This window comes from Cellulomonas pakistanensis, from assembly GCF_016862755.1.
Taxonomy (GTDB): domain Bacteria; phylum Actinomycetota; class Actinomycetes; order Actinomycetales; family Cellulomonadaceae; genus Cellulomonas; species Cellulomonas pakistanensis.
Window position 1 is genome coordinate 108,133 of sequence record NZ_BONO01000002.1, and the last position, 113,145, is coordinate 221,277.

The window sequence follows — 113,145 nt, forward strand, 5'->3', positions numbered from 1 at the left end:
GGCGGGCTGTTCGTCGCGGTCCTGCTGCGGTTCTCCACGATCGTCTCGGGCGGGCCGACGGCCGAGATGGTCGACTCGGTGGCGCACAAGCTGGCCTACGTCACCGACGGGCCGGCCGGCTGGGTCGACCTGCTGCTGCGCGCCGTGCTCTGCAACTTCTGCATCAACGTGGCGATGCTGCTCGTCTACAACGGGCTGATCAAGGACGACCTGACCAAGTGCCTGGTCATGATCACGTCGGTGTTCATCTTCGCGTTCCTCGGGCTGGAGCACTCGGTGGCGAACACGGTGCTGTTCTCGATCGTCGGCCTGCGCGAGGGGCTGGACCTCGCGGCGGCCGCCGGGAACGTCGCCATCGCCCTGGTCGGGAACTTCCTCGGCGGCGGGCTGCTGATCGGCCTGTACTACGCCTACGTCAACGACGACAAGCAGTGGCTGCGGCAGCAGGGCCGCGGCACGAGCACGCCGGACGACCCGCGGTAGGGCGCGCGGGCGCGGTCAGCCCGGGTAGGTCGCGCCGCCGGGCACGCCGAACAGCTCCTCGAGCGTCGTGACGCCCCGGCGCTCCATCTCCGCCACCAGCTCGGTCCCGACCCAGCGCAGGTGCCAGCCCTCGGGCGCGTACCCGGTGACGCCCCGGTTCTCGGCCGTGTACCGGACCACGAACCCGAACTCGCCGGCCCGGGCGGCGAGCCACCGGCCCTCGTCGGTCTCGGCGTAGCAGTCCTGGAAGTCGCACTCCGGCCGGGTGCTGCTGCCGAGGTCGACCGCCAACCCGGTCTGGTGCTCGCTGTGGCCGGGGCGCGCGCTCACCTCGTCCGCGCGCGCCTGGCCGACCCGAGCGGCCCAGTCCGCGTGCACGCCCTGCTGGTACGCGTGCGACCGGTACGCGCTGTGGATCGGGAAGGTCACGCCGTCGGCGGCCGCGGCGGTGAGCAGCTGCGCCAGCGGCTCGGCCACGGCCGGGCGCACCTGGTAGCCCTGCACGACGACCAGGTCGCCCGGCGCCCAGTCCGCCGGGGTGAGCGGCCGGACCTTGTTCACGACGACCCAGGGGCTCGCCGGGTCGTCGGTCGGGTGCAGCGTCAGGTCGAGACCGACCCGGGCGGGCGGCGCGAGCGTGCCCGGCGTCGCGGGGACGTCGACGGGCGGCACGGAGGGGGTCGTCCGCCCGGGGGCGGCGATCCCGGTCGGCGCCGGGGCCGGGACGGGGTCGAGCCGCGCCCCGCCGGCGGACGACGGTCCGGACGCCGACTCGCGGGCCGTCGGCTCGGGCGCCTCGGCGCGCGCGGCCGGCGCGGGGCGCTCCGGCGCGGCCTCGGGCGCGGGACCGCCGGGGGCGTCCTGCAGGGCGACCGCCGCGAGCAGGCCGCCGAGGACCGCGACGGACGCGACCTGGGCGACCCGGGACGCGCGGCGCGGGCGGCGGTGCGCGGCCCGGTGGTCCGCGGCCCCGGGTCCCGGGTCGGCCGCGTGCCCCCGGTCGCCGTGCGCGGGCGAGACGTCGGCGGGCACGGGCCGCGGGTCCGCGGGAGCGGACGACGACGCGCTGCCCCGGTGCGCGCCGGGGCGCGGGGCACGGGGTTGCTGCGGGCGCGTCGTCACGGTTCTGCTCCTGGTCGGGGGTGCGGGCCGAGCCTAGTCTCCGCCGGATCGGCGCCCGCCGACACCCCGGCCGCACGCCCGGTCGAGGTGCGCGCGTCGTGGGCGCCCACCCGGAGGTCGCGGGCGAGCGCGTCGAGGGCGTCGGACCGGCGCCGCCGGTCGAGCGCCAGGCCCCCGTCCGGGGTGCGTCGCGCCGCCCCGGACAGCACGAGCGCCTCGACCGCCTCGGGGACGCCGTCCTCGGCACCGCGGCGTTCGAGCTCCGCGCCGGTGAGGGGCCGGCCGAGCATCGCGGCGAGCAGCCGGGCCCTGGGCAGCGGGTCGGCCTCGCGCAGCGGGTCCGTGGCGACGCCGGGCACGGCGTCCGGTCGGGGCTGGGTCGGCACGGGTACTCCCCCGGGGTGCGTCCGCGGTCCGGGCCGCCGCGGCTCGTCCGTCCAGGGTCGGCCGCAGGCGGGTCGCTGGGTGCCGCGGTGAGTGGGCGCGGCGCGGCCGCTGAGTGCCGGCCGCGGGCCGCTGCGTGGCCCCGCCGGCGTCGGTGCGTGCGCCACCCGACGCCGCTGGGTGGTGACCCGCCGCCTCGGGCCCGCGCGCCGCACCCCGGCACGGACCCGGACCCGGGCAGCGCCCCGCCCGAGGCGTCCCCCGCCCCGCACGGCGCGAGCCGTCATCCCGCGGCGCGCAGCACCTCGCCGAGCCGGTGGGTGCGCCGCCGCGCGTGCTCGGCCAGCAGCACGACCGCGGCGGCCGCCAGCCCCGCCACGACGGGTGCCGGCACCGCGGCCCACGCGATCGACCCGGTCCCGGCGCCCGGGGCGCCGCCCAGCCCGAGCGGGCCCAGGACGACCGGCGTCACCGCGCACCCGAGCGCGGCCCCCGCCGCGGTGGCGAGCAGCGCCGCGGGGGCGAGCTCGCCGGCGGCGACCCGGCGCGCCTCGCGGTCCGTCAGGCCCACGGTGCGCAGGGTGTCGAGCGCCCGGCCCCGGCCCGGGCCGCCGGCGGCCGCCGCGACGAGCACGGCGAGCACCACGAACGCCAGCAGCAGCGCGACCGACCCGGCGGCGGCCCCGACCAGCGCCCGGGGCAGGACGTCGGACCGCAGCTCCGCCAGCACGGCGGCGCGGGTGGTCACCTCGGCCAGGCCGGGCGGCGGGGCGCCGTCGACCGCGGCACCGGCGCCCGGGCCGACGAGCCACACCGTCGTCGGCGCGGCGGCCTCCGCACCGCCGAGCTCCGCCGCGTCGACCACGACGACCGGGCGCGCGTCGCCCTGCCCGCCGGACGGCGGCGGCACGGCGACCCCGGCGAGGGCGCGCACCGTGCGGTCCGCGCCGTCCCAGCGCAGCTCGACCTCGCCCGCCGGGGCGTCCGGCTGCGCGGGCACCGCCACGCCCGGCGGCAGCGCCCGCGCCAGCGCGGCGAGCTCCGCGGGGTCCCCGGCCACCAGGTCGACCCGCACCGCCCCGTCCGTGGTGCGGCCCGGCACGTCCCGCACCACCCGCGCGGCCACGGCCGCCGTCACCCCCGGCGCGTCGGCCCACGACCGCGCGGCGGCGCCGAGGGCCGGGTCGGGCTCGCCGGTGACGCGCGCGTCGCCGCCCACGGCCACCCACGAGGCCGTCTCCTGCCCGTCGCGGACCGCCGCCGCGGACGACGCGGCCACGACGACGAGCGCGGCTGCGGTGGCGACGGCCAGCAGCGGCAGCGGGGCCAGCCCGTCCGACCGGGCGCGCGCGACGGCCAGCACCGGCACCGCCCGGCGCGACCGCTCCGCCAGCGGGCCGAGCCGCCGCACCAGCGCGGGCAGGAGCCGCGCGGCGAGCACCGCGCCGACCCCGGCGAGCAGCGCGGGGGCGGCGGCGCCGAGCAGGTCCGGGGCGGCCGCCGCGTCCGCGAGGCCCGCGCGCGCCCCGGCCGCCGCCGCGGCACCCCCGCCCGCCTCGCCGGCGGCACCCCCGCCACCCACGCCCGCCGCGCCCGCACCCCCGCCTGCGCGCAGCGCGACCACCGCGCCCGCGGCCAGCGCCACCAGCGCCACCTCCGCGGCCACCCGCCGGGCCCCGACGTCCCGCAGGCCGCCGCGCACCCCCGCCGCGCCCCGCGCCCGCGCCCCGCCCGGGTCCACCGCGCCGCGGGCGCGCCGCACGGCGGCGAGGGGCAGGGCGAGCACCGCGACGCCGGCCACCGCCAGCACGGCCGCGACCGGCACCGGCCCGGGCACGACGGCGCCCGCGAGCAGCAGGCCCGCCACCACGCCCGCCCCGACCACCAGCACGGCCTCGGTGCCGAGCTCGGCCGCCAGCGCCGGCAGCGTTGCGCCGCGGGTGCGCCGGGCGGCGAGCTCGCCGGTGCGGCGCTGCGCGAGCAGGCCCGCGGTGAGGACGAGGAGCAGCGCGCCCACGGCCACGCCGCCGACGGCGAGCGCCGTGGCCGCCGCACGCGCGGACGCCAGCTCGGCCACCGCGCCGCGGAGCACCCCGACGGCGCCGGAGTGCAGCGAGCCGCCCTGGGCACCCCAGCCGATCGTGCCGGGCGACGCCTGCAGCCGCGGCAGCTCGGCGAGCACCCGCCCGGCGTCCGCCGCGCCGAACCCCGCGGGGGCGAACGGGACCCGGACCGTGCGGCGGACGTCTCGCGGTCCCACGGCCTCGACCGCCGCCGCGAGCGACGCGTCCGAGAGCAGCGCGGCCGCGAGGGTGCTGGTGGCCGGCCCGACGCGGGACACCCGGGGCTCGAGGAGGTCGGGCGCGTCGTGCCAGGCGGACGCGCCCGGGTCGAGCGGCCGGAACACGCCGGACACCATGGCCTCCACCGGCGAGCCGTCCGCGGCGGCCAGGTGCAGCGCGTCGCCGGTCGACGCGCCGACCGCCCGCGCGACCGGCTCGGAGAGCGCGACCTGCACGGGCGCGACCGGACCGGGCTCGGCGGGCAGCAGCACGAGGTCGCCCGCGTCGCCGTCGAGGTCGGGCGCCGGCGGGAACTGCGGCTCGCCGCCCGACACCCACGCCACCGCGCCCTCCGCGGGCGTCCACACCAGCCGCAGGTCCGTCTCGCCGCGCGGCGCGCCCGCCGCCGCGCCCACGGCGAGCGCGAGCGGCGACGTCGCGGTCGAGACGACCGGCGGGCGCAGCACCGCCCCGAGCCGTGCGTCCAGTCCCGTCGCCACGTCCGCCGCCGCGTCCCGGGACACCTCGGCCACGCCGTCGTAGCCCCGGCCGGTCTCGGTGAACGCGGTCGTGGTCGTGAGGACGAGGTCGCCGGCGGCGCCGGCGCGCGCGACCGCCGTGCGCACCGCGTCGTCCGACACCCGGGCCACCGCGCGCGGCACGACGGCGGCGAGCGCCACCACCAGGGCGACGAGGACCGCGACCAGCGCCAGCGGTCCCGCCTGGGCCGCGGACCGCCGCGGCAGCGTCGCGAGGTCGACGCCCGCGCGCCGCCGCCCCGCGCGCGTGCGGTGCCGCCCGGTCACGTGGCGTCCCCGAGCCGCAGGTGCGCGGCGGACGCGCGGCGCACGAGGGCGGCCGTCGCCGGGAGCACCACCGCGGCTGACCCGGCGAGCAGCAGCGCGGCGATCGTGCCGGCCGCGGGCCACGACCACACCGGGAGCGCCTCCGGGACCGGCCGCCCGCCGGTCGCCGAGATGGTGAGCGCCGGGGCGAGCGCCCGCGCGACCACCGCCCCGGCGGCGGTCCCCGCGGCGACCGCGAGGAGGTCGACCACGACGTGCTGCACGACGTACGTGCCGGCCACCGCCCGGGGGGACGCGCCGACGGCCAGCAGCCGGGCGACCTCGGGACCACGGTCCTCCGCGGTCTCCGCCGCGTGCAGCGCGGTGCCCACGAGGGCGAGCGCCACGGCGGCGACGACGAGCAGCCCGAGCGCGGCGAGCACCCCGACCCGGAGCGGGCCGGCCGCCAGGTCCCCGGCGACCGCGGCCCGGGACGTCACCTGCGCGCCGGCGTCCCGGAGAGCGTCCACGTCGGCGTCCGCCGGCAGCCACCACGCGTCGACGAGCGGCGCCGTCTCCGCCTCGGCGATCGCGGCGCGCGACAGCGCGCGCAGGTCCGCCAGCACGGCGGGCCGGTCGGCGGCCCCGGGCAGGTAGGGGGCGACGGCCGCGACCGCGGCGGGCAGCGACGCGCCGCCCACCGCGACCTCGAGAGGGTCGCCGACCCGGAGCCCCGCACCGGCGGCGAGGTCCTCCGTGACGACGACCGGCAGCGGGGCGGTCGGCGCGAACGACGTCAGCACCGCGACGGTCGGCAGGTAGGACGCCCGCGACACGTCGACCTCGCCGGTCGCGCTGACCCCGTCCGGCCCGACCTCGACCTCGGGCCGGGACAGCGACTGGTTCTCGGCCGTCGCCGCCGTCGGCCGCGCGGACCACGGGCCCGCACCGGCCGCGTCGCCCGCACCGGGCGGCGGGTCCCACGCCACCCGCACCGCGACGTCGGCGACCCCGCCGACGCCCTCGTCGAGCACCACGTCGGTGTGCACCCGCAGGACGACCGCCAGCACGCGCGCGCCGCCGTCGGGCGCGACGAACCCGCCGGGCGTCGCCAGGTCGACCACCCGCTCGGCGCCGTCGAGGGGGACCCGGTCCCCCAGTGCCCGGACCCGCACACCGTGGCCGTCGTCGACCACGAGCGCGGGCGTGACCGACATCGGGTGCTCGCTGCCCGTCGTGCCGGAGAGCCGGACCGCGAGGTCGCCGCCCTCCGCGCGGACCGGCAGCGCCGCGACCAGCTCGCCGTCCGCCGGCGGGAGCCCGGCGGTGAGCCCCGCCCACGTGGTCCCGTCCGGCAGCCGCCCGGTCAGCTCGGCGGCGCCCGTGTCGACCGCGAGCAGGCGAGGCTGCGCCTCGTCGGGCCCCGACGCCACCAGGGTGCCGAACCCCGTGCCGCGGTCGGTCACCGGCAGCGCCGCCCCGCGCGCCGCGTCCCGCACCAGGACGCCCTGCGCGGTCGGCGAGCCGGGGACGTCCGACGCGACCACCGCCGCCGGCACGAGGGCCTCGGCCTGCTCCGCCTGCGACCGGGACCAGGTGGCGGCCCAGCCGGCGCCGAACGTCGCTCCCGCCGCCGCGAGGACGAGCAGCAGCAGCGCCACCGCGGCCCGGGGCCGCCGCGCGGCGTCGAGCGCGGCGAGCGGCAGCACGAACCGGCGGGACCGCCGCGCGCCCCGCTCCGCCGCCCCGCCCAGCAGCGGGACGACGCGCAGGACGAGGACCGACGCCGCGACCAGGGCGAGCACCGGGGCGAGCACGCGCACCGCGTCCGCGGGGGCGTCGGAGCGGAGCCGGAGCGCCGCGAGCACGGCGACGGCCACGAGCAGCAGGTCGCCGCCGGAGCGCGCGAGCCGGGACGGACCCGTGGCGCGCCGCGCGCCCGGTCGGCGGGCGGCCGGGGCCACGAGCGCCAGGACCAGCCCGACCGCCCCCACCCCGACGGTGGCGACCAGGGACCCCGGCACGCCCTCGGGCGGCGCGATCCCGGCGCCCGCCACGAGCGGGACCGCCGCCAGGGCGCGGTAGGCGGCCAGCGCGAGCGGCACGGCCAGCACCCCGGCGACGCCGACCACCGCGGCGGCCTCGGCGCCCGCGAGGCCCAGCAGCTGCCGGCGGCCCGCCCCGCGGTCGAGCAGCAGCGCCCGCTCCGGGCCGCGGCGCGCCGCGAGCAGCCGGCCCGCGAGCAGCAGGGCGGCCGCGGCCAGCGCGACGCCGACGAGCCCCGCGGTCAGCACCGCCGCCCCGGCGACGGCGTGCTGCGTCGCGGTCGCGCGGGCGGTGGCGGGGAACGACGTGCGCACGACCGTGCGGTCGGCGCGCTCGCCCAGGGCGTCCGCCAGGGCGGGCCGCAGCCGGGCCACCCCCTCGGCCGCCTCGCGCAGCGCCGCCACGGACGCGCCGGCCGGGTCCGGCCGGAGCGCCACGGTGACGACGCCGACCCCGGTCCCCGCGGACGCCAGCGCGCCCGGGGCGACGACCAGCGGGCCGTACGCCGGCGACTGCTGGCGCCCGGACGTCCCCGGGCGGGCGTGGCCGGGGTCGACGCCCGCCCCGCCGAGCAGGTCGCGCGCCCACACCGGGGTGCCGGCGTCCCCGCGGTGCAGCGGCTGGAACACCCCGACGACGCGCACCGCGGTGCGGTCCGCGGCGGCGGGGGCGTCCGGCGACGGCGCCAGGTCCAGCGCGTCCCCGGGCGCCAGCCCGAGCGCGGCCGCCGTGGCCGCGGGCAGCGCGACGTCGACCGGGCCCGAGCCGCCGGCCGCCGCCGCGTCCGGCCACGCACCCTCCACCAGGCGCGCCGCGCCGGCGAGGTCCGCCGCGTCGGTCAGGTACGCGTAGCCGGGGTCCTCGGACCCGTCCTCGGGCAGCGCGAGGAGCGGCGACTCCGTCCACGTCGACACGGTGGCCGGCAGCGGCGCGAGCGCGTCCGCCGCCACCGCGGTCACCTCGGGCACCAGGGCGCCGGCGTCCGCGGCGACCGCCCCGGCCGGCGGCACGACCCGCGCGACCACCTGCGTCCCGCCCGTGCCCGCCGCGGCGAGCGCCGCGTCCAGGGCGTCGCGGCGGCCGGCGGTGAGCAGCAGTCCGCACGTGGCCAGCACGGTGAGCGCGACCAGGGCCGTCGCCGTCACCGCCGCGAGCAGCGGGGCCTGCGCCCGGGCGCGGTGCAGCGCCAGCGCGGGCACCTCCCGCGCCCAGGCCGCGGTCATGCGGGCAGCACGCGGCCGTCGACCAGGCGCACCGCCCGGTCCGCCAGGCCGATCATGACGGGGTCGTGCGTCGACACGACCGCCGCCATGCCCTCGGCCTCCACGACCGCCCGGATCAGGGCCATCACGGCGAGCCCGGTCTCGGTGTCGAGCTGGCCGGTGGGCTCGTCGGCGATGAGCAGCCGCGGCGACCCGGCCAGCGCCCGGGCGATCGCGACCCGCTGCTGCTGCCCGCCCGAGAGCTCGTCCGGGCGCAGCGCGGCGTGCCCGTCCAGCCCGACCAGCCGGAGCAGCAGCGCGACGCGGCGCTCGCGGTCCGCGACGGGCAGGGCGCGCAGCCGCAGCGGGACCGCGACGTTCTCCGCGGCGCTCAGCACGGGCACCAGGCCGAAGGTCTGGAACACGAACGCGACGACGTCCCGGCGCAGCCGGACCTGGCCCGCGGCGTCCAGGGTGGCGACGTCGGTGCCGTCGACGTGCACCGACCCCGCGTCCGGGCGGTCGAGGCCGCCGACGACGTTGAGCAGGGTCGTCTTGCCGGAGCCCGACCGGCCGACCAGGGCGACCAGCTCCCCCGGCGCGACGTCCAGGTCGACGCCGCGCAGCGCGTGCACGGCGGCCCGGCCGGAGCCGTAGGTCCGGTGCACGCCGCGGACGCGCACGAGCGGGGCGCCGGCGTCGGGCGCCGCCGTCCCCGCACCTTCCCCCGCCGTCGCCGGGACGCCGGCCACGCCGGTCACGCCGGTCACGCCGCACCGTGCCGGCGCCGCCGCGGCGCCTGCGCGTCGCCCGACCCGTCCGGCCGCACCGAGACGTGGTCGGCCTCGAGCGCGAGGCGCACCCGCCGGGTCAGGTCGAGGGCCTCGCGGTACTCCCGCGGCACCTGCACCCGACCGGCGCGGTCCATCACGGCGTACTCCTCGGCGACCACGCCCCCCTCGCCGCCCGCGTCCGCGCGGCGGAGCACCTCGCTGCTGGTCCGCCCGTCCCGGATCGCCACCGTGCGCTCCACCTGCCCGCTCACCGTCGGGTCGTGCGTCACGACCACGACCGTGGTGCCCGCGTCCCGCTGCGCCGCACGCAGCGCGTCGAACACCTGCTGCCCCGTGGCCGTGTCGAGCTCGCCCGTGGGCTCGTCGGCGAGCAGCAGCCGCGGGCCGTTCGCGAGCGCCACCGCGATCGCGACCCGCTGCTGCTCGCCGCCGGACAGCTCACCCGGTCGCCGGCCGCCCGCGTCGGCGAGGCCCACGAGGTCGAGCAGCTCGCCGACCCGGCCGGCGCGCCGCCGCCGGGGCACGCCCGCGAGGGTGAGCGGCAGCGCGACGTTCTGCCGGGCCGTCAGGTACGGCACCAGGTTGCGCGCCGTCTGCTGCCGGACGGTCCCCACGACCGTCCGCCGGTACGCGACGCGGTCGCGCGCGCTCAGCGCGCCCAGGTCCCAGCGGCCCACGCGGACCCGGCCGGCGCTCGGCGCGTCGGCGGCCGACAGGATGCGCAGCAGCGTCGACTTGCCCGACCCGGAGGCACCGACGACGGCGACCATCTCGCCCGCGTGCACCAGCAGGTCCAGGCCCTGCAGCGCCTGCACCTCGACACCCCCCGACCGGAAGATGCGCACCACGGCGTCGCAGACCACGAGGGCCTGCTCGCCGAACTCCTCGGGCGCGGCGAGCCGCTCGCCGAGCTCCTCCACGATGCTGCGCTGCACGGGGCCCCTCCGGTGGACGACGCGCGGACTCTACCCCGCGCGTCGCCGCAGGTCAGCACCCCGGGCGGGACGTCACCCGCGCGAGGCCCGCGGACGGCGCGACGCCGCCCCGGGAGCGCGGTGCTCCCGGGGCGGCGTCGTCGGTGCGGGTCAGCCCTGCTGCGGCGCCTGCCGCACCTCCTGGGCCGAGTCCTGCGCCTGGGACTTCAGGTCGCTCGCGGCCTGGGTGCCCTGCTCCTTGACGGCGCCCGCGGCCTCGGTCGCGCGCTCCTTCACGGAGTCGAGCGCCTGCTGGGCCGGCTCGCGGAGCTCGTCGGCCACCTGGCTCGCGGCCTCCTTGACCTGGGGCGCCAGCTGCTGCGCCTGGTCCTTGACCGCCTGGGCCGCCTGCTGCTCCTTCTGCGACGACGGGAGCAGCGACGCCGCCAGCCAGCCGACGCCGAAGGCGATGAGGCCCGCGGCGAGCGGGTTCCCCTCGGTCTTGCGGGCGACCGTCGACGGCGCGCCCTGCACGCCCTCGGCGAGACCGTGCGCGGCGGACCGCGCCGAGTCGGCCGCGGAGTGCGCCGAGCCCGAGACGCTGCCCGACGCGCTGCCGGCCGCCCCGCTCACGTTCTCGCGGGCGTCGTGCACGGTGCCCATGACCCGGTCGCGGACCGAGCCGACCTTGCTGCGCACCTTCTCCGCCTGGCGGTGCGCCACCTGGCGCGGGTCGAGCGCGTCGCCCACCGCGTCCACGTCGGCGCTCAGGTCGGCGCGGGTCGCCTCGATCCGGGCGCGGATCTCGTCCGGGTTCTCACTCATGGTTCGCCTCCTCGTCACCCTTCAGGGCGTTCGGGATCTTCTTGACCGTCTCCGCCGTGCGCGGCGCGCCCTTCACCCGCTGCAGCTCCGAGCGCCCGCGCAGCGCGAGCACCGCCGCGATGACGCCCCAGATCACCGCCACGACCAGCGCCGACCACGAGTGGCCGAGCGGGTGCGACAGCGCCCACCACAGCGCGATGGAGAGGAACAGCAGCACGAAGTGGCCCGCGACGCCCGCGCCCGCGAGCATCCCGCTGCCGCGCCCGGCCCGCTTGGCCGACTGCGTCAGCTCGGCCTTGGCCAGCTCGACCTCCTGACGCACCAGCGCCGAGAGGTCCTGCGTGACGTTGCCGATCAGGTCGCCGAGCGACGGGCGCTCGCCACCCTCCCCGGCCGGTGCCGTCCCCGCCGGCGCCGACCCGGGTGCGGTGCCCAGGGGCGCACCGCCCTGCGTGCCGCCTGTCCCCGCCCCGCCCGGACCCGCGCCGGGGGCCGCGGCGACGGTCGGGTCCCCCGGCCCGGTCACGGCTGGTCCTCGCGGCGGAGCCCGGCCAGCGGGTCGCCGCCCGCGGTGCCCGGGTCGTCCGTCGACAGGTGGCCCGGCGTCGGCGTCACGGGGGCGTCGCCGCCCGCCGCGGCCCACGCCTGCTCCTCGGAGCCGAGACCGCCCTCGTCGGCCGGACCCGGCTCGCGGTGCTGGCCGCCGCCGAACTCGGCGTCGACGTCGGTCACCTCGGCCGTGCCGCCGGCGACCACGCCCGGGCCCGTCGCGGCGAGCGCCGGCGACAGGTCCTGCGTCGTGGCGGCCGGGGACCCGCCCGCGGAGCCCGCCGTGGGCGTGGACAGGCCGGTCGTGGAACCGGGCAGCGAGCTGCCGGCGGACCCGGTGCCCGTGCCGGCGAGGCCCGCCGACGAGCCGCTCGACGGCGGCGCGTCCTTCAGGCCCCGCGTCAGGCGTCCGGCGAGGACGCCGGCGCCGGCCGCGATCGCCAGGAACACGCCGGGGCGGCGCCGCGCGAAGTCGGTGACCTCGCTCAGCACGTCGCCCGGCTCCCGGTTCTCCAGCCAGGACGCCACCGAGCCGGTGCGGCCGGCCACCTGGCGCACCAGGTCCGTCGCCAGGCCGCCCTGCTCCGAGCCGTCGGCCATCCGGCCGAGCTCGTCGCCGAGCGACCGGAGGCTGGATGCCGCCCTCGCCTGCTGGTCCGACGCCTGGCTCTTCAGCCCGGTGCGCGCCTCGCCCAGGAGGTCCCGGGCCTGGCCCTTCGCCTCGGAGACGACGTCCGCCGCCTGGCCCTTGGCCTCGTGCAGCACCCCCTGGCCGCTGTCCGCGGCCGCGTGCGCCAGTCCGGACGCCTGCTCCTTCGCGGTGCCCACCGCTGCGGCTGCGCCGCTGTCGTTCGTGCTCATCGCGTCCTCCTCACTCGCTCTTGAAGGTGTCCTTCAGCTTTCCTGCGGCCTTCTCCACGGGGTTCGGCTTCGCCGTCGTCCCGTACAGCCGCGGATCGGGCTGCGTGGGCGGCGGCATCGGCACGCCCGCCGGGGGCTCGGCGACGTAGGTGAACTCGCCGAGGCCGTCCGGGGTCGGGCCCGAGGCCCAGGAGCCCTTGTCGGCGTCCGTGCCGTTCGAGAAGTTGATGTACTGGTACGACACCTCGCGGTGCTCCTGCCCGATCGGGAAGTTGCTCGGGGTCGGGATGCCCTCGAAGCCCTCCTCCTGCAGCTCGCGGGCGGCGGCGATCCACTGGTTCTGGTGCATCGTGTCGCGCGCCAGCAGGAAGGCGAGCATGTCCCGGACGCCGCTGTCGTCGGTCATGTGGTAGAGCCGGGCCACCTGGACGCGGCCCTGCATCTCGGCGTTCGCGTTCGCCTGGAAGTCGGCCAGCAGGTTCCCGCTCGCGGTGATGTAGCCCGCGCTCCACGGGTTGCCGTTGCTGTCGACCGGGCGGGCGCCCGCGCCGGCGACGATGGCGTGCTGGACGTCCGTGCCGCCGACGACCGCGGCGATCGTCGGGTCGTTCTGCACGGCCTCCTCGGTGATGCCGATGGGGGCCTTCTCGAGCAGCTGGGCGATCATCGTCGCCAGCATCTCGACGTGGCCGAACTCCTCGGCGCCGATGCCGTAGAGCAGGTCGCGGTACTTGCCGGGCAGGTGCGTGTTCCAGGACTGGAACCCGTACTGCATCGCGACGGTGATCTCGCCGTACTGCCCGCCCAGGACCTCCTGGAGCTTGCGGGCGTAGACGGCGTCCGGCTTGTCGGGTGTGGCCTTGAACTGCAGCTCTTGACGGTGGAAGAACATCGCGACCTCCGTGCCCCGGGTACCCGGGGCGGTGTCATGTGCGTGCACGGAGCCACGGTCGCGGGGGGCGGCGCCGGGCGGCACCACGCCGGACCGGGCGCGGCACCGGCGCGCTGCTGCACCGGCACGGACGGCGACGGGCGGCTAGCCCCTCGCGTTGCCACGACGCTAGGACCGTCCGGGTGATCGCGCCTCCCGAACGAGCGGTTGCGCGCACGTGCGCCCCGGCATATGTCCGCGCCGGTCAGGCCGTCGGGCGGGCCTCGTGCCCGGGGCGCCCGTGGGTCCGGTTGCGCTCCTTCAGCTGCGACTCGTAGACGTGCTTGCGCCCGCCCACGAGGCGGTCCCGGGTGCTCCGCTCGGCGTCGGCGAACGCGCGGTAGTAGCCGTCGTCGAAGTCCTCGACGACCTGGAACGTCCACCGGCCCTCCAGCACGTTCCGGCCGACGATCGCCGCACGCAGCTCGTCCGCGACGTCGGGGTGCCCGGCCTCGGCCAGCCGGTCGAGCGCGTCCGCGAGCTCGGCGTCGGCGCGGCCGATCAGCCGGTGGAACGCGTAGAGCATGCCGCGGGCGTGCTCCACGACCTCGAAGGCCGCCGTGACGCCGCCGACGGCCTCGACCACGGCGTCGGGGACGCCCGCGGGGGGCAGGTGGGCGGCGTCGGGGCGGTCGGCGGAGCCGTCGGCGGGCCGGTGCGCAGGGGTGTCCTGGGTCATGCCGCCATCGTGCGGCGGGAGGGACGGGCCCGCCCGGCGAGCGGCGCGGCGCTGCCCGCGACCGCGGTGACCGTCCGGGCCGCGGCACCCGGACGTTGTGCCGTCCTCGGGACGGGCAGGCGACGCCGCGCCACCGGGCCGCGCCCGCGCTCGGGGCGGACGCCGGCCCCGCCCGCTAGCGTGCCGTGCCATGACCAAGCGCACCGGCGTCTCGACCGCCTCCGGCTGGCTCGCCGTCGTGGCCCTCGCCGGCGCCGTCGTGCTGCTGGTGCCGGGCTGGTTCGGCCGCCCGCCGGGAGCGTGGCTGCTGCCGCTCGCCGCGGCGGTGGCGCTCGCGACCGGGTGGCTCCTCGACCCCGGCGCCACCCGCGCGACGCTGGTGGACGGCGCGCTCGCCACGCTGGGCCTCGCGGCGCTCCTGGCGGGGGCCGGGCTGCTGGTCGCGTCGCTCGTGCGGCTGGTCGTCCTGGGCGACGTCGGGGCGCTGGGGTTCGGGCTCGGCGGCGCCGCGGTCGGCGCCCTGCTGGGCTCGGGGCTGCTCGCGACCCGCATGGACGGCCCGCCGATCTGACGCCGGCGGGCGGGTGTCAGACCCCGGGTCGAACATGTGTTCGATGACTGCGCCCGTCCGATTCCGCCCCGCCGACCCGGCGGACGACGCCCCCGTCGCCGGGATCCTGCACGCCGACCTCGACGCGTTCTACGCCGCGGTGGAGCAGCGCGACGACCGGCGGCTGCGCGGGCGCCCGGTCGCGGTCGGCGGCGGCGTGGTGCTGGCGGCGTCCTACGAGGCGAAGCGGCGCGGCGTGCGCACGGCCATGAGCGCGCGGCAGGCCCGGTCGCTGTGCCCGGGCCTGGTGGTGGTGCGGCCGCGGTTCGAGGCGTACTCGGCCGCGAGCCGCGCGGTGTTCGCGATCTTCGCCGACACCACGCCGTCCGTGCAGGGCATCTCGATCGACGAGGCGTTCCTCGACGTCCGCGGGCTGCGCCGGATCGACGCGCCGCCGGTGGCCCTCGGGGCGCGGCTGCGGGACCGGGTGCGCGACGAGGTGGGGCTGCCGATCACCGTCGGTGTCGCGCGCACGCCGTTCCTCGCCAAGGTCGCCAGCCGGGTCGCGAAGCCCGACGGCCTGATGCTGGTCGAGCCCGACCGCGAGGACGCGTTCCTGCACCCGCTGCCGCTCGAGGTGCTCTGGGGCGTCGGCGCGGTCACGGCGGAGAAGCTGCACGCGTTCGGGCTCGCGACCGCGGGCGACGTGGCGGCGCTCCCCCGGTCCGTCCTGGAGCACGCGCTCGGCCCGGCGATGGGCCGGCACCTGCACGCGGTGGTGCACGGCCGGACGCCCGACCGCGTGGAGACGGGCCGGCGCCGCGGGTCGGTCGGCGCGCAGCGGGCGCTCGGGCGGGGGCCGCACGACCCGGCGCAGGTCCGGGCGGCGCTGCTCGGCCTGGTGGACCGCGTGTGCCGCCGGATGCGGGCGGGGCACCGCCTCGCGCGCACGGTCGTCCTGCGGCTGCGGTTCGCCGACTACACGAAGGCGACCCGCTCGCGGTCGTTCCCGTTCGCGACGGCGTCGGGCGCGCAGCTCGGGGCCGCGGCGGTCGCCCTGCTCGACGAGGCGACGCCGCTGCTGCGCGAGCGCGGGATCACGCTCGTCGGGGTCGCGCTCACCGGCCTGGAGCCGGACGACCACTGGCAGCCGGAGCTCGACCTGACCGGCCCGTCCACCGCCGGGCTGGACGCCGCGGTCGACGCGGTGGCGGACCGGTTCGGGTCCGGGGCGCTGGTGCGCGGCGCGCTGCTGCGGCACGGGGCGGGGCTCGAGGTGCCCACGCTGCCCGACCCGCCGGAGGACGACCCGTGACGGGGCCGCGCGCCGAGCGGGCGCGCGCGGCGCGCGGCCCGTGCGCGCCCGGGCGCACACGCCGATCGCGCTCGGGTGTCGGCCCCGCGGTGACGCGCGTACCGTCGACGGGACAGCGGTGCCCGGCGTGGAGCGACCCGCTCCGGGGTGCCGGACGGACCCAGCGGGGGCGGCGTCCCATGACCCAGACCACCGACCCGGAGCGCGCGCTCGCGCTCGGCACCCGCACCCGTGCGGGCGCCTACCGGCTCGACCTCACCACGCAGCAGTGGTGGTGGTCGGACGAGGTCTACGCGATCCACGGGTTCGCGCCCCACGAGGTCGTGCCGACGACCGAGCTCCTGCTCGCGCACAAGCACCCCGAGGACCGGGGGCGGTCGGTCGCCGCGCTCGACGAGGCCAGCCGGACGGGGGCGCCGTTCTCGAGCGTGCACCGGATCGTCGACGCCCGGGGCCGCGAGCGGGTGGTCGCGGTCGTCGGCGAGGGCCAGGGGCACACGGCCCTCGGGACGCCGACCGAGCTGGTCGGGTACTTCGTGGACGTCACCGACGTCGTGGACGACCGGGCGCAGGCCGCGGCCACCGTGTCGATCGCCGCCGCCGCCGAGAGCCGGTCGGTCATCGACCAGGCCGTGGGGGTCGTGGCGTTCGTGGAGGAGGTCGACCCCGCCGCGGCGTTCCTCGTGCTGCGCGCCGCGTCGAACGACGCCAACGTGCCGATCCGCGTGCTCGCCCGGGCGATCGTCGGCGCGTTGCCGACGCTGCGGCACGACCCCGCCCGGGTGACCCACTTCCTCGAGGGGCTGCTCTCGCCCGCGCACCGGCAGGGCGCCGCGGGCGCCTGACGCCCGGCCGCTCCCCCGCGCCCGCTCGACGGGACGACGCGTTCGGCCCGGCCCCGCTCGCCCCCGCTCGGCCCGGCCCCGCTCGCCCCCGCTCGCCCCCACTCGCCCCCGCTCGGCCCGGCCCCGCTCAGCCCGGCCCCGCTCGCCCCCGCTCGGCCCGGCGCCGCTCGACCCGGCCCCGCTCGGCCCGGCCCCGCTCGGCCCGGCGCCGCTCGTCGCCCGCTCGCCCCGGCCCGCTCTCTCCGGCCCGCTCGACCGGGCCCGCTCGGCCCGGCGCCGCTCGACCCGGCCCCGCTCGCCGCCCGCTCGACCCGGCCCCGCTCGCCCCGGCCCGCTCTCTCCGGCCCGCCCGACCGGGCCCTCTCGACCGGCTGCCTGCGCGCACCGCGGCTACGGTCGGCGCAGGGGAGCGCCACCGCGGTGCGCCCGGACGAGGAGGACCGTGCCACCGGCAGCCGCCCCGACGACCGCGCGCCGCGCCGCCGCGCTCGTCCGTGCCGCGCACGCCCCGCCGGCGTTCGCGGTCACCGCGTTCGCCGGCGCGTACGCCGCCGGGGCCGCGGGGGCCGACGCCGCCCGGGCGGTCCTCGTCGCCGCGGCCGTGCTCGCCGGGCAGCTGTCGGTCGGCTGGTCGAACGACTGGATCGACGCGCACCGCGACCTCGCGGTCGGCCGGGCGGACAAGCCGGTCGTGACGGGCGCCGTCACGGTCGCGCTGCTGCGCCGGTCCGCCCTGATCGCGCTCGTCGCCTGCGCGGCCCTGTCGCTCGCCCTCGGCCCGGCCGCCGCGCTGCTGCACCTCGCCCTGGTCGGCGCCGCCTGGGCCTACAACGCGCGTCTGAAGTCGACGGTGTGGTCGTGGCTGCCCTACGCGGTGGCGTTCGGCGGGCTGCCCTCGGTCGCGACGCTCGGCGTGCCCGGCGGCACCGCCCTCGCGCCGTGGTGGGTCGCCGCGGGCGGGGCGCTGCTCGGGGTCGGCGCGCACCTGGCGAACGTCCTGCCCGACCTGGAGGACGACGCCGCGACCGGCGTGCGCGGCCTGCCGCACCGGCTCGGGCGCCGGCGCACCGCCCTCGGGGCCGCGGCGGTGCTGCTGGTCGCGGTCGTCGTGGTGGTGCTCGGCCCGCCCGGGGCGCCCGGCGCCGTGCAGCTCGCCGGGCTCGGGGTGGCGACCGCCCTGGCGGTGTCGGCGGCCGCCGTCGCGCAGGCCCGGCCCGCGAGCCGGTGGCCGTTCGGCGCGGCGATGGCCGTGGCGGCGGTGGCGGTCGTCCTGCTGGTCGTCTCGGGGTGAGGCCCGCGGGCGGGCGCCCGCCCCTCCCGGTCGCGGCCGCGAGGGGCGCACGGCAGCATCGGCACATGTCCCGCATCGCGGCCGTCGCCCCCGTGCTCCCCGAGCACGCCTACCCGCAGGCCGAGATCACCGCGGAGGTGGCGGGGCTGGTCACCCGGGACCCGCGGCGCCGCGGCCTGCTCGAGAAGGTCCAGGCGTCCAGCGGCATCGACACCCGGCACACCGTGCTGCCGCTGGAGAAGTACGCCGGGCTGTCCTCGTTCACCGAGACCAACGACATCTACCTGCGCGAGGGCCTGGAGCTGGCCGCCCGCGCCGCGACCGACGCGCTGACCGCCGCCGGCCTGCGCCCCGCCGACGTCGACCACCTGTTCTTCACCACCGTGACCGGGGTGTCCGCGCCGTCGCTGGACGCGCTGCTGGTCGGGCGGCTCGGGCTGCGCGAGGACGTCCGCCGGGTCCCGAGCTTCGGGCTCGGCTGCGCGGGCGGCGCCGCGGGCCTGGCCCGGGTCGACGACCACCTCGCCGGCCACCCCGACGAGGTCGCCCTGCTGGTGTCCGTCGAGCTGTGCTCGCTGACGCTGCAGCACGACGACGACTCGACGGCCAACCTCGTCGCGAGCGGGCTGTTCGGCGACGGCGCCGCCGCGGCCGTGCTCGTGGGCGATCGGCGCGCCGCCGCGCTCGGGATCGACGGGCCCCGCGTCGTCGGCACCCGCAGCGCGCTGTACCCCGGCACGGAGAACGACCTCGGCTGGCAGGTCGGCGGCTCGGGGTTCCGGATCGTGCTGTCGGGCGGCATGGCGCAGACGGTCGCCGGGCACGCGGCCGCGGACGTCGCGGCGCTGCTGGCCCCGCTCGGCGCGCGCGCGGCGGACGTCGCGCACTGGGTCGTGCACCCGGGTGGCCCGAAGATCCTGGACGCCGTCGAGGACGCCCTCGCGCTGGGCCCCGAGGCGCTGGCCGGCAGCCGCGCGACGCTCGCGCGCACCGGCAACCTGTCCTCGGCCGCGGTGCTGCACGTGCTGGCCGACGTGCTGGCCGGGCCGCCGCCCGACCCCGGCGCGCTCGGGGCGGTGCTCGCCTTCGGGCCGGGCGTCGGGGCCGAGCTGGTCGCGCTGCGCTGGCCGGGCGCGGACGGGGACGACGTGCGGGACGTGCCGGGTGGGCCGGACGTGCCGGGTGGGTCGATCGAGGAGGAGGCGTCGTGAGCTCGCTGCTGTGGTTCGACGTGCTGGTGGCGCTGACCGCGCTGGAGCGGCTGGCGGAGCTGGTGGTGTCGCAGCGGAACGCGCGCTGGTCGTTCGCGCGCGGCGGGATCGAGTCCGGCCGCGGGCACTTCCCGCCGATGGTCGCCCTGCACACCGGGCTGCTGCTCGCGTGCGTGCTCGAGGCGCACCTCGCCGACCGGCCGTTCCTGCCCTGGCTGGGCTGGCCGGCGCTCGTGCTGGTGCTCGCCAGCCAGGCGCTGCGCTGGTGGTGCATCGCCACGCTCGGCCCGCGGTGGAACACGCGCGTCATCGTCGTCCCCGGGCTGCCGCTCGTGGACCGCGGCCCGTACCGGTGGATCCCGCACCCCAACTACGTCGCGGTGGTCGTCGAGGGCATCGCGCTGCCGCTCGTGCACACCGCGTGGGTGGCGGCGCTGGCGTTCACGGTGCTCAACGCCGTGCTGCTGGCGGGGTTCCGGATCCCGGCCGAGGAGCGGGCGCTGCGGGCCGCGGTGGCGGCCGGCGCGTCCCCGGCCGCGCCGGCGCCGGGCCGGTGAGCAGGCCGGTGGACGCCGGGCCGGTGAGCAGGGCGGCGACCGTCCCGGCGGGCGACCGCTCGTGACCGGTCACGACGTCGACGTGCTCGTGGTCGGCGGCGGGCCGGTCGGGCTCGCGGCCGCGCTCGAGGCGCGCCGGTCCGGGCTGTCCGCGCTCGTGGTCGAGCCGCGCGGCACCCCGGTCGACAAGGCGTGCGGCGAGGGCCTCATGCCGCGGGCCGTCGACCTGCTGCGCCGCTGGGACGCCGACCCGGCCGGCCGGCCGCTCGCGGGCATCGCGTACGTCCGGGACGGCCTGCGGGCGGAGCACCGCTTCGCGGGGTCGCCCGGGCGCGGGGTGCGCCGCACGGTGCTGCACGCCGCGCTCGCGGACCGGGCGGAGGCGGCCGGGGTCGAGCGGGTCGCCGAGCGGGTGACGGCGCTGTCCCAGGACGCCGGCGGGGTGACGGCGGCCGGCGTGCGGGCACGGTGGCTGCTCGGCTGCGACGGGCTGCACTCCACCGTCCGGCGGCTGGCGGGTCTGGAGGCGGCGGGACGGGCCGGATCCGGGGGCGCCGGGCGTGGTCGGCGCGGGGCCCGGCGGTTCGGCGTCCGGCGGCACTACCGCGTCGCCCCGTGGACCGACCTGGTCGAGGTGCACTGGGGCCGGCACGCCGAGGCGTACGTGACCCCGGTGGCCCCCGACCTCGTCGGCGTCGCCCTGCTGGGGCCGGCGCCGATCGACGTCGACGCCGAGCTCGCGGCGATGCCCGCGCTGGCCGCCCGCCTGGCGGGCGCGGAGGTCGAGGCCGCCGACCGCGGCGCCGGGCCGCTGCGGCAGCGGTCCCGGGCGCGCACCGCCGGCCGCGTGCGGCTCGTCGGCGACGCGTCCGGGTACGTCGACGCGCTGACCGGCGAGGGCCTGCGGCTCGGCTTCGCGCAGGCCGTCGCCTCCGTCGCGCACCTGGACGACCCGGCCGGGTACGAGCGCGCCTGGGCGGCGGCGACCCGGGACTACCGGCTGCTGACCAGCACGCTGGTGGCGGTGGCGACGTCCCCGCTGCGCGGCGCGCTGGTGCCCGCGGCGGTGCGGCTGCCGCCGGTGTTCGCGGGCGCGGTGGAGCGGCTCGCGCGCTGACCGGGCGCCCCGGTGGCCGGCCCCGGCCGCTACGCCCGGGTCCCGGCCTTGCGGTCGTGCTTGTGCGCGTAGAGGTCCCGGTCGGCCCGCGCCAGCAGGCTGCGCGCGGTGTCCCCCGGGCCGAGCACCGCCACGCCGCCGCCGCACGGCAGCGGGCCCCAGGCGCAGGCCGGGCCGGCCCAGCGCCGCGCGTCCTGCTCGTCGTGCCCGGGCAGCACCGCGACGAACTCGTCGCCGCCGAGCCGCCCGAGGAACGCCGCCCGGTCCAGCTCCGCGCGCCAGGAGTCGACGAGCTCGGCCATCAGCTCGTCGGCGCCGAGGTGGCCGTGCGCGTCGTTGACCCGCCGGAAGTCGTCGATGTCGAGGGCGACGACGGCGAGCGGCGTGCCGGTCCGCCGGGCCCGGCGCAGCGCCCCGTCGAGCCGCTCGTAGAACGGCCCGCGGGTCAGCGCCCCGGTCAGGTGGTCCGTGCTGCCGGCGCGGCGCAGGTCCCGGCCCTGCCGGCCGAGCAGGGCGCACGACAGCACGCAGAGGATCGTCATGCTGACGACGTTCGTCGGGTGCACCGGAGCGGGCGCGAGCCAGGCGGCGACGGCGATCGTCCCGGCCGCGACCCCGACCACGACGCCGGCGCGGCGCGGCTGGAGCGCGTACGCGCCGAACTGCCCGGCGAGCGTCAGCCCGAGGGCGAGCACCACCACGCCCTGCGTCGCGTGGCAGCTCGCCATCACGCCGCCCGTCACGAGGGTCCCCGTCACCAGGACGCCCTGGGTGCTGCGCGGGTGCGCGGGCAGGATCAGGGCCAGCACCGCCAGCACCGCGTAGGCGGCCGCGGCGAGCGCCCACCGCTCGGTCGGGGTGTCCGGGTCGGACGGTGTCAGACCGGCGACCGCGGTGAGCACCGACACGACGAGGCAGGCCACGGCGAGCTGCGGGCGCAGCTCCCCGTGCGACGACTCCCCCGGCGGTGGCATGGGGTGAATCGTGCCGCGCGCCGGGGGCGCGCGTGGCCCGGTCAGGGGGTGAATCCGGTGCGGCGCGCGCGCCGAGTGGGCACCGGACACGTCGAGCGGGCATCCCCTGGTTGCCCGCTCGACGTGTCCGGTGCCCGTTCGCGGTCCGCCGCGCGCCGCAGCTGGTGCGGGGTTCCCCGGCCCGGACGCCCCGCACCTGCCGCACGCTCGACGCGGCGCAGGCCGCGCCGGCCGCGGTCGGCTAGCGTCGCGCAGGTGACCGCCGCCCCCGCCGACCCGCGCAGGCCCGCCCTCCGGACCGCCACCGCCGACGACGGCACCGCCCTGCGCTGGCAGGAGCAGGGCGCCGGTGCGCCGGTGCTCCTGCTGCAGGGCCAGGCGACGCCGATGGCCGGCTGGGACCCCGTCGCCGCGGTCCTCGCGACCGCGTACCGGGTGCTCCGCACCGAGCAGCGCGGCACCGGCGGGACCGAGCCCGGGCCGGGCGGCCGCCCGCCGGAGGGCCTGAGCACCCGCGACCTCGCGCGCGACGCCCGCGCGGTGCTGGACGCCGCGGGCGTCGACCGGGCGCACGTCGTCGGGCACTCCATGGGCGGCAAGGTCGCGCAGTGGCTGGCGGTCGACGCGCCGGACCGGGTGGCGTCGCTCGTGCTGCTGGCGACCAGCGCGGGCGCCGGCGACGGGGTGCCCCGCGACGCCGACGCGCACCGGCTGCTGCTCGGCGGCGACCCGGCCGAGCGGGTCCGGCTGTTCTTCGGCGACGCGTGGGCCGCGGCGCACCGCGACGACGTGCGGACGTTCTTCGCCCTCGACGCGGACCGCCCGACCTTGCGGGCGCTGTACCGCGCCAGCACGGAGCACGACGCGCTCGCGGACCTCCACCGGGTCGGCGCCCCGACGCTCGTCGTGCACGGGACGGAGGACCGGCTGGCGCGGCTCGCCTCGGCCGAGCGGCTCGCCGCCGAGATCCCGGGCGCGGAGCTCGTCGCGGTCGCGGGGGCCGGGCACGGGCTGCACCTCGACAGCGCCGAGGCCGCGGCCGCCGTCCGGGCGTTCCTGCGCCGGCACGCAACGGGCTGACGCCGGGCTCCGGCGCCGGCGGCCGGGCCGGTCCCCCGGATCCGACGCCCGGGTCTGGCGCTCGCGCGCCGCGCGGGGCTTCACTGGTGCCCCGGCGAGCCGCACCTGGAGGGGCCATGACCACGACGGACCTGCACGACCTGCGCGGGGCGCACCTCGTCGACGCCGACCTGCACGGCGCCCGGTTCGTCCGCGCCGACCTGTCCGGCGTGGTGATGCGCGGGGTCGAGATCGACGGCGCCGACATCGACGCGCCCTGGCTGCTGGAGGGCGGGTCGCTGCTCGTGAACGGGGTCGACGTGACGCCGTACGTCGACGCCGAGCTGGACCGCCGGTTCCCCGGGCGCGCCGAGCGCCGGGCCGCCGACCCGGAGGGACTGCGCCGCGCCTGGGCCGCGGTCCAGGCGACGTGGGACGCGACGCTGGAGCGCGTGGCCGCGCTGCCACCGGGGACCGTCGACGTCCGGGTCGACGGCGAGTGGTCGTTCGCGCAGACCGTGCGGCACCTGGTGATGGCGACGGACACGTGGCTGCGCGGCGCGGTGCTCGGGGTCGAGCACCCGTACCACCCGATCGGCCAGCCCAACGCCGAGTACGCGTCCGACGGGCACGACCCGTCGGTGTTCTCCGAGCCCGACCCGTCCTGGGAGACGGTGCTGGCGGTCCGGGCGGAACGGGTCGCCATGGTCCGGGACTACCTGGCCGCCGTCACGCCGGAGGAGCTCACCGGGACGCGGCCGAACCCGTGGGCGCCGCAGCACGAGGAGACCGTGCTGGCCTGCCTGCACACCATCCTCGAGGAGGAGTGGGAGCACCACCGCTACGCCGTCCGCGACCTCGACGCGCTCCAGGCCTCCCGCTGAGCGGACGACCCGGCCCGGCGCGCTCCGGCGTGTCGGGACGGATCCTCCGCTCGACCGTCTCACCCCGGGCGGCGCGCCACCACCAGCCGGAACGCGTTCCGGAACCGGTACGACCCGTCGGGTCGGCGGAACGGCGCCGCCGCCGCGACGACCACCGGCCCGCGCCCGGCGAGGCCCGCGGCGTCCTCGCCGAGCAGCAGACCCCGGACCAGCGCGTCGTCGTCGGCGGCCGTCCACGGAACCTCGACCAGCGCCACGTGCTCGACGGCCAGGCCCGCGCCGGCGAGCAGCGCCCGCACCGGTCCCTCCGACCGCAGCGGGCTCTCCGGGTCGACCTCCTCGCCGTCGTCGGCCGCCAGCGCCGCCTCGACCGCGTCGAGCGCGCAGCGGTCGCGCTCCGCCCAGCCGCACACCGCGAGCACCCCGCCCGGCACCAGCACGCGGGCGGCCTCCGCGGCCGCCGCCGCCGGGTCGTCCGCGAGGTGCAGCACGTTCACCGCCGCCACGACGTCCAGCGCCCCGTCCGGCCACGGGAGGTCCTCGGCGTCCGCGACCCGCACGTCCGCCCCGGGCGCCGCGGCCAGCGACCGGGCGACCATGCCCGGCGCGAGGTCGGCGCCCGCGACCACGGCGCCCCGCGCGGCGGCGTCCGCCAGCAGCTCCCCCGTGCCGCAGCCGACGTCGAGCAGCCGGGTGCCCGGGCCGACGCCCGCCGCGTCCAGCAGCGCCGCGCGGGCCGGCGCGGCGAACCCGCCCCAGGCCGCGGCCCAGTCGCCGGCGAGCGCGGTCCAGGGGTCGTCGTCGGTCGGGTGCGCGTCGTCCACGCCCCCAGTGTCGCCCGCCGGCCGGGCCGGGCCCGCGCCGCGCGGCTGCCCCCGCGCGCGTGCGCGACGCCCCGGACCGGCTCCGCCCGTCCTCGCGCGTGCCCGGCCCTCGGGCCCGCTCCCCTCAGTCCGCCCAGACCCGCAGGTGGTCGAACCGCGCCGTCGCCCGCGGCGCGACCCCGTCCCACCCGTGCGCGACGAGCCCGACCCGCAGGTCCGTCCCGGGCGGGAACGTCCACACGCCCCCGGCCACCCAGGTCGTGCCGTCGGTGCTCGTGAGCGCGCGCACCTCGTGCTCCCCCGCGTCGTCGGTGCGGTGCACGAGCCGGAGCCAGGTGGTGTCCGCGGGCGGCCCGACGATCGTGCCGCCGTACGACAGCCGCCCGGCGTACGGCGTCTCGTAGCCGAACTCGGTCTGCCGGGTGTTCCAGATCGCCACGTGCGACAGCCGCGCGAACAGGTCGTCGCCCGCGTACGCCACGAGCCCGGCCTGCTGGAAGTTCCGCACGTCGTCGGTGCCGAGGTCGACCTGCACGACGGTCTCCGCCGTCCAGTCGCCGTCGGGGACGTCGCGCAGCAGCAGCCCGGCGTCGTTCCCGGTGCCGGTGAGGTCGGCCTGCTCGACCGGCCACACGAGCGCGCCGCCCTCGGCGGTGACCTCCGGCTCCCGCACGGCCGTCCACCCCTCGCCGAGCCCGGCGTCGAACGTGGCCTCGTCCACGAGCTCGCCGGTCCGCGGCAGCGGCTCGGCGTCGGTGACCGGCTGGGCCAGCGGCAGCACGCTGAGGTCGTCCACGTGCACGCCCGCGGTGCGCGCCACGGCGCCGGCGGTGCCGGGCCGCAGCCGCTGCGGCAGGTCCAGCGTGACCTCCGCGAGCGGGTCGCCGAGCCGCGCCTGGCTGACCTCCGCCCGCGCGGCGCGGCCCTCGACCTCGAGCACCACCGCGTGCCAGGTCGACCAGTCCACGCCGGCCGGCAGCGGCGCGGTGGCCCGGGCGCCGCCGGAGCGGAGCACGAGCTCGCCGGCCGTGGTGTCGACCATCGCGCTCACCCCGGAGCCGGGCCGCGCCGAGCCCCGCCCCGCCGGGCCGGCCGCCTGGGCGGAGGCGGCCTGGTCGCGTCCCCGCCCGAGCGCGAACCCGGCGACGACGCCGCCCGCCGCGCCGGGGTTCAGCCGGACGTCGGCCTCCACCCGCACCGGGCCGGGCAGGCGGCTGCTGGTGAGCAGCGCGCCCTCGCCCACGGCCGTCACGTACCCGCCACCCTGCGGGTCGCCGTCCGCCGCGCGCCACGCGTCGCCGCGCCACCGGCGGTCGATGCCGTCCTCGAACCCGGTGACGCGCCCCGCGGTCGCCGGCGCGGGCTGCTCGCCCTCCGAGGGCCCGGCGCCCGCGCGCACCACCGGCCAGCCGTCGATCCAGTCGAGCCGGTCGACGAGCATCGGCCGCTCGTTGATCCCCTCGGTGCCGTCCAGGTAGGGGTCGGCGCGGTCGATCGCGTGGTAGGCGAGCCAGTCGCGCCCCGCGAGGTCGGTGACCACCGCGTTGTGGCCGGTGCCGACCCACGCGTTGCCGTTCGGCGCGACCACCGGGGTGCCGCCGGCGCGCGACTGCAGCAGCGGGACGCCCTCCCGGTCGACGTAGGGCCCGGTGACGGACTCCGACCGGCCGACGTGCACGCTGTAGCCGGTCGTGGGGCCCGCGCAGCAGTTCGCGGACGACGCGAACAGGAACCAGTACCCGCCGCGCTGCACGACGTACGCGCCCTCGTACTTGTTGTCGATCGTCACCTGGACCGGCTCGCCGACCGCCTCGGTCCCGGTCTCGTCCAGCTCGGTCACCCAGATGCCGCCGTAGTACGACCCGTAGAACAGGTGCTCGGTGCCGTCCGGGCCGACGACGTGCGACGGGTCGAAGGTCCACAGGAAGTCGTCCGGGCCATCGCTGCCCCCTGGGCGTGGGTCCACGACCGGGTCGCCGCTGTCCGTCCACGGCCCGGTCGGCGTCGGGCCGGTCGCCACCCCGATCGCCGAGTCGCCGCCGCCGGGGGTCGTGGTGGTCTCGGTGACGACGTAGTAGAGCCGGTACTCGCCGTCGACGTACCGGACGTCCGGGGCCCACAGCGACGCGCCCCGCTCCGTGTCCGCCCAGGCCGGGAGCGTGTCCTCGGTGAACGCGTCGCCGACGTGCTCCCACGTCACCAGGTCCGCCGACCGGGACACCGGCAGCAGGTGCCGGGTGCCCTCTCCCTCGCGGAGCGGGTCGGTCGTGCCGTACGCGTACCACCAGCCGTCCTGGCCGCGGATCACCGCCGGGTCGGCGTAGGTGTCCGCGAAGCCGGCGCTCACCGGGTTGGCGTAGGTGCCGTCGCCGCCCGGCGCGCCACCGCCACCGCCGCCGCCTCCGCCCCCGCCGCGCGGGCCGCCCTCGGGCGTCACCGCGCCCGCCGGGGTCGCGGTGGTCGGCTGGCCCGCGACCGCCGGCGCCGCCACCAGGGCGAGCGCGGCGGCCAGGGCCGGGACGAGGGCCGCCGCGCCGCGCCGCGCGGGCGCGCAGGCGGCGGGGGTGCGCTGCTCCATCGCAGGCTCCTGCCGTTCGTGAGGACCGGTGGTCGTCCCCCTTCTACGCCCGGTCCGGCGCGCCCGCCACCCGAACGGCGCACGAGATGCACGCACGGTCGCCGGAACGCCGGACAGGTGGCCCTCAGCTCCCCTACCGTCACCGGTGTCCCGGGGCGCCCGCCCCGGCCGCGACGAAGGGTCTGCCGTGCTGCGCGTGCTGCCAGTCCTGCTCGAGCTCGGGCTGCTCGTCTACTGCCTGATCGACTGCATCCAGACGGACTCCGTGCTGGTGCGGAACCTGTCCAAGACCACCTGGGTGCTGCTGATCGTGTTCCTGCCGATCGTCGGCGGGATCGCGTGGCTGGTGGCCGGCCGGCCCGAGCGGTCCGCGGCGGCACGGTCCGTGCCGTGGCCGAGCACCGCGACCGCCGGGTTCCCCGAGTGCGAGCGGCCGCGGCCGACCGCCCCGGACGACGACCCGGAGTTCCTCGCCGGGATGCGCGACTCGGACGACCGGCACGAGCGGATGCTCCGCGACTGGGAGGCGGACCTGCGCGCCCGCGAGCAGGGCCTGCGCGAGGGCGGCCCGGCCGCCGAGGACGGCCCGCCCCCGGCGCGCGACGGCGCCTGACCCGCCGGCACCGCCGACCCGGTCGAGTGGAAGATCTGGCCCGACACGCACCGGCGTGTCGGGCCAGATCTTCCACTCGAGCCTGGCGCCCGGCGCGGTCAGCGGCGGGACGTCGCGCGCATCCGCCAGAGCAGCCAGAGGAAGTACGGCGTCCCGACGACGGCGGTGACCAGCCCCGCGGGCAGCTGCGCGGGCGCGATCGCCGTCCGCCCCACCACGTCCGCCACGCACACGAGCGCGGCGCCGAGCACCACGGTCAGCGGCAGGGTCCACCGGTGCCGCTTGCCGATCAGCATCCGTGCGGCGTGCGGCGCGACGAGCCCGACGAACACGACCGGCCCGATCGCAGCGGTCGCGGCGGCGGTCAGCAGCACGGCGACGCCGACGTGCAGCGACCGGGAGCGCGGCAGGTCGACGCCGAGCACCCGCGGGGTCACGTCGTCCACCTGCACGAGGTCGAGGTCGCGGTGGCTGCAGGCCACGACCAGGACGCCGACCGCCAGCGCCACGGCCATCGGGACGAGCTGCGGCGTCCCGGCGCCGTACGTGGAGCCGCCGAGCCAGGTGATCGCCCGGTTCTGGTTCCACGGGTCGGTCCGGACCAGGAGCAGCGTGGTGACGGCGCTGGCGGCGGCGCCGGTCCCGAGGCCGACCAGCACCATCCGCCCCGACGCCATCCCGGTGCCCGCGGTCACGCCGAACACGAGCAGCCCGGCCAGCACCGCGCCGACCAGCGCCCCGGCGAACACCAGGGCGAACGACGGCGCCGACGTGAGCACGATGACGACCACGGCGCCCAGGCCGGCGGCGTGCGCGACGCCGAGCACCCCGGGGTCGGCCAGCGGGTTGCGGGTGACGGTCTGCACGAGCGCGCCGGCCAGGGCCAGGCACGCGCCGGCCAGCAGCGCGGCGGCGACCCGCGGCACCCGGGAGTCGAGGATGATGTCCAGCCGCACGGAGGCCCGGCCGGCGAGCCAGTTGGCCACGTCGCCGAGCAGGACCGTCGAGTCGCCGAGCAGCACCCCCGCGACGACGACCCCGACCAGCGCCAGCACGCCGGCGCCGAGCACCAGCGCGGGCGCCCGCCGCGCCAGGGCGCTGCCCGCGCGCAGGGTGACGAGGGTGTCCGGCTCGAGCGCGGCGCGCGCCCGCCGGGCCAGCACGATGAGCGCGACCGCGCCGATGAGGCTGGTGACCACGCCGGTCGGCACCGTGACGCCCGAGATCGGCCCGAACACCGCGCGCAGCGCGACGTCGGCGGTCAGCACGAGCGCGGTGCCCGCGACGGCCGCTGCGGGGATGAGCAGCCGGTGCCGGCCGAGCGGGCGCACCCAGGTCGCCAGCAGCCGGACCAGCAGCGGCGCGCAGAGACCGACGAACCCGATCGGCCCGGTGACGGTCACCGCGCAGGTCGCGAGCAGCACCGCGAGCACGACGCCGACCAGCCGCGTCCGCGCGACGTCGACGCCGAGCGAGCGGGCCGCGTCGTCGCCGAGGCCGAGCAGGTCGAGCCGGCGCCCGAGCAGCAGCAGGCCCAGGAACGCCACGACCACGATCGGCGCGACCGTGCGGATCGTGCCCATCCCGTTCTGGCCGAGCGACCCGGCGCCCCAGGCGAACAGCCCCTGGGTCTCCCAGGGGAACAGCACGAGCAGGGCCTGCGTCACCGACGACAGGCCGAGCGTGATCGCCGTGCCCGCGAGCACGAGCCGCACCGGCGACGCGGCGGGCCCGCCCGACAGCCCGATGACGACCCCCGCCGCCGCGAGACCGCCCGCGAACGCGACGGCGACGCCCGGCAGCGCGCCGAGCGAGGCCCCGACCACGGCGGCGGTCGTGACGGCGAGGTGCGCGCCGGCGTTCACCGCGAGGGTGTCCGGCGCGGCCAGCGGGTTGCGGGCGACGCCCTGCAGCGCCGCGCCGGACGCGCCGAGCGCGCAGCCGACGAGCACGCCCGCGGCGAGCCGGGGCAGCCGGGACGCCGTGACGACGGCGGCGGCCTGGTCGAGCCCGCCCTGCCCCGTGACCGCCCGCCACAGCTCGCCGACGGTGACGTCGGCGGTGCCCTGCGTCAGGTGCCAGACCGCCGCGGCGGCGAGCCAGCCGGCGAGCAGCGTCAGGACCGCGACGACGCGGGCGGGCTGCCGCCGGGCCGCCGGAGCGGACGCGCCGGCACCCCGCTCCCCGCCGTCCGGGCGGGCGCCGGGCGCGCCGGGGCGCGGGCCGGCGATGGTCCCGGGGGCGGGGGGCGAGGTGGTCACGGCGTCGTCTCTCAGGCGGGTGCGGTGCGGTGCCGGGTCACTCGGCGGTCAGCTGCGCGACCAGGTCGTCCGACCAGCCCGCGAGCGACTCGGGGCCGCCGTAGGCCCAGATGCCGACGCCGGCGCGGTGGACGTGCCCCTGCTGCACGAACGGCAGCGACTGCCAGACCGCGTTGCCCGCGAGGGCCGACTCGACGACGTCCTCCTCGGAGTCGTTGCCCCAGTACAGGAACCGCGTGTCCTCGGGCAGGGCGGTCAGGCCCTCGACGTCGACGTACGACAGGCCGTACGCGTCGTCGCCCGGGTCCTCCGTCGCGGAGCCGAGGCCCATCGCGACGGCGACGGCCTGGAACGCGGAGCGCGGGCCGTGCATGCGGATCGTGACGTTCGCGCCCTCGGCGTACGGCGACGCGAACACGACGGGCGTGCCCTCGAGGCCGGCGTCGGCGATCTTCTGCGCGTTCTCCGCGATGCGCGCCTCGCTGTCGGAGACGACCTGCTCGGCCTCGTCCTCGGCGCCGACCAGCGTCGCGACGGAGCGGAACGTGTCCTCGACGTAGCCCAGCGGGTCGGCCGCGTCGGCGCCGTCGAACAGCGCGACCGGCGCGATGCGCTCGAACTGCTCCAGCGCTCCCTCCGGGATCGAGGAGGTCACGCCGACGATCAGGTCCGGCTCGAGCCCGGCGATCGCCTCGACCGACGGCTCGCCGCGGGTGCCGACGTCCTCGGGCTCGCCCTCGAGCGGCACAGAGGTGCCGACCCACGAGGTGTAGCCCTCGACGTCCGCGGCGCCGACCGGGGTGACGCCCAGGGACGTGAGCATCTCGGTCTGCATCCACTCGAGCGACACGACCTTCGTCGCCGGCGCGTCGAGCTCGACGGTCTCGCCGCGGTCGTCCGTGATCGACACCGGGCCGCCCGCGGCGGCGCTGCTCGTGGTCTCGGCCGCCGGCTCGTCGGTGGTCCCGCAGGCCGTCAGGGCGGCCAGGGCGCCGACGGCGACGAGCGCCGTGAGCGTGCGTCGGGTGGTCATCGTTCCTCGTGTCTGCGCGGGAGGGGTGGGCGCCCGCGCGTCGCGCCCTGGGCCGCGGGGAGGCGCGGCGGGTGGAGCAGGTCGGTGGTGGGCGCGCCGTCAGGCGTCGACCGGGGTGCGCGGGGCCGGCTCCCCCGCGGGTTCGGCGCGCCGACCGCGGGCGTCCACGCGGCCGTCGAGGCGCCGGAGCAGCAGGCGGGGCGCGTGCACGCTGACGTGCCCGGACCCGGCGTCGGTGCGGACGACGATGTCGATGTCGTAGACCTCGCTGAGCAGCGCGGACGTGAGGGCGTGCTCCGGCGCGCCGTCGGCCACGACGCATCCGCCGTGCAGCACGAGCACCCGGTCGGCGACCGCGGCGGCCTGCTCCAGGTCGTGCAGCACGACGCCGACCGCGACGCCGTGCTCGTCGGCCAGGTTCCGCACCAGCTCGAGGACCTCGACCTGGTAGCGGAGGTCGAGGTGGTTGGTCGGCTCGTCGAGCAGCAGCACGCCGGTGTCCTGCGCCAGCGCCGAGGCGAACCACACCCGCTGCACCTGGCCGCCGGACAGCGCGTCGACGTCGTCGCCCGCGAGGTCGGCGATCCCGGCGAGCTCCAGAGCGCGGTCGACGGCGGCCCGGCCCTCGGGGTCGGCGCCGCGCCAGCCCTGCCGGTGCGGGTGCCGGCCGAACTCGACGGCGTCCCGGACCGTGATGCCGGCGGGCGTCGGCCGGGACTGCGCGAGCAGGGTGACCCGGCGGGCGAAGTCGCGGGCCGACAGCGCGTGCGCGTCGCCGTCCGGCACCGTCACCCGGCCGCCGGACAGGCGCTGCAGGCGGGCCATGCCGCGCAGCAGCGTCGACTTCCCGGACCCGTTGGGCCCGACCAGCGCGGTCACCCGCCCCGCGACCAGCTCGACGCTGGCCCCGGTGACGACGGGGTCGCCGCCGTAGCCGATGCTGACGTCGGCGGCGGCCATCGCGGAGGTGTTCACGGGCACGCCGGGGACATTAGCCAAGCCTTACCTCAGATGTCCATCCGCGTCCGGGGGCCGGGCCGCGGGCGCCCCGCCGGGCGGGGGTCGCCGCGCTCGCCTAGCGTGGCCGGGACCGGTCCCCCGACGCACGGAGCGTGGTGCACTGATGAGCAGTCCCCGGCGGCACGACGTGCTGGTCATCGGCGGCGGCAACGCCGGCCTGTCCCTGGCGGGGCGCGTGCGGCGCGACGGCTGCCGCGACGTCGCCGTCGTCGAGCCGCGGTCGGTGCACCACTACAAGCCGCTGCTGTCCTACGTCGCCTCCGGCACCGCGACGCTCGCCGACCTGCGCCGGCCGCAGGACGAGGTCGTCCCGTCGGGCGTCCGCCGGTACGCGGGCACCGTCGAGTCCGTCGACCCCGCCCGGTCGGTGGTCGTGCTGGCCGACGGCACCGAGCTCGAGTACGGCGACCTCGCGGTCTGCCCGGGCGCCGAGCTCGACTGGGACGCGATCCCCGGCTCCCGCGAGGCCGTCGCCACCGCGCACGCCGCGACGAGCTACCTGCCGGAGCAGGCCGAGAAGACCTGGACGATGCTGTCGTCGCTGCGCTCCGGCCGGGCCGTGTTCGCCATCTCCGACCGGCACGTGCCGTGCGCGCCGGTCGGGCTCAAGCCGCTGTTCTCCGCGGTCGACGTGTGGCGGCGGTCCGGCGCGCTGGACTCCATCGAGGTCGAGCTGCTCGTCGAGGGCCCGCACCTGGTCCGGCACGCCGAGGCCGACCGGAACCTGCGCGCCGCAGCCGACGAGTACGGCGTCCGCGTCCGGCTCGGCACGACGGTGACGTCGGTGGACGCCGGGGCCCGGACGCTCGCGCTCGCGACCCCGGGCGGCCCGCAGGACCTCGCCTACGACGCCCTGTACCTCGCCCCGCCGCACCGGGCGCTCCCCTGGATCGCGGAGAGCGGCCTGGCCACCGACGGCAGCGAGGGCTTCGTCGCCGTCGACCCGGAGACGCTGCAGCACGTCACCCATCCGCGGATCTGGGGGCTCGGCGACGCCGCGACCGTCGCGACCCTGCCGTCCGGCGGGGCGCTGCGCCGGCAGGTGCCGGTCGTCGCGCGCAACATCCAGGCGCGCCGGAAGGGCCGGATCATGGACCGGTACGACGGCTACTCGGTCGCGCCGGTGACGACGTCGCGGCGGCGGCTGCTGCTCGCCGAGTTCGACCGGCACGGCACCGCAGAGCCGTCGGTGCCGCTGGTGGACCTGGCGCGGCCCCGGCCGAGCCTGCTGCTGTTCGACCGGTACCTGGAGCCGCTCATCTACTGGCACAAGCTGATCAAGGGCCGGGTGTCCTGATCCCGCGTCGGCCGACGCGCTGACAGGCGCGCCGGCCGGTGGCAGGGTGGGCGGCGTGCAGATCGACGACATCCCGGTCCGGACGCTCCGCGGCGAGGACACCACGTTCGGCGCGCTGACCGCCGGGCGCGTGGCGCTCGTGGTCAACGTGGCGTCTCGGTGCGGGCTCGCCCCGCAGTACGAGCAGCTCGAGGCCATGCACCGGTCGTACGGCGACCGCGGGTTCACGGTCGTCGGCGTGCCGAGCAACCAGTTCCTCCAGGAGCTCGGCTCGTCCGACGCGATCGCGGAGTACTGCTCGGCGACCTGGGGCGCCACGTTCCCGATGCTGGAGAAGACGCCGGTCAACGGCCGGCACGCGCACCCGCTGTACCGCGCGCTGCACGAGGTCCCCGACGACGCGGGCAAGGCCGGGCGGGTCACCTGGAACTTCGAGAAGTTCCTCGTCGCACCGGACGGCCGGGCGCGGCGGTTCCGGCCGCGCGTGCTGCCCGACGCGCCCGAGGTGGTCGCGGCGATCGAGGAGCTGCTGCCGGAGCGCGCGTCGGGCGCCTGAGCGTACCGGGCGCGTGAGCGCGCCGGGCACGTGAGCGCGCCGGGCGCGTGAGCGCGTCGGGTGCGTGAGCGCGTCGGGCGCCTGAGCACGCCGGCGCGTGAGCGGGTGAGCAGGTGAGCGCGCGGGCGCGCGAGCGGGTGAGCGCGCAGGCGCGTGTCGGGCGCGCCGGGCGAGCCGCGGACGCCCGACCGGAGCCGAGGAGGGCTCGACGCCGGTGCCGGTGCCGGTGCCGGTGCCGAACGTCCACGCCGAGGTAGGACGTTCGCGTCGAGGTAGGACCTCCGCGCCGAGGTAGGACCACCCGCGGCCCTATCTCGGTGCGATCGTCCTACCTCGCGGACGCGGCGCAGCGCGGCGCGGGGGCGGCGCGGTTGCGACGCGGGCTCAGGACCCGGCGGTCGCCGTCGTCGCGGCGGTCGTCGCCGCGATCGCGGCCATGGCGGCCGTCGTCGCGGCGGTGATCGCGTCCTGCACGGCCTTGGCGGCCCACGCGCCCTCGGCGACCTCCTTCGCCCGGCGCCGCACGTCGCGCGCCGGCACCGGACCGCGGTCGACCGCCGACGGCGCGACGCCGAGCGCGTGCAGCAGCGCCACCAGCGCGGCGGTCCGCGCGTCGGGGTCGAGGCCCTGCACCAGCACGGCGGTGAGCCGCGCCCGGACGTCGTCCTCGTGGCGGCCGTCGGCCTCGGGCCACCGGGTGCGCGGGAACAGGCCGAGGACCTTGTCGTCCTGCCGGCGCAGGATGCCGCGCTCCGCGAGGCGGTCGGTCAGCGCGTCTCTCGCGCCCTTCCCCAGCCCGTTGACGAGGTCGGACGCGGCGCGCTCGCGCTCGGCGACGCGGCGCAGGGCCTCGGCGAGCACCGGGTCGGCCACCTGGGCGCCGGGCGTGACGGCGACCTTGGCGCTCGACCACATGCTCGTGCGCTCCCGGACCACGACGGCCTCGGCCAGCGCGAGCTCGATCAGCAGCGCGCCACCCAGCGCGACGTCGAGGTTGGCCGACGTGGGGGTGCCCTTCTCGTCGTGCAGGAGCAGGAGCAGCAGGTCCTCGGCGATGAGCGTGGTCACCGGTCGAGCGTAGCCACGGATCCCGGCGCCGCGAGCAGCCTGCGGGGGGGACCTCAGCACGCGGCACGCACGGCGCCGCCAGCGCGCGGCCCGCGCCGGGCGCGCACCTCAGCCCGCCAGGTGCCCCCACCGCGGCGCGAGCTCGCGCCACGGCCCCACGGCCGCGACCGCGCCGTCCTCCAGCACCACGACCCGGTCCGCCCGCGCCAGCGCCGCCCGCTTCGACGTCGCCCCCACCACGGTCGTCCCGCGGTCCCGCAGGGCCGTCCAGAGCTCGATCTCGGTGCTGGCGTCGAGCGCGCTGGACACGTCGTCGGCGAGCAGGAGCTCGGCCTCGGTCGCCAGCGCGCGGGCGAGCGCGAGCCGCTGCACCTGGCCGCCGGACAGCCGCACGCCGCGGTGCCCGACGAGCGCGTCCGGACCGCCGGCGTCGGCGACGTCGGCGGTCATCCGGGCGGCGTCCAACGGGCCGTCGACCGGGCGGTCGTGGTCGAGCCGCACGTTGTCGGCGAACGTCCCGGACAGCACCCGCGGCACCTGGGCGACGTGCGCGACCCGGCCAGGGCGGAGGAACTCCTGGGCGTCCTGGACGTCGGCGCCGTTCCACCGGATCCGGCCGGTGTGCTCCATCAGCCCCGCCAGGGCCGACAGCAGGCTCGACTTGCCCGCGCCGACCCGGCCGAGCAGCAGCACGAGCTCGCCGCGCGCGACCGTCAGGTCGACGCCCGCGACGCCGATCGTGCCGTCGTCGTGCACGGCCCCGAGCCCGCGGAGCTCCAGCGCCTCGAGCCGGTCGCGCGGGTCGCGGTCCGGCAGCGGCGCGACGCCGGCGTGCAGGTCGACGCCCGGCGCCTCCGCGACCAGGTCCGCGCCGCCGGCGAACGCGCCCGTGGCCTGCTGCCAGGCGCGCGTGCCCGGCGCCTCCGTGACGACGGCACCCGCGACGACCCCGAACCAGTTGAACCCGGCGACGGCGCCGGCGACGAGCAGCGTGCTGGCCAGGTCCCAGACCCCCGCGAGCAGCGCACCCCAGGCCACGACCGCGCCGACCTGCACCATGATGATCGGCACGCCGTCGAGCACGGCCTGCACCCGGTGCTCGAACACGGCGGCCTCGACCCGGCCCGCGTCCACCCGGCGCAGGTGCGCATGCACCTCCGGGGTCCGGGCGGCGAGCTTCACCGTGCGGGCGGCGTCCAGCGCGGACACCAGAGACCGCCCGAAGCCGGCGCGTGCTGCGGCGGACCGGGTCGCCGAGCGCCCGGCGATGCCCCGCCCGGCGAGCGCGCACACCGCGCTCACCACCAGCACCGCCAGCAGGACGCCGCCCGCGAGCAGCGACCAGCTCAGCACCGCCGTGACCGCGACCAGCACGAGGCCGTTCACGAGGTCGACCCAGCGGTCGGCGTAGAGCACGAACCGGTCCGCGTCGAGGGCGCGGGCGACCACCTCGCCCGGCGGGGTGCGGCGCAGCCGGTGCTGCCGGGTCTGCCCGACCAGCACCGACATGCGGACGCGCAGCAGCAGCTCGATCCACCACTTCGGGTACAGCCGGAACGCCAGCGAGTTGCACGGCGCGACCAGCAGCAGCGCCACCACGAGCGCGACGACCAGACCGGTCGTGGGCTCGCCTGCCCGCAGGCCCTCGACCGTGTGGCCCCAGAGGTAGCCCGTGACCGCGCCCTGGGCGGCGAACAGGCTGGACAGCAGGAACAGCAGGCCGCCGAACAGGCCCCAGCGCGGCCGGACGACGAGCGCGTGCGCGATGCTGCGCGCCAGGCTGGGCCCGGTCCCGGGGTCGGGGAGCTCGGGCGCGGGCCCGGTCCGGCGCCGGCCGCCGAGCGCGCCGTCCGACGCGAGCGCGACGACGTCTCCGCGCGGATCCAGCGCGGCGCCGCGGTCCTCGTCGGCCGGCACGGTGGCGCGCGCGGCGTCCCGGTGGTCGTCCGCGGCGGCCGCGTGCCCCGCGTCCCGGCGACCGTCCGCGTGCCGCGCCTCGGCGGAATCGGCGTCGGCCGTCGCGTCGAGCGCCCCGTCGTGCCCCTCGACCCGGCTCGCGGCGAGCAGCGCTCGGAACGGCCCGTCGACGGCCGCCAGCGTCGCCCGGTCGCCCTGCTGCACGACCCGCCCGTGGTCGAGCACCGCGACCTGCTCGGCCCGCTCGACGGTGCCGAGCCGGTGCGCGACGAGCACGCCGGTCCGCCCGCCGAGCAGCCGCTCGGACGCCGCGACCACGCGCGCCTCGGTCAGCGGGTCCATGCGCGCGGTCGCCTCGTCGAGCACGACCACCTGGACGTCCCGGACGAGCAGCCGCGCGAACGCCACGAGCTGCTCCTCCCCCGCGGACAGCGACGTGCCGCCGGGCCCGAGCACCGTGTCGAGCCCGTCCGGGAGCCCGGCGACCCAGTCGGTGAGCCGCAGCTCGCGGACGGCGCCCTCGACGTCGGCGCGGGGGACGTCCGCGAACAGCGCGATGTTCTCCGCGAGGGTCCCGGCGAGGATCTCGGTGCGCTGCGTGACGACCCCGACCGCGGACCGGAGCGCCTGGAGGTCGAGGTCGCGCACGTCGGCGCCGCCGAGCAGCACGGACCCCGGCTCGGGTTCCACCGCGCGGGACAGCAGGGAGGCGAGCGTCGACTTGCCGGACCCGGTGCGCCCGACGAGCGCCACCGTCTGCCCGGCCGGGACGCGCAGGCTGACGCCGCTCAGGGCGAAGGTGCCCTCGGCGTAGGAGAAGCTGAGGTCGCGCAGCTCGAGGTCGAGCGGCCCCTCCGGCACCCCGCGGCCGCCGGCCGGCTCGGGCTCGGTGTCGAGCAGCTCGCGGATGCGGACGATCGCGCCGATGCCCTCCTGCACGTCCGGCAGGTGGCGCGCGAGCATGTCGAACTGCCCGACGAACGTGGCCGTGACCAGGAACAGCGTGACGAGCCGCGCGACGGACAGGTCGCCCCCGCCGGCGAGCAGCACGCCGGCGACGGCCACGCCCGCGAGCAGCGCGTGCAGCAGCGTCCCGGCGCGCGCGGTCATCCGGGTCTCGACCGCGAGCACCCGGTCGAGCATCCGGTGCACGAGCGCGGACGCCTCGGCGAGCCGGCGGACGGCGAACGCCTGCCCGCGGCTGGTGCGCAGGTCGTCGCGGGCGGCGACGGCCTCCTCCAGCGCGGCGGCGTTGTCCGTCCACGCACGCTCCTCGACGACCTTGCGGCGGGCGATCTCGCCCAGCGACGGCCGCACGACCAGGACCGTGACCGCGCCGAGCAGCGGGAACAGCAGCCACGCGGGCCACCAGGTGAGCCCGCCGACGATCCATAGCGGCACGCAGCCGACGAGGGTGCGGCCCATCCCCCACACCTGCCGGCGCACGAGCGTGCCGACGGCGTGCGTGTCGTCGTCGACGCGGTCGAGCACCTCGCCGACCGCCTGCTCGGTCAGCGTGCCGAGCGGCTGGTGGAGGGCGGCGCTCAGCAGGTCGCCGCGCAGCCGGCCCTCCGCGCGGTCCACGACGCCCGCCCACGTCACCTGCCCGACCGTGTCGACGAGCGCCGCGCCGACCAGGCACAGCGCGAGCAGCCACAGCCCGGCGGCGGTCGGCCGCTCGGCCAGGTCGCCCGCGACGACGGTGCCCAGCGCGGCGCCGACCGAGGCCAGCGTCAGCGCCAGCAGCGCGGCGCCGGCGACCGGCCCGCGCAGCCGGCGCCAGTCCAGGCGGCGGGCGGGGTCCGCGGGAGCGCGCGATCCCCGGTCGGCGGCGGCGTCGACCGGGGACGGGGCGGTGGTGGTCTCGAGCATCGCGACGACCCTAGGCCGCCCCACCCACACGGCCGAAGCGGTTTTCGCCCCGGGGAGACGGCCGCGCGGGGCTACGGTCGGCGCATGATCGCGTGGACGACCGCGTTCCTCGACAGCGCCGCCGCGGACTGGTCGCGGACGCTGGCCTTCTGGCAGGCCGCGACGGCCACCTCGCTGTCCCCGTTCCGCGGACCGGACGACGAGTTCGTGACGCTCGTGCCGGCCGACGGCGACCCGTTCCTGCGCGCCCAGCGTGTCCGGTCGGGCCCGGGCGGGGTGCACCTCGACCTGCACGTGCCGGAACCGCGCGCCGCGGCGGACGCGGCCGCGGAGCTGGGCGCCCACGAGGTCGCCGCCTCGGACCACGTCGTGATGGCGTCGCCGGGCGGGCTCGCGTTCTGCTTCGTCGATCTCGACGCCGACCCGGCGCGCCGCCCCGGCCCGGTGCGGTGGCCGCTCGCCGCCGGCGGCGCGCACGCGAGCCTGCTCGACCAGCTCGCGGTCGACGTCCCCGCGGACCGCTGGCCCGCCGAGCGCCGGTTCTGGGCCGCGCTCACCGGCTGGCCCGAGCACCCGACCGCGCCGGACGCGGAGCTCGTCCCGCTCCGCCGCCCCGACGGCGTCCCGCTACGCCTGCTGCTGCAGCGCCTGGACGAGCCGTCGGGCGCCGTCCGGGCGCACCTGGACCTGGCCTGCTCGGACCGCGCCGCCGAGACGGAGCGGCACGTCGCGCTCGGCGCGCGGGTCGAGCGGGTCCGCCAGCACTGGACCGTGCTGGCGGACCCCACGGGGCGGCGGTACTGCCTGACCGACCGGGACCCGGCCACCGGCGCCCTGCCCTGAGCGCGCGGCGCCGCGGACCGCGCCCCCGACCTCCGGCCGGCGCACCCCGCGCCGGCACCGCGTCGCCCGGGGTCTGGCCCGGCCCGAGCCGGTGGCGGTAGCGTCGCGCCGTCGAGGTCGCCCGGGCGGCCACGGCGGCACCCGGCCGCCGGCGGCCCGGCGCCGGAGGAGGCCCGCGTGGGCACGGTGGTGATGTACGCGTCCGTGTCGGTGGACGGCTTCGTCGCGGACGAGGACGACGACCCGGGTCCGGTCTTCGACTGGCTGACCGCCGGCGACGTCCCGCTGGACGACGGCGGCGCCCTCACCGTGTCTCGGTCGTCGTACGACTACACGCGCCCGTACTGGGACCGGATCGGCGCGACCGTCGTCGGTCGCCGCGTCTTCGACCTGACGGACGGCTGGGGCGGCGTGCCACCGAGCGGGGTCGCGCACGTGGTCGTCGTGACGCACCGGCCCCCGCCCGACGGGTGGGACCCGGCGGCGCCGTTCCACTTCGTCGACGGCGTCCAGGCGGCCGTGGCGCGGGCGCAGGAGCTGGCTGGCGAGCGGGTGGTCGAGGTCGCCGCCGGCGACGTCGGCGGGCAGGCGCTCGCCGCGGGCCTGGTCGACGAGGTGCGGATGGACGTCGCCCCGGTCGTCCTCGGGTCGGGTCGGCGGTTCTTCGGGACCGCCGGCGGGCCGCACCTGCTGGAGGACCCCGTCGAGGTGCTCCAGGGCACCCGCGTGCTGCACCTGCGGTACCGCGTGCGCCGCTGACCCGGTGGGAGCAGCCCGGCCGGGCCTGCCGTCGTCATCCCCGTCGCCTCGGCTGGGGTCGGTGGTCCGCCGCTCGTCGGACACCACGCGGCCCACCCCTCAGGCCGGGGCGTCGGCAGGCCGATCAGGAGGAGGAACGGGTTCGACGCCCACGCGAGGCGGGCGGACGAGCCCGACGGCCACGGAGGCGGAGGACGGGATGACACGCGACACGGCACCGCCCCACACACCGACGCAGCAGCGCCGGGCCCGACCGGCGCGCCGCGCCCGACCGGGGGCGTGGACGTCCCCGACGCCGCCCGACCGGGTCGTCGAGCGGCCGTCCCGCACGCGGGTGGTCCTCGTCGGGGCGCTCGCGGCGTTCGTCCCCGCCGCCTCCCGCACCCGGGCCCCGAGCGTCCTGGAGCACGCCCTGGCGGCGGGTCCGGGCAGCCCGCAGTGGCTCGCGGTGCTCGGGTACGAGGTGCTCGTGGTGGTGTGGACCGCTCTGGTCCTGGTGCGCTCGGTGACCACCCTCACCGGCGCACCGGGCGGCCCGCCCGTCCTCGAGGTGCGCAGCGCGTGGCGGACGCGGGTCACCACGCTCGGCGACGTCCGGCGCGTCGTGCTCGTGACCGTCGCCGCCCGCGGCGGCACGACCTCCCAGCGGGCGCTGCTGCTCGACGACGGGGGCCGGGTCGTCGGGGCGCCGGCGCACAGCCGCGGGTTCTGGCTCCGCGAGGACACCCAGGCCCTGCTTCGCGGGGCCGGGATCGCGGTCGACTGGGAGCACCGTCGGAGCGACCCGCGTGAGCTCGAGGCCGCGTACCCGGGCTCCTCCCTCTGGACCGACCGTCACCCCGTGCTGCTGACGGTGCTGGTGGTGATCGGCTGCCTGGCAGGCCTCATGGGCCTCGGCTGGCTCCTCGACGCCTGACGCCCCGGGCGCAGGCTCGGGCGCGAACCGGCGGCCCAGGTACGGGCGCGGTCGCCCGCGTCGCGAGGAGCAACACCCACCCCGGCGCGACCCGGGCGGTCGACCTTGTGTCCGGGTGGGCCGTCCTGGCCGTCGCGCTCGTGCTGTCCGCCGCGGCCTTCGTGCTGCTCGTCGTGCTCGCGGGCTGACCGGGCGCGCGCGAGCGACCGACCAGCGAGCACCGCCGGGCGTGGTCCCGCGCCCGCGTGCGCGGGCCCACCACTGCCCGACCGGGTCAGGGCCGGCGGTCGACCAGCAGCCACGCCCCCGCGCCGAGCACGGCCGCGGCGAGCACGACCGTCGCCCAGGCGCCCAGCGTCTCGGCGAGCACGTGCGAGCCGACGAAGCACGCCGCCCCGAGCGCCACCACCGCCACCACCCGCGCGGCCCCGGCCACGGACCACGACCGCCACGCGCACCAGGCGACGCCGAGCACCAGCACCACGCCGCCGAGCGCCCGGACGCCGGTGCCCTGCGCGACGGCGAACGCCGCGACGAGGGTCGCCGCCGCCAGGACGGCGGTCGGCACGACGGCGAGCGGGCCCCGCGGCCGGACGGGCCGGGACGGCGTGGTCGCCGGCCCGGCCCCGGGTGCCGCGGGGCTCGGACCCGTCACGCGTCCTCCCCCACGACCGCGCCGGCGAACTGCGACTGGTACAGCCGGTGGTACGCCCCGCCCGCCCCGATCAGCTCGTCGTGCGTCCCCTTCTCCACGATCGCGCCCTGCTCCATGACGAGGATCAGGTCCGCGTCCCGGATCGTCGACAGCCGGTGCGCGATGACGAACGACGTCCGTCCCTGCCGCAGCGAGGCCATCGCCTGCTGCAGCAGCCGCTCGGTGCGGGTGTCGACCGAGGAGGTCGCCTCGTCGAGGATCAGCACCGACGGCTGTGCGACGAACGCGCGGGCGATCGTGAGCAGCTGCTTCTCGCCGGCCGACAGGTTCGCCGCGTCCTCCTCCAGCACGGTGTCGTACCCGTGCGGGAGCGAGTGCACGAACCGGTCGACGTAGGTGGCCTGCGCCGCGGCGAGGATCTCCTCGTCGGTCGCCGACTGCCGCCCGTACCGGATGTTCTCCCGGATGGTGCCGGCGAACAGCCACGGGTCCTGCAGCACCATGCCGGTGCGGGCGCGGGCGTCGTGCCGGGACAGCGTCGCGATGTCCTGGCCGTTGACGAGGATCCGGCCGCCGTCGAGCTCGTAGAACCGCATGAGCAGGTTGACCAGCGTCGTCTTGCCGGCGCCGGTCGGACCGACGATCGCCACCGTCTGCCCCGGGCGGACGGTGAACGACAGGTCGCTGATCAGCGGCTTGTCGGGGCTGTACGAGAACGCGACGTGCTCGAACTCGATGGTCCCGTCGCCCTCGGCCGGGCGCGGCGCCTGCGGGTCGTCCGGGCTCTGCTCGTCCTCGTCGAGCAGCTGGAACACCCGCTCGGCGGACGCGGTGCCGGACTGCACGACCGCGGCCATGCCGCCGAGCTCGGACAGCGGCTGCGTGAACATCTGCGCGTACTGGATGAAGGCCTGCACGCTGCCGAGCCGCATGGTGCCGTTGGCGACCATGAGCCCGCCCAGCACCGCGATGCCGACGTAGGTGAGGTTGCCGACGAAGGACATGCCCGGCCAGATGATCCCGGACAGGAACTGCGCCTTGAACGAGGCCTGGTAGAGCTCCTCGTTCTCGGCCTTGAACTTGTCCGCGAAATCGCGGCGGCGGCCGAACACCTTCACCAGCGCGTGGCCGGAGAACGACTCCTCGACGCGCGCGTTCAGCCGGCCGACCTTGCGCCACTGGGTGCCGAACGCCTTCTGCGACCGCGGGCCGATGACCCCGAAGATCACGCCCATCAGCGGGATGGACACCAGCGCGACGAGGGCAAGCTGCCAGGAGATCGAGAACATCATGATCAGCACGCCGATCACGGTGAGGATCGACGTCAGCGCCGTGGACAGCGACTGCTGCATCGTCTGCGTGATGTTGTCGATGTCGTTGGTGACGCGGGAGATCAGCTCGCCGCGCTGCACCTTGTCGAAGTACGCCAGCGGCAGCCGGTTGATCTTCACCTCGACCTGCTCGCGCAGGCGCCACATGGCCCGGACCATGATCACGTTGATGATGTAGCCCTGCAGCCAGGTGAGCAGCGCGCCCGCCACGTACAGCGCGAGCACCGTCATCAGCAGCCGGCCGAGCAGGTCGAAGTCGATGCCGGCTCCCGGCACCAGGCCGTCCGCCGCCGCGACCATGTCGGCGACCCGGTCCTGCCCCTGGGCGCGCAGACCCTCGACCGCCTGCTCCTGGGTGAGCCCCTCGGGCAGGTTCCGGGACATGAAGCCGGTGAACACGGCGTCGGTGGCCCGGCCGAGCACCCGGGGCGCGAGCACGGTGAGCACGACGCCGAGCGACCCCATGATCGTCACGGCCACCAGCGCCCACTTGTACGGGCGCAGCAGGCCGATCATCCGGCCGAAGGACTCCTTGAAGTTGTCCGCCTTGCCCGGCGCGACCGAGTCCCAGGAGTCCGACGCCAGGCGCGCCTGCTCCCCGAGCTCGATCTCGAGCTTCTCCTCCTCGGTCAGCTCGGGCTCGGCCGGCTTCGCGGTCCGCGTCTTCTGGTCGCTCATGCGCCGGCCTCCACCGCGAGCTGGGACTCCGCGATCTCGCGGTAGGTCTGGTTGGTCTCGAGCAGCTCGTCGTGCGTACCGAGCCCTGCGACCCGGCCGTCCTCGAGCACGAGGATCTGGTCCGCGCCGGTCACGGTGGACACCCGCTGGGCGACCACGATCTTGGTGACCTCCGGCAGCTCGCGCCACAGCGCCTGCCGCAGCCGCGCGTCGGTCGCGAGGTCGAGCGCGGAGAACGAGTCGTCGAAGACGAGCACCGGCGGACGCCGGACGAGGGCCCGCGCGATGGCGAGCCGCTGGCGCTGCCCGCCGGACACGTTGGTGCCGCCCTGCGCGATCCGCGCCTCCAGGCCGCCGTCCATCTGCTGCACGAAGTCGCTGGCCTGCGCGATCTCGAGCGCGCGCCACAGGTCGGCGTCGGTGGCGTCCTCCTGGCCGAGCCGGAGGTTCGACGCCACGGTGCCGGCGAACAGGAAGGGCCGCTGCGGGACCAGGCCGATGCCCGCCCACAGGTCCTCCAGGGCGCGGTCGCGCACGTCCACGCCACCGACCCGCACGGTGCCGCCGGTGGTGTCGAACAGCCGCGGCAGCAGCGACACCAGCGTGGTCTTGCCCGCGCCGGTGGAGCCGATGACCGCGACCGTCTGGCCGGGCTCCGCCGTGAACGAGACGCCCTGCAGCACCGGGCGCTCGGCCTCCGGGTAGGCGAACGTCACGTCCTCGAACGCCACCTCGCCCGGCCGCGACGCGGCGCGCACCGGCTGCTCCGGCTCGGCGAGGGTCGACTCGCTGGCCAGCACCTCCGAGATGCGCTCGGCCGACACGGCCGCGCGCGGGATCATCACGACCATGAAGGAGGCCATGAGGACCCCCATGAGGATCTGGCCGATGTACTGCATGAAGGCGAGCAGCGTGCCGATCTGCACGTTCCCGGCGTCGACCTCGATGCCGCCGAACCAGATGACGCCGACGACGGTCACGTTGAGCACGAGCATCGCGAGCGGGAACAGCACGACGAACAGCGACCCGATCTTGCGCCCGACGACCATGATGTCGGTGTTCGCGACCCGGAACCGCTCGGCCTCGATGTCCTCGCGGACGAACGCCCGGACCACCCGGACGCCGGTGAGCTGCTCGCGCATGATCCGGTTGACCGCGTCGAGCTTGGTCTGGAACGACCGGAACAGCGGCACCATCCGGCTGATGATCAGGCCGGCGATCACCAGCAGCACCGGCACCGACACGGCGATCAGCCAGGACAGCCCGACGTCCTGCCGCAGCGCCATGATCACGCCGCCGATGGCGAGCATCGGGGCGCTCACCAGCATCGTGGCGCCCATCATCGCGAGCATCTGGACCTGCTGGACGTCGTTGGTGTTGCGCGTGATGAGCGAGCCGGCGCCGAACCGGGAGATCTCCCGCTCGGAGAAGCCGCTCACCCGGCCGTAGACGTCGTCGCGCAGGTCGCGGCCGACCTGCATGGCGGCCCGGGCGGCGAAGTACGTCGCGATGATCGCGGCCACGATCTGGCCGAGCGACACGGTCAGCATGAATCCGCCGGTGCGCCAGATGAACCCGGTGTCTCCGAGGGCCACGCCCTCGTCGATGATCCGGGCGTTCAGGCTCGGCAGGTACAGCATGGCGAGCGCCGAGCCGAGCTGGAACACCAGCACGCCGACGAGCAGCCAGCGGTAGGGGCGCAGGTAGCGCACGAGCAGTCGGGCGAGCACGTGGTCTCCAGGGGTCGGCGGGCGACGAGGTCCGCGACCACGAAGCGGCGGGGGGGACCGTCCGCGATCGGCTCCGACAGGGTAGCCACCGCCGCTGACACCTACCGCGCCCTTTTCGCCCCGCCGACGCTCGCGGGTCGGACCGCGGCCCGGTCGCCCGTCAGGTGCACCGCGAGCACCGCGACGTCGTCGTCCTGGTCCGCGTGGTCGAACCGCCGCAGCAGCACGTCGCACAGGTCGCCGGGCTCGAGCGTCCCCGCCTCGACCGCGACGCCGGCCATCCGGTCGAGCGCGTCCCGCAGGTGCCCGGACCGCCGTTCCAGCAGCCCGTCGGTCACCAGCACCAGCGTGCACGGGCCGGTGGTCACCACGCGCTCGGCGACCCGGCCCGGCGCGCGCGGCACCCCGAGCAGCGGCGACGACGCCCGCAGGTACCGCGCGCCGTCCGGCGTGACGAGCAGCGGCGGCAGGTGCCCGGCGTTCGCGACCTCGACGCTGCCGTCGCGCAGGTCGAGCACGGCGACGCACACGGTCACCAGCTCCGGGTGGCTGCGGATCAGCAGGTCGTTGAGCAGGTCCAAGGCGCGGGCCGGCGGGTGGCCCTCGACGAGGTACGCCGCGAGGGAGAACCGGAGCTGCGCCATGACGGTCGCCGCGCGCAGCGAGTGGCCCTGCACGTCGCCGATCACCGCGGCGACCCGTCCGTCGGGCAGCTCGATGGCGTCGTAGAAGTCGCCGCCGACGCTCAGCTGCGCGTCCGACGCGCTGTACCGCGCGGCCGCCCGCAGCCCGTCGGGGGCGGGCAGCGCGTGCGGCAGCATCGACCGCTGCAGGGTCAGCGCCACCAGGTGCTCCTGGGCGAACGACCGGAGCGTCGCCAGGGCGCCGGTGAGCGCGGCCCGCAGCTGCTGGGCGAGCTCGCGGTCCTCGGCGTCGAGGGCGCCGCCCGGCGTCGCGACGGCGAACCCGCCGATCGGCCGGCCCGCCGCGTCGGTGAGCGGCACGACGTGCCAGTCCGCCGCGGCCACCCCGGCCCGGTCGAGCATCTCCCGCCAGACGCCCGGGGTGTCCGCCGCGGCCAGGTCGTACGGGTCCGGCGTGGGGGACTCCGCGGCCGGGGCGAGCAGGCGTCCGCGCACGACCGCGCGCCCGGCACCCGGGCAGACGACCCGGGTCGCCATGCCGTCCGGCGCGGTCGCGATGACCACCACGGGCGCGCCGAACACCGTCGCCGCCCCGCGCGCCGCGTGCGCGACCAGGTCGTCGAGCGACCCCGCCGAGGCGAGCGGCACCACCGCCGCGGCCAGGTCCGCCATGCGGCGGGCGTGCTCGGTGATGCCGCGGCGGGCGGCGTGCGACCGGCACAGCGCGGAGACGGTCGCGAGGAACTCGTCGCGGTCCAGCGGCTCGACCAGGTACGCGTCCGCCCCGCGCTGCAGCCCCGAAGTTCGGGACCGCGCGTCGATCGACGTCGCCGACACGTGCATGACCGGGACCGCCGTCGCCTCGTCGGCCTTGATCCGCTCGCAGACGTCGAACCCCGACATGTCCGGGAGGTTCACGTCGAGGACCACGGCGTCGTGGCCGGCGGCCAGGTCCAGGGCGTCGCGGCCGGTCCCGGCCTCGGTGACGGCGTAGCCCGCGCGGCGCAGCCAGCTCGCCATGACGTACCGGTGCGCCTCGGTGTCGTCGACGACCAGCACGCGCGCCGGCGCGTCGGTCCCCACGGTCACCGCGCGCCCCCGGTCGCCGCGCGGAGCGCCCGCGCCAGGCCGTCCGCGTCGAGCTCCGCCTTGTCCAGGAACGGCGCGTCCACGTCCGGCGCCTCGGCGCTCGACATCAGCACGACCGGCAGCCCGGCCGTGCGCGGGTCGTCCCGGAGCGCGGCGAGCGTCGCGGGACCGTCCAGGCCGGGCATGCGCACGTCGAGCAGCACCACGTCGGGCAGCGCGGCGGCCGCGGCGAGCGTCGCCAGCGCCTCCGCGCCGTCGCGCGCCTCCAGCACCTCCGCCGCCGCGTCGGCGAGCAGGCCGCGCAGCACGACGCGGCTCGCCTCCTCGTCGTCGACCACCAGCACCCGGCCGAGCGTCGGGACGTCCGTGCGCTCCAGGGTCAGGGTGAAGGTGCTCCCCCGGTCGACCTCGCTGACGACCTCGAGGGAGCCGCCGAGCGCCTCCGCCACGCGGCGGGCGTACGGCAGGCCCAGGCCGGTCCCCTTCACCGACGGCTGCAGCCGGTTGGGCACCTGGAAGAACTCCTCGAACACCTCGCCCAGGTGCTCCGGGGCGATGCCCAGCCCGGTGTCCTGCACCGCCACCACCACGCCGTGCCCGTCGTCCGCCCGGCCCGCGCGCACCGTGACGGCGCCGGCCTCGGTGAACTTCGCGGCGTTGGTCAGCAGGTTGCGCAGCACCCGCTCCAGCAGCTCGGCGTCCGTGTGCAGGACGAGCGTCGGCGGCACGTCCACCCGCAGGTCCACCCCCGTCCGCAGCAGGGGCCGCACGGTCCCGGCGAGCTCGGCGAGCAGCGCCGCGAGGTCGACCCGCACGCGGTGCACGTGCTGGCGGCCCGACTCGGCCCGGGCGAGGTCGAGCAGCTCGTTCACCATCCCGAGCAGCGCCCGGGCGCTGGCGTCGAGGTAGCCGACCTGCACGCGCTGGTCCTCGTCCAGGTCGCCGTCGTGCAGCAGGGACGCGAGCCCGAGGATGGAGTTCACCGGCGCGCGCAGCTCGTGGCTGACGCTGCGCAGGAACCGCGTCTTGGCGTCGTTCGCCGCGGCGAGCTGCCGGCCGCGCTCGTCGAGCTCGGCGTACAGGGCGACGACGCCGCTGTTCGTCTCCTCGAGCTCGTCGGACAGCTGCGTGTACATCGCGAGGACCCCGCGGTTGGTCTCCTCGAGCTCCTCGTTCGCGCGGACCAGGTCGGCCTCCCGCGCGGCGAGCGCGTCGAGCGCCCGGACCAGCTCGGCGTTCTGCACCCGCAGCTCGGTCTGGGCGTCCGCCGACCGGGGCCGGGCGAGCGCCGCGCGCACGCGGTCGAACCGCCCGCCGAGGAGCGCGCCGTCCGGCACCGCCTTGTGCAGCACGACCACCGGGCCGTCCGGCCCGTCCTGCACGTCGACCCGGTCGAGCAGCCGCTCGGCCGCGGCCACGCCGGTCAGGTCGGCGTGGTGCTGGCCCGCCCGGAGGGCACCGGAGACGTGCACGACCAGGCCCGCGCGCGGCGGCGGGGTCACGTGCAGGACGGCGCGGCCGCGGCCGCCGGCGACGACCTCGCGGCCGACCTCGGACAGCGCCGTCGCCAGCCGGACCTGGTCCTGGCGGTCGAGGCCGAGGAGCTCACCGACCTCGCGGCCGACCTGGCGGAGCACGACGACGTCGCTCTCGCCGACGACCTCGACGACCGCGAGCTCGCGCAGCGACGCCGGGTCGGCGGGTGCGGGCACCGGGCCCCGCGGGCTCACGCCGCCGCCCCCGCGCGGGCGACCACGACGCTCGCGTCGTCCCGGCGCACGCCGAAGTCGCGCAGCAGCACGGCCGCCGTCACCAGCGCCGAGGTCCCGAGCAGCCCGGGGTACGGCTGGAGCGACTGCCGCTCGGTGAGGCCGTCGCTGTGCATCACGACGACCGCGCCACGGGGCAGCGGGTACGTCGTCTCCCGGATGGTGCGCGCCTGCGCGCCGACGATTCCCGGGTGGCTGATCATCGCCCGCCGGGTCGCGCCGTCGTCCACCACGCCCGCGATGTTCCCGACGCCGGCGTAGCGGACCTGGTCGACGTCGAGGCGCGCGACCGCGGCGGCCGCGCCGCGCGTGCCGGCGAGCGCCCGGTGCACGGCGGTGAGCAGCGCGACCGGCCCGCCCGGCGGCGCCGCCCGGAACGCCCGCACGGCCTCCGCGCTGGCCACCGCAGCCAGCGGGCCGTGGCCGAGGCCGTCGGCGAGCAGCAGCGTGAGCACGCCGTCGTCCGCGCGGATCGCGTACGCGTCCCCGCACACCTCCTGGCCGGTCATCGGCCGGGTGATCCCGACGGCCGAGGGCACGGGCGCGGGCGCGCCGGCGGCGTGCTCGGCCGCGAACGCCGCCGTCAGGACCGTGCCGGCGCCCGGGCGGGTCCACACGTCCCAGCTCGAGGCCATCCGGACGGCCGCGCCCAGCCCGATGCCGAGCGTGCCCGCCGTCGACGTGCCGTCCACGACCGCCGCCTCGACGTCGGGGATGCCGGGTCCGGAGTCCACGGTCACGACCTCGACGACCGGGCCCGCGGCGGCGTGCCGCAGGCGCAGCAGCACCGCGCCTGCGCCCGCGTGCTTGACGACGTTGCCGGTCAGCTCCGTCACGGCGAGCCCGATCTCGCCGACCCGGTCCGCCGGCATGCCGACGCGCTCCGCGAGTCCCGTGGCCGCCCGGCGCGCGGCGCCCGCGGCGCTCACGTGGTCCGCGGTCAGCCAGGCGACGTCCTCGACGGTGCCGTCCGCGCTCACCGCGACCACGAGGCGATGGTGATGCGCGTGCCCTGACCGGGCGCGGTGTCGATCTCGAACTGCTCGACGAGCCGGCGGGAGCCCGACAGCCCGAGGCCGAGGCCGCTGCCGCTCGTCCAGCCGTCGGTCATCGCCTGGTCCAGGTCCGGGATGCCCGGACCCTCGTCGCGGAACTCCACCCGGACGCCGGTCCGCCGGCCGTTCGTCACCTCGGACAGCACCGCCTCGCCGCCGCCCCCGTAGATCAGGGTGTTGCGGGCGAGCTCGCTCGCCGCCGTGACGAGCTTGGTCTGGTCGACCAGCGAGAGCCGGGCGCCCTGGGCCAGCGTGCGCACGGCCTGCCGGACCCGCACGACGTCGCCGTCCGTCGCGATGGGGAGCCGCAGCGCCGCGTCCGGCTCCAGCGCGGTCACGCGCGGTCCGCGTCGAGCCCGAGGAGCAGCGCCTCGGGCGAGGTCGCGTCCGCGGGCTGCAGCATGCGCAGGCCCTTCTCGACGTCGAGCGCGGTCTTGACGCCGTCCAGGGACAGCCCGAGCTCCACCATGGTGATCGCGACCGCCGGGCGCATGCCGACGACCACCGTGGTGGCGTCGAGCACCCGGGAGATGCCGGCGATCGACGACAGCATCCGGCCGATGAACGAGTCGACGATCTCCAGCCCGGAGATGTCGATCAGGACGCCGCGCGCGCCGGTCTGCGTGATGCGCTCGGCCAGGTCCTCCTGCAGCTGCAGCGCGGTCTGGTCCTGGAGGTCGACCTGGATCGAGACCAGCAGGGTCGACCCGAGCTTGAGGATGGGGACGGCGTCCATCAGCCGGCGACCGCCTTCGCGGCGCCGTTCGCGCGCAGCGCCGCGACGAGCGCGTCGGCGAGCGTCGCCTTGGTGCTGATGTCGCCGAACTCGATGCCGAGCGCCACGATCGTCTGCGCGATCTGCGGGCGGATGCCGGAGATGGTGCACTCCGCGCCCATCAGCCGCGCCGCGACGACGGTCTTGAGCAGGTGCTGCGCCACCTGGGTGTCGACGGCCGGCACGCCGGTGATGTCGATGATCGCGTGCTCGGAGCCGGTGTCGACGAGCGTCTGGAGCAGCTTCTCCATCACGACCTGGGTGCGGGCCGAGTCCAGGGTGCCGACCAGCGGCACCGCGACGACGCCTTCCCAGAGCTTGACGACGGGGGTGGACAGCTCGAGGAGCTGCTCGGCCTGCTCGGCGATGATGCCCTCCCGGGCGGCGGCGAAGGACTCGAAGGTGAACAGGCCCAGGTCGTCGACCAGGCGGACCAGGTCCGTGAGGTCGGCGAACGCGGAGCCCTGCTCGTCGGCGGCGAGCGTGTAGAGCCCCTCCTTGAGCGCGAACACGCCGACCGCGGTCTCGCGGGGCGTGAAGCCGAGGCGCGCGCGGGTCGCGGACAGGTCGGCGAGCAGGCCGCGCAGGCCGTCGAACGCGGGCTCGGCGAGGCGGAGGCCGCCCTGGCGGAGCCCGGCGAGCAGCGCCTCGAAGATCTCGCCCTGCTCGCGCTCGGCCTCGGAGCGCGTGGTCCGGCCGCGGAGCTCCGTCACGACGGCGTCGAGCCAGGCGGCGGAGATGTCGGCGCGGCGGCTCTCCAGGATCTCGGCGAGGCGGGCGGCGTCGGCTCCGGGCACGGGGGCACTCCGTTTCGTGGTGCGGCTGCGGGGCCGCCGGAGGGCGGGCGCGGGCGCGATGCTACAGCGCAGGCCAGGTGGACGCGTGCCGGACGACCGCCGGGTCCCGCCCGCCCACCCGTTCGCCCGCGCGCTCCCCCCTGCGCGCTCCCCGCCCGCTCGCCCCGCCCGCCCCTGCACGTCCGCCGAGAGGGCATCCGACACGTCGAGCGAGCACCCCCTGGGTGCTCGCTCGACGTGTCGGGTACTCGCTCGCGGTCAGGGGCCCCGGCAGCACCCGGGGGCGGGATAGCGTCGAGCGGTGCTCCCCGACCCGGCCGACGACGTCCGCCCCGACCCCGACGCGCGCCTCGACCCCGGCGCCGTGCGCGCGGACCGCATCGACGTCGACCTGGTGCGCGCCCTGCTCGCCGAGCAGCACCCGCGCTGGGCCGGCCTCCCGCTGCGCCCGGTCGCGAACGGCGGCAACGACCACCGGATGTTCCGGCTCGGCGACGACCTGGCCGTCCGGCTGCCCAGCGCGCCGGGCTACGTCCCGCAGGTCGCCAAGGAGCAGGCGTGGCTCCCCCGGCTCGCGCCGCACCTGCCGCTGCCCGTCCCGGAGGTCCGCGCTGTCGGGGCGCCGTCGGAGCTCTTCCCTGCGCCGTGGTCGGTCTACGCCTGGCTGCCGGGCGCGCCGCTCGCCCGCACCCCGGTCGACGACCCGGTCCGGATCGCCGGCGACCTGGCGGGCTTCCTCGTCGCGCTGCGCGGGTGCGACACCGGTGGCGCGCCGGGTCCCGGCCTGCACAGCGCGTTCCGCGGCGGGGCGCTGGAGCACTGGGACGACGAGGTCGGCGACATCCTGCACCGCGTGCACGGCCGCGACCGGGACGTGGCCGCGGGCCTGTGGCGGGACGCGCTCGCCGCGCCGTTCACCGGGACGCCGACCTGGCTGCACGGCGACGTGGCGGTCAACAACCTGCTGGTCCAGGACGGGCGGCTGTCCGCGGTCGTCGACTTCGGCTGCTCCGCGGTCGGCGACACCGCCTGCGACACGACGCCGGTGTGGACGTGGCTGTCGGGCGCCGCGCGGGACACCTACCGCCGGGAGCTCGGCGTGGACGACGCGACCTGGGCCCGCGGCCGCGGCTGGGCCGTGTGGAAGGCGTTGATCCTCGTCACGAACGAGCCCCCGGAGCAGCGCCGCCTGGCGCGGCACGTGCTGGACGAGCTGCTGGCCGGCGTCTAGCCCTCGGAGCCGCCGGCGGCGCGATCCCGCTCCACGAACTGGTCCCCGAGCGCCAGGTCCCCGGTCGTCTCGACCACGACGGCCAGCAGGTCCGTCGTCGCCCAGGTCTGGTGCGTCTCCCCCGTCTCCCAGACCACGAGCGTGCCCGCGCCGACAGGCACACGCGGGTCCTCGTCCACCTGGACCTCGCCCGTCCCGGCGACGACGGCGAACGCCTGCCGGCGCACCGCGGGGTGCCGACCGAGCGTGCCGCCCGCCGACACGCGGGCCACCGACACGCTCGTCGCCCGCGCGTCGGCGACCGGCGGCAGGAAGTCCATCAGCACCCCATGGCTGTCGAACGCGTCGAGCGACCGCACCGGGAGGTCGTAGATTCGCATGCCGCCATCCTGCCCGGGCAGCCGTGGGAGGGCACCACCCGGACGCCCCGGCCGCGCGCGCCGCTCAGTGGCCTGCACCGACCTCCACCAGGAGCACGCCCGCGACGATCAGCGCGATCCCGAGCAGCATCAGCCGGGTCAGCGGCTCGCCGAACAGGTACCGGCTCGCGATCGCGGTCACGGCGACACCCGTCGCGGTCCAGATGCCGTACGCCACCCCGATGCCGAGCCCGAGCGCGAGGGCCCCGCTCAGCAGGCTGAACGCGGCGAGGTACCCGAGGACGACGGGGAGGTACCAGCGCCGCGACCCGCCGGTGCTCGCCACCCGCAGCGACAGCGTCGCGACGACCTCGCAGGCGATCGCCCCGCCCAGCAGCAGCCACACCATCAGCGGCCACCCGCGGTCGCCGCGGACGCGTCGGCGACGCGCCCCCGGTGCGCCCGCTGCGCGCCGAGCTCGACGAGCAGCACCCCGACCATGATCAGAGAGATTCCGGCCACCATCACCGGCGTGAAGGGCTCGCCGAACACCGTCGCCCCGAGCGCCGCGGTGAGCGCGACCCCGGTCGCGCCCCAGACGCCGTACGCCACGCCGAGACCCATGCCCGCGCGCAGCACGCCCGCCAGCAGCACGAACGCGGCGACGTAGGCCGGCACGACGACGGCGTACCAGCCGCGGTGGTCCACGGCGGCACGCAGGGCGAGCGACCCCGTCACCTCCGTCGCGATCGCGCCGAGCAGGAGCAGCCAGGCCCGGGCCGGGGCGGGGGGTCGTGCGTCGTCCACCCGGGCACCGTAGGCGACGCGGGGCCGCGGCACCCGTCACCCGCCGGGCGCTCGGTCGGACGCGCGGTGGACCCGGCGGCGACCGGGCCCGCGGTCAGCCCTTCTTCAGCGGGTCGTGGCCCCAGTTCATCAGCGAGTACCGCCAGGCGGTGTCCTCGACGTCGCCGGACGGCTTCTGCGCGAGGTGCCGGTGCACGTAGCCGACGACCTTCCGCATGTGCGCGTAGTCGTCGTCGGACAGGTCGGCCTTCTTCGTCCGGGCGATCTCGAGGATCCGCCGTCCCGAGTGGTGCCCGACCGACTCCCCGCCGCCGTCCTTCTGGCCGACGCCCTTCGACTCGTCGGTCTCGAGCCAGTGCTCGAGCTCCTTCGGCGTCATGTTCACGGCGTCGGCGTAGTCCCGCTCGACCTCGGTGCGCTCCTCGTCGTCCATGCGCGCCATCGTGGCACCGGCGCGCCGGGCTCACGCGTCGAACCGTCGCCGACGGCGACCAGGCTGCGCCGATCCGGAACGCGTCCCACCCGCCGCGACCCGCGCGGCAGCGGGAGGGCGCACCGCAGCCGCCCCACGGTCCCTCAGGCGCCGACGTACGCCGCCAGGTGTTCCCCGGTGAGCGTCGACCGCGCCGCCACGAGGTCCGCCGGCGTGCCCTCGAACACCACGCGCCCGCCGTCGTGCCCGGCCCCGGGCCCGAGGTCGACGATCCAGTCGGCGTGCGCCATCACGGCCTGGTGGTGCTCGATCACGATGACCGACTTCCCGGAGTCGACCAGCCGGTCCAGCAGACCGAGCAGCTGCTCGACGTCGGCGAGGTGCAGGCCGGTGGTCGGCTCGTCGAGCACGAGCACCCCGCCCTTCTCCCCCATGTGCGTCGCCAGCTTGAGCCGCTGCCGCTCGCCGCCGGACAGCGTGGTGAGCGGCTGGCCCAGGCTCAGGTAGCCGAGGCCGACGTCCGCCAGCCGGTCGAGGACCGCGTGCGCCGCCGGGGTCCTGGCGTCGCCCGAGCCGAAGAACGCCTCCGCCTCGGTGACGGACATCGCGAGCACCTCGCTGATGTTCCGGTCCCCCAGCCGGTACTCGAGCACCGACGCCTGGAACCGCCGGCCCTCGCACTCCTCGCAGGTCGTCGCGACGCCCGCCATCATGCCGAGGTCGGTGTACACGACGCCCGCGCCGTTGCAGGTCGGGCAGGCGCCCGCGGAGTTCGCCGAGAACAGCGCCGGCTTGACTCCGTTGGCCTTCGCGAACGCCTTGCGGATCGGCTCCAGCAGGCCGGTGTACGTCGCCGGGTTGCTGCGCCGCGAGCCGCGGATCGCGCCCTGGTCGATCGCCACGACCCCGTCCCGCCTCGACACCGACCCGTGGATCAGCGACGACTTCCCCGACCCGGCCACACCGGTCACGACGGTCAGCACGCCCAGCGGCAGGTCGACGTCGACGTCCTTGAGGTTGTGCGAGGACGCCCCGCGCACCTCCAGCACGCCGGTCCGCGAGCGCACGGAGGGCTTCAGCGACGCGCGGTCGTCCAGGTGCCGCCCGGTCAGCGTGCCGCTCTTCCGGAGCTCGGCGACCGTCCCCTGGAACACGATCTCCCCGCCGCCCGTCCCGGCGCGGGGCCCGAGGTCGACCACGTGGTCCGCGACGGCGATGGCCTCGGGCTTGTGCTCGACGACCAGCACGGTGTTGCCCTTGTCCCGGAGGCGGAGCAGCAGGTCGTTCATCCGCTGGATGTCGTGCGGGTGCAGGCCGATGGTCGGCTCGTCGAACACGTAGGTGACGTCGGTCAGCGACGACCCGAGGTGCCGGATCATCTTGGTGCGCTGCGCCTCGCCGCCGGACAGCGTCCCCGACGGACGGTCCAGCGACAGGTAGCCGAGCCCGATCTCGACGAACGAGTCGAGCGTCTCGCCCAGCGACTCCAGCAGCGGCGCGACGGACGGCTCGTCGAGCTCCCGGACCCACGCCGCGAGGTCGCTGATCTGCATGGCGCAGGCGTCCGCGATGCTGAGGCCGCGGATCTTCGAGGACCGCGCGCCCTCGTTCAGCCGGGTGCCGTCGCAGTCGGGGCACGTGGTGAACGTGACGGCGCGCTCGACGAACGCCCGGATGTGCGGCTGCATCGCGTCGACGTCCTTCGCGAGCATCGACTTCCGGATCTTCGGGATCAGGCCCTCGTAGGTGACGTTGATGCCCTCGACCTTGATCTTGGTCGGCTCCTTGTACAGCAGGTCCGCGAGCTCGCGCTCGGTGAAGTCGCGCAGCGGCTTGTCCATGTCGAAGTACCCGGAGCCGCCGTAGATCCGCCCGTACCAGCCGTCCATCGTGTAGCCGGGGATCGTCAGCGCGCCCTCGCCGAGCGACTTGTCCGCGTCGTACAGCTGGGTCAGGTCGAAGTCCTGGACCGTGCCGCGCCCCTCGCACCGCGGGCACATGCCGCCGGTGACGCTGAACTCCCGGCGCTCCTTCGTCTCGACGCCGCCCTTCTCGAACGTGACCGCGCCCGCGCCGCTCACCGACGCCACGTTGAACGAGAACGCCTGCGGCGACCCGATGTGCGGCTGCCCCAGCCGGCTGAACACGATCCGCAGCATCGCGTTCGCGTCCGTCACGGTGCCGACCGTGGACCGGGGGTTCGCGCCCATCCGCTCCTGGTCGACGATGATCGCGGTGGTCAGGCCGTCGAGGACGTCCACGTCCGGGCGCGCCAGCGTCGGCATGAAGCCCTGCACGAACGCGCTGTACGTCTCGTTGATCATCCGCTGCGACTCGGCGGCGATGGTCGCGAACACCAGGGAGCTCTTGCCCGAGCCCGACACCCCCGTGAACGCGGTCAGCCGGCGCTTGGGGATCTCGACGTCGACGTCCTTGAGGTTGTTCTCCCGCGCGCCCCGCACGCGGATCAGGTCGTGGCTGTCGGCGACGTGCGGCGTCGTCGCCGCCTCCGTCCGCGTGGCGGTCATGGGGTCTCCGTCCGGGATGTCGCGATGGTGGCGACCCAGCCTGGCGGCGCGGCCCGACCCGGCGCAAGCACCCCGGCGGTCCCGGGCGACCCCGCCGCGCGCCGGCAGCGGGCGCGCGTCAGCCCGCGAGCGCCGCGCGGTACGGCCGGAAGAACTCCCGCAGCTCCCGCGCGTACGCCTCGGGCTGCTCGATCGGCGCGAAGTGCCCGCCGCGCGCCGGCTCGGTGACGCGCACCGTGTGCGCGGTCCGGTCGAGCCAGGCCCGCGGCGGCCGCACGATGTCGCCCGGGAACAGCGCGAACCCGGAGGGCACCTCGACGCGCCGGGCCAGCTGCTCGGGCGGGATCGCGGCGTTCGCCCGGTACATCCGCATCGACGACCCGATGGTCCCGGTGAACCAGTAGATCGACAGGTTCGTGAGGATCTGCTCCCGGGTCAGCGCGCCCTCGGGGTGGCCACCGCCGTCGCTCCAGGACCTGAGCTTCTCCCCCACCCACGCCGCCAGCCCGGCGGGCGAGTCCGTGAGGCCGACCGCCTGGGTCTGCGGCTTGGTCCGGTGCAGCACCGCGTACGCCCCCTCGGTCGCGACCCAGCCGGCGACCTCGCGCAGCCAGTCCCGCTCCTCGGGAGTCAGCGCGCCGGGGTCGACCCACGGTCCCGGCAGGCCGGCGTCGGTGCGGTGCGCGGCGACCACGCGGTGGGGGTGGTCGAGCGCGAGGTACCGGGTGACGTGGCTGCCGATGTCGCCACCCGCCGCCCCGAACCGGTCGTACCCCAGCGCGGTCATCAGCTCCGCCCACAGCCCGGCGACGGCGATCGAGTCGAGCGCGTCCGCAGGCCGGTCGGAGTAGCCGAAGCCGGGCATGTCCGGCACCACGACGTCGAACGCGTCCGCCGGGTCCCCGCCGTGCGCGCCGGGGTCGGTCAGCAGGTCGACCACCTCGGAGTACCGCCAGAACGAGTCGGGCCAGCCGTGGGTCAGCACCAGGGGCAGCACCGGCCCGACGGGCGCCGCCGCACGCGCGTGCACCACGTGCACCCCGATCCCGCCGACCCGCACCCGGTACCGCGGGAGCCGGTTCAGCGCCGCCTCGTGCGCGGGCCAGTCGAAGTCGTCCGCCCACGTCCGCACCAGGTCGCGGAGCCAGTCGACGTCCACCCCCTGCGACCAGCCCGCGTCCTCGGGGACGTCCGGCCAGCGGGTGGCGCGCAGCCGCCGGCGCAGGTCGTCGACCGCCGCGGGGTCGGTGCGGGGCGCGAACGGCTCGGGACGGGGACCTGTGGCGTCCGGCATGGCGCCACCCTAGGACCGGCGACCGCGCCGGCGGGAGGGGTCAGCCGCCGATCCGCACGAGCTCCTCGAGGCCCCCGTACAGCGCGCCGCCCCAGGCGCTCGCCCACCCGTTCGTCTCCGGCGGCAGCGGCGTGCGCCACAGCAGCGCGCCCGAGCGGAGCGACCAGGCGGCGAGGAGCGAGCCGCCCTCCTCGTCCTGCTCCACCAGCAGCAGAGCCCGCCCGTCCGTCGCGGGCGCCGCCCAGCTCCCCGAGGTGTCGCGCACCGGCTGGCCGTCCTGGTCGAGCTCGCGGTACGTGCGCCACACCTCGCGCCCGTCCCACGCGTCGACCGCCCGCACCGCGGTGGCGTCGACGCCGTAGAGGACGCCGTCGAGCAGCAGCCAGGCGCCGTCGGCCCGGCCGTCCAGGCGGGCCTCCCAGAGGGTCGTCCCGCTGACCGCGTCCACCGCGCGGAGGGTGCGGTCACCGGCCACGACGGCGGACAGGATCTCCACCCCGGGCACGGAGCCGTCGTCCACGTCGAGCTGCACCGGCAGCGCCGGGACGACCGCCGTGCCGGTGCCGTCCGGTCCGGCCAGCCGCACCGAGCCCGGGTCGTCGTCCTGGACGAGGAGCCCGCCCCCGCGGCCGACCCACACCTGCACCCCGTCCGCCTGCACCGCGCCGTCCGACCGGGCGAGCACGTGCGACCGCTGGCCCGCCCAGAGCAGCACGTGGTCGTCCAGGAGCGTCACGTGCGGGTCGAAGACCGGGTCGGGCGTCACACCGGCCAGCTCCGTGGTCCACAGGTCCTCCTGGGTGGCGACGTCCTCGGCGGTGACGCGGACCGTGCCGTCGGCCACCACCTCGCCGAGCACCAGCACGGCGTCGTCCGCGGCGACGGACGTCTGCGCCGCGACCTCCCGGTCGGTCAGCACCGCCCCGGTGCCGGCGTCGAACGTGAGCACCCGGCTCCGTGTCGGCGGGTCCTCCGTCCAGCCGCCGTCGCCGGTCAGCGTCGCCGGGCGGTCCGACACGAGGCAGCGGACCCGGGTGGTCCCACCCGTCTCGCCCGCCGCCCAGCACTGCGGCTCGCGCATGGTGGGCCGGGCCGTGGCCTCCTCCTGCGTCTCCACGGCGGTCCGCCACGCCTCCGCGCCCGTGACCGCGTCGACCGCCGACACGGCGCGCGGCTTGCCGAAGTCGACCTCCTCGGCCGCGACCCGCAGGTCCCCGGCGACGATCGTGCCGGTCCCGAACGGCCCCCTGACGGAGCTGTCGACCGGCGACGTCGGCAGCTCGGGCCCGACGTCGTACCGGACCACGCCGTCGACCTCGCGCGCCGCGGCGACCCGGCCCCGCTCGCGCACGTCCTGCAGGACCTGGACCCCGACGACTCCCGCGACCGCGACGGCTGCGACGGGCCACCACCGCAGCAGCGCGCGTCGCCGCCGCCGGCGCCCCTCGGCATCCGGGTCGCCCGCCTCGGCAGCGCCCGGCCCGGGGCCCGGCTCCTCGCCGAGCTCGACCTCCTGCATCGCCTCGTGGCCGGCCATGCACGGCAACCTACGGCCGCGAGGCGCGGCCGCGGGCCGGTTCCGGGATCGAGATGTGCGGCTTCCGTGAGCAGGCCGCCGATCTATTGACTTTCGATAGATACCAAGCGACTCTCGATTCCATGATCGAACGCTGGGCCACCGCCCTCCTCCGCATCGCCCTCGTGGTGCTCTTCGGGATCCTGGTCGTCTTCCAGACCCTGTCGCTGCCCGGGCAGTTCCGGTACCTCGCCGAGCAGAACCCCGAGGACGCCGCCCTGCGCTGGCCCGCCACCGCGATCACGGTGTTCTGGGTGCTGTGCGTGCAGGTCGTCATCGTCGCCACCTGGCGGCTGCTCACCCTGGTCCAGAAGGACCGCATCTTCACCGAGGCCTCCCTCGGCTGGGTCGACGCGATCGTCTGGGCGGTCGCCGCCGGCTGGCTGGTGCTCATCGCGGTGCTCCTCTGGGTCGGGTTCCAGGCCGACGACCCCGGGCTGCCGATGCTGCTGTTCCTGGCGACCGCGGTCGTCACGGTCGTCGGGCTCGTCCTGATCGTCATGCGCGCGCTGCTCCGCCAGGCGACGGCGCTGCGCACCGACATGGACGCGGTCATCTGATGGCGATCGTCGTGCGCCTCGACGTCGAGCTGGCCCGCCGCAAGATGAGCGTCGGCGAGTTCGCCGAGCGGGTCGGCCTCACGCCCGCGAACGTCGCCGTGCTGAAGAACGGCCGGGCCAAGGCGGTGCGGTTCAGCACCCTCGAGGCGATGTGCCGGGTGCTGGAGTGCCAGCCGGGCGACCTGCTGGAGTGGGTCGACGACTGATCGCGGCGCCGCGCGGGGACGGCGGGTGGCGCCGCGCGGGGACGCCGCGCGGCCACGCGATCGTCCGCGCCGGGTGATGCCCGGCGCACCCCGCGCCGTGCCACGGTGGGCCGGACCGCTCTGCGCGGCACCGGCTCCGTCCGGGCGCCGGGCGCGCCGGGCGGCCGCCGAGGGGGTCGACCGGTATGGACGCCTGGAACTACCTGATCATCCTGGCGCTGGTCATCTACGCCATCGTCCGGCAGACGCAGAAGCACGAGGTCGTCGGGAGCACCCGGTTCAAGCTCGCGCTGATCTACGCGGGCGTCGGGCTGGTGATCGGCGGCTTCAACCTGCCCACCGGACCGTGGGGGTGGTCGTTCCTCGGGTTCAGCCTCGTGCTGTCGGCGGTCGTCGGCCTCGTCCGCGGGCGGCTGACCCACGTGTGGCGCGACCCGGCCGACGGGCGCGTGTGGGCGCAGGGCACCGCGGTGACGATCGCCCTGTTCGTCGGGCTGATCCTGGCCAAGGTCGCGCTCGGCACGATCGCGTACCTCAACGACATCAGCGACGACGGCGGCACCGGCGAGGTGCTGCTGATGATCGCGCTCATGGTCGGCCTGCAGGCCGAGATCGTGTGGCGCCGGGCCCGCGCGCTCGGCGCCCGGGCGAGCAGCCGCGCCCCGGCCGCACCCGCGGCGCCGTGACCGCGGCGCCGGGCGGCCGGGTCCGCCCGGCTCCCGAGTGGCGGTCCCGCGCGCGCCGGGTTCTGCTGGCTTCATGAGCATGGCTGAGCCGTTCCTGCCGCACCCCGACCACGACCAGGAGGTCGCCGCCGCCGACCCGGGCGCCGGCGCCCCCGACACCGCCCCCGGCTTCGGGATCGAGGGCGAGGAGCCCGGCACCCACCCCCGCCCCGAGGGCACGAGCGACGCCGACGGGCCCGGCGCGGGCGAGCCGGCCGACGACACCCCGTTCCGCACCCCGGACGGCACGTCGCTGTCGCCGGAGGACCTGGCGGGCGACGAGGGCTGATCCACGGCGGCTGCCGGACCCGGCCGGGCGCCCGGGCCTTCCGCCCCATCCGGCCGGGCCTTCCGCGCGCCCGGCCCGGCCTGGCACACTCGGCCGCGGCGCACCGCCGCGAGACCGGGAGGACCCACCGATGTCGTTCCAGGCCTACCTCGACGCGATCGAGGACAAGACCGGCAGGACGCCGCGCACGCTGGTCGACGAGGCGCGCGCGAAGGGCTTCGACGCCCCGGACGTGAAGGCGGGCACGATCGTGGCCTGGCTGGCCGAGGACTACGGCCTCGGCCGCGGGCACGCGATGGCGCTCGTGCACGTCATCAAGAACGGCCCGCGGATCGGCACCGAGCACGTCGGCTCGACGGGATCGCACCGGGACGAGTCCGACACCCTCTGGCTCGACGGCAAGGCCACGAAGCCGGCCTGACGCCCACCCCAGCCGCGGGCCGCCCCGGCCGGCGCCCGCTCCGGTGGCGCCCGCCCGCGTCGCGGGTCACGGTGGACCCGCGGCGGCGGAGCAGCGGCCGCGTGACGACCCGGCGCCCGACGGCGCCCCGTCCGCTGGGAGGCGCCGTGCCCGCGCAGGACCCCACCGCACGACCCGACCCCCGCCGCGTCCTCGTGACCGGCGCCGACTCCGGCATCGGCAAGGCGTGCGCCGTGCGGCTCGCCCGCGAGGGCGGCCACGTCGCGATCACCTGGCACGAGGACGAGGACGGCGCGCAGCGCACCGCCGCGGAGGTGCGCGAGCGCGGCGCGGAGCCGCACGTCGCGCGCCTCGACCTCTCCGACCCGACGACCGCGCCCCGGGTGGTCGACGAGCTCGTCGGCGCGATGGGCGGGCTCGACGCGGCCGTGCTCGCGGCCGGCACCGGCACCGCGACCCCGCTGCTCGACCTGGACTACGCGACGTGGCGGCACGTGCTGTCGGTCGACCTGGACGGGGCGTTCCTCTGCCTGCAGTCCGCGGCCCGGCACCTGGTCGAGGCGGGCGCCGGCGGCAGCATCGTGGCGATCACCAGCGTGCACGAGCACGCCCCGCGGGTCGGGGCGGCGCCGTACTGCGCGGCGAAGGGCGGTCTGGGCCTGCTGGTCAAGGTGGCGGCGCTCGAGCTCGCCGAGCACGGGATCACCGTCAACGCCGTCGCCCCGGGCGAGATCGGCACGCCGATGACCGGCCAGGAGGACGAGACGGTGACGCGCGGCCACGAGCGCCCCGGGGTGCCGCTGCGCCGGCCCGGCGACGCCCGCGAGGTCGCGGCGGTCGTCGAGCTGCTGTGCTCCCCCGACGGCGGCTACACGACCGGCGCGTCCTGGTCCGTGGACGGCGGCATGCTCACCATGGGACCGATGGCCGGGTCGCACCTGCAGCAGGACGACTGGCGCCGCCCCTGACGGCTCACCACGCCGGGGCGTACCGGTTCACCACGATGTCGCCGTAGGCGCGCGAGCCCATGAGCCGGCCCGTCCACGGCCGGGCGAACAGCGGGCGGCCGGCGCCGAGCACCACCGGCATGACGCGCAGCTCGACGACGTCGACCACGCCCGCGGCCAGCAGGTCCGCCATCAGGGTCAGCGACCCCCACAGCACGAGGTCCTGGTCGCGCCGCAGCTCGCGGACCCGCGCGACGGCGTCGCCGCGCTCGACCGTCGCCGGCTCCAGGTCGCCCCACGGCGCTGCGTCGAGCGTCCGGGAGAACACCGACTTGGGCAGGGCGTTGAGCCGCGGGCCCACCAGCTCGCCCTCCGACTCGTCGGTCGGCCAGAAGGACGCGAACAGCCGGTACGTGGCAGCGCCCAGCAGCACGCGGTCCACCGTCTCGAGCCACGGCAGCGTGTCCCGGTCGATCGCGGCCCAGTCCTCGCCCGACCCGGCGAACCCGACGTCGCCGGCAGCGTCCGCGGCGTACCCGTCGAGCGACACCGCCTGCTGCACCGTCAGCGAGCCCATGCCCGCACCCCCTCCCGACGCGCCCGGCGCCAGTGTGGCACCGGGCCTCGCCGACCGGGGCGGCCGGCGGACCCCGACGGGCGACCAGGGCCGGGCCAGGCCGCTCAGCAGGACAGACGCGGGCGCGGCGGCCAGACTGCCCGCGTGAGGACGATCGGTGTGGAGGAAGAGTTCCTGCTCGTGTCGGAGGACGGCTCGCCGCGCGCGGTGGCCGCGGCGGTGCTGCAGCACGCCTCCTCCGAGGACGGCGACCCCGACCCGGAGACCCCGGGCGGCAACCTGGAGAAGGAGTTCGCGCAGGAGCAGGTCGAGATTTCGACCCGCCCGTGCGCCGACCTGCCGTCGCTGCTCGAGGAGGTCCGCGCGGGCCGGTGGCGCGCCGACTCCTCCGCGCAGCACGCCGGCGCACGGATCGCGGCGCTCGCGACCTCGCCGAAGGACGTCGAGCCCACCGTCGTGGTGAACCGGCGCGCGCAGGACATCGCCGAGGAGTTCGCCCAGACGGCCCGGGACCAGCTCACCTGCGGCTGCCACGTGCACGTCTCGGTGGACGACGACGAGGAGGGCGTCCGCGTCGTCGACCACCTGCGCCGCTGGAACCCGGTGCTGCTGGCGCTGAGCACGAACAGCCCGTTCTGGCGCGGCGACGACTCCGGGTACCAGAGCTTCCGCTCGCAGGTGTGGGGCCGCTGGCCGACGGCGGGCGCGACCGCGCCGTTCGGCGACGCCGCGACGTACCGGTCGACCGTGCGCTCCCTGGTGGAGAGCGGGACGATCCTCGACACCGGGATGATCTACTTCGACGCCCGGCTGTCGGCGCACTACCCCACCGTCGAGGTGCGGGTGGCGGACGTGTGCCTCGACCCGGAGGACGCGGTCCTGCTCGGCGCCCTGGTGCGCGGGCTCGCCGACACCGCGGTCGAGCGCGGCGACGAGGGGCTCCCGCCCCAGCCCCGGGCCGAGGAGGTGCGGGTCGCCGGCTGGCGGGCCGCCCGCTCCGGCCTCACCGGCGACCTCGTGAGCCCGACGACCGGGCGCCCGGTGGCCGCCGGGACCGCGGTGGACGAGCTGGTGCGGCACGTCACGCCCGCGCTGGAGCGGAACGGCGACCTGACGTGGGTGCGGGAGCACCTCGAGGCGCTGCTCCGCCGGGGCAACGGCGCGCAGCAGCAGCGCCGCTGGCGGCAGGAGGGCGCGGACGACGCCGAGCTCGCGCGCCGCGCGGTGCGGGCGACGCTGGGCTGAGCGGCAGGGCCGGGGTTCCGGGGCGCGGGGGACGCCGGGCCGGGAGGCGCCGGCCGAGGGGCGGACGGACGGCCGATGGGCTGCAGGCTGAGGAGTGACGCACGTGACACCGGCCGGGCGCGCCGCTGACCTGCGCCGACGCACGGCGGCCCGGGCTCCGGGCACGCTCACCCGCCCGTGCTCGCCGCGCGTTCACGGGACCTTCACGCCAGACTGGAACACTGAACGGTCCCCAGGCGTTGACCCCACCGAACAAGCGATACGTCTGTACGTCAAGGCACGGAGGTCCCTGATGTCGAACCGGTCCCTGCGCGGTATGCGCATCGGGTCCCACAGCATGGAGACGGACGAGGGCGTCGACTTCGCCCCGCGTCTCCAGGCGTACTACGACTGCCCCAACGGGCACACGATCATCCTGCCGTTCTCCGTCGAGGCCGACGTCCCGGTCGTGTGGGAGTGCCGGTGCGGCGAGGAGGCGCTGCTGCGCGACGCGTCCAAGCCGGAGCCGAAGGCCACCAAGCCGCCGCGCACCCACTGGGACATGCTGCTGGAGCGCCGCACGATCAAGGAGCTCGAGGAGCTGCTCGACGAGCGCCTCGACCTGCTCCGCGCGGGCAAGCTGCGCCGGAGCGCCTGAGCAACCCCCACGGCCGGACGGCCGGAGCACGGGCCTCGCACCCTCGGGTGCGGGGCCCGCTGTCGTGCGGGGGACGTCCTCGGCAGGTCGGGGCGTCAGCCCCGGCGCGTCGTCGCGTCAGCCCCGGCGCACCCGCCGGGCCAGGTCCCGGAGCTGCCGGACCCGCTCCTGGGCGCCCCACACGGTGACGCGCACCAGCGCCTCGACGACGATCGACCGGCTCATCTTCGACCGGCCCTCGGCGCGCTCGACGAACGTGATCGGCACCTCGACCACCCGGCCGCCCGCCTTGAGGACCCGCCAGGCCATGTCGATCTGGAAGCAGTACCCGTGCGACGCGACCTCGTCCAGCGCGAGCCGCCCGAGCGTCCCCGACCGGTACACCCGGAAGCCCGCCGTGGCGTCCCGCACCGGCAGCCCCATCGCGAGCCAGGCGTAGGTGTTCGCGCCGCGGGACAGCAGCTGGCGGTGCACCGGCCAGTTCACGACCCGCCCACCGCGCACCCACCGCGACCCGACGACGAGCTCGGCGTCCGCCACGCGGTCCAGCAGCCGCGGCAGGTCCTCCGCGCGGTGCGAGCCGTCGGCGTCCATCTCCACGACGGCGTCGTAGCCGCGCTCGAGCGCCCACCGGAACCCGGCGACGTAGGCGGTGCCGAGCCCCTGCTTGCCGGTTCGGTGCAGCACGTGGATCGCCGTGCGGTCGCGGTCCGCGGCGTCCTCGGCGGCGATCCGCTCGGCGAGCTCTCCCGTGCCGTCCGGCGAGGCGTCGTCGACCACGAGCACGTCGGCCGCCGGCACGTGCCGGCGCAGGGCGGCCAGGGCGCGCGGCAGGCTGTCCCGCTCGTCGTAGGTCGGCATGACCACGAGGACCCGGCGGGCGGCACCCGGGGTCGGGTCGGCGGGGCCGTGCGGGTCGGCGGTCACGCGGCCGGCTCCGGGCGGTCGGCCCGGCGCACCCGCCACGCGCCCGCCGCGCCGGCGACGGTCATGACGACGGCCAGCGCCCCGACGACCCCGCTCGGCCACGCCCCCAGCGCCGCGGCCGGGGTGTGCGACTGGCGCAGCGGCAGCCGGGCGACCAGCTGGTCCGGGGTGAACAGCTCGGTGTCCTGCGCGACCGTGCCGTTCGGCGAGATGACCGCGCTGACCCCCACGGTGCTGACCTGGACCGTCGCCCGGCCGAGCTCGACGGCCCGGACCCGCGCCATCGCCAGCTGCTGGGTCGACTCGGCGGAGTAGCCGAACGAGGCGTTGTTGGTCTGCACCACGAGCACCTCGGCGCCCTCGCGGACCGCCTCGCGGACGATGCCGTCGTAGGCGACCTCGAAGCAGATCACGGCGCCGAGCCGGACGGTGCGCCCGAGCCGCTCGGACTCCAGCGGGACGACGCCCGGCTCGGTGCCCGCCAGCATGTCGTTCTGCACCAGGTCGACGGCCGACGAGAACGGCCGGACCAGGTCGCGCAGCGGGATGTACTCGGCGAACGGCGCCGGCCGCTGCTTGGAGTACCACGCGACGGGACCGTCGCCGGGCTCCCAGAGGATCGACGTGTTGTACCGGCCGCCCGTCTCCGGGTACTGGATGGTGCCGATGAGCATCGGGGCGCCGACGGCCTGCGCGGCGGCGTCGATGTCGGCGGCCGCCTCGGCGTTCACCTCGGGGTCGATGTCCGTGCCGTTCTCCGGCCACAGGACCACGTCGAGGTCGCCGGGCTCCACCTGGTCGAGCAGGGCGTAGGTGCCTGCCAGGTGGTTGTCGAGCACCTCGCGCCGGTTGTCGAACGCGTGCAGGCCCGGCTCGGACACGTTGCCCTGCACGGCGCCGACGGTGAGCGTGCCGTCCTCGGCGCGGGTGCCCATGGGGACGAGCAGCCCGACGACGACGAGCCCCACCGCGAGACCCACCCGGCCCAGCACGGGCAGCAGCGCGAACCGGCGCGCGGCGAGCAGGGCCAGCGCGAAGGCGGCACCGGCGGCGGCGACCGCGGCCGACACCAGCGGCGCCCCGCCGAGCCGCGCGAGCGCCAGCGCCGGCGAGTCCGCCTGCGAGAACGCGAGCCGTCCCCACGGGAAGCCGCCGAACGGCCACATGCCGCGCAGCTCCTCGACCGCGACCCACAGCACGACGAACACGACGAGCTGCAGCGAGCCGCGCCGCCACACCGCCTCGCCACGGCGCGCCCAGGACCACGCCGCGCCGAACAGCGCGACGAACCCGGCCTCCGCGACCGACAGCGCCACCCAGGGCACCACGCCGACCGCGTCGTCGGCCCAGGTGAGCAGCGGCAGGAAGAACGCGAGGCCCCACAGCCAGCCGAGCAGGGCGTTCCACCGGGCGCTGTCCCGCCGCATCGCGAGGAACAGCAGCGCGATCCCGGGGGCGGCCGCGTACCACCAGCCGAGGTCGGGGAACGCGGTCCAGGTCAGCAGGCCGCCGACGACCGCGAGGACCGCGCTCCACCAGCGGGAGGGGTCACGGAGCGGCACCGCGCCAGGGTACGGCACCCGGCTGTCCGGTCCGAGCCGCGACCGGTCGGGCGAGGCGCACGGGGCGTCGCCACCGCCGGCCTCACCTGGGCCGACCGACCGGCCCGCGTGTCCTTCGTACCGCACGACACCGCCTGGGCGGTGCCCGTTCTCTAGTGAACACGCGGGCCTGGTCGGAGCCCGACGTGGTCCGGACGTCCCGCCGCGCGGGGCTACCGCCGCGTGGCGCCCTTGCCGGACCACTCCCGAGAACCTATCGAAACGTCGGGGGGTGTCAAGGGCGTCCACGGGGCCCTGAGCGGCGTTCGCGCAGGTCGCCCCGCACGGAGGGTGTTGCCCGATTTGTCCGGATGATGGCGGGGGTTCGGCGTGTCGTGCGGCGTGTCGGAGAGGCGGCATCCGGGTGACCGTCGGGTGGCGAACGGGTGGCCCCCGGGTGAGGCGTCGACCCGTGCGGCGCAGCGGATTCACCCGTCCGCGGGACCCGGGGTGCGGGGCACCGCTTTCCCACCCCCGGGCGCGCCGGCGTCAGCCCAGCTCGTCGTGCAGCACGACCCCCGCGCGCACCGTCCGGACGCACTCCGGCAGCGGGTCGTCGTCGCGGAGCGCCGGCAGCACGCCGGGGCCGGGCTCCGGCACCCGCCACACGGCCAGGTGCGCCGGCGCGCCGACCGCGAGGTCGCCGGCCACGGCCGGGCCGCCCGACACCCCCACGCCCCCCGCGCCGCCCGGGACCCCCGAACCGCCTGCTCCCCCGTCGCCGACCGCCCCGACCTCGCCGCGGCCCACCGCCGCACCCGCGCCCCGGCCCCCGCCGCGCCCGGCCGCCCAGCCGCCGCGCGTGTGCGCCGCCAGTGCCGCCGCGAGCGGCAGCCGCTGGTCCGGCGTCCGGTGCCGCACGGCCGCGCGCACGGCGCCCCACGGGTCGAACGGCGTCACGGGGCTGTCGGACCCGAACGCGAGCGGCACGCCAGCGGCCCGCAGGTCCGCCAGCGGGTGCAGCGACGCCGCGCGCCCCCGCCCGAGCCGGGCGGCGTACATGCCGTCGTCGCCGCCCCACGCGTCGTCGAACGCCGGCTGGACCGACGCCGTCAGCCCGAGCAGCACGAGCGTGGCCAGCGCAGGGGCGTCCAGCATCGACGCGTGCTCGAGCCGGTGCCCGGCGGCGCGCACCGCCTCGACGCCCTCGACCTCCGCGGCCACCCGGACCCCGAGCAGCACCTCGTCGAGCGCGCGGTCGCCGATGACGTGGAACGCCGCGGGCAGCCCGGCGCGGGTCGCGGAGGCGACGTGGTTGCTGACCTGCTCGGCGGTGAGGTCGAGCCGGCCGGCGGGGTGCGGCCAGCCCGTCGCCGCGTCGGCGTAGGGGGCGCGCAGCGCGGCGGTCCGGCTGCCGAGCGAGCCGTCCGCCGCCAGGTCGCCGCCGACCCCCGTCAGCCCGGGGACGGCGGCGGCGAGGGCGCGCACGTCGTCGGCGGTCTCGCACAGCTCGGCGCGGTAGCCGACCACGAGGGGCAGCGCCGAGCCGGGGTCGGCCGTCAGCGCGAGCAGCGCCGCGAGGCCCGCGCGGGTGTCGGTCTGCGGGGCGCTCTGCTCGTGAACGGCCACGATCCCGGCGCGCGCCGCGGCCTCGAGCGCGCCGCGGTACCGGGCGTCCCGGGCGTCGGCGGGCAGGTCCCGGACGGCGGCCCGCGCGGCGGCGTGCGCCTCTCCCGTCACGGAGCCGTCCTCCCGCCAGCCGGGCAGCGCGCGCAGCCCCAGCACCTCGGCGAACGACGTCGACACGACGCCGGAGTGCAGGTCGACCCGGCCGAGGTACACCGGCGCCCCGCCCGCGGCGGCGTCCAGGTCGGCACGGGTCGGCGGCCGGCCCTCCGGCCAGGCGTCCTCGGCCCAGCCCCAGCCGGTCAGCGGCGAGCCCTCGGCGGCGAGCCGGCGGCCCACGGCGCCGGTCGCGGCGTCGCGCACGGCGGCGAGCGCGTCGGCGAGGCTCGCGCACCCCGCCAGGTCCACGCCCGCGCGCACCAGCCCGGTGTCGAGGACGTGCGCGTGCGCGTCGACGAACCCGGGCGTGACCAGCGCGCCGCGCAGGTCGACGACCTCGTCCGCCGCGTCCGCGAGCCCGTCCGCCTCGTCCGCGCCACCGACCCACGCCACCACGCCGTCCGCCACGAGCAGGGCGGAGGGGGCGACGGCGGACGCGGGTGCGGCGAGGACGGCAGGCGTCAGCACCGCACCGCCCCGGTACAGGGTGGTGCTCACGCGGGAACGATAACCGGGCCGGTCAGCGGCGGCCCACCGGGGTCGAGCCCGCGCTCACGTGCCGGCGTACGCCACGACGCCCCGACGCACCGCGGTGACCGCCTTGCGCGCCGTCTCCCGCAGCCGCGCGTCCGGCGCCGCCTTGGCCACCTGGTCGAGCACGTCGACCACCTGCTTGCACCACCGGACGAAGTCGCCGGCCGCGAGGTCCGCGTCCCGCAGCACGGCGTCGAGACCGCGCCCGGCCGCCCACCGGTGCACCGGCGCCACCAGGCCCAGGTCCAGCGGCTGCGTCGACTCGATCCGCCGCGCGCTCTCCAGGTCGTCCAGCTCGGACCAGATGCGCGTCGTCGCGTCCAGGGCGATGCCCAGCCGGCTCGACGGCCCGCCCGGCACCGCGGGCCCGCGGTCGCGGTCGTCCCGGCGGGCGGAGTACACGACCGCCGACACCGCCGCCGCCAGCCCCGGCACGTCGAGGTCCGCCCACGCCCCGCGGCGCAGGCACTCGGCGAGCAGCAGGTCGTTCTCGGCGTAGATCCGCCGCAGCCAGCGGCCCTCGTCGGTGACGACGGTGCCGCCCTCGTCGTCGGTCGCCAGGTAGCCGAGCTGGTCCAGCACCTCGCAGATCCGGTCGAACACGATCGCGATCGACCCGGTCCGGCCCTCGATCCGCCGGACCAGCGACCGGTGCTCGCCCTCCAGGCGGTGCCAGCGCTCGGCCCAGCGGGCGTGCTCCTCGCGGTCGGGGCACTGGTGGCACGGGTGCGCGCGCAGCTCGCGGCGCAGGGCGGCGATGGCCTCGTCCTCGTCCTCCGCGGCGGCCCGGCCCCGGCGGCGGCTCGGCGCCGCCCCGGTGATCCGGCCCGCGTTGATCTCCCCGCGGAGCGTGGCGGCGAGGTCGCGGCGGTGCGACGCGGCGCGCGGCGAGAAGCCCTTCGGCACCCGCAGCCGGCCGACGGCCTTGACGCCGTCGCCGACCTCCTGGACCGACAGCCGCCGGACCTCGCGCTCGGTGGTCAGCACCATCGGTCGGGCACCCTCGAACCCGCCGTGCGCACCCGGGTCGACGACCACCGCGTACGTGGACCGGCGGCCGCTCGGCACCGCGACGACGTCCCCGACGGACAGCCCCTGGAGGCTCTCGGCGGCGGCCTGGCGCCGGGCGGTCGCGCTCGCCCGGTGCACGCCCCGCTCGCGGTCCGAGATCTCCCGGCGCAGGGCGAAGTACTCCCGGAAGTCGCCGAGGTGGCAGGTCATCGCCTCCGCGTAGCCCTCCAGCGCCTCGGCGTGGCTCTGCGCCTGCCGCGCCAGCCCGACGACGCCCCGGTCGGCCTGGAACTGCGCGAACGACGTCTCCAGCACCTCGCGGGCCCGCACCCGGCCGACCTGCGCGACCAGGTTCACCGCCATGTTGTACGTCGGGCGGAACGCGGAGCGCAGCGGGTACAGCCGCTTCGACGCCAGGCCCGCCAGCGCCATCGGGTCGAGGTCGCCCCGGCCGACGACGACCGCGTGGCCCTCGGTGTCGATGCCGCGGCGCCCGGCGCGCCCGGTGAGCTGGGTGTACTCCCCCGGCGTGATGTCGACGTGGTGCGAGCCGTCCCACTTGACCAGCTTCTCCAGCACCACCGACCGCGCGGGCATGTTGATGCCGAGCGCGAGCGTCTCGGTCGCGAACACGACCTTGACCAGCCCGCGGGCGAACGCCTCCTCGACCGTCTCCTTGAACGCCGGCAGCATCCCGGCGTGGTGCGCGGCGACGCCCCGCACCAGCGCGTCGACGAAGCCCCAGTAGCCGACGACGTCGAGGTCCTCGGGCGCGATCGAGGCGCACCGGGTCTCGGCGATGAACCGGATCTCCTCGGCCTCGGCCGGGGACGTCAGCCGCAGCCCACCGGCGAGGCACTGCGCCACGGCCGCGTCGCAGCCGGCGCGGGAGAAGATGAAGACGATCGCCGGCAGCAGCCCGGCCTCGTCCAGCACGTCGACCATGACGGGCCGCGGGACCGGCCGGGGCCCGCCGCCACCGCCCGGGCCGCCGCCGCCGGGGCCGCCGCCGGGCCGCCGCCCGCCCGGCCCGCGGAACCCGCGGTCGCCCGCGCCCCGCCGCCCGCGGTGCGGCGCGTCCGACGCGCGCTCCGCCCGCCGCAGCAGGTGCGCGAGCTCCGGGTTGATCGGCGGGTTCTTGCCCGGTGCCGTCGGGTCGACGTGGCCCGCGTACAGGTCGAGCAGGTCGTCGCGGACCAGCACGTGCTGGCCGAGCGGCACGGGCCGGTGCTCGCTGACCACCACCGCGGTGTCCCCGCGGACCGTACGCAGCCAGTCGCCGAACTCCTCGGCGTTCGACACCGTGGCGGACAGCGACACCAGCTGCACGTCGTCGGGCAGGTGGATGATCACCTCCTCCCACACCGGGCCGCGGAACCGGTCCGCCAGGTAGTGCACCTCGTCCATCACGACGTAGCCGAGCCCGTCGAGCGTGCTCGACCCGGCGTAGAGCATGTTGCGGAGCACCTCGGTGGTCATGACCACCACGGGCGCCTCGCCGTTCTGCGTCGTGTCGCCGGTGAGCAGGCCGACCTGGTCGGCGCCGTACCGCCGCACGAGGTCGTTGTACTTCTGGTTCGACAGCGCCTTGATCGGCGTCGTGTAGAACGCCTTGCGGCCCGTGGCCAGCGCCAGGTGCACCGCGAACTCGCCGACGACGGTCTTGCCCGCACCGGTGGGGGCGGCGACGAGCACGCCGCTGCCCCGCTCCACCGCCTCGCAGGACTCGACCTGGAAGTCGTCGAGCGGGAAGTCGAGGAGCCGGCGGAACCGGGCGAGCTCGCTCTTCTCCGCCTGCGCCCGGCGCCGCGCGGCGGCGTACCGCTCGGCCGGGGACAGCTCGTCGGGCTCGGGGGTGCGTGCCGTGCTGCGTCGTGCCACGGCCCCACCCTAGGTCGGGTCGGCCGCCAGCACCCGGACAGCGCCCGGCACGACCTCCGCGACCAGCGGCAGCGCCCCGATCCGCTCGCCGTCCGCGTGCGCCTCCGGCGGCGTCCCGCCCAGGTGCGGCGCCGGCTCGACGAGCACCCGGCGGCTCCGGATCACCTGCACCGAGGGGTGCCGGACGTGCCGCCCGGCGTACATCCCCGGGAAGATCCGCACCACGCCGGCCCGGCTGAACGGGCCGGCGACCACGACGTCGAGCAGGCCGTCGTCCAGCCGCGCGTCCGGGGCGATCCGGATGCCCCCGCCGATCCACGGGCCGTTCGCCGCGACGACGACCGTGCCCGCCGACTCCCAGACGCCCTCGTCGGTCGTCAGCCGGTAGCCGTACGGCCGGAACGCGCGGAGCTCGGGGCCGAGCGCCCGCACGTAGCGGGCGGAGCCGCGCGGCCAGGACTGCGCGTTGGCGCGGGCGTTCACCGCCGCGTCGATCCCGCAGGACAGCGCGCCGAGGTACCACTCCCGCGCGGCCTGCGCCGGCGAGCCGACCCGGACCGCGTCGATCGCCCGCGGCCCCGTGAGCAGCGCGCGCTCGATCGCCGCGACCGACCCGGCGACGTCGCCCCGAGGCAGCCCGAGGGCGCGCGCCACGTCGTTGCCCGTCCCGCCCGCGACGATGCCCAGCGGCAGGTCCGTCTCGGCGACCACGTTCGCGCCCAGGTGCACCAGACCGTCGCCGCCGACGACCACCAGCGCGTCCAGACCGGCGACGGCCGCCCGGCGGGCGTGCGCGGTGGCCGTCCGCAGGTCGTGCGCCGTCAGGTCCTCGACCCGGTGCCCGCGCCGGCGCAGCGCGTCGAGCACCGCCGCGCCCACGCCCGACCCGCGCCCCTTGCCCGCCACGGGGTTCACCACGACCCCGAGGTGGCTCACGTCGCGAGCGTCCCGTCCGCGGTGCCGGCTCCGGTGCCGGTCCCGCGCCCGCCGAGGCCGCCCTCACCGGTCGCCGTGCCACGCTCGGCCGCCGCCAGCCGCTTGTCCGCGCGCCGGTCGTGCAGCACGCACACGCCCAGCGCCGCGAAGTACAGGCCGCAGATGGGCAGCGCCATGACGATCATCGTGATCGCGTCCGGGGTCGGCGTCATCACCGCCGCGAACACGAACGCCAGCAGCACCGCCCAGCGCCAGCCCTTCGCCCACGTCTCCGCGCGGACCAGGCCGACCAGGTTGATGCACACCATGATCACGGGCAGCACGAACGCGAGCCCGAACGCCAGCACGAACCGCATGACGAAGCTGAGGTACGCCTGCGCGTCGATGAAGTTCGACGCGCCCTCCGGCGTGAAGTCCGTCAGCACCTTCACGGCCGTCGGCAGCGTCCACGCGGACAGCGCCGCACCGGCGAGGAACAGCGGCACCGCCGCGACCAGGAACCCGACCGCCGACCGCTTCTCCCGCCGGGTCAGCCCCGGCGTGATGAACGCCCACAGCTGGTACAACCACCACGGGCTCGAGATCAGGACCGCCAGGAACAGCGACACCTTGATCTGCATGTCGAACGCGCTGGCCAGGCCGGCGAAGTTCACCGACACCCGGCCGTCGCGCCCCGCCGCGGTGTCCAGCAGCGGCTGCTGGAGCAGCTCGAACACCGGCTCGTACAGGAACCAGCCCGCCACCGCGCCGAGCGCGAGCCCGACCGCCGCGAGGAAGAGCCGCTTGCGGAGCTCGAGCAGGTGCTCGCGCAGCGGCATCCGACCCTCGGGGTCGGCCCGCCTCGTGCGTGCCACGGATCAGGCGCTGGGGGTGGTGCTGCCGCCCGCCGGGGGCTGCTGGACGCGCGGGTCGAGCGAGGGGGCCGGCGACGCGGTCGGGGCGGGGTTCACGGTCGGCTGCGCGATCGGCGGGGCCGGGTCGGCCGTCGGGGGCGGCGTCGGCGCGGTGCGGGGCTCGTCGTCGGACTGCAGGTCCTTGACCTCCCGCTTGAAGATGCGCAGCGACTCGCCCACGGACTTCGCCAGGTCCGGCAGCCGTCGCGCCCCGAACAGCAGGAGGATCACGACGAGCAGCACGACGATGTGCCAGGGCTTCAGGGCGTTCATGACGATCCTGTCGGACGGAGACGGTGACCCCGCCGATCCTAACCGCCGGATGTGCCGGTGCGGGTGAACCGGGTGGTGCGGGCGTCGGCGCGTGCGGGTCGGGTAGGTGGTGGGCGCGTGGGCGGCGCGCGGTGGCGCGTGGGTGCGCTCGGCACGGGGCGGAGAGTGGGTGCGCTCGGCGCGGGGCGGAGAGTGGGTGCGCTCGGCGCGGGGCGGAGCGCGGGTGCGCTCGGCGCGGGGTGGAGCGCGGGTGCGCTCGGCGCGGGGTGGAGGGTGGGTGCGCTCGGCGCGCGGTGGCGCGTGCGCACGGAGGACCCGCCGGTGGTGGGTGTGCGCGGGCGCCCGCACCGCCCGGCGACGTCAGCGCGTGTAGGCGCGCCAGCCCTCGCGGGTCGCGCGGTCCCGCTCGCGGCGGACCTCCCGGCGCTCCCGCGCCCGTGCACGGTTCTCCGCCCAGCGCTCCCGCGCCTCGTCCGGGTCCGGCAGCAGGACCGCCTCGCGGGCGGCGCGCGCGGCGCGCTCGGCCTCCTGCGCCTGCTCGGCCAGCGTCGTCGCGTGCTCGGCGAGCTGCCCCAGCACCGCGGAGGCCTCGCGCAGCTCGGCGACCAGCGCGCGGAACCGGCGCCACAGGTCGCGGCCGAGGAAGAACGCGCCGACCAGCGTGCCGACCACCAGCACGGACCACACGACCACCCAGACCATCGGGCCAACCTATCCCGTCAGCCCGCGGTGGGGGTCGGGGCGCCGGGAGCCGGGTCGGCGTCGGCAGGGTCGGCGTCGGCAGGGTCGGCGTCGGCAGGGTCGGCGTCGGCAGGGTCGGCGTCCGCCGGGTCCGCGTCCGCCGGGTCCGCGTCCGCCGGGTCCGCGTCCGCCGGGTCCGTGTCCGCCGGGTCGGTGGGGGCGGCGCTCGGAGCCGGGTCGGCGTCGGCCAGCGGGCCGTAGGCGGCCAGCGCCGCCCGCGCCCGGGCGGCCACGTCGCGCGCCACCTCGGGCGGACGCACGCCGAGCACGTCGTCGGCCGCCTGCAGCAGCAGGCTGCGCAGGAACGCCCGCTGGCCCACCCGCACGTCGACCTCGAACGACCCGTCCGGCAGGTTGCGCACCGCCTCGACCGGCACCGTCTCCGCCACCCAGCGGCCCGTGCTGCGCAGGTGCAGCGTCGCCACGTCGCCCGTCAGGTCGAGCAGGAACTCCGCCGTCGCCCCGCGGCCGGCGCCCGGGTGCGGGTCCGCCGGCTCGTCGAGCACCTCGGCCGCCAGCACCCGGTCGAGCCGGAACAGCCGCTCGTCGTCGGCCCGCAGGCACCAGGCCTGCAGGTACGAGCGCTCGTCGCTCGTCGTCATCCGCAGCGGGTCGACCAGGCGGTCGCTCGTCACGTCGGAGGCGTTGACGTACCGGATGCGCAGCCGGCGGCGGGTCGCCAGCGCCGTGCGGATCGCCGCGACCACCTCGGGCCGGCCGTCGACCGCCAGGCGCACGTCCACCGCGTTCGCGGCCTCGCCCGTCGCGGCCGTCAGCTTGGCCAGCGCGGACCGGAGCACCTCGGCCTGCTCGGGGTCGAGCGTCGGGCTCAGGTCCGCGACCATCGCGCTGAGCGCCGCGAGCAGCGTCACCGCCTCGCGCGTGCCCAGCCGCAGCGGCCGGGTCATCCCGCGGGACTCGGTCAGCCGGATCTCGCCGCGGTCGTAGGAGTCCGCGTCGAAGTCGATGAGGTCGTGCGGGTAGTAGCCGGGCGTGCCGCTCATCCAGAGCGTGTCCACGTCCGCCATCACCTGCGCCGGGGTGACACCGAAGTGCTCCGCCAGCTGCTCGACGGACACGCCGTCGTTGCGGTCGAGGTAGCCGATCATCCCGAGCAGGCGCAGCAGCCGCTCGCTCGCGCGCTCAGCCACGGCGGGCCTCCTCGGGGTCGGCGGGGGCGGCGGGCTCGGAGGCGGAGGCACCGCGGTCGGAGACGACGGGGTCGGAGGCGACGGTGTCCGAGGCGACGGGGTCTGCAGCCGCGTCGGGGCCGGCCGCCGAGCCGCCGTCGAGCACCGCCGCGACCTGCAGCAGCCCGAGCACCGCCTCCCGCATCGCCGGCGGGTCCGCGACGAGCACGGCGTCGCCGTACCCGGCGACCTCCTCCGCGAGCTCCCACGTCGCGCGGTACGCCACCCGGACCAGGTCACGGTCGGCCACGGCCGCGCGCAGCACCGGCGACGCGTCGGCGGGCAGCTCCGCCGGCACGCCGCGGGCGCGGAGCGCCTCGGCGCGCTCGGGCTTGAGCGCCAGCACCGCCGTGCGCTCCTCCGCGACGTCCCACGACCGCAGCGCCGATTCCGTCTGCTCGGGCGTCGGCGCCGGGAACGCGCCGGCCGCGCCGACGGCCTTGACCTTGCCCTCGATCCGGCTGAGCCGGAACGACCGCGTGCCGCCGCGGTCGACGTCGAAGCCCACCAGGAACCAGCCGCCGCGCCTGGCGACCAGCCGCCACGGCTCGACGAGGCGCTCGCGCACCTCCCCCGTGCTCGCCGCGCGGTACGTGAACCGCACCCGCTGCCGCGCCTGCACCGCGTCGAGCAGCGGCGGGAAGGCGTCGCCGCCCGCCCGGACCCGAGGCGCCAGCCCGGCCGCCAGGTCGCTCGACCCCGCGCCCGCGCCGACCGCACGCAGCTTCGTCAGCGCGCGCGACGTGTCCGCCCGCACCGAGCGGTCCTGCCAGAACTCCGCCGCCAGCGACAGCGCGCCGAGCTCGGCCGAGGTCAGCTCCAGCGGCGGCAGCGCGTAGGCGTCCTGGTCGATCCGGTACCCGATGTCGTCCCCGTGGCCGGCGGACGTCACCGTCGCCACCGGGATGCCGAGGTCGCGCAGCGTGTCCTTGTCGCGCTCGAACATCCGCTCGAACGACTCGTCGGACGGCGCGTCGCCGTAGCCCGCGACGGTGCGGCGGATCTGCTCCTTCGTCATCCGGCCCGGCGTGTGCACCAGGGCGATGACGAGGTTGAGCAGCCGCTCGGCGGGATGGATCTGTTCGGGCATCGGGGACAACCGTAGTGGCCGGTAGCGTGGTCCGGTGATCACATGGCGCTCGGGCACGGTGGAGCAGGTCGGACGGTCGTGGCCCGGGGCCCAGGAGCTGACCGTCGTCGTCGCCGACGGCGTGTCCGGACCCGACCCCGTCACCGTGAGGGCGCTCGCGTACCCGGGGCTCGTCGGGGACCTCCGGGTCGGCGACGAGGTGCTGCTCAACGTCTCCGCGCTCGCCCGGGGTCTCGGCACCGGCGGGTACGCCCTCGTCGTCGCGCCCGCGTCGCCCGACCGGCTGCCCGCCGACCCGCCGGCTGGGCCCGGCCACCTGGTCAAGGCCCGGTACACCCCGCTGCAGACGATGGTCCTCGGTGTCGACGACCAGGAGTCGCCGCACCACGACGTCCTCCGGGACGCCGACGACCTCGCGGGCCTTCCCGTCGTCGTCGCCGACCTGCACTCGGCGCTGCCCGCCGTCGTCGCCGGGATCCGGTACGCCGACGCCCTGCTGTCCACCGCCGGCTCCGGCGTCCCCCCGCTGCGCGTCGCGTACGTGATGACCGACGGCGGCGCGCTGCCCGCCTGGTTCTCGATGGCGGTCGCCGGCCTGCGCGACGCCGGGTGGATCGAGGCGTGCCTCACCGCCGGGCAGGCGTTCGGCGGCGACCACGAGGCCGTCACCCTGCACACCGCCCTGCTCGCCGCGCGGCACGTCGTCGGGGCGGACGTCGTCGTCGTCGCCCAGGGGCCGGGCAACCTCGGCACCGGCACGCGGTGGGGGTTCTCCGGCGTCGCGGCCGGCGAGGCCGTCAACGCCGCGGCCGTGCTCGGCGGGCGGCCCGTCGCGTCGCTGCGGGTGTCGGGCGCCGACGCGCGCGAGCGGCACCTCGGCGTGTCGCACCACTCGCTGACCGCGTTCGGGCGCGTGGCCCTCGCGCCGGCGGACGTCGTCGTGCCGGTGTTCGACCCGGCGCCCGTGCTCGTCGGGGGTGGCGTCGGTGGACCCGCCGGCGGTGCTGTCGCGGCGTCCGGAGGGGCGGGCGGCGGCGCGCGCACCTCGTCCGCGGCGGCGACGGACGACCCGCAGCCCGGTCTGCAGGTGCCCGACCCCGAGGCGCACCTCGACGCGCACCTCGCCGCCGTCGGGCGGCGCGTGGCCCAGCAGGCCCGGTCGCTCGGCGAGCCCGCGGGCCGGCACCGGCTCGTCGAGGTGGCCGCCGGCGCCGAGCTCATGACGGCGCTCGGCGGGTCGCCCGTACGCCTGTCGACCATGGGCCGCGGGCTGGCGAAGGACCCGGCGGCGTTCCTCGCCGCGGCGGCCGCCGGCGTGCACGCGGCCCGGCTGGCGCGGGGGGCCTGAAGCGGCTCGCGCGCGGCGGCCTGACCGGCCCGCGCGCGGCGACCTGAGGCGGCTCGCGTGCGGCGCTTGGGGCGGCTCGCGCGCGGCGGCCTGACCGGTCCGCGCGCGGCGACCTGAGGCGGCTCGCGCACGGCGGCCTGACAGGTCCGCGCGCGGCGACCTGAGGCGGCTCGCGTGCGGCGCCCGGAGCGGCTCGCGCGCGGCAGCCTGACCGGTCCGCGCGGGGCGTCGTGCCCGTGCCCGGTCGGTTCGGGCCCGTGCGGTCCTTCGTGAGCGTGCCCGGTCACCAGGGGCCGGTGCGAGCCGGGCCCACGGACCCGCGCGGGCCTTGCTGAGCCGGACCAAGCGCGGAGACCGTGCTCGAGCGGGCATCGAGTCCTCCACAGCACCGGCCACGGTGCTCGTCCCCAGGCTTGTGACGCGAGGCGCATGGCGTGTCGGAGGTCATCCGTAGGTTGGTGCCATGCCCGATGACCAGTGCACCTCCGCTCCCCCGCCGCTCGCCGGCGCGGTGCTGCCGTGCGGCTGCGGGTGCACGTGCGGGGGCGGGGGCGGCGGTGGCCTGCCCACGCAGCCGGACCCGGACGCACCCGTCGTCGCCGGCGCTGACGCAGTCGTGGACCCGGGCACGGAGGACGCGGTCCGACAGAGTCCGGGCGAGTCCGTCGCTCCGGGCCGCGAGGCCGACTCGCCAGAGGCGCGCGCCGCGGTCGTCACCGAGTATCTCGACCCGTCCCAGCCCGACACGTTCCGTCTCCCGACCGCGCTGGACGAGACCCCGACCGGCCTGCCGCTCGTGCGGCTGCTGAGCGCGCTGGACCTGCGCGCGCTGTCGTCGTTCGACCTGGTCGAGGTCGCCGCTGCCTACGTCCGCATGGCCGGGTGGGTGCACGCTGGGCTGGCCGCGGCAGCTGCCGCGCTGCACCGCACCCCCGACATGCCCCACCCGCGCCTGACCGACCACCAGAACCGCGTCGAGCAGCTCGCCATGCCGCTGCGCGCCACCGCGACCGCGCTGTCCATGCGGCTGAACCGCTCCCCTCAGGAGATGCTCGCCCTGGTCCGCGAGGGCCTCGCCTACGACCACCACCTCCACGCCACCGGTCAGGCCCTGGCCGACGGCCGCATCGCGGTGTCGGCGGCCCGCGCCGTCGCCGCCCGGCTCGGTGATCAGCCGTGGCAGGTGGCCCAGGCCGTCGAGGACCGCGTACTGCCCCGCGCCGCGGAACGCAGCACCGGCCAGGTCAAGCGCGACCTCGCCCGCACCCTGCTCGAGGTCGACCCGGAGCACGCCGCCGAGCGGCACTCCGCGGCCCAGGCCTCCCGGATGGTCACCCACCCCCGCGCCCTCCCCGACCAGATGGCCGAGATGCGGGTGGTCCTCCCCGCACCCCAGGCCGTGGCGATCGACACCGTGCTCGACTCGTGCGCCCGCACCGCACGCTCCGCCGGCGACCCGCGCACCCTGGACCAGCTGCGGGCCGACGGGCTCGCCGACCTGTTCCTCGCGGCCCCGACGGGCACCGCCGCGGGCGACACCGTGGTCGACCCGACGGCCGGCGGCCCGCTGCTCACCGACCGTGGGGCCCTCGACCCGGCCGGGTCCTGCGCGCCCCTGACCGACGACGGCGGGCGAGCCACCGCTCCGGCGAGCATCATCGTGGCGGACGGCAGCGGTCCAGCGGACGGGACCGGCACTGGCACGGCGGACTACACCGGCACGCTGGACGGCGCCGCCACGGCCTGCGACACCCGCGCGGCGGACGGAACAGGGACGGCGGACGGCACCGGCACGGCGGACCGAACAGGGACGGCGGACGGCACAAGCACGGCAGACGGCACCGGCACGGCGGACCGAACAGGGACGGCGAACGGCACCGCCATGGCAGAAGGCACCGGCACCGGCACGACGGACAGCACCGCCGCGGCCAGCGCCCGGCGACGCACCACGACCGGACCGCGCGACCCGCGCACCCACGTCCTGGTCACGGTCCCGCTGTCGACGCTGCTCGGGCAGGACGAGCGGCCCGCCGACCTCGCGGGGTACGGCCCGGTGGACGCCACCACAGCGCGCGCCCTGGCTCTGGGTGGCACGTGGCAGCGTCTCGTCACCGACGACCTCAGCGGCACCGTCCTGGACGTCGGCCGGACGACCTACCGCCCGCCGGCCGCTCTCGCCGACCACGTCCGGCACCGCGACTCCACCTGCGTCGCGCCGGGCTGCTCCGTGCCCGCGGCCCGCTGCGACCTCGACCACACCGAGGCGTGGCACCCCGAACCGGCCACCCGCGACGGCGACGACCCCGACCCGCCGGGCACCACCAGCCACGACAACCTCGAGCCGCTGTGCCGACGCCACCACCTCGCCAAGCACCAGCTCGGCCTCACCCTGCGTCAGCGGGAACCCGGCGTGTTCGACTGGACCGACTCGACCGGCCACGCCTACCGCACCCGACCGGGCGTCGACGCGCCGACCGAGCACCTGACCGCACCGAGGCGCGTACGGCGCGACCGCCGCTCGGCGCCCGCGGGCACGACGGGGCCCGCGCCCGGAGCGGCACAGCCTCCTTCCCGTCCGGCCGACGAGGACGACAGCGACCGGCCGCCGTTCTGAGGGTCAGACCGAGTCGGTGAACGAGACCGGCTTCCCCGCAGCCCGGGCGTACGCGATCTCCTGGCGGGTGGACTCGCCGACGTACCCGTCCGGGTTGACCACGAGCACGCGGTCGGCCAGGTCGATCTTCCGCAGGTGGAGGGTGCCAAGTGCGGTTCTCTGGTCGTCGGTCAGCGGACCGTCCACCTCGCTGGGTGCGACCACGACGGCACCGGCGAGTGTCAGCTCTCGGTTCGCCGCACGCAGCTCGACGGTGAACCGGGTGGAGCCGCAGAGGCACACGATCTCGGGTCGGACGGGCACGGCACCCGCACCTGCAGACGCCCCGGCACCCGCACCCGCGGACGCCCCGGCACCCGCACCTGCAGACGGCACGGCACCCGCACCCGCGGACGGCACGGCACCCGCACCCGCGGACGCCACGACTCAGTCGTCCCGTCCGGTGCGCTGCCGCACGGCGACGAGGGTCGACAGCCGCTTGGCCTCGCGCCGGGCGCGCTCGCCGTCGGAGCGCTGGACGCCCATGACCGCGAGGGTGTCGCCGTCGTCGAGGTCGAGCTGCACCCACGGCCGGCCCTCGCCGAACCGCACCCAGACGATCTCGCCCCACGCGACGGTGCGGGTGGTGGCGAGGTTCCGCACGCGCAGCCCCTCGGCGGTGGGCGTGGCGGACACGGTGGCCTGGCGCCAGAGGAACCAGACGATGGCGGCCCCGACCAGGGCGATGCCCGCGAGGTCGGCCGTGGACCAGCCCTCGACGCCGGTACCGGACAGCAGCGCGATGAGCAGGACGGTCGCGGCGGCGACGACGACGGCCATCGTCCCGGTCACCAGCCGCGCCGCCCGCGGGCGGAAGACGTCGTCCAGCACGGGCCGGCGCCCGCCGTCGCCAGGCCGGCCGCCGTCGCCCGATCGACCACCGTCACCAGGCGCACCGCCGTCGTGGCCTCGCCGCCCGCGGTCACCCGCGCCGCCCGAACCCGCGCCGCCCGAACCCGCGCCGCCCGTGCCCGCGCCCGGCTCCCCCGCCATCGCCCGACCGCCCGACGTCAGAGCCGGCAGGCGTGGATCGACGTGACGAGGATCGCCCGCGCGCCGACCTCGTACAGCGCGTCCATGACGCGGTTGGTCTCGGACCGGCGCACCATCGCCCGCACGGCCGCCCAGTCGCGGTTGTGCAGGGGCGAGACGGTCGGCGACTCGAGGCCGGGCGTGATGGCGACAGCCTGCTCGACGAACTCGGTCGGCACGTCGTAGTCCATGAGGACGTACTCGCGCGCGGTCAGGACGCCCTGCAGCCGGCGGGTCAGCACGTCGAGCCCGGCGGGCTCCTCGACGCCTGCGCGGCGGACGAGCACGGCCTCGGACTTGAGGATCGGCTCGCCGAACACGTCGAGGCCGGCGGCGCGCAGGGTGGTGCCGGTCTCGACGACGTCGGCGATCACGTCGGCGACGCCGAGCCGGATGGCGGTCTCGACGGCGCCGTCCAGGCGGACGACCTCGGACGGCACGACGCCCTGCTCGCGCAGGTACGCCGCGACGAGGACGGGGTACGAGGTGGCGACGCGCCGGCCGGCGACCTCGCGCACGTCGTTCATCTGGCCGGCCTGGGTGGCGAACCGGAAGGTCGACCGGGCGAAGCCGAGCCGGAGGTGCTCGGTCGCGGGCGACTCGGAGTCGAGCAGCAGGTCGCGACCGGTGATGCCGACGTCGACGGTGCCGGTGCCGACGTACACGGCGATGTCGCGGGGGCGCAGGAAGAAGAACTCGACGCCGTTGTCTGCGTCGGGCAGGACGAGCTCGCGGGAGTCGCGGCGCTGGCGGTAGCCCGCCTCGCGCAGCATCTCGGCGGCGGGCTCGGCGAGCGAGCCCTTGTTCGGGACGGCGATCCTCAGCACGGTGGTTCCTCGGGTGTCAGTGCGCGTGAACGGGGGCGGGCCGGGCGGGCGCGGCGCGGCGGGTACGGCGCCGGTCAGAGGTGGGCGTACACGTCGTCGAGCGTGAGGCCCTTGGCGACCATGAGCACCTGCAGGTGGTAGAGGAGCTGGGAGATCTCCTCGGCGGTGCGGGCGTCGCCCTCGTGCTCGGCGGCCATCCAGACCTCGGCGGCCTCCTCGACGATCTTCTTGCCGATCGCATGGACGCCGGCGTCCAGCTCCTTGACGGTGCCCGAGCCGGCGGGCCGGGTGGCCGCCTTCTCGGTGAGCTCAGCGAACAGCGCGTCGAACGTCTTCACGCCCGCCAGCGTAATCGGTCCCGGGCCCTCCCCCTGCCCGCCGACCGGGCCGCGGACGCTCAGCCCTCGACCCCGGCGGCTGCGGTGACCTGCTGCGGCGCGGACTCGCTGCGGGCCCGCCACCAGACGACGAAGCCCCAGACGACGACGCCCGCGTACACGAGGTACAGGAACGCCGACGGGTAGTAGCCGGCGCTGAGCAGCAGCGGCACGCCGACCGCGTCGACCGCGATCCAGATGAGCCAGAACTCGATCCAGCCCCGCGCCATGCCGTAGGTGGCCAGCAGGGAGCCCACGAAGATCCACGCGTCCGCCCACGGCCCCCAGGACCCGAGGGCGCGGAACACCAGGGCGCACGCCACGGTGCCGACGACGCCGACGACCGTGAGCTGGATCCACCCGGACCGCCCGGCCCACCGCGGGACGACGGCCGGCGCGTCCGGCTCGCCGTGCTCCCGCGCGACCCGCCGGGCCTGCGACCAGCGCACCCAGCCGTAGACCGCGACGGCGACGAAGAACACCTGCCGCCCGGCCTGGCCGTACAGGTCGCGTGCCTGCGGGGTGTCGAACACGCCGCCGAGGAACACGGTGAACAGCAGGACGTTGCCGACGATGCCGACGGGCCACGCCCACACCTTCCGGCGCAGGCCGCCGAGCGCGGAGGCGAGGCCGAACAGGTTGCCGATCACCTCGCGCCACAGGACGGGGTGCCCGGCGACGACGAGCTGGGCGTCGAACAGCCAGCCGATGAGGTTCACAGGTCGCGCAGCGCGACGACGGTCGCCACGGCCGCCTCGGCCGCCTCCGCGCCCTTGTCCTCGTGCGAGCCCTCGAGCCCGGCGCGGTCGAGCGCCTGGGCCTCGTCGTCGCAGGTGAGGACGCCGAACCCGACCGGGACGCCGGTCTGCACGGCGACGTCGGTCAGGCCCAGGGTCGCCGCCTGGCACACGTAGTCGAAGTGCGGGGTGCCGCCGCGGATGACGACCCCGAGCGCGACGACCGCGTCGTACTCGCCGGACCGGGCGAGCCGGCCGGCGGCGACCGGGAGCTCGAACGTGCCGGGCACGCGCACCTCCCGGACGTCGGTGACGCCGGCCGCGGAGAGCGCGCGTCGCGAGCCCGCGAGCAGGCCGTCCATGACGGTGGTGTGCCAGCTGGCCGCGACGACGGCGACCCGCAGGCCGCTGCCGTCGATCGTGAGGGTGGGAGCGCCCTTGCCGCTCATCGTGCGTCCTCCGTGCGTGGGGTGGCCGGGTCCAGCGGGCCCGAGGTGGTGGTGGTCGTGGTGACGGTGGTGGTCGTCGTCGTGGCGCCGGCGGCAGGGTGGTCCAGGCCGGGGAGCAGGTGCCCCATGGCCCGCGCCTTGGTCCGCAGGTACGCCTCGTTGTGGGTGGTGCGCCCGACCTCGAGCCCGCGGACCTCGGCGACCTCGACGCCGTGCGCGGTGAGGCCGGCGGCCTTGGCCGGGTTGTTGGTGAGCAGGGTGATCCGCCGGGCACCCAGGTCCGCGAGGATCGCCGCGGCGGCGCCGTACTCCCGCCGGTCGGCGGGCCAGCCGAGGTCGAGGTTCGCCTCGACGGTGTCCCGCCCCTGGTCCTGCAGGGCGTAGGCGCCGATCTTCGCGAGCAGGCCGATCCCCCGGCCCTCGTGCCCCCGCAGGTACACGACGGCGCCGCCGGTGCGCGCCGCGAGCTCCAGGGCCGCGTCGAGCTGGGGGCCGCAGTCGCACCGCGCGGAGCCGAACGCGTCGCCGGTGAGGCACTCGGAGTGCACCCGGACGACCGGCTGCTCGGCGAGGCCACGCGCCGCGACGAGGGCGACGTGGTCCGCCCCGGTCCGCAGGTCGCGGTAGGCGTGCACCCGGAAGTCGCCGTGCCGCGTCGGCAGGTCGGCGCTGTGCGCGCGGTGCACCCGCCGCGCGGGCGCGGTGGCGGCCTGCTCGGCGCCGGGCGCGGGCTCGGCGGGTAGGTCGCCGTGCGCGGTCCGCCACGCGACCAGGTCGGCGATCGTGAGGACGACCAGCCCGTGCTCGCGCGCCAGCGCCGCCGTGGCGGGCAGCCGCATCATCGTGCCGTCGTCGTGCACGAGCTCCGCGATGGCGGCGACGGGCTCGACCCCGGCCAGCCGGCAGAGGTCGACCGCGGCCTCGGTGTGCCCGGCGCGGTGCAGGACCCCGCCCGGGACCGCGCGCAGCGGCAGCACGTGGCCGGGCCGGATCAGGTCCTCGGTGCCCGACGCCGGGTCGGCGAGGACCCGCAGCGTGCGGGTCCGGTCGGCGGCCGAGATGCCGGTGGTCACGCCGTGCGCGGCGTCGACGGTCACGGTGTACGCGGTGCGCCGGGGGTCCTGGCTCTGCGGCACCATGAGCGGCAGGTCGAGGGCGTCGGCGCGCGCACCGGTCATCGGGGCGCACAGGTACCCGGACGAGTGCCGGATCGTCCACGCGACCCACTCGGGCGTGGCGAGCGCGGCCGCCAGGATGACGTCGGCCTCGTTCTCCCGGTCCGGCGAGTCGGCGACCAGCACCGGCCGGCCCGCCCGCAGCTCGGCGAGGGCCTGCTCGACGGTGCCGAGCTCGATCGGGGCGTCCGCGGGGTCGACGGCGGTCACCGGGCGACCCCCGTGTCGGCGCCCGCGCCGGCGCCTGCACCGGCCGCGCCGAGGCCACCCGCACCCGGGCCACCCGCGCCCGCGCCCGCGCCCGCCACCGCGCCGGCGGCCAGCAGCCGCTCGACGTACTTCGCCAGCACGTCCACCTCGAGGTTGACCCGCGTCCCGACCGCCGCGTCGCCGAGCGTCGTCTCCGCGAGGGTCGTCGGGATCAGCGAGACGCCGAACCAGTCGGGCCCGACGGCGGTCACCGTGAGCGACACCCCGGCGACGGCGACGGAGCCCTTCTCGGCCACGTAGCGCGCGAGCGCCGGGTCGAGCGCGATCTCGACCTCGTCCCAGCGCGGCCCGGGCGTGCGCCGCCGGACGGTGCCGACGCCGTCGACGTGCCCCTGGACGACGTGGCCGCCCAGCCGGGCGTCGGCGCGGACGGCCCGCTCGAGGTTGACCGGCGACCCCGCCGCGAGGTCGCCGAGCGCGGTGCGCCGCAGCGACTCCGGCATCACGTCGACCGCGAAGGTGCCGTCGCCGGGCAGGTCCGTGACGGTCAGGCAGACGCCCTGCACCGCGATCGAGTCGCCGTGCCGCGCGTCGGACGTCACGAGCGGGCCGCGCAGCACCAGCCGCGCGTCGCCGGCGGGGGCGCCGTCGGGCCCGTCACCCGCGCCCGGTGCCAGGTCCAGCGCCACGACGGTGCCGACCTCCTCGACGATGCCGGTGAACATCAGCGCTCCTCCTCCTCGACGTCGGCCACGACGAGCACGTCGGGCCCCAGCGGTCGCACCTCGCGGGTCCGCAGCCGCAGCGCGTCCCCGATCGTCCCGATGCCCAGGTCGGCCACGGCCGGGCGGCCGGCGCCGAGCAGCACCGGCGCGACGTAGGCGTGCACCTGGTCCACGACGCCCGCGCGCAGGAACGCGGCGGCGAGCGTGGGCCCGCCCTCGACGAGCACCCGGCGGGTCTCGCGCTCGTGCAGGGCGGCCAGCGCCTCCCGCGGGTCGCGGGTGCGCAGGCGCAGCACCTCGCCGCCGGGGCCGGACAGCCGCCCGCCCACGGGCAGGTCGCGCTCGCCGACGACGACCCGCAGCGGCTGGTGCGCGGCGAGGGCGCCGTCGGCGTCCCGGGCCGTCAGGGCGGGGTCGTCCGCCAGCGCCGTGCCCGTCCCGACGACCAGCGCGTCGACCTCGGCGCGCAGGGCGTGGGCGTGCGCCCGGGCCTCCGGCGAGGTGATCCACCGGCTCGACCCGTCCGCGGCGGCGACCCGGCCGTCCAGCGTGGTGGCGAGCTTGAGCGTGACGTGCGGGCGCCCCCGGGACACGGCGAGCAGCCACGGCCCGAGCAGCGCCCGGCTCGCGTCCTCCGCGACGCCGACGACGACCTCGACCCCGGCGGCGCGCAGCCGGTCCGCTCCCCCGACGGCGGCCGGGTTCGGGTCGGGGACGGCCACGACGACACGAGCGACGCCGGCCGCCAGCAGCGCGGCCGAGCACGGACCGGTCCGGCCGGTGTGGTCGCAGGGCTCGAGCGTGACGACGGCGGTCGCGCCGCGGACGTCGAGCCCGCGGGACCGCGCGTCGGCCAGCGCGGCCACCTCGGCGTGCGGGGTGCCGGCCCCGCGGTGCCAGCCCTCGCCCAGCACTCGGCCGGGGAGCTCGCCCGCGGCCGTCCCGGCGGGCGCCAGCAGCACGCAGCCGACGCGCGGGTTCGGGCCGTGCGCCGGGCCGCGCCGCGCGAGGTCCAGGGCGCGCGCCATCGCGTCCCGCTCGACCTCGGTCCCCTCGACCGCCGTCCCCGTGCCCAACTCCGCTCCCCTCGACCGACGGGTCTCCGGGGTTGCGGGCGGCGTGCGGGTGCACGACGTCCACGGCGCACCCGGCTCACGCCGAGCACGCCGCCACGACTCCTCCCATCCGGACTTTCACCGTCGGTCCTGGAGTTCCACCAGGTCAACCGCTCGCGCCCCTGAGGGCGTCTGCGGGTCGCGGACTGTCACCGCCGGCTCGGACTTTCACCGACCCCGGAGCACGTGTGTGTGTTCTGTCGAACGATGATGCCACACGCGGCATTCCCGGCCGGGCGCGACCACCGCCGCGAGCGGACGGCCGACCGGCCCGCGGCGCGCTCCCGCACGCGTCGCGGGCCCGTCCGCCACCGCCGGGTGCGCGAACCGTCAGCGCGCGGCCAGCGCCTCGCCCGCGAGCCCGCGCAGGGCGTCGATCTCCGCGTTCGGGTCCTCGGCGCCGTACACGGCGGAGCCGGCGACGAACACGTTCGCCCCGGCCTCGGCGACCTGCGCGATGGTGCTGCGGGACACGCCGCCGTCGACCTGGATCCAGGTGTCGGCGCCCTGCTCGTCGATCGCCGCGCGCAACCGGCGGATCTTGGGCAGGGTGCCCTCGATGAACGCCTGGCCGCCGAACCCGGGCTCAACCGTCATGACCAGCACCATGTCGAACTCGGGCAGCAGGTCCAGCAGCGGCTCGACGGGCGTGGCCGGCCGCAGCGCGATGCTGGCCCGCGCCCCCGCGGAGCGGATCTCCCGCGCCAGCCGGACGGCGGCCTGCGCGGCCTCCGCGTGGAACGTGACCGACGCAGCCCCGGCGTGCGCGTAGTCGACGGCCCACCGGTCGGCGGACTCGATCATGAGGTGCACGTCGACCGGCACCGGCGCGACCTCGATGATCCGGCGGACGACCGGCAGCCCGAGCGTGAGGTTCGGGACGAAGTGGTTGTCCATCACGTCGACGTGCGCCCAGTCGGCCCGGCTGATCCGGTGCAGGTCGCGCTCGAGGTTGGTGAAGTCGGCGGACAGGATGCTGGGGCTGATCTGCGCGTGCACGCGACCAGCCTAGCGACGCGGCGCCCGCCCGCCCGGCGGGGCCGCGCGCGTCGGGCCCGGCGCGGCCGCAGGCCGACGTCCGGCCCGGCGGGGCCGCGCGCGTCAGGCCGTGCGGCGCAGCAGGGTCAGGTGCATCGCGTCGGTGCCGTGGGCGTGCGGCCAGAGCTGGGCGTCCTCGCGCTCGGGCAGGTCGAGCCCCGGCGCGATGCCGTGCAGCACGGACGGTGCGTCGAGCACCTCGACCTCCAGCCCGGCCTTGCGCGCGGCGCGGGTGGCGTCGACGACGGCGAGCCGCGTCTCCGCGAGCACCGGCGAGCACGTCACGTACGCGACGACGCCGCCCACCCGCACCGCGCGCAGGGCGGAGCCGAGCAGGTCGCGCTGCAGGGCGGTGAGCTGGGCCAGGTCCGACGGCGTCCGCCGCCAGCGCGACTCCGGCCGGCGGCGCAGCGCCCCCAGCCCGGTGCAGGGCGCGTCGAGCAGGACGCGGTCGTAGCCGCCGGGCTCGGCGTCGCCGACCTCGCGGCCGTCGCCGACCCGCACGTCCTCGACCGCCCCCTCGGGCGCCGCGGCGACGGCCTGGCGGACCAGCCGGGCGCGGTGCGGCTGCACCTCGTTGGCGACGAGCCGGGCGCCGCGCTCCCCCGCCAGGGCGGCCAGCAGCGCAGCCTTGCCGCCAGGGCCGGCGCACAGATCGAGCCAGCGCGCGTCGGAGCCGTCGAGCGGCGCGTCCGCCAGCGCGAGCGCCACGAGCTGGCTGCCCTCGTCCTGGACGCCGGCGGTCCCGGCGCGCACGGCGGGCAGGCCGGCCGGGTCGCCGCCGCCGGCCAGGGTCACGGCGGTCGGCGCCCAGCGGCCGGGCGTGGCGTCGGGACCCGCGGCGGCGAGCAGGTCGTCGCGGTCGGCGAGGCCGGGCCGCGCCACCAGCGAGACCCGCGGCGCCTCGTTGTCGGCGGCGAGCAGGTCGCCGAGCTCGGCGGCGTCCCGGCCGTGCCCGACGAGCGCCTCGCGCAGCGCGCGGGTCACCCAGGCGGGGTGGCTGTCGACCGCGGACAGCCGGGCGACCGCGTCGGAGCCCCCGGGGTCGGCGGCGTCGCCGATCCGGTCGAGCCACACCTCCAGCGGCTCGCGGGACACCGCGCGCAGCACGGCGTTGACGAACTGCGCAGGCCCGGCGCCGACCTGCTCCCGGACCAGCCCGACGGTCTCGGACACCGCGGCGTGCGGCGGCACGCGCATGCCGAGCAGCTGGTGCGCGCCGAGGCGCAGGGCGTCCAGCACGGGCGGGTCGACCTGCTCCAGCGGGCGCCCGGTGCACTGCGAGAGGATCGCGTCGTAGCGGCCCTGCAGCCGCAGCGTGCCGTACGCGAGCTCGGTCGCGAAGCCCGCGTCGCGGCCACGGATGCCGCGCTCGCGCAGCAGGGGCGGGAGCACGAGGTTCGCGTAGGCGTCGGAGTCGGCGACGGTGCGCAGGACGTCGAACGCCGCGGTGCGCGCGGGGTCGGACGACCGGCGGCGCGCAGACGGCGCGGCGGCGGTGCGCTCGCGCGGGCCCTGCCGGGACGCGGGGCGCTGGCGACCGGCGGCGTCGCGGTGCTCGCCGCCCTGGCCGGGGCCGCCGCGCCGGCCGTCCTGGCCGGACGCGCCGCGCTGGCCGCCCTGGCCGGAACCGCCGCGCTGGCCACCCTGGCCGCCCTGGCCGGACGCGCCACGCGCGCCGCCCTGCCCGGAACCGCCGTGCTGCCTGCCGCCCTGCCCGGAACCGCTGCGCTGCCCGCCGCTCTGGCCGGGACCGCCGGACCGACCGCCCTGGCCGCCGCCCTGCCCGCCCGAACGCCCGCCCTGCCCGCCCGGGCGACCGCCCTGACCACGTTCCGCGCTCACGCGCCCGCCCCCCGCTCCGCGCCGCTGTCGGCCCCGAGGACCGTCCTCTCGTCCAGCCGGGCCCCGCGCGCCCAGTCGGCGGCGGCCATCGCCCGCTTCCCGGCCGGCCGCACCTCGCCGAGCCGGACGGCGTGCGTGCCGGTGCCGACGAGCACCTCACCGCGGCCGGCGCGCACGGCGCCGGGCGCGAGGTCGGTGACCTCGGGGACGAGCCGCACGGGGCCGAGGCCGAGGCGGGCGCCGTCGGGCAGCGTCGTCCACGCGCCCGGGGCGGGCGTGCAGCCGCGCACGCGGCGGTCGACGGCCATGGCGGGGTGCTGCCAGCGGACGCGGGCGTCCTCGGTGGTGAGGCGCGGCGCGAGGCTGACGCCGTCGGTGGGCTGCGGGACCGGCGTGAGCACGCCGTCCTCCAGCGCGTCGAGGGTCTTGACGAGCAGGTCGGAGCCCGCCCCTGCGAGCCGCCCGAGCAGGTCGCCGGACGTGTCGAGCGGCCGGATCGTCTCCGTCAGGGTGCCGAGCACGGGTCCGGTGTCGAGCCCGGCCTCGAGCAGGAAGGTCGAGGCGCCGGTGACCTCGTCGCCGGCGATGATCGCGTGCTGCACGGGCGCCGCGCCGCGCCAGGCGGGCAGCACGGAGAAGTGCAGGTTCACCCAGCCGTGCCGGGGCAGCGCCAGCGCGGCCGGGGGCACCAGGTTGCCGTACGCGACGACGGGCGCGGCGTCGGGCGCGATCGCGGCGATCCGCGCCTGGACCTCCGGGTCCTTCAGGGTCGCCGGGGTGAGCACCTCGAGGTCGGCCTCGAGCGCGCGCTCCTTGACGGGGCTCGGGGTGAGCGTCCGGCCGCGGCCAGCGCGGGCGTCGGGGCGGGTGAGGACGGCGACGACCTCGTGGCGGGAGGCGAGCAGGGCGTCCAGCGAGGGCAGCGCCACCGCGGGCGTCCCGGCGAAGAGCAGGCGCATGGGCACTGATCCTAGTGCCGGGCCGCACGGGCACCCGCGCCGCGCCGGGCGCGCAGCGCCGGGGCGAGCGCACCCCGAGCGCGCAGCGCCGCGGCAAGCTCAACCCGGGCACGCAGCGCCAGGCAAGCACACGCCGGGCACGCACACGCCGGGCACGCACGCGCCGGGCACGCGGCGCCGGTCAGGACCCGAGTCCGCCGAACAGCAGCGAGACCATCATCGCGACGACGACGGAGTTGAACGAGAACGCCAGCAGGACGTGCGTCCGGGCGAGCGTCCACGCCGCCCGCGACCGCATGTGCCCCGACACGGTCGCCGCCATCGCGGACAGCAGCACCGCGAGCGTGAGGTAGTCCCCGAACTGCGGCGTCCCCTCGACGTCGACCGTGAGGTGCCGCTCGCCGTCGTCGCGCCGCCCGGCGTCCAGGCGCAGGTACTGCAGCGCGAACGCGTAGACCATTTGCGCCCAGGAGCACGCCACGTTCAGCAGCCCGAGCCCGATGTACGTCCAGTCGTCGCGGTAGGTGGGGTCCTGCGCGATGAAGATCGTCACGGCGACCGCCACGACGGCCGCCGACAGCGTCCAGCTCGCCGCGCCGCCGTAGCCCAGGACCCGGTTCCACCACCGCCGGCCGAGGTCCTGCTCGCGCCAGGCGCTGGCGACGAGCCCGCGCGGCCCGCGGCCGGCGTACGTGACGTGGGTCCACACCAGGTACAGCAGGGTGAACACCGGCCACATGACGAGGTAGAGCGAGGCGGCCACGGCGGGGCCGAGCCGGAGCTCGCCGCTGCGGAGCGCCACGACGCCGACGGCGACCACGAGGGCCGCCGCGAAGCTCCAGTTGGCGCGGACGTTGTCGCTCACGTAGCGGCTGGCCATGGCCCGATCCAAGCAGAGCCCCGGCCGACGCAGGTTCAGGCGGGCAGCGCGCCCCGTGCGACGAGCTCGGCCCGCAGCGCCCCGGCCGTCGTGAACAGCACCGCCTGGTACCCGGCCGCCGCGGCGCCGGCGACGTTGGCCGGGCTGTCGTCGACGAACACCGTGCGTGCCGGGTCGAGCCCGTGCCGCTCGGCGATCAGGGCGAAGATGCGGGGGTCGGGCTTCACCACGCCCTCGCGCCCGGACACGACGACGTCCTCCAGCCGGCCGATGACGGGCGCGACGCGCTCGCCGTGGTGGAACGTCTCGGCGGACCAGTTCGTCAGCCCGAGGACGCGGACGCCGGCCGCGCGCAGGTCGTCGACGACCTCCGCGCTGCCCGGCACGGGCCCCGGCAGCGCGTGCACGAACCGCTCGACGTAGAGGTCGACCGTCGGCGCGTGCTGGGGGTGCGTCCGCGCGACCTCGGCGCGGGCCTCGCTCCACGGTCTGCCGGCGTCCTGCCGGAGATTGAGCGCGAGGAAGTCGACGTCGGCGAAGAACCGCTCGACCTCCGCGGCCGTGAGCACGCCGTCGAAGGCCCGCTCCGGCTCCCAGCGCACCAGCACGTTCCCCAGGTCGAGCACGACGGCGTCGACGGCCTCGGTCACAGCATCTCCTCCGGGTCGAGCCGCACGCGCACGGTCCCGCCCTCCCGGCGGGCGCTGCGGACGGCGAGGGACGCGGCCAGCGACCGCGCGAGCGCCCGGCCGTGCGCGACCGGCACCCGGACGAGGGTGCGCACGGGCGGGTCGAGGGACTCCTGGACGGCGGCGGCACCGGGCGCGAGCGGCTCTGGCTGGGGCACGGGCCCGAGCACGTCGGAGCCCTCCGGCAGCTCGACGCGCCCGAGCACGGCGGCGACGACCTCGCGGGTCCCGACCAGCTCGGCGACCCGGACGACCGGTGGCAGGCGCACCTCGGCGCGCTCGGCGAGCTCGCGCTCCGCGAGGCCGGCCGGGTCCCAGCGCACCAGGGCCTGCGTGGGCCGCTCCGCGCCGTCGCCGACCAGCAGCACGACGCCGCCGTCCCGGGAGGACCGGACGAGGGCGGCCGCGGCTATCCACTTCCGCAGGGCGTCCTCGGTCGCGCGCAGCGAGGTCGACCCGGTGGTGACGGCGGCGTCCAGCAGGATCGCCGCGGCGTACCCGCCGGGCGCGACCGGTTCGGCGCCGATCGTCGACACGACGAGCGCGGGCCGGTCGGGGACCTCCGCCAGCACGCCGGAGCGGGCGCCGGAGTGCCGCACGGTCACGCCGGGGAACGCGCGGCCCAGCTCCTCGGCGGTCCGGTCCGAGCCCACGGCGACCGAGCGGAACGTGCCGTTGCCGCAGGCGTCGCACCGCCACTGGATCGCCAGCCGACCGCACCACCGGCACTGCGCCGTGCCGTCGCCGGAGGTCAGCGCCAGCGGGCCGTGGCAGTGCGCGCACCGGGCGATCTCGCGGCACCGCCCGCACGCCACCGCGGGCAGGTAGCCGGCGCGCGGGACTTGGACCAGCACGGGTCCGTCGGCGAGCCGGTCCCGGATGGTGCGCCACGCCTCGCCGGGGAGCCGCGCGGCGGCGGCGGCGCCCTCGCGGGCCAGCTCGACGCTGGTGAGCGCGCGGACCCGCGGGGTGCGGGCGCGCACGACGTCCCGGTCGGCGACGACCGGACGCACCCACCCCGACGCGGCGAGCGCCTGGACCTCGGTCGACCGGGCGTGCGCCGCGAGCAGCAGGCCGCAGCCCTCGAGCTCCGCGCGCAGACCCAGCACCTCGCGGACGTGCGGGTACGGCGCCCGGGGCTCGGCGTGCAGGTCGTCGCCGTCGTCCCAGCACACGGCCAGGCCGAGGTCCCGCACGGGCGCGAACGCCGCGGCCCGGGTGCCGACGACGACCCGGGCGTGCCCGCGCAGCGCGGCGAGGAACGCGCGGTACCGCCGTGCCGGTCCGTCGTCGGCCATGAGGCGGACGTGGGCGGCGTCGGGGCCGTCCGGGGTCCACGCGGGCACGCCGGCCGCGACCAGCGCGGCGCACACGCGGTCGACGTCGCGGGCGTCCGGCACGACGACCAGGACGCCGCGGCCGCTCGCCAGCGTCGCGCGGGCGGCCTGCGCCACGCCGTCGGGCCAGCGCTCCCCCGTCGGGCCGGGCAGGGCCGTCCACGCCGCCCGCGGCGAGCCCCCGGCGGCGAGGTGCGCGAGGAACGCCGGGCCGCCGCGGTAGGGCGCCCAGGCGGCGTCGGAGGCGGGGGTGCCGGGCGACGCTGCGGCGGAGGCGGGGGTGGCTGCGGCGGTGGCGGGGGTGGCGGGGGTGGCTGCGGCGGTGGCGGGGGTGCCGGGCGACGCTGCGGCGGTGGCGCGGGTGCCGGGGGACGCTGCGGCGGTGGCGGGGGTGGCGGGCGACGCTGCGGCGAAGGCGAAGGCGGAGGCGGGGCCGGCAGTGGATGCGGGCGTGGCCTCGGGCGCGGGCGAGGGCGCGGCGGCCCGAGCCGACCGGGTCGCTCCCGAGGCGACGGCCCCGGGCGGGGGCACGGACGCGGCGCCGGGCGCCTGCCCGTCCGAGCGGTCGACGTCGCTCGCGCCCTCCGTCTCCCCCGCGCCGTCCGCGCCGTCCCGGGCAGGCGGCACCTCTCCCTCGGTCCGCGCGTGCCGCGGGGGGACGGCGAGCCGCAGGACGTCGGCGAGCGTCCCCGCGTACCGGTCGGCGACGGCCCGCGCGAGCCGCCCGACCGCCGGCGTCAGCACGGGCTCGGGCGACACGACCCGGCGCAGGGGCACGAGGGTGCCGTCGTGGTCGGGCTCCGCGGCGCGGTCGAGGACGTAGCCGTCCACGTCCTGCGCGCCGAACCGCACCTTCACCCGGGTGCCCGGCGCCGCCGCGTCGGCGAGCGCCGCCGGAACGAGGTACTCGAACGGCCGGTCCAGGTGCGCGGGCGCGAGCTCGACCGCGACCCGGGCGACCGGCAGGTCCGCCGCGGGCTCGACGTCGACGTCGCGCGCGCGGGCGCGACGCCGGGGCCGGGCGGCACCGGCCCCGCGCGCGGCGGCCGGCCCGCGGCCCGACGACCCGCGCCCGGCCCCGCGCGCGGACGGACCCGCCGGCCCGACCTCGTCGAGCCCGAGCAGCGCCGGCTGCTCCGCGGGTCCGTCCACGGGCGCGGGTCCGTCCGCCACCCGGTCCCTCAGGACAGGGCGGAGCGCAGCGCGTCCACGCGGTCCGTGCGCTCCCAGGTGAACTCGGGCAGCGCGCGGCCGAAGTGGCCGTACGCGGCGGTCTTCCGGTAGATCGGCCGCAGCAGGTCGAGGTCCCGGACGATCGCGGCGGGGCGCAGGTCGAACACCTCGCGGATCGCGGCGGTCAGGCGGTCGACCGGCACGGTCTCGGTGCCGAACGTCTCGACGTACAGGCCGACCGGGTGCGCCTTGCCGATCGCGTAGGCGACCTGCACCTCGCAGCGGCGGGCCAGGCCCGCGGCGACGACGTTCTTCGCGACCCAGCGCATGGCGTAGGCGGCGGAGCGGTCGACCTTCGACGGGTCCTTGCCGGAGAAGGCGCCGCCGCCGTGCCGGGCCATGCCGCCGTAGGTGTCGACGATGATCTTGCGGCCGGTGAGGCCGGCGTCGCCCTGCGGGCCGCCGACGACGAACTGGCCGGTCGGGTTCACCAGCAGGCGGTAGTCGCTGACGTCGAGGTCCAGGCCCGCGGCGTCGAGGACCGGCGCGACGACGTGCTCGGCGATCGCCGGGGCGAGCTCGGACTCCAGGTGCACGCCCGGGCCGTGCTGGGTCGACAGCACGACGGTGTCGAGCCGCACGGCGCGGTCGCCGTCGTAGCCGACGGTGACCTGGGTCTTGCCGTCGGGGCGCAGGTTCGGGACGACGCCCTCCTTGCGGACGAGGGCGAGGCGCTCGGCGAGGCGGTGCGACAGCCAGATCGGCAGCGGCAGCAGGCTCTCGGTGTCGTCCGACGCGTAGCCGAACATGAGGCCCTGGTCGCCGGCGCCCTGCAGGTCCAGCGGGTCGTGGTCGGACGCGTCCTGGCGGGACTCGAGGGCCTTGTCGACGCCCTGCGCGATGTCGGGCGACTGCTGGCCGATCGACACGGACACACCGCACGAGTCGCCGTCGAACCCGATGTCGGAGGAGGTGTACCCGATGTTCCGCACGACCTGGCGGACGATCTGCGGGATCTCGACGTACGCGGTCGTGGTGACCTCGCCCGCGACGTGCACGAGGCCGGTGGTCACCATCGTCTCGACGGCCACGCGGGCGGTCGGGTCCTGCTCGAGGATCGCGTCGAGGATCGCGTCGGAGATCTGGTCGCAGACCTTGTCCGGGTGCCCCTCCGTGACGGACTCGGACGTGAAGAGGCGCGTATCGGCGATCGTCATGGGGCCAGGTTAGCGGGCCGCCGGCCCCCGGACGGACGGGACGCGCGCTGCTCGACGAGCGGGGCCCGCGAGGTCACAGGGGCAGCACGCGGACGACGGCGTCCCACAGCGCGTCGGACACGGCGTCCTTGCTGCCCTCGACCGTCCCGACGACCTCGCCGCCGGAGTCCAGCAGCGTGACCGCGTTGTGCTCGGTGCCGAACCCGACCCCGGCGCCCACGGCGTTCACCGCGAGCAGGTCGGCGCCCTTGCGGCGCGCCTTCGCGCGGCCGTGGGCGAGCACGTCGCCCTCCGCGTCGCCGGTCTCCGCGGCGAACCCGACGACGACCTGCGGCCGCCCGTCGGTGCGCGGCGGGTCGGCGACCAGGCCGGCGAGCACGTCGGGGTTCTGCACGAGCGCGAGCGGCGGCGCGGAGCCGTCGGCCTGCTTCTTGATCTTGTGCGCGGCGCCCTCGGCGGGCCGGAAGTCGGCGACGGCCGCGGCCATCACGACGACGTCGGCGTCGGCCGCGGCGCCGCGGACGGCGTCCTGCAGCTCGGCGGTCGTCTCGACCGCCACGACGCGCACGCCGGCGGGCGGCCGCACGGCGAGGTTCGCGGCGACCAGCGTCACCCGGGCGCCGCGCGCCTGCGCGGTCCGGGCCAGGGCGACGCCCTGCTTGCCCGACGACCGGTTCCCGAGGAACCGGACCGGGTCGAGCGGCTCGCGGGTGCCGCCGGCCGACACGACGACCGTGCGCCCGGCGAGGTCCTGGGTCCGGGGCTTGCCCTCGGGGTCGACCAGCGCGAGGGCGGCGGCGGCGATCGCGTCGGGCTCGGGCAGCCGGCCGGGCCCGCTGTCCGCGCCGGTGAGCCGGCCGGAGTCCGGGTCGAGCACGTGCACGCCGCGCTCGCGCAGCGTCGCGACGTTGGCGCGCGTCGCCGGGTGCTGCCACATCTCGGTGTGCATGGCCGGCGCCATGAGCACCGGGCAGGTGGCGGTCAGCAGCGTGGCGGCCAGCAGGTCGTCCGCCCGGCCGTGCGCCGCGCGGGCCAGCAGGTCCGCGGTCGCCGGGGCGACGACGACGAGGTCCGCCTCGCGCCCGAGGCGCACGTGGGCGACCTCGGGCACGTCGTCGAACACCTCGGACGACACCGGGTGCCCCGACAGGGCCTCCCAGGTCGCGCGCCCGACGAACTCCAGGGCCGCCCGGGTGGGCACGACGCGGACGTCGTGCCCCGCCTCGGTGAACGACCTCAGGACGTGGGCGGCCTTGTACGCGGCGATGCCGCCGGCGACGCCGAGGACGATGCGCACGTCAGCGCGGGAGGCTCAGGCCTCGTTCGCGGTGACCGTCAGCAGGCCCGCGTCGATCTCGCGCATCGCGATGGACAGCGGCTTCTCCTGCGGGCGGGTCTCCACCAGCGGGCCGACGTACTCGAGCAGGCCCTCGTTGAGCTGCGAGTAGTACGCGTTGATCTGCCGCGCGCGCTTGGCCGAGTAGATGACCAGCGCGTACTTCGAGTCGGCGCGCTCCAGGAGGCGGTCGATCGGCGGGTCGGTGATGCCGATGGGCTCGGCGACGGTTCCGGACACGGTGGCTCCCGTAGTCGAAGGTGGTGGGGACTGCCGGTCAGTCTACAGCCGCGGGCAGCCCCATCAGGGCGACCAGCTCGTCCGTGGCGCGCCGGACGTCGTCGTTGACCACCACGTGGTCGAACTCGGGCTCGGCCGCCATCTCGACCTCGGCGGTCGCGAGCCGGCGGGCGCGCTCCTCCTCGTCCTCCGTGCCGCGCCCGACGAGGCGGCGCACCAGCTCGTCCATCGACGGCGGCGCGAGGAACACGAACTGCGCCTCGGGCATGGTCGTGCGCACCTGGCGGGCACCCTGCAGGTCGATCTCCAGCAGCGCGGGCTCCCCGGCGGCCAGCCTCTCCTCGACGGGCCGACGCGGGGTGCCGTAGCGGTTCCGGCCGTGCACGACCGCCCACTCGAGCAGGTCGCCCTCGGCGACCATGCGGTCGAACTCCTCGGGCGTGACGAAGTGGTAGTGCAGGCCGTCGACCTCGCCCGGCCGGGGGGACCGGGTCGTGGCCGACACGGAGAGCCAGACCTGCGGGTACCGCGCGCGGAGGTCGGCGGACACGGTGCCCTTGCCGACGGCGGTCGGTCCGGCGAGGACGGTCAGCCGGGCGCGCGGCGTCGTCATGCTGCTCTGGTGCTCCTGGAGTTGTGCGGCCCGGGGGCCGGCGACGGTGGCGCCGCCGGTCACCCGAACCGGTCGACGAGCGCCTTCACCTGGTGCGGGCCGAGGCCACGCACGCGGCGGGTCTCCGAGATCCCGATCTCGGAGATGATCTGGCGTGCCTTGACCTTACCCACTCCCGGGAGGGACTCGAGCAGGGCGAGGACCTTGAGCTTGCCGATGGTCTCGTCCTTCTGCCCCTGCGCGATCACCTCGGACAGCGAGCCCTGCGAGTACTTCAGCCGGTTCTTGACCTCCGCGCGTGCCTGGCGGGCAGCCGCGGCCTTCTCGAGCGCCGCTGCGCGCTGCTCGGGGGTGAGAGTCGGAAGTGCCACGTGAGTCACCTTCTCATCACTGTCAGGAGGCAGGGACATGGAACATGGGCGACCCCGCGGTGCTCGACGCGGCGTCGCGCCGGGCTCCGGGGAACCCATCTCCCGAGGATGGCACGGGATGGGCGCAGCGGCACGTTCCGGCAGCGTGTCGGCACGAGAACGCCCCGGACCCGTCGCTCGGGGCAACGGGTCCGGGGGCGCCCGGGGTGCACGAGACTCGTCCGGGGTGCCCTCGGTGCGGGCGCCCCGGACGAGTCTCGTGCGCCCTCGCGGGCGCCCGCTCAGCGCAGGGCGGCGCCCGCCGCGTCCGCCGCCGCGCGGGCCGCGTCGCGCAGGGCGCGCGCGTCCGGGCCGGCCGCGAGGACGCCGCGCGAGGACGACGCCAGGACAGCCGAGCGGGCGTCGCCGAAGACCGCGGCCAGCTCCGCCGGCCCCGCGCCCTGGGCGCCGACGCCCGGGGCGAGCAGCGGGCCGCGCACGGCCGCCAGGTCGACGCCCAGCCGGGCCGCGGCGTCGCCGATGGTGGCGCCGACGACCAGGCCGATCGACCCCAGGGGCGCCCCCGCCGCCGGGCCGCCCGGGGCGAGCTCCGCCGCGTTGGCCTCCGCGGCCGAGCGCGCCACCCGGTCCGCGACGGCCACGCCGTCGGCGTCCCGCGCGTGCTGCACGGCCGGGCCCTCGGGGTTCGAGGTCAGCGCGAGCACGAACAGCCCGCGCCCGGTGGCCAACGCCAGGTCGACGGCCGGCGCGAGCGAGCCGAAGCCCAGGTACGGCGACACGGTCAGGGCGTCGCCGGCCAGCGGCGAGCCGTCCCGGAGGAACGCGTCCGCGTAGGCGCCCATCGTCGAGCCGATGTCGCCGCGCTTGGCGTCGACCACGACCAGCGTGCCCGTCTCCCGGCCCGCCGCCACGACCTCCTCGAGCGCCGCGACGCCCGCGGAGCCGTGCCGCTCGAAGAACGCGGCCTGCGGCTTGACGGCCGCGACGCGCCCGCCCACGGCCTCCATGACGGTGAGCGCGAACCGGCGCACGCCCTCGGCGCTGTCCGGCAGCCCCCACGCGTCCAGCAGGGACGCGTGCGGGTCGATGCCGACGCAGAGCGGGCCGTGCTCGGCCATCGCCGCCGCGAGGCGGGCGCCGAACGGCCTCACGCGACGACCCCGTCGCCGCCGGCCACCGACGCGCCCGCGGCCACCGCCGCCCGGCGGCCGGCCGTCGCCGCGTCGTGCTCCTGCAGGCTCGCCACGCCGAACGGCCCGGCCAGCGCCGCCTCGATGCCCTGCACCGCGGCGCCGAGCTGCTGCACGGTCGTGACGATCGCCTTGTCCGCCGCCGTGGTGGCCGCGCGGATCTCGTAGCCGTCGGCGCGCGCGCCCTGCCCGGAGGGCGTGTTCACCACGATGTCGACCTCGCCGGCCGAGATGAGGTCGACGATCGTCGGCTCCCCCGCCGGGCCGCGCCCGGCCGAGAACTTCCGCACGACCGTCGAGGCGATGCCGTTGCGCTTGAGCACCGCGGCGGTGCCGTCGGTCGCCAGGATCTCGAAGCCCAGCTCCTGCAGCCGCTTCACCGGGAACACGATCGAGCGCTTGTCCCGGTCGGCCACCGAGATGAACGCCCGGCCCGCGGTCGGCAGGCCGCCGAACGCCGCCGACTGCGACTTGGCGAACGCCGTCGGGAAGTCGGTGTCGAAGCCCATGACCTCGCCGGTGGACCGCATCTCCGGGCCGAGCACGGTGTCGACCACCGTGCCGTCGCCGGTGCGGAACCGCTTGAACGGCAGCACGGCCTCCTTGACGGCGATCGGCGCGTCGAGGTCGATGACGCCCGCGTCGTCGGCCGGCAGCACGCCGGACGCCCGCAGGTCGGCGATCGACTTCCCGGTCATCACCAGCGCCGCGGCCTTGGCCAGCGGGACGCCCGTCGCCTTGGACACGAACGGGACGGTGCGGGACGCGCGCGGGTTGGCCTCGAGCACGTAGAGCACGTCGGACACGAGCGCGAACTGGATGTTCAGCAGGCCGCGGACCCCGACCCCCTTCGCGATGGCCTCGGTCGACACCTTGATCCGCTGCAGCTCCGACTCCGACAGCGACACCGGCGGCAGCACGCAGGCCGAGTCGCCGGAGTGGATGCCCGCCTCCTCGATGTGCTCCATGACGCCGCCGAGGAACAGCTCGGTGCCGTCGTACAGGGCGTCGACGTCGATCTCGATGGCGTCGTCGAGGAACCGGTCGATCAGCAGCGGCGGCAGCGCGCCGCCGCGGGCGGTGGCCTCGGCCAGCGCGCGCTCGACGTACTCGGTCAGCTGCTCGTCGGAGTAGACGATCTCCATGCCGCGGCCGCCCAGGACGTACGACGGGCGCACGAGCACCGGGTAGCCGATGCGGGCGGCGGTCTCCCGCGCGACAGGCAGCGTGGTAGCGGTGCCGAACGCCGGCGCGGGCAGGCCCGCGGCGGCGAGCACGGCCCCGAACGCGCCGCGGTCCTCGGCGGCGTCGATGGCGGCCGGCGGGGTGCCCAGGATCGGCAGCCCGGCGTCCGCCAGGCGCTGCGCGAGCGACAGCGGGGTCTGGCCGCCGAGCTGCACGATGATCCCGGCGACCGGGCCGGCGGCCTTCTCGGCCTCGTAGACCTCGAGGACGTCCTCGAACGTCAGCGGCTCGAAGTACAGCCGGTCCGCGGTGTCGTAGTCGGTCGACACGGTCTCGGGGTTGCAGTTGACCATGACGGTCTCGAACTCGCCCTTGAGCGCCAGCGTGGCGTGCACGCAGGAGTAGTCGAACTCGATGCCCTGGCCGATGCGGTTCGGGCCGGACCCGAGGATGAGCACCGCCGGGCGCTCGCGCGGGGCGACCTCGGTCTCCTCGTCGTAGGACGAGTAGTGGTACGGCGTGCGGGCGGCGAACTCGGCCGCGCAGGTGTCGACCGTCTTGTAGACCGGGCGGACGCCCAGCGCCTGCCGGACCTCGCGCGCCACGTCCTCGCCGATCCCCCGCAGGGAGGCGATCTGCACGTCGGACAGGCCGTGCCGCTTGGCCTTCCGCAGGACCGCGGCGGTCAGCTCCGGCGCGGCGGCGGTCTCCGCGGCGACCTCGTTGATCAGCTGCAGCTGGTCGAGGAACCACGGGTCGATGCCGGTGCGGGCGTACACCTCGTCGACGGACACGCCGGCGCGGAGCACCTGCTGCACGTCGACCAGGCGGTGCTCGGTCGGGCGCGAGATGGTCGCGACCAGGGCGTCCAGCGCCTCGCCGGTGAGGGCCTCGCCGTCCCAGTGGAACGTCGTGCCCTTCCGGTCGATGGACCGCATGGCCTTGCCGAGCGCCTCGGTGAAGTTGCGGCCGAGCGCCATGGCCTCGCCGACGGACTTCATCGTGGTGGTCAGGGTCGGGTCGGCGGCCGGGAACTTCTCGAACGCGAACCGCGGCACCTTGACGACGACGTAGTCGAGCGTGGGCTCGAAGGACGCCGGGGTGGAGCCGGTGATGTCGTTCGGGATCTCGTCCAGCGTGTAGCCGACGGCCAGGCGCGCCGCGATCTTCGCGATCGGGAAGCCGGTGGCCTTCGACGCCAGCGCCGAGGACCGGGACACCCGCGGGTTCATCTCGATGACGATGATCCGGCCGGTGTCGGGGTTCACCGCGAACTGGATGTTGCAGCCGCCGGTGTCGACGCCGACCTCGCGGATCACCGCGATGCCGATGTCCCGCAGCCGCTGGTACTCGCGGTCGGTCAGCGTGAGCGCCGGGGCGACCGTGACCGAGTCGCCGGTGTGCACGCCAACCGGGTCGACGTTCTCGATCGAGCAGACGACGACGACGTTGTCCGCCTTGTCGCGCATGAGCTCGAGCTCGTACTCCTTCCAGCCGAGGATCGACTCCTCCAGGAGCACCTCGGTGGTCGGCGAGTAGTGCAGGCCCTGGCCGACGATCCGGCGCAGGTCCGCCTCGTCGTAGGCGATGCCGGAGCCGAGGCCGCCCATGGTGAACGACGGGCGGACGACCACCGGGTATCCGAGGTCCTCGACCGCGACCAGCGCCTCGTCGATCGTGTGGATGATCGCCGAGCGCGCGGACTCGCCGCCGCAGACCTCGACGACCTGCTTGAACTGCTCGCGGTCCTCGCCCTTCTGGATGGCGGGGATGTTGGCGCCGATCAGCTCGACGCCGTACTCCGCGAGCACGCCGGCCTCGTCCAGGGCGATCGCGGCGTTGAGCGCCGTCTGGCCGCCCAGCGTCGGCAGGATCGCGTCCGGGCGCTCCTTGGCGATGATCGAGGTGAGCACCTCGGTGGTGATCGGCTCGACGTAGGTCGCGTCGGCGAACTCCGGGTCGGTCATGATCGTCGCCGGGTTGGAGTTCACGAGGACGACCCGCAGGCCCTCCTCCTTCAGCACGCGGCACGCCTGGGTGCCGGAGTAGTCGAACTCCGCGGCCTGGCCGATGACGATCGGGCCGGAGCCGATGACGAGGACGGAGTGGATGTCGGTGCGGCGAGGCATCAGGCGCCCTTCGGGGAGTCGGTGACGTCGGTGGCCTGGCCCGCGGCGGCGGCACCCTTGTCGGGCTCGCGCATGAGGTCCAGGAACCGGTCGAACAGGTAGGCGGCGTCGTGCGGGCCCGCGGCGGCCTCGGGGTGGTACTGCACCGAGAACGCCGGCAGGTCGAGGGCGGCCAGGCCCTCGACGACGTCGTCGTTGAGGTCGACGTGCGAGACGGTCACGCGGCCGTACCGCCCGCCGTCGTGCGGGGCGACGGACACCTCGTCCAGCGGCGCGTCGACCGCGAAGCCGTGGTTGTGCGCGGTGATCTCGACGCGGCCCGTGGCGCGGTCGAGCACCGGCTGGTTCACGCCGCGGTGCCCGTAGCCGAGCTTGTAGGTGCCGTAGCCGAGCGCCCGCCCGAGCAGCTGGTTGCCGTAGCAGATGCCGAAGAACGGGATCCTCCGGTCCAGCACCTCGCGGAGCAGCTCGACCTCGTGGGTCGCCGCGGACGGGTCGCCGGGGCCGTTGGAGAAGAACACGCCGTCGGGGGCGGTGGCGAGGACGTCGTCGATGGACGACTGCGCGGGCAGCACGTGCACCTCGATGCCGCGCTCGGCCATCCGGTTCGGGGTCATCGACTTGATGCCCAGGTCGACGGCGGCGACGCGGGCGACGGGCTCGGCGAGCTCCGCGCCGTCGGGGCCGAGGGCCTTGACGACGTACGCGGTGTCGGTGGACACCTCGCCGGCCAGGTCGGCGCCGGCCATCTGCGGGCGGGCCTGCACCTCGGCGACCAGGTCCTCGGCGGCCCGGCGGCGGCCGGCGGCGTCGAGCAGCGCGTCGCCGGACAGGATCGCGGCGCGCATCACGCCGCGCTCGCGCAGGTGCCGGGTCAGGGCGCGGGTGTCGATCCCGGAGATGCCGACGACGCCCTGCGCCGCCAGCTCCTCGTCCAGGCTGCGGTCGCTGCGCCAGTTCGACGCCCGGCGCGCGGGGTCCCGGACCACGTAGCCGGACACCCAGATCCGGCCCGACTCGGGGTCCTCGTCGTTGACGCCGGTGTTGCCGATGTGCGGCGCGGTCATCACGACGATCTGGCGGTGGTAGCTGGGGTCGGTCAGCGTCTCCTGGTACCCGGTCATGCCGGTGTTGAAGACGATCTCGCCCCAGGTGGTGCCGGTGGCCCCGTAGGCCTCGCCGGCGAACGTCCGCCCGTCCTCGAGGACCAGCAGTGCGTCCGTCATGAGCTCTCCTCCGACCCGCTCGCGGCGGGTGTCGATCCGATGAGTGTCTGGGTGGCCGCGCGCAGCACGTCCGCCTCCTGGCGGTGCCGCAGGCGCAGGCCGGTCTCGAGGCCGCGGGGGTCGTCGTCCGGGCTGGGGACCCAGGTCAGCACGACCAGCCCCTCGCCGCCGACGACCTTGCCGGCCATGCCGCCGGAGGTGCCCACCGCGCGCAGCGCCGCGCGCGGGACGAACACGTCCGGCGCCCCTCGTCGTCGCACCACCACGCCGCTGGTCCACACCTGGACCGTGGCGGCCGAGCGGACGCCGAGGCCGTGCGACCCCACGCGGTCGAGCCAGTCGCCGGCCCGGGTCGTCGACACGTACGTGGCGGCGAGCGGCTCGGTCCGCGCCTCGCCGAGGTCGGCGTCGGCCGGGACCGTCGGGGGCGCGGGGACGTCGGCGGGACCGCGGTTGAGGCGGCGCCAGCCCTTGGCCATGCCGAGGAGCAGCGCCACGCCGAGCGCGACGAGGATCGTCACCGACAGCCAGGGCGGCATCAGGGCGTCACCCGCCCCGCGGCGTAGCGCGGGTCCGCCGGGTCGTCCTGCGGCACGCCGTCGAGCACCGTGGCCCGGCCGCGCAGGAACGTCGCGACGACCGCGCCCGGCAGCTCCCGGCCGCGCAGCGGCGAGTTCGTCGACGCCGTGGCCTGCCGCGCGGGCTCGACGACCCGGCGCTGGTCGGGGTCGACCAGCACGAGGTTGGCCGGCTCCCCCACCGCGATCGGGCGCCCGTGGCCCTCGACCCGGCCGATGCGGGCGGGGTTGGTCGACAGCACCCGTGCAACGTCGGCCCAGGTCATCCGGCCGGTGTCGACCATGGTCTGCTGCACGACCGACAGCGCGGTCTCCAGGCCGGTCATGCCGAACGCGGCCGCGGCCCACTCGCAGTCCTTGTCCTCGCGGGTGTGCGGGGCGTGGTCGGTGGCGACGATGTCGATCGTGCCGTCGGCCAGGCCCTCGCGGACGGCGTCGACGTCGGCCTGCGTGCGCAGCGGCGGGTTCACCTTGAACACCGGGTCGTAGCCGCGGGCCTCCTCGTCCGTGAGGACCAGGTGGTGCGGCGTGACCTCGGCGGTGACGGCGATGCCGCGCGACTTCGCCCAGCGGATGATCTCCACCGAGCCGGCCGTCGACAGGTGGCACACGTGCAGCCGCGACCCGACGTGCTCGGCGAGCAGCACGTCCCGGGCGATGATCGCCTCCTCCGCGACGGCGGGCCAGCCGGCCAGGCCGATCTCGGCGGACACGACGCCCTCGTGCATCTGGGCGCCCTGGGTCAGCCGGGGCTCCTGCGCGTGCTGGGCGATCACTCCGTCGAACGCCTTCACGTACTCCAGCGCGCGGCGCATGAGCACCGGGTCGTGCACGCACTTGCCGTCGTCGCTGAACACCCGGACCCGGGCGGCGGAGTCGGCCATCGCGCCCAGCTCGGCGAGGTGCTCCCCCGCCAGGCCCACGCTGACCGCGCCCACCGGGTGCACGTCGGTCCAGCCGGCCTGCGCGCCCAGACGCCAGACCTGCTCGACGACGCCCGCGGTGTCCTGGGTCGGCGTGGTGTTGGCCATCGCGTGCACCGCGGTGAACCCGCCGGCCGCCCCGGCGCGGGTGCCGGACGCGATCGTCTCGGCGTCCTCCCGGCCGGGCTCGCGCAGGTGGGTGTGCAGGTCGACCAGGCCGGGCAGCAGCACCATCCCGGTCGCGTCGATCACCTCGAGGTCGTCGGGGGCGTTCTCGGACGCGTCGCCGGCGTCCGGGCCGATCGCCGCGACCAGGCCGCCGGCGACCAGCACGTCGGTGGGCTCGCCGCCGAGGGGGCGGACGTCCTTGAGCAGGTACTGCGCGGTCATGCGGTGGCTCCGGCGGTGGTGGTGGTTGCTGCGGTGGCGGGGGTGCTGGTGCTGGTCAGGGCGGGGACGGCTCCCGTGGCGGGGGCCGCGCCGGGGGTGTCGCCGTCGCCCGACAGCAGGAGGTAGAGCACCGCCATGCGCACGGCCACGCCGTTCGCGACCTGCTCGACGATCACGGCCCGCGGCGAGTCCGCCGCGTCCGCGGAGATCTCCAGCCCGCGGTTCATCGGGCCGGGGTGCAGCACGATGCTGTGGTCCGGCAGCGTCGCGAGGCGGCGCGCGTCCAGGCCGTACAGCCGGGTGTACTCCAGCGGGCTCGGGAAGAACCCGCCGCCCGCCGTCGACATCCGCTCGCGCTGCACGCGCAGCATCATCACCGCGTCGGGGCCCTGGGCGAGCACGTCGTCCAGCCGGTAGGACACCGCGGCCGGCCAGGGGCCGACGCCGACGGGCAGCAGGGTGGGCGGGGCCACGAGCGTGACCTCGGCGCCGAGGGTGTGCAGCAGGTCGACGTTCGAGCGAGCGACCCGGCTGTGCAGCACGTCGCCGACGACCGCGACGTGCAGCCCGGCGAGGTCGTGGCCGACGCCGTCCGGGTTCGTCGCCGTGCCGGTGAGGTGGCGGCGGATCGTGAACGCGTCGAGCAGCGCCTGCGTCGGGTGCTGGTGCATCCCGTCGCCGGCGTTCACCACCGCGGCCTCGGTCCAGCCGGCGTGCGCGAGCGTGTGCGGCGCGCCGGACGCCTGGTGCCGGATGACGATCGCGTCCGCGCCCATCGCCTGCAGGGTCAGCGCGGTGTCCTTGAGCGACTCGCCCTTGGACACGCTCGACCCCTTGGCCGAGAAGTTGATGACGTCGGCGCTCAGCCGCTTGGCGGCGGTCTCGAACGAGATGCGCGTGCGGGTGCTGTCCTCGAAGAACAGGTTGACCACCGTGCGGCCGCGCAGCGTCGGCAGCTTCTTGATCTGCCGGCCCTGGGTCGCGGCCATCTGGGCGGCCGTGTCGAGGACGCGGATCGCGGCGGCGCGGTCGAGGTCGGTCGTGGACAGGAGGTGCCTCATCGCGGGCCCCCCTCGATGACGACCTCGGTGCGGCCGTCGGTTTCGGCGAGCAGCACGCGCACGCGCTCCGCCGTCGACGTCGGGAGGTTCTTGCCGACGAAGTCCGCCCGGATCGGCAGCTCGCGGTGCCCGCGGTCCACCAGCGCGGCCAGCTGCACCGCGCGCGGCCGGCCCAGGTCGTTCAGGGCGTCCAGCGCCGCGCGGATCGTGCGGCCGGAGTACAGCACGTCGTCCACCAGCACGACGACCTTGCCGTCGATGCCGCGCGCCGGGACGCTGGTCGCGCCGATGGTGCGCGTGGGGTGCTGAGCCAGGTCGTCGCGGTACATCGTGACGTCGAGGCTGCCGACCAGGTCCTCGGCCACCAGGCCGGGCTCCACGGCCGCCAGCCGCGCCGCGAGGCGGTGCGCCAGCGGGACGCCGCGGGTCGGGATGCCGAGGACGACGAGGTCGTCGCCCCCCTTGTTGCGCTCGAGGATCTCGTGGGCGATGCGCGTCAGCGCGCGGGCCACGTCCTGCTCGCCCAGCACGACCGTGGCTGCGGTGGCCGCAGCGGTGTCGTCGGGCACGGGGGTACCGGAGGTCATCCGGGCCGCTCCTTCCCCGCCTCACGGGACGGTGTTAAAGGAATGCTCGTTCCCCGGCACCTTACACAGACCGGCCGGGTGCGGCCCGCGGCGTCCACGCCGCGGGCGGCGTGAGCCGCGCCACGCCCGCGGCCCCGTCCGGGCCCGCGCGCCCGCGCTGCCGCGCCGCGCGTCCGCCCCGCGCCGCGCGTCCGCCCCGCGCGCCGCGTACGCCCGCGCCCGCACCCGCACCACGTTCGCCGAGGTGGCAACCCTCGGCTGTGGCGGGCGGTCCGCGCACAGCCGAGAGTTGCCATCTCGGCGTCGAGGGCGGACCCGGGACGCAGGACGGCCCCCGGCGCCCCGGGACGGGGGCGACGGGGGCCGTGCGTGCGTGCGGCGTCAGGCCAGGAGGGTCGGCTTCAGGTCGACCAGGCGGCCGAGCAGGCCGTTGACGAAGCCGGGGCTCTCGTCCGTCGACAGGCTGCGGGCCAGCTCGACGGCCTCGTCCACGGCGACCGCGTCGGGCACGTCGTCGTTGAACAGGATCTCCCACGTGCCGATCCGCAGCAGCTCGCGGTCGACCGCGGGCATCCGCTCGATCGTCCAGCCGTGCGAGTGCGTCGCGATGACCTCGTCGATCCGGGCGCGCTGCGCCTGCACGCCCTCGACCAGCTCGACCGAGTACTGCGGCAGGGCCGCCTCGGTGCCGGGCTGCGCGATGCGGTCCGCGAGCACGGTCAGCGGGTCGAGCCGGCGTTGCTCCGCCTCGAAGAGGACGTCGAGGGCCCGCTTGCGGGCCTTGGTGCGAGCTCCCACCTCAGTCGTTCACGCGACCCAGGTAGCTGCCGTCGCGGGTGTCGACCTTGACCTTGGTGTCCGACTCCAGGAACAGCGGGACCTGGATCTGGTAGCCGGTCTCCAGCGTCGCGGGCTTGGTGCCGGCCGAGGAGCGGTCGCCCTGCAGGCCCGGCTCCGTGTAGGTCACCATGAGCGTCACCGACGGCGGGAGCTCGACGTACAGCGGCACGCCGTCGTTCGTCGCGACCATCGCGCTGGTGCTCTCCAGCATGAAGTTCGCGGCGTCGCCGACGGTGGCGGCCGGGACGGTGATCTGGTCGTAGGTGTCCGTGTCCATGAACACGAAGTCCTCGCCGTCCTTGTACAGGTACTGCATGTCGCGCTTGTCGACGTTCGCCGTCTCGACCTTGGTGCCGGCGTTGAACGTGCGGTCGACGACCTTGCCCGAGAGGACGTTCTTCAGCTTGGTGCGGACGAACGCGCCGCCCTTGCCGGGCTTCACGTGCTGGAACTCGATGACCGTCCAGAGCTGGCCGTCGATCCTCAGCACGGTGCCGTTCTTCAGGTCGTTCGTCGTCGCCACGTGTCGCTGCTTCCTGTCCAGGGGTGCTGTCTGCCGGGCCGCCACGCGCGCCCGCGGTCGCGGGCGGGGCTGAGCCGCCGACTATCGTACCGTGCGGGACCGCCGCACGGCCGCCGGCGCGGGTCAGACGTTCCCCGCGAGCGTCCGGCGCGCGTCCTTCGAGGCGAACAGGTCCGCGTCGGCCCGGTCGAGCAGGCTGCGCACCGAGTCCTCGGGACGCAGCTCCGCGACCCCGGCGCTGGAGGACAGCACGTCCCGGAGCGCCGCCGACGCCACCCACCCGCGGGCCGCGGCCTCGTCCGCACCCGGCAGCACCGCGACGAACTCGTCGCCCCCGACGCGGCCGAGGAACGCCCCCGCCGGCAGCCTCGCCCGCCACCCCGCGGCGAGGCCGGCCAGGAGGTCGTCCGCGCCGAGGTGGCCGTGGCGGGTGTTCACGACCTTGAAGTCGTCGACGTCGAGCGCCACGACGCTCAGCCGCGCCCCGGTGCGCAACGCGCGCGGGACGACGTCGCCCAGGCGCTCGTGGAAGGCGCCGCGGTTGAGCGCCCCGGTGAGGTGGTCGGTACGGGCCTGCTGCCGCAGCCTCCCGGACTGCTGCGCCATCAGCCAGCACGAGAGCAGCGCCATCGCGCACGCCCCCACCACGACGACCGGGTGCACCGCCGCCGGCGCGATCGCCGCGGGAAGCGCGATCGCGGCCACCACGACGCCGGCGACGACCGCCGCGCGCCGCGGCTCCAGCGCGTAGGCCGCGAACTGCCCTGCCACGACGAACCCGAGCGCGAACAGCACGACGCCCTGCGCGGTGTGGCACGTGCTGACGAGCGCCGCCGAGACGACGACGCCCGCGATCAGCACCGCCTGCGTGCTGCGCGGGTGCACGGGCAGGGTCAGGAGCGCGCCGCACAGCACCACGTCGACCGCCGACACCACGAGCCACCACTGCACCGGCGAGGACGGGTCAGCGGGCCACACCCCGCCCAGCGCCGTGATCACCGCCATGACGAACAGCCCGATCACCAGGTGGTCGCGGGTGGTCACGTCACGGTCGGTCCCCGGCCCCTCCTCGTCCCCGCGCATGCGTCCTCATCGGAAAGCGCTGCCCGTGACTGGACCGCTGGTTCGGGTGAAAGCGGGTGAACAGGACGTCGTGACCGCGGTGCCCGAGCCCCGCGCCCGAACTGAGCGCCCGCGTCACCGGGTCAGCAGCCAGCGGCCGAGCACGCCGATCCCCGCCGCCCACACGAGCGACGCCAGCGTGCCGATGACGAACCGCTCCGACACCGCCGGGTCGTCGCCCGCGCGCAGCTCCGGGTACCGGCCGAGGCCCTTGACCGCCACGACCACCGCGACGCCGCCGGGCTCCCCGGCGAGCAGGGCGCCGGTGACCGCCAGCCGCTCGAGCACCCCGATCCAGGTGCCGCCGCGCAGCTTGGCCCGGACACGGTCGCTGTCGGGGCCGTCGCCGAGCGCCCGGGCGTTCGCGTCGCCGGACGCGCCGCGGTTGACCCGGCCCTTGCGGTACTCGCGGGGCTCGTCGTTGGCGGGCTCGTGCGGGCCCGCGCCCTCCCGGGCCGGCGCACCCCGCGGCCGGCGCCCGCCGCGGTCGGCGAGCCGCAGCACGCCCGCCGCGGCGACCCAGCCGAGCCCGACGCTGACCGCCAGGGCGGCCACCACGAGCACGGTCCCCCACAGCGTCGTCACGCGCGCCCCTCCCGGTCGACCTCGGCCGACCCATCCTGGCCACGCCCGCCCGCGAGCCGGAGCAGGCGCGCCGCGGCGGGGCG

General features: G+C 77.2%; 105 protein-coding genes and 1 riboswitch (2 of these 106 cut by a window edge). Of the genes, 27 read left to right on the forward strand and 78 right to left on the reverse strand.

Annotated features, from left to right (window positions below):
- Positions 1-483, forward strand: the 3' portion of a protein-coding gene (locus tag Cpa01nite_RS01935; RefSeq protein WP_203667045.1) for a formate/nitrite transporter family protein. Its footprint begins 393 nt before the window's first position; 483 of the gene's 876 nt are visible here — the last part of the coding sequence; its start codon lies beyond the left edge, outside the window; the stop codon is at positions 481-483.
- A gap of 15 nt (positions 484-498) precedes the next feature.
- On the opposite strand, the gene Cpa01nite_RS01940 is transcribed toward Cpa01nite_RS01935, so the two are convergent.
- The 11 genes from Cpa01nite_RS01940 to Cpa01nite_RS01990 form a co-directional block, all read right to left on the reverse strand.
- The gene (locus Cpa01nite_RS01940; RefSeq protein ID WP_203667046.1) at positions 499-1,515 is read right to left on the reverse strand and encodes a M15 family metallopeptidase; all 1,017 of its coding nucleotides are present in this window, start codon (positions 1,513-1,515) and stop codon (positions 499-501) included.
- Between the two features lie 86 nt (positions 1,516-1,601).
- Positions 1,602-1,991, reverse strand: a complete 390-nt coding sequence (locus Cpa01nite_RS01945; protein WP_203667047.1) for a hypothetical protein — start codon at positions 1,989-1,991, stop codon at positions 1,602-1,604.
- 281 nt (positions 1,992-2,272) lie between these two features.
- Positions 2,273-5,077, reverse strand: coding sequence for an FtsX-like permease family protein (locus tag Cpa01nite_RS01950; protein ID WP_203667048.1), 2,805 nt, complete (start codon positions 5,075-5,077; stop codon positions 2,273-2,275).
- Positions 5,074-8,325 carry an FtsX-like permease family protein gene (locus Cpa01nite_RS01955; protein ID WP_203667049.1) on the reverse strand — a complete coding sequence of 1,084 codons (3,252 nt, stop codon included), beginning with the start codon at positions 8,323-8,325 and terminating at the stop codon, positions 5,074-5,076. Before Cpa01nite_RS01955 ends, Cpa01nite_RS01950 begins: the two co-directional genes overlap by 4 nt.
- A complete protein-coding gene (locus Cpa01nite_RS01960; protein ID WP_373307305.1) occupies positions 8,322-9,065 on the reverse strand; it encodes an ABC transporter ATP-binding protein in 744 nt (247 codons plus the stop codon). The genes Cpa01nite_RS01955 and Cpa01nite_RS01960 overlap by 4 nt, the downstream gene beginning before the upstream one ends.
- A gap of 5 nt (positions 9,066-9,070) precedes the next feature.
- Positions 9,071-10,033 carry an ABC transporter ATP-binding protein gene (locus Cpa01nite_RS01965; RefSeq protein WP_203667050.1) on the reverse strand — a complete coding sequence of 321 codons (963 nt, stop codon included), beginning with the start codon at positions 10,031-10,033 and terminating at the stop codon, positions 9,071-9,073.
- Between the two features lie 150 nt (positions 10,034-10,183).
- Positions 10,184-10,837 carry a DUF3618 domain-containing protein gene (locus Cpa01nite_RS01970; RefSeq protein ID WP_203667051.1) on the reverse strand — a complete coding sequence of 218 codons (654 nt, stop codon included), beginning with the start codon at positions 10,835-10,837 and terminating at the stop codon, positions 10,184-10,186.
- Positions 10,830-11,273, reverse strand: a complete 444-nt coding sequence (locus Cpa01nite_RS01975) for a phage holin family protein (RefSeq protein ID WP_203667159.1) — start codon at positions 11,271-11,273, stop codon at positions 10,830-10,832. The genes Cpa01nite_RS01970 and Cpa01nite_RS01975 overlap by 8 nt, the downstream gene beginning before the upstream one ends.
- 86 nt (positions 11,274-11,359) lie before the next feature.
- On the reverse strand, positions 11,360-12,247 hold the full coding sequence (locus Cpa01nite_RS01980) for a hypothetical protein (RefSeq protein ID WP_203667052.1): 888 nt from the start codon (positions 12,245-12,247) through the stop codon (positions 11,360-11,362).
- A gap of 10 nt (positions 12,248-12,257) precedes the next feature.
- Positions 12,258-13,139, reverse strand: a complete 882-nt coding sequence (locus tag Cpa01nite_RS01985; RefSeq protein ID WP_203667160.1) for a manganese catalase — start codon at positions 13,137-13,139, stop codon at positions 12,258-12,260.
- A 244-nt stretch (positions 13,140-13,383) separates the two neighbouring features.
- Positions 13,384-13,857, reverse strand: a complete 474-nt coding sequence (locus Cpa01nite_RS01990; protein WP_203667053.1) for a hypothetical protein — start codon at positions 13,855-13,857, stop codon at positions 13,384-13,386.
- A 190-nt stretch (positions 13,858-14,047) separates the two neighbouring features.
- Between Cpa01nite_RS01990 and Cpa01nite_RS01995 the strand changes: the two genes are divergently transcribed.
- The 7 genes from Cpa01nite_RS01995 to Cpa01nite_RS02025 all read left to right on the forward strand — a co-directional run bounded on the left by Cpa01nite_RS01995 (position 14,048) and on the right by Cpa01nite_RS02025 (position 20,743).
- Positions 14,048-14,428 carry a hypothetical protein gene (locus Cpa01nite_RS01995; protein WP_203667054.1) on the forward strand — a complete coding sequence of 127 codons (381 nt, stop codon included), beginning with the start codon at positions 14,048-14,050 and terminating at the stop codon, positions 14,426-14,428.
- Between the two features lie 43 nt (positions 14,429-14,471).
- Entirely contained in the window at positions 14,472-15,722 is a 1,251-nt protein-coding gene (gene dinB, locus Cpa01nite_RS02000) for a DNA polymerase IV (RefSeq protein ID WP_203667055.1), read from the forward strand.
- A gap of 179 nt (positions 15,723-15,901) precedes the next feature.
- Positions 15,902-16,567 (forward strand): PAS and ANTAR domain-containing protein, encoded by a 666-nt coding sequence (locus tag Cpa01nite_RS02005; RefSeq protein ID WP_203667056.1) that lies wholly within the window; start codon positions 15,902-15,904, stop codon positions 16,565-16,567.
- Positions 16,568-17,009: 442 nt separating this feature from the next.
- Positions 17,010-17,858: a UbiA family prenyltransferase gene (locus Cpa01nite_RS02010; protein WP_203667057.1), complete on the forward strand. Its 849-nt coding sequence runs from the start codon at positions 17,010-17,012 to the stop codon at positions 17,856-17,858.
- A 65-nt stretch (positions 17,859-17,923) separates the two neighbouring features.
- Positions 17,924-19,069: a type III polyketide synthase gene (locus Cpa01nite_RS02015; RefSeq protein WP_203667058.1), complete on the forward strand. Its 1,146-nt coding sequence runs from the start codon at positions 17,924-17,926 to the stop codon at positions 19,067-19,069.
- Between the two features lie 5 nt (positions 19,070-19,074).
- Complete coding sequence (locus tag Cpa01nite_RS02020) at positions 19,075-19,626, forward strand: isoprenylcysteine carboxyl methyltransferase family protein (RefSeq protein ID WP_203667161.1); 552 nt, start codon at positions 19,075-19,077, stop codon at positions 19,624-19,626.
- 61 nt (positions 19,627-19,687) lie between these two features.
- On the forward strand, positions 19,688-20,743 hold the full coding sequence (locus Cpa01nite_RS02025; RefSeq protein WP_203667059.1) for an NAD(P)/FAD-dependent oxidoreductase: 1,056 nt from the start codon (positions 19,688-19,690) through the stop codon (positions 20,741-20,743).
- Positions 20,744-20,772: 29 nt separating this feature from the next.
- Here the strand turns inward: Cpa01nite_RS02025 and Cpa01nite_RS02030 are convergent, their stop codons facing one another.
- Positions 20,773-21,717: a GGDEF domain-containing protein gene (locus tag Cpa01nite_RS02030; RefSeq protein WP_203667060.1), complete on the reverse strand. Its 945-nt coding sequence runs from the start codon at positions 21,715-21,717 to the stop codon at positions 20,773-20,775.
- 255 nt (positions 21,718-21,972) lie between these two features.
- Between Cpa01nite_RS02030 and Cpa01nite_RS02035 the strand changes: the two genes are divergently transcribed.
- Both Cpa01nite_RS02035 and Cpa01nite_RS02040 read left to right on the forward strand, forming a co-directional pair.
- The gene (locus tag Cpa01nite_RS02035) at positions 21,973-22,797 is read left to right on the forward strand and encodes an alpha/beta fold hydrolase (RefSeq protein WP_203667061.1); all 825 of its coding nucleotides are present in this window, start codon (positions 21,973-21,975) and stop codon (positions 22,795-22,797) included.
- A 116-nt stretch (positions 22,798-22,913) separates the two neighbouring features.
- Positions 22,914-23,660: a DinB family protein gene (locus tag Cpa01nite_RS02040; protein ID WP_203667062.1), complete on the forward strand. Its 747-nt coding sequence runs from the start codon at positions 22,914-22,916 to the stop codon at positions 23,658-23,660.
- Between the two features lie 59 nt (positions 23,661-23,719).
- Here Cpa01nite_RS02040 and Cpa01nite_RS02045 read toward each other — a convergent pair whose 3' ends face one another.
- Both Cpa01nite_RS02045 and Cpa01nite_RS02050 read right to left on the reverse strand, forming a co-directional pair.
- Positions 23,720-24,484: a class I SAM-dependent methyltransferase gene (locus tag Cpa01nite_RS02045; RefSeq protein WP_203667063.1), complete on the reverse strand. Its 765-nt coding sequence runs from the start codon at positions 24,482-24,484 to the stop codon at positions 23,720-23,722.
- Between the two features lie 124 nt (positions 24,485-24,608).
- The gene (locus tag Cpa01nite_RS02050; RefSeq protein WP_203667064.1) at positions 24,609-27,062 is read right to left on the reverse strand and encodes a glycoside hydrolase family 43 protein; all 2,454 of its coding nucleotides are present in this window, start codon (positions 27,060-27,062) and stop codon (positions 24,609-24,611) included.
- A 187-nt stretch (positions 27,063-27,249) separates the two neighbouring features.
- On the opposite strand from Cpa01nite_RS02050, the gene Cpa01nite_RS02055 reads away from it, so the two are divergent.
- Positions 27,250-27,675 (forward strand): PLD nuclease N-terminal domain-containing protein, encoded by a 426-nt coding sequence (locus Cpa01nite_RS02055; protein ID WP_203667065.1) that lies wholly within the window; start codon positions 27,250-27,252, stop codon positions 27,673-27,675.
- Between the two features lie 98 nt (positions 27,676-27,773).
- Here Cpa01nite_RS02055 and Cpa01nite_RS02060 read toward each other — a convergent pair whose 3' ends face one another.
- The 3 genes from Cpa01nite_RS02060 to Cpa01nite_RS02070 form a co-directional block, all read right to left on the reverse strand.
- On the reverse strand, positions 27,774-29,936 hold the full coding sequence (locus Cpa01nite_RS02060; protein ID WP_239068452.1) for an iron ABC transporter permease: 2,163 nt from the start codon (positions 29,934-29,936) through the stop codon (positions 27,774-27,776).
- 37 nt (positions 29,937-29,973) lie between these two features.
- Positions 29,974-30,969, reverse strand: coding sequence for an ABC transporter substrate-binding protein (locus Cpa01nite_RS02065; protein WP_203667066.1), 996 nt, complete (start codon positions 30,967-30,969; stop codon positions 29,974-29,976).
- A gap of 99 nt (positions 30,970-31,068) precedes the next feature.
- A complete protein-coding gene (locus Cpa01nite_RS02070; protein ID WP_203667163.1) occupies positions 31,069-31,929 on the reverse strand; it encodes an ABC transporter ATP-binding protein in 861 nt (286 codons plus the stop codon).
- Positions 31,930-32,092: 163 nt separating this feature from the next.
- On the opposite strand from Cpa01nite_RS02070, the gene Cpa01nite_RS02075 reads away from it, so the two are divergent.
- Positions 32,093-33,286: an NAD(P)/FAD-dependent oxidoreductase gene (locus tag Cpa01nite_RS02075; RefSeq protein ID WP_203667067.1), complete on the forward strand. Its 1,194-nt coding sequence runs from the start codon at positions 32,093-32,095 to the stop codon at positions 33,284-33,286.
- A 55-nt stretch (positions 33,287-33,341) separates the two neighbouring features.
- Positions 33,342-33,842 (forward strand): glutathione peroxidase, encoded by a 501-nt coding sequence (locus Cpa01nite_RS02080; RefSeq protein ID WP_203667068.1) that lies wholly within the window; start codon positions 33,342-33,344, stop codon positions 33,840-33,842.
- Between the two features lie 384 nt (positions 33,843-34,226).
- Here Cpa01nite_RS02080 and Cpa01nite_RS02085 read toward each other — a convergent pair whose 3' ends face one another.
- A complete protein-coding gene (locus tag Cpa01nite_RS02085; protein WP_203667069.1) occupies positions 34,227-34,910 on the reverse strand; it encodes a GOLPH3/VPS74 family protein in 684 nt (227 codons plus the stop codon).
- 108 nt (positions 34,911-35,018) lie between these two features.
- The gene (locus Cpa01nite_RS02090; protein WP_203667070.1) at positions 35,019-38,699 is read right to left on the reverse strand and encodes an ATP-binding cassette domain-containing protein; all 3,681 of its coding nucleotides are present in this window, start codon (positions 38,697-38,699) and stop codon (positions 35,019-35,021) included.
- A gap of 84 nt (positions 38,700-38,783) precedes the next feature.
- Between Cpa01nite_RS02090 and Cpa01nite_RS02095 the strand changes: the two genes are divergently transcribed.
- From Cpa01nite_RS02095 to Cpa01nite_RS02105, 3 genes are all read left to right on the forward strand, one after another.
- Positions 38,784-39,542 carry a VOC family protein gene (locus Cpa01nite_RS02095; RefSeq protein ID WP_203667071.1) on the forward strand — a complete coding sequence of 253 codons (759 nt, stop codon included), beginning with the start codon at positions 38,784-38,786 and terminating at the stop codon, positions 39,540-39,542.
- Between the two features lie 177 nt (positions 39,543-39,719).
- The gene (locus Cpa01nite_RS02100) at positions 39,720-40,301 is read left to right on the forward strand and encodes a dihydrofolate reductase family protein (protein ID WP_203667072.1); all 582 of its coding nucleotides are present in this window, start codon (positions 39,720-39,722) and stop codon (positions 40,299-40,301) included.
- 199 nt (positions 40,302-40,500) lie between these two features.
- Entirely contained in the window at positions 40,501-41,217 is a 717-nt protein-coding gene (locus tag Cpa01nite_RS02105) for a hypothetical protein (protein WP_203667073.1), read from the forward strand.
- 274 nt (positions 41,218-41,491) lie between these two features.
- Here Cpa01nite_RS02105 and Cpa01nite_RS02110 read toward each other — a convergent pair whose 3' ends face one another.
- From Cpa01nite_RS02110 to Cpa01nite_RS02150, 9 genes are all read right to left on the reverse strand, one after another.
- Positions 41,492-41,872 carry a hypothetical protein gene (locus Cpa01nite_RS02110; RefSeq protein ID WP_239068453.1) on the reverse strand — a complete coding sequence of 127 codons (381 nt, stop codon included), beginning with the start codon at positions 41,870-41,872 and terminating at the stop codon, positions 41,492-41,494.
- A complete protein-coding gene (locus tag Cpa01nite_RS02115) occupies positions 41,869-43,881 on the reverse strand; it encodes an ABC transporter ATP-binding protein (protein ID WP_203667074.1) in 2,013 nt (670 codons plus the stop codon). The genes Cpa01nite_RS02110 and Cpa01nite_RS02115 overlap by 4 nt, the downstream gene beginning before the upstream one ends.
- On the reverse strand, positions 43,878-45,611 hold the full coding sequence (locus tag Cpa01nite_RS02120) for an ABC transporter ATP-binding protein (protein ID WP_203667075.1): 1,734 nt from the start codon (positions 45,609-45,611) through the stop codon (positions 43,878-43,880). Before Cpa01nite_RS02120 ends, Cpa01nite_RS02115 begins: the two co-directional genes overlap by 4 nt.
- Positions 45,612-45,712: 101 nt before the next feature.
- Complete coding sequence (locus tag Cpa01nite_RS02125) at positions 45,713-47,344, reverse strand: SpoIIE family protein phosphatase (protein WP_203667076.1); 1,632 nt, start codon at positions 47,342-47,344, stop codon at positions 45,713-45,715.
- Positions 47,341-49,074, reverse strand: coding sequence for an ATP-binding protein (locus Cpa01nite_RS02130; RefSeq protein ID WP_203667077.1), 1,734 nt, complete (start codon positions 49,072-49,074; stop codon positions 47,341-47,343). The genes Cpa01nite_RS02125 and Cpa01nite_RS02130 overlap by 4 nt, the downstream gene beginning before the upstream one ends.
- A complete protein-coding gene (locus tag Cpa01nite_RS02135) occupies positions 49,071-50,102 on the reverse strand; it encodes an ATP-binding protein (protein WP_203667078.1) in 1,032 nt (343 codons plus the stop codon). Before Cpa01nite_RS02135 ends, Cpa01nite_RS02130 begins: the two co-directional genes overlap by 4 nt.
- Positions 50,090-50,506, reverse strand: coding sequence for an ATP-binding protein (locus tag Cpa01nite_RS02140; protein WP_203667079.1), 417 nt, complete (start codon positions 50,504-50,506; stop codon positions 50,090-50,092). The genes Cpa01nite_RS02135 and Cpa01nite_RS02140 overlap by 13 nt, the downstream gene beginning before the upstream one ends.
- Positions 50,503-50,904 (reverse strand): STAS domain-containing protein, encoded by a 402-nt coding sequence (locus Cpa01nite_RS02145; RefSeq protein WP_203667080.1) that lies wholly within the window; start codon positions 50,902-50,904, stop codon positions 50,503-50,505. Before Cpa01nite_RS02145 ends, Cpa01nite_RS02140 begins: the two co-directional genes overlap by 4 nt.
- Positions 50,904-51,740 (reverse strand): STAS domain-containing protein, encoded by an 837-nt coding sequence (locus Cpa01nite_RS02150; RefSeq protein WP_203667081.1) that lies wholly within the window; start codon positions 51,738-51,740, stop codon positions 50,904-50,906. Before Cpa01nite_RS02150 ends, Cpa01nite_RS02145 begins: the two co-directional genes overlap by 1 nt.
- Before the next feature lie 301 nt (positions 51,741-52,041).
- On the opposite strand from Cpa01nite_RS02150, the gene Cpa01nite_RS02155 reads away from it, so the two are divergent.
- Positions 52,042-52,971: an aminoglycoside phosphotransferase family protein gene (locus Cpa01nite_RS02155; protein WP_203667082.1), complete on the forward strand. Its 930-nt coding sequence runs from the start codon at positions 52,042-52,044 to the stop codon at positions 52,969-52,971.
- Here Cpa01nite_RS02155 and Cpa01nite_RS02160 read toward each other — a convergent pair.
- From Cpa01nite_RS02160 to Cpa01nite_RS02190, 7 genes are all read right to left on the reverse strand, one after another.
- Complete coding sequence (locus Cpa01nite_RS02160; protein ID WP_203667083.1) at positions 52,968-53,351, reverse strand: cupin domain-containing protein; 384 nt, start codon at positions 53,349-53,351, stop codon at positions 52,968-52,970. The two genes, Cpa01nite_RS02155 and Cpa01nite_RS02160, sit on opposite strands and share 4 nt — an antisense overlap.
- Positions 53,352-53,415: 64 nt before the next feature.
- On the reverse strand, positions 53,416-53,739 hold the full coding sequence (locus Cpa01nite_RS02165; protein ID WP_203667084.1) for a DMT family transporter: 324 nt from the start codon (positions 53,737-53,739) through the stop codon (positions 53,416-53,418).
- Positions 53,739-54,137, reverse strand: coding sequence for a DMT family transporter (locus Cpa01nite_RS02170; RefSeq protein WP_203667085.1), 399 nt, complete (start codon positions 54,135-54,137; stop codon positions 53,739-53,741). Before Cpa01nite_RS02170 ends, Cpa01nite_RS02165 begins: the two co-directional genes overlap by 1 nt.
- 94 nt (positions 54,138-54,231) lie before the next feature.
- The gene (locus tag Cpa01nite_RS02175; RefSeq protein ID WP_203667086.1) at positions 54,232-54,570 is read right to left on the reverse strand and encodes a DUF3140 domain-containing protein; all 339 of its coding nucleotides are present in this window, start codon (positions 54,568-54,570) and stop codon (positions 54,232-54,234) included.
- 143 nt (positions 54,571-54,713) lie between these two features.
- Positions 54,714-57,098, reverse strand: coding sequence for an ATP-binding cassette domain-containing protein (locus Cpa01nite_RS02180; protein ID WP_203667087.1), 2,385 nt, complete (start codon positions 57,096-57,098; stop codon positions 54,714-54,716).
- A gap of 118 nt (positions 57,099-57,216) precedes the next feature.
- On the reverse strand, positions 57,217-58,392 hold the full coding sequence (locus Cpa01nite_RS02185) for an epoxide hydrolase family protein (RefSeq protein WP_203667088.1): 1,176 nt from the start codon (positions 58,390-58,392) through the stop codon (positions 57,217-57,219).
- A 40-nt stretch (positions 58,393-58,432) separates the two neighbouring features.
- Positions 58,433-59,929, reverse strand: coding sequence for an outer membrane protein assembly factor BamB family protein (locus tag Cpa01nite_RS02190; RefSeq protein WP_203667089.1), 1,497 nt, complete (start codon positions 59,927-59,929; stop codon positions 58,433-58,435).
- A 122-nt stretch (positions 59,930-60,051) separates the two neighbouring features.
- Between Cpa01nite_RS02190 and Cpa01nite_RS02195 the strand changes: the two genes are divergently transcribed.
- The 6 genes from Cpa01nite_RS02195 to Cpa01nite_RS02220 all read left to right on the forward strand — a co-directional run bounded on the left by Cpa01nite_RS02195 (position 60,052) and on the right by Cpa01nite_RS02220 (position 63,137).
- Positions 60,052-60,528, forward strand: a complete 477-nt coding sequence (locus tag Cpa01nite_RS02195; RefSeq protein ID WP_203667090.1) for a DUF2975 domain-containing protein — start codon at positions 60,052-60,054, stop codon at positions 60,526-60,528.
- Positions 60,528-60,734 (forward strand): helix-turn-helix domain-containing protein, encoded by a 207-nt coding sequence (locus tag Cpa01nite_RS02200; protein ID WP_203667091.1) that lies wholly within the window; start codon positions 60,528-60,530, stop codon positions 60,732-60,734. Before Cpa01nite_RS02195 ends, Cpa01nite_RS02200 begins: the two co-directional genes overlap by 1 nt.
- Positions 60,735-60,919: 185 nt before the next feature.
- Positions 60,920-61,420 carry a hypothetical protein gene (locus tag Cpa01nite_RS02205; RefSeq protein ID WP_203667092.1) on the forward strand — a complete coding sequence of 167 codons (501 nt, stop codon included), beginning with the start codon at positions 60,920-60,922 and terminating at the stop codon, positions 61,418-61,420.
- Between the two features lie 73 nt (positions 61,421-61,493).
- Positions 61,494-61,748 (forward strand): hypothetical protein, encoded by a 255-nt coding sequence (locus Cpa01nite_RS02210; RefSeq protein WP_203667093.1) that lies wholly within the window; start codon positions 61,494-61,496, stop codon positions 61,746-61,748.
- Positions 61,749-61,878: 130 nt separating this feature from the next.
- Positions 61,879-62,169: a DUF4287 domain-containing protein gene (locus Cpa01nite_RS02215; RefSeq protein ID WP_203667094.1), complete on the forward strand. Its 291-nt coding sequence runs from the start codon at positions 61,879-61,881 to the stop codon at positions 62,167-62,169.
- A gap of 146 nt (positions 62,170-62,315) precedes the next feature.
- Positions 62,316-63,137, forward strand: coding sequence for an SDR family oxidoreductase (locus Cpa01nite_RS02220; protein WP_203667095.1), 822 nt, complete (start codon positions 62,316-62,318; stop codon positions 63,135-63,137).
- Positions 63,138-63,141: 4 nt separating this feature from the next.
- Here the strand turns inward: Cpa01nite_RS02220 and Cpa01nite_RS02225 are convergent, their stop codons facing one another.
- Positions 63,142-63,693, reverse strand: coding sequence for a dihydrofolate reductase family protein (locus Cpa01nite_RS02225; RefSeq protein ID WP_203667096.1), 552 nt, complete (start codon positions 63,691-63,693; stop codon positions 63,142-63,144).
- A gap of 144 nt (positions 63,694-63,837) precedes the next feature.
- On the opposite strand from Cpa01nite_RS02225, the gene Cpa01nite_RS02230 reads away from it, so the two are divergent.
- Together Cpa01nite_RS02230 and Cpa01nite_RS02235 are read left to right on the forward strand one after the other, a co-directional pair.
- A complete protein-coding gene (locus Cpa01nite_RS02230) occupies positions 63,838-64,938 on the forward strand; it encodes a carboxylate-amine ligase (protein ID WP_239068454.1) in 1,101 nt (366 codons plus the stop codon).
- A 292-nt stretch (positions 64,939-65,230) separates the two neighbouring features.
- Positions 65,231-65,575 (forward strand): RNA polymerase-binding protein RbpA, encoded by a 345-nt coding sequence (locus Cpa01nite_RS02235; protein WP_147793582.1) that lies wholly within the window; start codon positions 65,231-65,233, stop codon positions 65,573-65,575.
- A 117-nt stretch (positions 65,576-65,692) separates the two neighbouring features.
- Here the strand turns inward: Cpa01nite_RS02235 and Cpa01nite_RS02240 are convergent, their stop codons facing one another.
- The 10 genes from Cpa01nite_RS02240 to Cpa01nite_RS02285 form a co-directional block, all read right to left on the reverse strand.
- Positions 65,693-66,436, reverse strand: coding sequence for a polyprenol monophosphomannose synthase (locus tag Cpa01nite_RS02240; RefSeq protein ID WP_203667166.1), 744 nt, complete (start codon positions 66,434-66,436; stop codon positions 65,693-65,695).
- 62 nt (positions 66,437-66,498) lie between these two features.
- Entirely contained in the window at positions 66,499-68,064 is a 1,566-nt protein-coding gene (lnt, locus tag Cpa01nite_RS02245) for an apolipoprotein N-acyltransferase (RefSeq protein WP_203667097.1), read from the reverse strand.
- A gap of 528 nt (positions 68,065-68,592) precedes the next feature.
- A complete protein-coding gene (locus tag Cpa01nite_RS02250) occupies positions 68,593-70,326 on the reverse strand; it encodes an amidohydrolase (RefSeq protein ID WP_203667098.1) in 1,734 nt (577 codons plus the stop codon).
- Between the two features lie 54 nt (positions 70,327-70,380).
- Positions 70,381-73,254, reverse strand: coding sequence for a DEAD/DEAH box helicase (locus Cpa01nite_RS02255; protein WP_203667099.1), 2,874 nt, complete (start codon positions 73,252-73,254; stop codon positions 70,381-70,383).
- 9 nt (positions 73,255-73,263) lie between these two features.
- Positions 73,264-74,190 (reverse strand): diacylglycerol/lipid kinase family protein, encoded by a 927-nt coding sequence (locus Cpa01nite_RS02260; RefSeq protein WP_203667100.1) that lies wholly within the window; start codon positions 74,188-74,190, stop codon positions 73,264-73,266.
- Positions 74,187-75,008 (reverse strand): twin-arginine translocase subunit TatC, encoded by an 822-nt coding sequence (gene tatC / locus Cpa01nite_RS02265; RefSeq protein ID WP_203667167.1) that lies wholly within the window; start codon positions 75,006-75,008, stop codon positions 74,187-74,189. The genes Cpa01nite_RS02260 and tatC overlap by 4 nt, the downstream gene beginning before the upstream one ends.
- A 39-nt stretch (positions 75,009-75,047) precedes the next feature.
- On the reverse strand, positions 75,048-75,356 hold the full coding sequence (gene tatA, locus Cpa01nite_RS02270) for a Sec-independent protein translocase subunit TatA (protein ID WP_203667101.1): 309 nt from the start codon (positions 75,354-75,356) through the stop codon (positions 75,048-75,050).
- Positions 75,357-75,716: 360 nt separating this feature from the next.
- Entirely contained in the window at positions 75,717-76,058 is a 342-nt protein-coding gene (locus Cpa01nite_RS02275) for a hypothetical protein (RefSeq protein ID WP_203667102.1), read from the reverse strand.
- Between the two features lie 17 nt (positions 76,059-76,075).
- On the reverse strand, positions 76,076-77,248 hold the full coding sequence (locus Cpa01nite_RS02280) for a helix-turn-helix transcriptional regulator (protein WP_203667103.1): 1,173 nt from the start codon (positions 77,246-77,248) through the stop codon (positions 76,076-76,078).
- Positions 77,241-78,377 carry a helix-turn-helix transcriptional regulator gene (locus Cpa01nite_RS02285; protein ID WP_203667104.1) on the reverse strand — a complete coding sequence of 379 codons (1,137 nt, stop codon included), beginning with the start codon at positions 78,375-78,377 and terminating at the stop codon, positions 77,241-77,243. Before Cpa01nite_RS02285 ends, Cpa01nite_RS02280 begins: the two co-directional genes overlap by 8 nt.
- Before the next feature lie 34 nt (positions 78,378-78,411).
- Between Cpa01nite_RS02285 and Cpa01nite_RS02290 the strand changes: the two genes are divergently transcribed.
- Together Cpa01nite_RS02290 and Cpa01nite_RS02295 are read left to right on the forward strand one after the other, a co-directional pair.
- Complete coding sequence (locus tag Cpa01nite_RS02290) at positions 78,412-79,725, forward strand: DUF3866 family protein (protein WP_203667105.1); 1,314 nt, start codon at positions 78,412-78,414, stop codon at positions 79,723-79,725.
- 463 nt (positions 79,726-80,188) lie between these two features.
- Positions 80,189-82,339 (forward strand): HNH endonuclease signature motif containing protein, encoded by a 2,151-nt coding sequence (locus tag Cpa01nite_RS02295; protein ID WP_203667106.1) that lies wholly within the window; start codon positions 80,189-80,191, stop codon positions 82,337-82,339.
- Between the two features lie 3 nt (positions 82,340-82,342).
- Here the strand turns inward: Cpa01nite_RS02295 and Cpa01nite_RS02300 are convergent, their stop codons facing one another.
- The 32 genes from Cpa01nite_RS02300 to Cpa01nite_RS02455 form a co-directional block, all read right to left on the reverse strand.
- The gene (locus tag Cpa01nite_RS02300; protein WP_203667107.1) at positions 82,343-82,642 is read right to left on the reverse strand and encodes a hypothetical protein; all 300 of its coding nucleotides are present in this window, start codon (positions 82,640-82,642) and stop codon (positions 82,343-82,345) included.
- A gap of 123 nt (positions 82,643-82,765) precedes the next feature.
- Positions 82,766-83,209: a PH domain-containing protein gene (locus tag Cpa01nite_RS02305; protein ID WP_203667108.1), complete on the reverse strand. Its 444-nt coding sequence runs from the start codon at positions 83,207-83,209 to the stop codon at positions 82,766-82,768.
- 179 nt (positions 83,210-83,388) lie between these two features.
- Positions 83,389-84,237 carry an ATP phosphoribosyltransferase gene (hisG, locus tag Cpa01nite_RS02310; protein ID WP_203667109.1) on the reverse strand — a complete coding sequence of 283 codons (849 nt, stop codon included), beginning with the start codon at positions 84,235-84,237 and terminating at the stop codon, positions 83,389-83,391.
- Positions 84,238-84,311: 74 nt separating this feature from the next.
- A complete protein-coding gene (locus tag Cpa01nite_RS02315; RefSeq protein ID WP_203667110.1) occupies positions 84,312-84,575 on the reverse strand; it encodes a phosphoribosyl-ATP diphosphatase in 264 nt (87 codons plus the stop codon).
- A gap of 59 nt (positions 84,576-84,634) precedes the next feature.
- Positions 84,635-85,333 (reverse strand): nicotinamide riboside transporter PnuC, encoded by a 699-nt coding sequence (gene pnuC / locus Cpa01nite_RS02320; protein WP_203667111.1) that lies wholly within the window; start codon positions 85,331-85,333, stop codon positions 84,635-84,637.
- Positions 85,330-85,800 carry a 6,7-dimethyl-8-ribityllumazine synthase gene (gene ribH, locus Cpa01nite_RS02325; protein WP_203667112.1) on the reverse strand — a complete coding sequence of 157 codons (471 nt, stop codon included), beginning with the start codon at positions 85,798-85,800 and terminating at the stop codon, positions 85,330-85,332. The genes pnuC and ribH overlap by 4 nt, the downstream gene beginning before the upstream one ends.
- Positions 85,797-87,185, reverse strand: a complete 1,389-nt coding sequence (gene ribB, locus Cpa01nite_RS02330; RefSeq protein WP_239068455.1) for a 3,4-dihydroxy-2-butanone-4-phosphate synthase — start codon at positions 87,183-87,185, stop codon at positions 85,797-85,799. Before ribB ends, ribH begins: the two co-directional genes overlap by 4 nt.
- A complete protein-coding gene (locus tag Cpa01nite_RS02335; protein ID WP_203667113.1) occupies positions 87,182-87,910 on the reverse strand; it encodes a riboflavin synthase in 729 nt (242 codons plus the stop codon). Before Cpa01nite_RS02335 ends, ribB begins: the two co-directional genes overlap by 4 nt.
- On the reverse strand, positions 87,910-88,938 hold the full coding sequence (gene ribD / locus Cpa01nite_RS02340; protein ID WP_203667169.1) for a bifunctional diaminohydroxyphosphoribosylaminopyrimidine deaminase/5-amino-6-(5-phosphoribosylamino)uracil reductase RibD: 1,029 nt from the start codon (positions 88,936-88,938) through the stop codon (positions 87,910-87,912). Before ribD ends, Cpa01nite_RS02335 begins: the two co-directional genes overlap by 1 nt.
- Before the next feature lie 141 nt (positions 88,939-89,079).
- Positions 89,080-89,215: riboswitch (FMN riboswitch) on the reverse strand.
- Between the two features lie 140 nt (positions 89,216-89,355).
- Complete coding sequence (gene rpe / locus Cpa01nite_RS02345) at positions 89,356-90,024, reverse strand: ribulose-phosphate 3-epimerase (protein ID WP_203667114.1); 669 nt, start codon at positions 90,022-90,024, stop codon at positions 89,356-89,358.
- Positions 90,025-90,126: 102 nt separating this feature from the next.
- A complete protein-coding gene (locus Cpa01nite_RS02350; RefSeq protein ID WP_203667115.1) occupies positions 90,127-91,908 on the reverse strand; it encodes an RsmB/NOP family class I SAM-dependent RNA methyltransferase in 1,782 nt (593 codons plus the stop codon).
- The gene (gene fmt / locus Cpa01nite_RS02355) at positions 91,905-92,867 is read right to left on the reverse strand and encodes a methionyl-tRNA formyltransferase (protein ID WP_203667116.1); all 963 of its coding nucleotides are present in this window, start codon (positions 92,865-92,867) and stop codon (positions 91,905-91,907) included. Before fmt ends, Cpa01nite_RS02350 begins: the two co-directional genes overlap by 4 nt.
- 181 nt (positions 92,868-93,048) lie before the next feature.
- Complete coding sequence (locus tag Cpa01nite_RS02360; RefSeq protein WP_203667117.1) at positions 93,049-93,747, reverse strand: DUF1345 domain-containing protein; 699 nt, start codon at positions 93,745-93,747, stop codon at positions 93,049-93,051.
- A 35-nt stretch (positions 93,748-93,782) separates the two neighbouring features.
- Complete coding sequence (locus Cpa01nite_RS02365; RefSeq protein WP_203667118.1) at positions 93,783-94,397, reverse strand: HAD-IA family hydrolase; 615 nt, start codon at positions 94,395-94,397, stop codon at positions 93,783-93,785.
- Entirely contained in the window at positions 94,394-96,925 is a 2,532-nt protein-coding gene (locus tag Cpa01nite_RS02370) for a primosomal protein N' (protein WP_239068456.1), read from the reverse strand. The genes Cpa01nite_RS02365 and Cpa01nite_RS02370 overlap by 4 nt, the downstream gene beginning before the upstream one ends.
- Positions 96,926-96,954: 29 nt before the next feature.
- Entirely contained in the window at positions 96,955-98,163 is a 1,209-nt protein-coding gene (metK, locus tag Cpa01nite_RS02375) for a methionine adenosyltransferase (protein WP_203667119.1), read from the reverse strand.
- Between the two features lie 73 nt (positions 98,164-98,236).
- Entirely contained in the window at positions 98,237-99,460 is a 1,224-nt protein-coding gene (gene coaBC / locus Cpa01nite_RS02380; protein WP_203667120.1) for a bifunctional phosphopantothenoylcysteine decarboxylase/phosphopantothenate--cysteine ligase CoaBC, read from the reverse strand.
- A gap of 15 nt (positions 99,461-99,475) precedes the next feature.
- Positions 99,476-99,739, reverse strand: coding sequence for a DNA-directed RNA polymerase subunit omega (gene rpoZ, locus Cpa01nite_RS02385; RefSeq protein ID WP_203667121.1), 264 nt, complete (start codon positions 99,737-99,739; stop codon positions 99,476-99,478).
- Positions 99,740-99,776: 37 nt separating this feature from the next.
- Positions 99,777-100,352: a guanylate kinase gene (gene gmk, locus Cpa01nite_RS02390; RefSeq protein WP_203667122.1), complete on the reverse strand. Its 576-nt coding sequence runs from the start codon at positions 100,350-100,352 to the stop codon at positions 99,777-99,779.
- A gap of 59 nt (positions 100,353-100,411) precedes the next feature.
- The gene (gene mihF / locus Cpa01nite_RS02395) at positions 100,412-100,723 is read right to left on the reverse strand and encodes an integration host factor, actinobacterial type (protein ID WP_166937670.1); all 312 of its coding nucleotides are present in this window, start codon (positions 100,721-100,723) and stop codon (positions 100,412-100,414) included.
- 281 nt (positions 100,724-101,004) lie between these two features.
- Positions 101,005-101,841 carry an orotidine-5'-phosphate decarboxylase gene (gene pyrF / locus Cpa01nite_RS02400; protein WP_203667171.1) on the reverse strand — a complete coding sequence of 279 codons (837 nt, stop codon included), beginning with the start codon at positions 101,839-101,841 and terminating at the stop codon, positions 101,005-101,007.
- Between the two features lie 29 nt (positions 101,842-101,870).
- On the reverse strand, positions 101,871-105,227 hold the full coding sequence (gene carB / locus Cpa01nite_RS02405) for a carbamoyl-phosphate synthase large subunit (protein ID WP_203667123.1): 3,357 nt from the start codon (positions 105,225-105,227) through the stop codon (positions 101,871-101,873).
- Positions 105,227-106,453, reverse strand: a complete 1,227-nt coding sequence (gene carA, locus Cpa01nite_RS02410) for a glutamine-hydrolyzing carbamoyl-phosphate synthase small subunit (protein ID WP_203667124.1) — start codon at positions 106,451-106,453, stop codon at positions 105,227-105,229. The genes carB and carA overlap by 1 nt, the downstream gene beginning before the upstream one ends.
- Positions 106,450-106,992, reverse strand: a complete 543-nt coding sequence (locus Cpa01nite_RS02415) for a PH-like domain-containing protein (protein ID WP_203667125.1) — start codon at positions 106,990-106,992, stop codon at positions 106,450-106,452. Before Cpa01nite_RS02415 ends, carA begins: the two co-directional genes overlap by 4 nt.
- The gene (locus Cpa01nite_RS02420; protein WP_203667126.1) at positions 106,992-108,344 is read right to left on the reverse strand and encodes a dihydroorotase; all 1,353 of its coding nucleotides are present in this window, start codon (positions 108,342-108,344) and stop codon (positions 106,992-106,994) included. The genes Cpa01nite_RS02415 and Cpa01nite_RS02420 overlap by 1 nt, the downstream gene beginning before the upstream one ends.
- On the reverse strand, positions 108,341-109,405 hold the full coding sequence (locus Cpa01nite_RS02425) for an aspartate carbamoyltransferase catalytic subunit (protein ID WP_203667127.1): 1,065 nt from the start codon (positions 109,403-109,405) through the stop codon (positions 108,341-108,343). Before Cpa01nite_RS02425 ends, Cpa01nite_RS02420 begins: the two co-directional genes overlap by 4 nt.
- Positions 109,402-109,992, reverse strand: coding sequence for a bifunctional pyr operon transcriptional regulator/uracil phosphoribosyltransferase PyrR (gene pyrR / locus Cpa01nite_RS02430; RefSeq protein ID WP_203667128.1), 591 nt, complete (start codon positions 109,990-109,992; stop codon positions 109,402-109,404). The genes Cpa01nite_RS02425 and pyrR overlap by 4 nt, the downstream gene beginning before the upstream one ends.
- Positions 109,993-110,373: 381 nt before the next feature.
- On the reverse strand, positions 110,374-110,790 hold the full coding sequence (gene nusB / locus Cpa01nite_RS02435; RefSeq protein WP_147793616.1) for a transcription antitermination factor NusB: 417 nt from the start codon (positions 110,788-110,790) through the stop codon (positions 110,374-110,376).
- Position 110,791: 1 nt separating this feature from the next.
- The gene (gene efp, locus Cpa01nite_RS02440) at positions 110,792-111,355 is read right to left on the reverse strand and encodes an elongation factor P (protein ID WP_147793617.1); all 564 of its coding nucleotides are present in this window, start codon (positions 111,353-111,355) and stop codon (positions 110,792-110,794) included.
- A gap of 123 nt (positions 111,356-111,478) precedes the next feature.
- Positions 111,479-112,399 (reverse strand): GGDEF domain-containing protein, encoded by a 921-nt coding sequence (locus Cpa01nite_RS02445; RefSeq protein ID WP_203667129.1) that lies wholly within the window; start codon positions 112,397-112,399, stop codon positions 111,479-111,481.
- 153 nt (positions 112,400-112,552) lie between these two features.
- Positions 112,553-113,062, reverse strand: a complete 510-nt coding sequence (locus Cpa01nite_RS02450) for a hypothetical protein (RefSeq protein ID WP_239068457.1) — start codon at positions 113,060-113,062, stop codon at positions 112,553-112,555.
- Positions 113,059-113,145, reverse strand: the end of a protein-coding gene (locus tag Cpa01nite_RS02455) for a hypothetical protein (protein ID WP_203667130.1). 588 nt of this gene lie beyond the right edge of the window; 87 of the gene's 675 nt are visible here — the last part of the coding sequence; the start codon falls outside the window, past its right edge — the gene reads right to left on this strand; the stop codon is at positions 113,059-113,061. The genes Cpa01nite_RS02450 and Cpa01nite_RS02455 overlap by 4 nt, the downstream gene beginning before the upstream one ends.

What these genes read in the sequence shown, in the direction of transcription:
- Cpa01nite_RS02420 (WP_203667126.1), bottom strand. Translation starts at nt 108,344, where the DNA reads ATGACCGCGCAGTACCTGCTCAAGGACGTCCGCCCCCTCGGCGGCGAG.
- Cpa01nite_RS02360 (WP_203667117.1), bottom strand. Translation starts at nt 93,747, where the DNA reads ATGGCCAGCCGCTACGTGAGCGACAACGTCCGCGCCAACTGGAGCTTC.
- Cpa01nite_RS02075 (WP_203667067.1), top strand. Translation starts at nt 32,093, where the DNA reads ATGAGCAGTCCCCGGCGGCACGACGTGCTGGTCATCGGCGGCGGCAAC.
- Cpa01nite_RS02240 (WP_203667166.1), bottom strand. Translation starts at nt 66,436, where the DNA reads ATGCCGACCTACGACGAGCGGGACAGCCTGCCGCGCGCCCTGGCCGCC.
- Cpa01nite_RS02225 (WP_203667096.1), bottom strand. Translation starts at nt 63,693, where the DNA reads ATGGGCTCGCTGACGGTGCAGCAGGCGGTGTCGCTCGACGGGTACGCC.
- Cpa01nite_RS01990 (WP_203667053.1), bottom strand. Translation starts at nt 13,857, where the DNA reads ATGACCCAGGACACCCCTGCGCACCGGCCCGCCGACGGCTCCGCCGAC.
- Cpa01nite_RS02030 (WP_203667060.1), bottom strand. Translation starts at nt 21,717, where the DNA reads ATGCCACCGCCGGGGGAGTCGTCGCACGGGGAGCTGCGCCCGCAGCTC.
- Cpa01nite_RS02175 (WP_203667086.1), bottom strand. Translation starts at nt 54,570, where the DNA reads ATGGACGACGAGGAGCGCACCGAGGTCGAGCGGGACTACGCCGACGCC.
- Cpa01nite_RS02065 (WP_203667066.1), bottom strand. Translation starts at nt 30,969, where the DNA reads ATGACCACCCGACGCACGCTCACGGCGCTCGTCGCCGTCGGCGCCCTG.
- Cpa01nite_RS02070 (WP_203667163.1), bottom strand. Translation starts at nt 31,929, where the DNA reads ATGGCCGCCGCCGACGTCAGCATCGGCTACGGCGGCGACCCCGTCGTC.
- Cpa01nite_RS02205 (WP_203667092.1), top strand. Translation starts at nt 60,920, where the DNA reads ATGGACGCCTGGAACTACCTGATCATCCTGGCGCTGGTCATCTACGCC.
- Cpa01nite_RS02190 (WP_203667089.1), bottom strand. Translation starts at nt 59,929, where the DNA reads ATGGCCGGCCACGAGGCGATGCAGGAGGTCGAGCTCGGCGAGGAGCCG.
- Cpa01nite_RS02090 (WP_203667070.1), bottom strand. Translation starts at nt 38,699, where the DNA reads ATGCTCGAGACCACCACCGCCCCGTCCCCGGTCGACGCCGCCGCCGAC.
- ribH (WP_203667112.1), bottom strand. Translation starts at nt 85,800, where the DNA reads ATGAGCGGCAAGGGCGCTCCCACCCTCACGATCGACGGCAGCGGCCTG.
- Cpa01nite_RS02210 (WP_203667093.1), top strand. Translation starts at nt 61,494, where the DNA reads ATGAGCATGGCTGAGCCGTTCCTGCCGCACCCCGACCACGACCAGGAG.
- tatC (WP_203667167.1), bottom strand. Translation starts at nt 75,008, where the DNA reads ATGCCGCTGCGCGAGCACCTGCTCGAGCTCCGCAAGCGGCTCTTCCTC.
- Cpa01nite_RS01970 (WP_203667051.1), bottom strand. Translation starts at nt 10,837, where the DNA reads ATGAGTGAGAACCCGGACGAGATCCGCGCCCGGATCGAGGCGACCCGC.
- Cpa01nite_RS02145 (WP_203667080.1), bottom strand. Translation starts at nt 50,904, where the DNA reads ATGGACGCCGTCCCCATCCTCAAGCTCGGGTCGACCCTGCTGGTCTCG.
- Cpa01nite_RS02185 (WP_203667088.1), bottom strand. Translation starts at nt 58,392, where the DNA reads ATGCCGGACGCCACAGGTCCCCGTCCCGAGCCGTTCGCGCCCCGCACC.
- Cpa01nite_RS02165 (WP_203667084.1), bottom strand. Translation starts at nt 53,739, where the DNA reads ATGGTGTGGCTGCTGCTGGGCGGGGCGATCGCCTGCGAGGTCGTCGCG.
- Cpa01nite_RS02050 (WP_203667064.1), bottom strand. Translation starts at nt 27,062, where the DNA reads ATGGAGCAGCGCACCCCCGCCGCCTGCGCGCCCGCGCGGCGCGGCGCG.
- carB (WP_203667123.1), bottom strand. Translation starts at nt 105,227, where the DNA reads ATGCCTCGCCGCACCGACATCCACTCCGTCCTCGTCATCGGCTCCGGC.
- Cpa01nite_RS02105 (WP_203667073.1), top strand. Translation starts at nt 40,501, where the DNA reads ATGACACGCGACACGGCACCGCCCCACACACCGACGCAGCAGCGCCGG.
- fmt (WP_203667116.1), bottom strand. Translation starts at nt 92,867, where the DNA reads ATGCGCCTGCTCTTCGCCGGGACGCCCGCGGTGGCGCTGCCCTCGCTG.
- Cpa01nite_RS02215 (WP_203667094.1), top strand. Translation starts at nt 61,879, where the DNA reads ATGTCGTTCCAGGCCTACCTCGACGCGATCGAGGACAAGACCGGCAGG.
- Cpa01nite_RS02335 (WP_203667113.1), bottom strand. Translation starts at nt 87,910, where the DNA reads ATGTTCACCGGCATCGTCGAGGAGGTCGGCACCGTCGTGGCGCTGGAC.
- Cpa01nite_RS02095 (WP_203667071.1), top strand. Translation starts at nt 38,784, where the DNA reads ATGATCGCGTGGACGACCGCGTTCCTCGACAGCGCCGCCGCGGACTGG.
- Cpa01nite_RS02275 (WP_203667102.1), bottom strand. Translation starts at nt 76,058, where the DNA reads ATGGTCTGGGTGGTCGTGTGGTCCGTGCTGGTGGTCGGCACGCTGGTC.
- Cpa01nite_RS02015 (WP_203667058.1), top strand. Translation starts at nt 17,924, where the DNA reads ATGTCCCGCATCGCGGCCGTCGCCCCCGTGCTCCCCGAGCACGCCTAC.
- carA (WP_203667124.1), bottom strand. Translation starts at nt 106,453, where the DNA reads ATGACGGACGCACTGCTGGTCCTCGAGGACGGGCGGACGTTCGCCGGC.
- Cpa01nite_RS02040 (WP_203667062.1), top strand. Translation starts at nt 22,914, where the DNA reads ATGACCACGACGGACCTGCACGACCTGCGCGGGGCGCACCTCGTCGAC.
- Cpa01nite_RS02180 (WP_203667087.1), bottom strand. Translation starts at nt 57,098, where the DNA reads ATGACCGCCACGCGGACGGAGGCGGCGACGACGCCGCACGTCGCCGAC.
- Cpa01nite_RS02115 (WP_203667074.1), bottom strand. Translation starts at nt 43,881, where the DNA reads ATGAGCGACCAGAAGACGCGGACCGCGAAGCCGGCCGAGCCCGAGCTG.
- tatA (WP_203667101.1), bottom strand. Translation starts at nt 75,356, where the DNA reads ATGAACGCCCTGAAGCCCTGGCACATCGTCGTGCTGCTCGTCGTGATC.
- Cpa01nite_RS02425 (WP_203667127.1), bottom strand. Translation starts at nt 109,405, where the DNA reads ATGAGGCACCTCCTGTCCACGACCGACCTCGACCGCGCCGCCGCGATC.
- Cpa01nite_RS02195 (WP_203667090.1), top strand. Translation starts at nt 60,052, where the DNA reads ATGATCGAACGCTGGGCCACCGCCCTCCTCCGCATCGCCCTCGTGGTG.
- Cpa01nite_RS01955 (WP_203667049.1), bottom strand. Translation starts at nt 8,325, where the DNA reads ATGACCGCGGCCTGGGCGCGGGAGGTGCCCGCGCTGGCGCTGCACCGC.
- Cpa01nite_RS02160 (WP_203667083.1), bottom strand. Translation starts at nt 53,351, where the DNA reads ATGCGAATCTACGACCTCCCGGTGCGGTCGCTCGACGCGTTCGACAGC.
- gmk (WP_203667122.1), bottom strand. Translation starts at nt 100,352, where the DNA reads ATGACGACGCCGCGCGCCCGGCTGACCGTCCTCGCCGGACCGACCGCC.
- Cpa01nite_RS02295 (WP_203667106.1), top strand. Translation starts at nt 80,189, where the DNA reads ATGCCCGATGACCAGTGCACCTCCGCTCCCCCGCCGCTCGCCGGCGCG.
- Cpa01nite_RS02415 (WP_203667125.1), bottom strand. Translation starts at nt 106,992, where the DNA reads ATGCCGCCCTGGCTGTCGGTGACGATCCTCGTCGCGCTCGGCGTGGCG.
- Cpa01nite_RS01995 (WP_203667054.1), top strand. Translation starts at nt 14,048, where the DNA reads ATGACCAAGCGCACCGGCGTCTCGACCGCCTCCGGCTGGCTCGCCGTC.
- dinB (WP_203667055.1), top strand. Translation starts at nt 14,472, where the DNA reads ATGACTGCGCCCGTCCGATTCCGCCCCGCCGACCCGGCGGACGACGCC.
- Cpa01nite_RS01980 (WP_203667052.1), bottom strand. Translation starts at nt 12,247, where the DNA reads ATGAGCACGAACGACAGCGGCGCAGCCGCAGCGGTGGGCACCGCGAAG.
- Cpa01nite_RS02235 (WP_147793582.1), top strand. Translation starts at nt 65,231, where the DNA reads ATGTCGAACCGGTCCCTGCGCGGTATGCGCATCGGGTCCCACAGCATG.
- pyrR (WP_203667128.1), bottom strand. Translation starts at nt 109,992, where the DNA reads ATGACCTCCGGTACCCCCGTGCCCGACGACACCGCTGCGGCCACCGCA.
- Cpa01nite_RS02005 (WP_203667056.1), top strand. Translation starts at nt 15,902, where the DNA reads ATGACCCAGACCACCGACCCGGAGCGCGCGCTCGCGCTCGGCACCCGC.
- Cpa01nite_RS02285 (WP_203667104.1), bottom strand. Translation starts at nt 78,377, where the DNA reads ATGCCCGAACAGATCCATCCCGCCGAGCGGCTGCTCAACCTCGTCATC.
- pyrF (WP_203667171.1), bottom strand. Translation starts at nt 101,841, where the DNA reads ATGGCCGAGCACGGCCCGCTCTGCGTCGGCATCGACCCGCACGCGTCC.
- metK (WP_203667119.1), bottom strand. Translation starts at nt 98,163, where the DNA reads ATGACGATCGCCGATACGCGCCTCTTCACGTCCGAGTCCGTCACGGAG.
- ribD (WP_203667169.1), bottom strand. Translation starts at nt 88,938, where the DNA reads ATGGCGCGCGCCCTGGACCTCGCGCGGCGCGGCCCGGCGCACGGCCCG.
- Cpa01nite_RS01985 (WP_203667160.1), bottom strand. Translation starts at nt 13,139, where the DNA reads ATGTTCTTCCACCGTCAAGAGCTGCAGTTCAAGGCCACACCCGACAAG.
- Cpa01nite_RS02200 (WP_203667091.1), top strand. Translation starts at nt 60,528, where the DNA reads ATGGCGATCGTCGTGCGCCTCGACGTCGAGCTGGCCCGCCGCAAGATG.